Raw genomic sequence first — 109,816 nt, forward strand, 5'->3', positions numbered from 1 at the left:
CTCCACATATTCGTCGATGCCGTGGATCGAGCCTTCGCGGCCGTAGCCAGACTGTTTGACCCCGCCGAACGGGGCCACGGCGGTGGAGATCAGGCCGGTGTTGACCCCGCACATCCCCGCCTCGATGCGGCGGCTGAAGCGCATGGCCCGGTCCAGGTCGCGGGTGAACAGATAGGAGGCCAGGCCGTAATCGCTGGCGTTGGCCTTCTCCAGCACCTCGTCCTCGCTATCGAACGGGAAGACCGGGATCATCGGACCGAACGTCTCCTCCTCGCGGAATAGTGCGTCGTTTCCGCCCAGGGTCACGGTCGGCTGGAAGAAGCGGCCGCCCAGTTCATGGCGGGATCCGCCGGTCAGCACTCGGCCGCCGTCGGCCTGCACCGCCGCGACGTGCTTCTCGACCTTGTCGATAGCCTTGTCCTCGATCAGGGGACCGACCTTGACGCCATCTTCGAAGGCGGGGCCGACCTTGATCTTCGCCACTTCCGCCGCGAGCTTTTCGGCATAGGCCTCAGACACCGATCGTTCGACATAGACGCGGTTGGGGCAGACGCAGGTCTGGCCCGAGTTGCGGAACTTGCCCTTGATGGTCTCGGCGACGGCCAGGTCCAGATCGGCGTCGGCGAAGACGATCAGCGGGGCGGCGCCGCCCAGCTCCATCGACACCCGTTTCAGGGTCGGGGCGCACTGTTCCGCCAGTTTCCGACCCACGCTGGTCGATCCGGTGAAGGACAGTTTTCGGATCAGGGGACTGTCGGTCAGGGCCTTGCCGATCACCGCCGCCTCGCCGGTCACGATCGACAGGGCGCCGACAGGCAGGCCCGCCTGATAGGCCAGTTCGGCCAGGGCGATGGCGGTGAAGGGGGTCTGGCTGGCCGGCTTGACCACGGCGGTGCAGCCGGCCGCGAAGGCCGGGCCCAGTTTCCGCGTCAGCATGGCGGCCGGGAAGTTCCACGGGGTGATCAGGGCGCACGGCCCCACCGCTTCGCGATAGGTCAGCAGCAGATGGCCCAGCGGGCTGTCCTGGGTCTCGCCGATCAGGCGTTCGGCCTCGCCGGCGAACCATTTGATGAAGCCGTTGGCGTAGACGACCTCGCCCTTCGCCTCCTCGAACGGCTTGCCGTTCTCCAGCGCCATCAGGGCGCCCAGCCCTTCGACGTTCTCGTCGATCAGCTCGGCCCATTTGCGCAGAAAGGCGGCGCGCTTGTGCGGGTCGGTGCGGGACCAGGCGGGAAAGGCGTCGGCGGCGGCCTGAATGGCGGTCTCGGTCTCGGCGGCGCCCAGATCGGGAACATGGCCGATAACCTCTCCGGTCGCCGGATCATCGACCGCGATTCCCCCGCCGTTGGCCGGGACGGGCTCCCCCGCGATCAAGGCGTGCTGGCGAAGCAGGGCGAGGCCGGCGTTCCGGGCGGTCTGGTTCACGGAAATTCTCCTGGTGCAGTCCTGAAACGAACAAGGCCCCGACGAAGCGGGGCCTTGCAAGCATCTTCAATGCGACATTCGCCGCCGAAAGATCAGTTCTTGGCGTCTTGGGCGGCGCCCGAAACGGCCGAACCGGCGGCTTGGGTGTCACGGCCCACGCCTTCGACCGTGTTGCAGGCGGCGGTGGTCAGGGCGGCGGCGGCGGCGACCAGTACGAAAATCTTGCGCATGAGAAAGCTCCGGTTGAGCCGACATGGGAGTCTGTCGGTCTTGGCCTATCAACGCGACCGCACAGTCCCGGTTCCGTCCTGACCGCCCGACTTGTCTGCGGGGTCCGTCGGCGACAGGGCTTCCGGCGTGGCGAAGGTCATGCGGGCGATCGCCCCCCCGCCGGGCGACTCGATGAACTCGGCCTCGCCGCGCAGTTGTTTGGCGAAGGCGCCCATCAGGGTGCGTCCGACCCCGACCTCCGCCCCGGCCGAGGCGCCGGGTCCGTCGTCCTCGACTTCCAGCGTCGAGGTGTCGCCAAGGACCCGGAACCGGACCTTCAGCACGCCGCCCCGCCCGGCGAAGGCGTGTTTCTGGGCGTTGGTCACCGCCTCCACCAGCCACAGGGCCAGGGGCGCCAGCTTGTCCGGATCGACCAGCAGCGAATCCGCCTCCACCGAACTGACGACGACCGGGCCGCGCCCCGCCTCGCTGGCGACCAACTGGCCGACCAGTTCCGTCAGGAAGTCGCGCGCGTCGGCATGACGGATGTCGTCGCTCTGATACAGGGTGCGATAGATCAGGGCCAAGGCCGATATCCGCTGGCGCGTATCGCCCAGAGCGGCCTTGGCCGGGGCGTCGGTCAGGGCCCGCTGCTGCATCGACAGCAGGGACGAGATGATCTGAAGATTGTTCTTCACCCGGTGATGGATCTCGCGCATCAGCGCGTCCTTCTCGGCGATCGAATTCATCAGCTCGCGGTCGCGCACCGTGATGGCCTCGGCCATCTCGTCCAGGGTGCGGGCCATGGTGCGGATCTCGGCCGGGGCGTTCATCGCCTGCAGCGGCCGCACCGAGAACCGGCCCTTGGCGTAGAGGGCGGCGATCCGCTCCAGATAATCCAGCCAGCGAATGAAGATGCGTTCCGACAGCAGCATGACCGCCGCAAAGGCCGTCAGCCAGGCCCCCAGCGGCAGCAGCAGACTGCCGATCGGATTGAGCCGCGCCCACGACAGCAGGCCGGGAGCCGGGGCCGACAGCAGGGCGTACAGGTCGCCGCCGGCCAGCACGGCCCCGGCGTAGTCGCGACGCTGGTTGCGGCTGTCCTTGGCCGCGAACACCGCCGTTCCCTCGTCGCGCGCTCGGGCGACCCAGCCCGAAACGTCGCCGCCGTCCGCCAGGCGGAAGGCGGCGGGATCGCTGGCGACCAGGATCCGGCCAGCGCCGTCGGTCAATGCGGCTTCGGAGGCCGAGGGCAGGGCGGGGTCCTCGATGTCCGGCTGAAGCGCGGACAGGGGGATCACGGCGGCCATGGCGCCGTCGAACCGGCCCATGGGGCGTTCTGAACGCACGGCGACGATCAGCGCCGCCGGATAGCCGGCGTTGGCCGGCGCGCGAACCACGACCAGATCCTCGCCACGTCGCAGCCTTTGGAACCAGTCGGCGCCGGCGGCGGGGGCGAGGCCGGCTCGAACCCCGTCAGGCCGTCCCGACGCGCAGACCGCCTCGCCGGTGGGGCTCAGGCGGTACAGGCCCTCATAGCCCTCCAGCCGATCGACCAGCGCCGTCAGACGCGGCGCGCAATAGGGACCGAGCGCGTCGGGGCTCAGCGCGCGCAGCAGGACCTGCGCGCCGTCCAGCCGCGCCTTGGCGCTGCCGGCGCTGCGCTCGGCGGCCAGCTGCAGATCGACCTTGCGATCTTCGGCCTGCTGGCTGAAGTCGGCCTGGGTCTGGATCAGGATCAGGATGAAGATCGGCAGCAGGGCCAGGGCCATGGCCACGCCGAGGCGAAAGCGGATGCCCTGGAACCGGGCGGTGTTCAATTTCCGACCGAGGCGCGGCTGCGCGTCCGCGTCCCCCGCTCTGGTCTCTTCCGCCACCGGGGATCAGGACCGGGCGCCGGCCAGCCTGTCGGCCTCGCCGAGAATCGACCGCATCGCGTCGCCCGCGGCCTTGCCGTCGCGGCCGTAGCCGCCTTTTTCCAGCGTGGCCGCCAGGGCGCGGCGCGCCCGGCTGACGCGGCTCTTCACCGTACCCACCGCGCAGCCGCAGATCTCGGCCGCCTCTTCGTAGGCGAAGCCGCCGGCGCCCACCAGGATCAGCGCTTCACGCTGCTCTTCAGGCAGGGTCTTCAGCGCCTGGCGCAGTTCGTCCAGGGCGACCGGCGCCTCGGGGTCGTCGACCGCCACCAGGGTCCGTTCGGCCGCTTCCTGATCCAGTTGGGACTGGCGCCAGGACCGGCGCTTCTCGGAATAGAATTGGTTGCGCAGGATCATGAAGGTCCAGGCCTTCATGTTGGTGCCCATCTGATAGCTGGCCCGCGCGTCCCACGCCTTCATCATGGCGTCCTGCGCCAGGTCGTCGGCGGCGGTCGGATCACCCGTCAGGGTCCGTGCGAAAGCGCGCAGATGAGGGATCAGCTGAACCAATTCCCGCTTGAAGCCGTCGTCGTCGGCCGAAGCGGGTTTCGGGGCGGCTCCCAGGCGAGACGTGCTCATGCGCCACCGCCCGACGCCTTGGCGTCGGCGCGCTTCAGAATTTCCAGGAATTCGTCAGGCACAGGCTCGTTGACCACCTCGTCGAACATGTGGCGCAGCTTGACGCCGATGGCCTGCTGGCGAAGTCGAGCTTCCTCAAGCCCCGCCTCCCCCGCATTTTCGACGTCGTTGCGCCGCGAGGAATCGGAAGAATTTATCATAGACAGAACACCGCCCACCCAACTGCAGTGCAGAAATGCGGACTGGATAACGTCGCCCCTGCCGCCGGGTTCCTCCCATTTTGGGAATAAATACTCAAGCTTGCGGCTTGGTGCGGAACCGTGGTGGATTTGATACGTTTCAACCCGCTGTAGCGCTGCGCCCTGGTCGGGCGAGACAGCGATTTTTGTCGGGGACTATCTAGCATGAGCCTTCTGGCCAGACTTGCGCCGCATCTGCCCTATGTCCGTCGGTATGCACGGGCGCTGACCGGAGACCAGGCGACGGGCGACAACTATGTGCGTGTCGCGCTCGAGGCCCTGGCGGCCGGCGAGCAACAGCTTTCGACGGACATGACGCCGCGCGTCGCCCTCTATCACGTCTTCCACGCCATCTGGTCCTCGACCGGGGCGCAGTTGGAAGACGTCAGCGGCGTCGATGGCCGCACCGACGCCTCGAGCCGTCTGCTGCGGATTGCGCCGCGCTCGCGTCAGGCCTTCCTGCTGACCGCGCTGGAGGGCTTCACGCCGTCGGAAGCGGCGCAGATCCTGTCGGCCGACGCCCGCGACGTCGAGCGGCTGATCGCCGAAGCCCAGTCCGACATTGACGCGGAACTGGCGACCGATGTTCTGGTGATCGAGGACGAGGCCATCATCTCGGCCGACATCCAGAGTCTGGTGAAGGAACTGGGGCACCGCGTCACCGGCGCGGCCACCACCCATGACGAAGCCATTGAGGCCGTGGCTCGCCACAAGCCGGGTCTGGTCCTGGCCGACATCCAGCTGGCCGACGGGTCTTCGGGCATCGATGCGGTCAAGGAAATCCTCAAGGACATGGACGTGCCGGTGATCTTCATCACCGCCTTCCCGGAGCGCCTGCTGACCGGCGAACGGCCGGAACCCACCTTCCTGATCACCAAGCCCTTCCAGCCGGAAACGGTGAAGGCGGCGATCAGCCAGGCCCTGTTCTTCCACCCTTCGCGTCACAAACAAGCGGCTTGACCGCCCTTTCGAACTGAACGCCGTCAGGGCCCCGGTCGCTTGCGCGCCGGGGCCTCTTTCTGTCCGCTACGCGGTCGGGGCGTTGACGTTCGGCGTCTCGCCTGTCGGGGTGGGCTGAGCCTCGCCCGCGGGGCCGGTGGGGGCGTCGGCGGCCGGCGGGGTCTGGGCGTCGCCCTGGAAGGCGCGGGCGTCCACCGCCTGGTCGCCGTCGTTGGCGTTGGTGGTCGACATGCCGCCCTGGCTGAAGGCCCAGATGGACAGCAGAAGCACCGCCGCCGCCCCGCCGGAGAGGATCAGCAGCCACAGGATGCGCACGCCGGACCGGCCCTGGCGGGTGGACTGGGCGTCGATCGGCCGGTTGGATCGATCCGCGTCCGTTATCTTCGTCTGGGGGTCTTGGTGGCTCATGCTCGGCCTCCCTTGTTCTGTTTTCTGGTCGCGCCTCAACGCCCTGCCGGTGGCGACGTTCCGATTGGCGCGCGGCTCCGGCGAACCTTGTTCGTGGGAAGACGAAAAATTGCACGCAACCTCTGGAACCACTCTCCCGGCCTGCCGTTATCGGCTTGCGGAGGCGGCGACGCCCCCCCCGACTTGAGATTGGCGAAAGCCAATCTGTCGCCTCCGCGCCTCATTCTCGATGATGCCACTTGAAGGCGGCCCGCAGGGGTCGCCTTTTTCTTTTCGCTCTCGACCGCCGGGGGCGGCAGGGTCAGGATGGCCTCAAAAGACAATCCTAGGAGATAGACGCATGGCTTTGAACGGCAAGACGAACCGCCAGTGGGTGCTGCGCCAGCGGCCCAAGGGTCTGATTCAACCGGGCGACCTGGAACTGGTCGAAAGCCCGATCCCGGATCTCAAGGAGACCGAGGTTCTGGTCCGCACCGTCTATCTGTCGCTGGATCCGACCAATCGCACCTGGATGAACGATTCCGAGGGTTATCTGCCGCCGGTGGGTCTGGGCGAGGTCATGCGCGGCCTGACCCTGGGCGTGGTCGAACACAGCCGCTCCGACCGGTTCAAGGTCGGGGACGTGGTCATGCCCGCCTCGGCCGGCTGGGCCGATTACGCCGTCGTGCCCGAGGGCGGGCTGCGTCCGGTCCACCGTGCGCCAGGCCTGCCGTTGACGGCCAATATGTCGGTCCTGGGCATGACCGGCCTGACAGCCTATTTCGGCGTCACCGACGTGCTGAAGGCCAAGGCCGGCGAGACGATCGTGATCTCGGCCGCCGCCGGCGCCGTGGGCTCCATCGCCGGCCAGATCGCTAAACAGCGCGGCTGCCGCGTCATCGGCATCGCCGGCGGACCCGAGAAATGCGCCTGGCTGACCGACGAACTCGGCTTCGACGCCGCCGTCGATTACAAGAACGAGGATGTCGGCGCGGCCCTGGATCGGCTGGCGCCGGACGGGATCGATCTGAACTTCGAGAATGTGGGCGGCGACATCATGATCGCTGTCTTCAACCGGCTGAAGGTGCACGGCCGGATGGCGGTGTGCGGCCTGGTGTCGTCCTACAACGCCACCAAGGCGCCGCCGTCGCCGAACTTCGCCCGCATCATCACCCACCGTCTGACCGTCCAGGGCTTCCTGGTGCTCGACTACGCCCCGCGCGCCCGCGAAATGGTCGCCGAGATGGGACCCTGGCTGGCCGAGGGCAAGGTGAAGTGGAAGGTCCACGTCGATGACGGGCTGGAAGGGGCGGTGGAATCGCTGAATCGCTTGTTCACCGGCGATCACGACGGCAAGCTGCTGGTTCGCGTCTCCGAAGAACCTGCCTGAGGATATCCATGAGCGACCCCCTGCTCGTCCATTACGAGGATCTGGAGACGGGACAGGTCGTGCCCCTGGGCGCCTGCGCGGTCGATCCGGCCGCGCTGGACGTCTTCGTCGAGCGGTTCTCGCCCGGCTGGGACGCCGCCTATGGCGCGCCGGACGCCATGGTCTACGCCCTGTGGAGCCGGCTGGCGGCCGAGAAGGCCGGCGGCTGGGCCCAGACCAAGGTCCTGGCCGTGGACGGTCTGCGCTATCTGCGCAATCCCCCGCCGGGCGAACTGCTGCGCGGGCGGATGACGGTGATGGGCAAGGATCCGGTCGGAGACGAGAAGGGCATCGTCATCGCCTCGCACGACCTGCTGGATGAAGGCGGTCGGCTGGTCTTCTCCTGCCTGACCCGCGCCGTCTTTTCGCGCCGCTGAAACGCAGAACGCCCCGCCGGCGAACCGGCGGGGCGTTCCATTTCGATCGGACGGCGGGTCTTAGTTGACCGTGCCGGGGGCCTGGCGAAGGAAGGCCAGGGCGATCAGGCGGTCCCAGCCCAGCAGCGACACCAGGTGGGCGTAGATCTGGCCCAGGGCGCCGTTGTCGCGCAGCTCGGCCAGCTTTTCGGCCGGCAGGGCGCGGAGCTTGTCTTCCGACACGGCGAAATACTCGGCCAGCTTCTGCGGCGCGCCCGGCGTGCCGTCCGGATTGCGCGGCGTGAAGACGGCTTCGCGTACGTCCAGCAGATCCAGGTCGGTGATCAGCTTGACGAAGGCCTCGGTGCGCTGACGCTCCTGCTCGAAGTTGTTGCAGAACTCCATCGCCATGGTGGTGTAGTCGCTGGCCTGGCCGTTGACGAACAGCGGGTTCTGGCCGCCCTCGGCGACGATCTCCGCGCCGCGGTCGATGCACAGGATCAGGCGCTGGTTCTGCTTGTCGTCGGCGAAGACGAACGGATAGCGGCGCACATAGGCCGGGATATAGGCGTCGGGACGGAACTCGCCGTCGGCCGCCACGAACAGGTTCTCGCCCTGGCGCAGGCCCATGACCACGACCGGCTGGCGGTTCTCGCCGGTGAAGATCACCGGATAGGACAGGGCGGCGGCGGCGAACTCGGTCACCGTCAGCGGCACGACATTGGTCTGGCCGACGAAGGCGTAGGGCTTGTCGGCCGGATTGACGCCCAGCGCGCCGTGCAGGCCCGGATCCAGCGGCTCGGGGTTCTTGTAGAAGAGGACATTGCCCTCGAGCGGCGAGTTGGTCGTGTCGGTCATGAGAAGCCAGGCGCTCTGGAATGGAAACGAGGCGGGCCTTCTAGCCCAAGCGCGTCCCAGCGGCAAACGGAGGCGACGCCCGGCGGCGTCTCATGTTGCGGCCAGGCCGCTCAGCCATTAGCTGTGGCGCATGACCTCCACCTGCGACCACGATCACGATCATGCGGGCCTGCACGGCGCAGCCCTGATCCGCGCGCTGGAGGGGGCGGAAGCGCGCATGACGGCGGCGGGCGAGCGGATGACGCCGCCGCGTCGACGGGTGCTGTCCCTTCTGCTCGAGACCGGCGAGCCGGTGAAGGCCTATGACCTGATCGCCCGCTTCGGCGAGGACGGCCAGGCCGCCAAGCCGCCGACCGTCTATCGCGCCCTGGAGTTTCTGGAACGCCAGGGCATGGCCCACCGCATCGCCTCCATCAGCGCCTATGTCGCCTGCGCCGGACATGAAGAAAACACCGCGCCCCATGCGGCGGCCTTCCTGATCTGCGACTGCTGCGGGGCGACGCGCGAGATCAACGGGCCGGACCAGGGCGCCATGGACGCCGCCGCCGCCGCCGCCGGCTACGCCATCGCCCGCACCACCATAGAGGCGCACGGACTCTGCGCCGCCTGTCGTCAGGCCGCATGATCATGGACGCTGCGCTGATGTCCCCGCCCCGTCGACTCAGCGTGCCGATCAACAACCATTGGGGCGCGGGCCGGATGTCCGTGATGGACTTCGGCGACCCGAAGCGCCCCGTGGACCTGATCTTCTCCCACGCCAACGGCTTCAACGCCGCCACCTACCGCAGCCTGCTGTCGCCCCTGTCGGCCAGTCTGCGGATCTGGGCTCCGGATCTGCGCGGTCACGGCGGGTCGGACCTGCCGGTGTTCGCCCGGCCCAAGTCCAGCTGGCTGGATCACCGCGACGACATCCTGGCCCTGATCGAGGCCATCGACGGGCCGCCGGTGGTCCTGGCCGGCCATTCGATGGGTGGAACCGCTTCGCTGCTGGCGGCGGCCGAACGGCCGGATCGGGTGTCGAGCCTGGTCCTGTTCGATCCGGTGATCTGGCGGCGCGCGGCGGTCTTCGCCTTCAACCTGCCCTTCGCCCACCGGCTGATGAAGGACATCCCCATCGCCAGGGCCACCCGCCGCCGGCGCCCGGTGTTCGACAGCCGCGAACAGGCCATGGCCGCCTATCGCGGACGCGGCGCCTTCAAGGGCTGGCCCGACCGGGTGCTGGCCGACTATCTGTCCGAGGGCCTGATCGAGACGTCGGACGGTCTGACGCTGACCGCCACCCCGGTCTGGGAGGCCGCCAACTACGCCGCCCAGGCGCATGATCCCTGGCGGGCCCTGCGCCGCTATCCGGGGCCGATCCATATTCTGAAGGCCGAGCACGGCGCCCTGACCCATGTGCCGGTCGCGCCGCGCGGCCTGCCGAACGTGACGGTCGAGGTGGTCGCCGGCGGCGGCCATCTGTTCCCCATGACCCATGCCGACGTCACCCGCGACGCCCTGTTCGAGGCGGCGGTCTGAGGGCGGACGATTAATCGGGGGACAGGCGCCGAGCCCCATGATAAGGGCGCCGCTGAGCATAACTCCCCGAGACGCCCCGCTTGTCCTTCTTTCACGCCGGTCCCGCGCCCAAAGGCGCCGGCCCCCGATCCGGGGGGTTGCGTGACGGTTTGATCCTGACGCCGGGAATGAAGGTCGGCCTGTTCGGCGGCTCCTTCAATCCGGCCCACGACGGTCACGCCCATGTGGCCGAGACGGCCATGCGCCGCCTGGGCCTGGACCGGGTCGTCTGGCTGGTCTCGCCGCAGAACCCGCTGAAGGACGCCCGCCACAGCGCGCCCCTCTCCGAACGCATGGCTTCGGCGCGTGAACACGCCCGCGGCCCGTCGATGATCATTTCGGATTTCGAGACCCGCACCGGCGTGGCCTGGACCGTCGACACCCTGCGCCTGCTGGTCGCGCGGCATCCCGGCGTGCATTTCGTCTGGCTGATGGGGTCGGACAATCTGGCCAGCTTCCATCGCTGGCGCGGCTGGACCGACATCATGCGGCTGATGCCGGTGGCGGTGATCGCCCGGCCGGGCTCCCTGCTGGACAGCCGCACCGCCCCGGCGGCCGCGCGGTTCGCGACCTTCCGCGTTCCGGCCGAGCAGGCGGGTCTGTTGCCGACCCTGTCGGCGCCCGCCTGGACCTATCTGACGGCGCCGCTGAACCCCCTGTCCTCGACCGCGATCCGGACCGGGACCGGACGACGCGCGGCCTCGTGATCGGGGCGCCGGTTCACGGACCGGCCTATCCGTGCTAGAGGGCTTCTTTAGTCAATGCTCCTGGAGCCCTCCGCTGACCCCCTCGCCCGCGTATGATACGCAAGACGCCGCCGTTTCGAACACGGCGCACGAGATGGATGCCATAGAACCTCTGCATTCCGAAGACGGCTTTGAATCCGACGGCGCGCCCAGCGCCTTCGGCGATTCCGCACCGCGCCCGATCGGCTCGACCCCGCTTGAAGAAGCCATTCTGAGCCGCCTCGACGAGGACAAGGCCCAGGAGATGGTTCTGATCGATCTCAAGGGCAAAAGCGCCATGGCCGACACCATGATCGTGGCGTCGGGCCGGTCGCACCGCCATGTCGGCGCCATCGCCGACCACCTGCTGCGCACGCTGAAGGAACAGGGCCTGGGCAAGGCCAAGGTCGAGGGCCTGCCGCATTGCGACTGGGTCCTGATCGACGCCGGCGACGTGATCGTCCACCTGTTCCGCCCGGAAGTGCGCACCTTCTACAATATCGAGAAGATCTGGGCCGTCGATTCCGCCCACCGCATGGTCCGCGACTGAGACCATGAGGCTGGGGATCGTCGCCATCGGCCGACCGGGCCGAGGGCCAGAGGCGACCCTCGCCGACGACTACGCCAAGCGCGCCACCCTGTCCGGACGCGCGCTTGGCCTCGGCCCCCTTGAACTGATCGACCTGGAAGCCAAGAAGCCGGGCAAGGGGCCGGAGGCCGAACTGATCCTCGCGGCCGCGGAAGGGTCTCATCTGATCGCCTGCGACGAGCGTGGAAAGACCTATTCCTCGCGCGCCTTCGCCGACCATGTCGCCAAACTGCGCGATCAGGGCGAACGCCGCCTGGTCTTCGCCATCGGCGGGGCGGACGGGCTGGACGACAGCGTGCGCGCGGCCGCTTCCTCGACCCTGGCCTTCGGTCCCCAGACCTGGCCCCACGCCCTGGCCCGCGCCATGCTGGCCGAACAACTCTATCGGGCCGTGACCATCCTGGCCGGATCACCCTATCATCGCGACTGACATGGGTCGCGCCGCCACACTCTCTCTTGCCCTGCTGACGGGCTTCGTGCTCGCCGCGCCCGCCGTGGGCCGGCAGGCGCCTGAAAGCGAGCTGGCCCGCACCCAGGCCGAATACCGCGACGAGGCCGTGCGGGCGCGCCGCCTGCGCGCCGACGCCGATGCGGCCAAGTCCGAACTGGCCCAGCTGGAGCGACGCCTGGCGGCCTTGCGCGCCGACGAACGGACCGACGACCGCCAGATCGACGACCAACGCGCCCGCCTGCGCCAGCTCAGCGAACGCGAGGCCGAACTGGTCACGAACCTGGCCCGGGAGCGCGGGGCTCAGGGCCGGCTGCTCAGCGCCCTGCAGATGATGAGCCGCCGCCCCCCGCCGCCCCTGCTGATTCCGGCGGACAAGGCGGTGGATACGGTGCGCGCCTCCATCCTGCTTCGGGCCATGACGCCCGACCTGGAAAGGCGCGCCCAGGCCCTGGCCGCGCGTCAGGCCGAGATCATGCGCATCCGCCGCCTGGCGGTCCTGTCTTCCGAACGGCTGCTGACCACGGAAAGCGCCCAGGGCGACCGCCGCGCCGAGATCGAGGGGCTGACGGCGCGCAAGACCGCCCTGACCGCCGTCCTGAACGCCGAGGCCCGCACCGCCGAACGCGCGGCCCGCGTGCTGGAGAGCCGTATCCGCGAACTGGGCGGCGACGTCCCCGCGGCCGAGACGGCCGAGGCGGCGCCCACGCGCCTGCCCGCCGGCCGCACCCGCCTCAGTTCGCCCGTCCAGGGCGCGCCCAGCCAGACCTGGGGGGCAGGGACCTCGGGGTGGCGCTGGCGGGCCGACCGCGCGGCCGTGACCGCCCCCGCCGACGCCAAGGTCGCCTACGCCGGCCCCCTGACCGGCTGGGGCCAGGTGGTGATTCTGGATCTCGGCCCCGGCTGGCGGGCGGTCATCGCCGGGCTGGAAAGCGTGGACGTGGCGCACGACGCCCGCGTCTCGGACGGCCAGACCCTGGGACGCAGCGGCCCCGACGGCGACGTCTATTTCGAACTGCGGCGCGAGGAACGGCCCATCGATCCCGGTCCCTGGCTGAAATAGGCTCCGACAGGCGTCATTTGCGGCCTCTTGCCTCTGACGGCGAGTTGGGAGGCGGCGAAATGGCCGAGATGCGATAAGGCCTTGCTTTCCAACCTGACGCTGATTTTATCGGCGTGACGCTGCGCCGCCACGATTTCGTCGTGTCTGCGGGGCCTTACCCTTGCAACGGGCGCCTTTCATGATCGGCCCGACCGAAAGAGACCGAATGCGTAAACTGCTCCTCGTCGGCTGCGCCGCCCTGGTTCTCGGCGGCTCGGCCGCCGTCGCCACCAGCCAGACGCCCCGCAACGAAACCTTCCGGATGCTGGAGCTGTTCGGCGACGTGGTCGGCATCGTCGAGCAGGCCTATGTCGTCCCGGTCGACAACAAGAAGCTGATCGAAGCCGCCCTGGCCGGCATGATGACGGCGCTGGACCCCCATTCCAACTATCTGCCGCCGTCCAACTATGACGAACTGCGCGAACGGACCGAGGGGCAGTATTCGGGCGTCGGCCTGACCATCACCTCCGAGGGCGGGCTGGTGAAGGTCATCTCACCGATGGACGAAAGCCCCGCCGCCAAGGCCGGGGTTCAGGCTGGCGACGTCATCTCATCCATCGAGGGGCAGAACGCTTCCGGCCTGACCGTCAGCCAGGTGTCCGAGAAACTGCGCGGATCCGTCGGCACCAGCGTGCGCGTCACCTTCCTGCGCGACGGCGAGGACCCGCTCGAGGTCGTCCTGACCCGCGAGATCATCAAAGTTCAGTCGGTCACGGGCCGGGTCGAAGGCGATTTCGGCTATCTGCGCGTCTCGACCTTCAACGAGAACACCGGCCGCGAACTGACCGAGGCCATCGCCAAGATCAAGGCCGAGAAGCCCGGCGTGAAGGGCTATGTCCTGGACCTGCGCAACAACGGCGGCGGCCTGCTGAACGCCGCCATCGACGTGTCGGACGCCTTCCTGGAGCGCGGCGAGATCGTCAGCCAGCGCGGCCGCAAGCCCGAGCAGATCCAGCGCTATTCCGCCAAGCCCGGCGATTTGACCGGCGGCCTGCCGGTGGTGGTCCTGGTCAACTACGGCTCGGCCTCGGCCTCGGAAATCGTCGCCGGCGCCCTGAAGGACCATGAGCGGGCGACCATTGTCGGCCTGACCAGCTTCGGCAAGGGCTCGGTCCAGACGGTGATCCCGCTGCGCCAGGGCCAGGACGGCGCCCTGTCGATCACCACGGCGCGCTACTACACGCCGTCCGGCGCCTCGATCCAGAAGATCGGCATCGAGCCGGATCTGGAGGTCGCCCGGTCCGAGGCCGAGGCCCGCATCGTCTCGCGCTCCAGCTTCATCTATTCCGAAGCCGCCTACGCCACCGCCCTGGACTCCTCCATCGGCGCGGAACGCAAGGGGCCGCACACGCCGCGCGAGGCCCCGGGCAAGGACTTCGACAAGGAGAAGGACTACCAGCTGCAACGCGCCCTGGACGTGCTGCGCGCCGGCGGCGACCTGTCCAAACTATCCGCCCCGCCCGAGACCATCGTCGTGACGGAGCCGGGCTCCGAACCCAAGAAAGACGAGACTCCGGCCGAGACGCCCGAGGAGCCGTAACCCGGCACACCGGTTGCACTCTTTTCCCCAACGGTCGCGTGAGCGACTTTTGGGGAAAGGAGATTGTCTTGTCGATTTCGTCGGTTAGCGGCTTCTTAGGCGGTGTGGGCTCGGTTAGCCAAAGCGTGTCCGCTGGGCAAAATAAGCCCACTTCTGTCCTTCAGAACGATCTTGACCAGATTCGTGAGAAGGGGCTCAGCGCCTGGGCGCATGAGCAGCAGATGGAGAAGCTCAAGGCGCGGCTCCGCGAGCAGGTCCTGTCGGACAAGAATATGAGCGAGCGCGACGTCGCCGCCCTGCCGAAGGAAGCCCGCGCCACGATCGAGGACGAGATCGCCAAGCTGGTCGCACAGAAGCTGCAGGAGGCGCTGGAGGCCAAAGTCAAGGACGCGGCCGCCCAGGGCAAGACGCAGGCCGTGCTGCTGAACATCTCCGTCTGAACCGGGAAGGGGCCTCCGCCGTGCGCATGGCGAGAGAATCTGTGGCGTTGGGATTCGACATTCCCCTTGTTTTCCTTCATAAGCCGCCGCTTCCGACGCAAGTGAACCTCGCGTCTCCACCGGGACGACCCCATCTTTGATGGACGAGCCCGGCGAGAACCCTCTGCCGACGTGATCGTCGCCAGAGGCCGTTGTCGTATGGAGCCGCTTCACCCGTCGCCACGAGGTAGTGAATGTTCGAGGCTCTGAACGAGCGGCTGACAGGCGTCTTCGACCGGATCACCGGCCGCGGCGCCCTGTCCGAAAAGGATGTCGCCGAGGCGATGCGCGAAGTGCGCGTGGCCCTGCTCGAGGCCGACGTCGCCCTGCCGGTCGTCAAGGAATTCATCGCCTTCGCCACCGAGCGCGCCACGGGCGAAGAGGTCATCCGTTCGGTCAAGCCGGCCGACCAGGTGGTCAAGATCGTCTATGACGGCCTGATCGAGATGCTGGGCGGCGAAGAGCCGGTCCCGCTCAACACCAACGCCACTCCGCCGGCCGTGGTGCTGATGGCCGGCCTTCAGGGCTCGGGCAAGACCACGACCTCGGCCAAGCTGGCGCTGCGCCTGACCAAGTTCGATCGCAAGAAGGTCATGATGGCCTCGCTGGACACGCGGCGTCCGGCCGCGATGGAACAGCTGGCCCAGCTGGGCAAACAGATCGACGTCGCCGTCCTGCCCATCGTGGCGGGCGAAAGCGCCGTCCAGATCACGCGCCGGGCGCTGCAATCCGCCAAGCTCCAGGGCTTCGACGTCCTGATCCTCGACACCGCCGGCCGCATCACCCTGGACGAGGGGCTGATGAACGAGGTGGCCGAGGTCGCCGAGATCGCCAAGCCGGTCGAGACCCTGCTGGTCGCCGACAGCCTGACCGGTCAGGACGCCGTCCGGACCGCCGCCGCCTTCCACGCCCGCCTGCCCCTGACGGGCCTGGTCCTGACCCGCGCCGATGGCGACGGTCGCGGCGGCGCCATGCTGTCGATGCGGGCCGTCACCGGCCTGCCGATCAAATACCTGGGCGCCGGCGAAAAGGTCGATGCGCTGGACGTGTTCGACGCCCGCCGCGTCGCCGGCCGCATCCTGGGCCAGGGCGATATCGTCGCCCTGGTCGAAAAGGCGTCGCAGGACCTGGACCAGGCCAAGGCCGAGAAGATGGCCCGCAAGCTGGCCAAGGGCCAGTTCGACCTGGACGACCTGGCCGGCCAGCTTCAGCAGATGAAGCGGATGGGCGGGCTTCAGGGCATCATGGGCATGCTGCCCGGCGTGGCCAAGATGAAGGGTCAGATGGCCGACAGCGGCGTCGACGACCGCATGATCCTGCGCCAGGAAGCCATCATCTCCTCGATGACCAAGGTCGAGCGCAAGAAGCCCGACCTGCTGAACGCCAGCCGCAAGAAGCGGATCGCCGCCGGCGCCGGCGTCGATGTCCAGGACGTGAACCGGGTTCTGAAACAGCACCGCCAGATGGCCGACGTGGTCAAGCAGATGGCGCGCGGCGGACCCAAGAAGATGCAGCAGATGGCCGCCATGCTGGGCGGCCTCGGCGGCGGCGGCGGCATCCCCGGCATGCCGGGCATGGGCGGCGGCCCCGATCTGAACCGATTGAAGGCCCTGGGCGGCGGCAAGACGCCGGAACCCAGCGCCGACGACCTGAAAGCCATCCAGGACCGCCTCGCGGGACTTGGAAACCCCCTCGGGGGCGGCGGACAACTTCCGGGAGGCCTTCCGGGCCTGCCGGGCTTCCCTCCCAAGAAATAACGACTTCCTAGAAAGAGACTGAAAATGCTGAAGATTCGTCTGGCCCGCGGCGGCGCCAAGAAGCGCCCCTACTACCACATCGTCATCGCCGACTCGCACTCGCCCCGCGACGGCAAGTTCATCGAGAAGGTCGGCAGCTACAACCCGATGCTGCCCAAGGACGGCGCCACTCCGCGCGTCGCCCTGAAGGTCGAGCGTATCGCCGAATGGCTCGGCAAGGGCGCCCAGCCGACCGACCGCGTCGCCCGCTTCCTGTCGCAGGACGAGACCCTGGGCGCCAAGGTGAAGTGGACCCAGTCCAACAACCCGAACAAGGCCCAGCCCGGCAAGAAGGCGCAAGAGCGCGCCGCGGAACGCGCCCAGCGCGAAGCCGACCGCCTGGAAGCCGAAGCCGCCGCCAAGGTCGAGGCCGCTGAAGCCGCCGCCCGCGCCAAGGAAGAAGCCGCCGCCGCCGCGGCTGCTCCGGCTGTCGAAGAAGCCCCGGCTGAAGAAGCGCCCGCCGCTGAAGCCGCCGCCGAAGAAGCTCCGGCTGCTGAAGAAGCAACCGAAGAAAAGACCGAAGCCTAAGGCTTTCGGTCTCGACACGATCAAGGCGGCGTCCTTCGACGCCGCCTTTTTCATGCGCTACTAGACCCTCTCCCGCTTGCGGGAGAGGTGGCCCGGCGATCGGCGCAGCCGATCCAGGGTCGGAGAGGGAAGTGTCGCGACACTTCCCCCATCGTCAGCCGTCTCGCTGCGCTCGACGAGCTGACACTTCCCCCGCAAGCGGGGGAAGATCTAGGACGACGGACACAGACCATGACCACGGACAGCAGATTGATCCTCGTCGGCCAGATCGGCGGCGGTTTCGGGGTGCGGGGCGAGGTGCGGGTGACCGCCTTCACCGCCGATCCCCTGGCCCTGACCGCCTATGGCCCGCTGCTGCGCGCCGACGGCACGGTCGCCCTGACCCTGTCCGCGACCCGCCCGGACAAGAGCGGCGTGGTCGGCCGGGCCAAGGAGATCGCCACCAAGGAACAGGCCGACGCCCTGCGCGGCCTGAAACTCTATGTTCCCCGCGACCGCTTCCCCGAACCGGACGAGGACGAATTCTATCTCGCCGACCTGCTGGGCGTCGAGGTCCGCGACACGGCGGGCGAGGTCATGGGCACGGTCAAGTCGGTCCAGAATTTCGGCGCCGACGACATGCTGGAGATCGCCCCCGCGACCGGCGGCCCGACCTGGTATCTGCCCTTCACCAAGGCAGCGACGCCCGAGCTGCACCTGGCCGACGGCTGGCTTCTGGCCGTCCCGCCGACCGAGGTGGGCGAGCGCGAGCCGGATTAGCTGTTGTCTTCGACCTCGGCGTCCGGGCCGTTCTTCTTGATGGAGTCGATGGCGTTCTGGGCCGAGGCCTTGGAGCTGTAGCCTTCGGTCGAGAACAGGGTCTCGGAATTGTATTTGAACCGGACTCGGAACTCGCCGGCCTTGTCCTTGTAGATCTCGAACTTGTGCGCCATCGGGCGTCTCCCTTCCTGCGACCTGTGATCGGTCACGGCCAAGCTGGCGCCGTCCTCGGTCCGTTTCCAGACACAAGTCCGCGACCAAATCGTGCCGATGACAGTTGCGAACCTCGCGCATGGCGCCGACATGGTTGTTCATCACCACGCCGAGGCCGAACCCATGACCGACCTGTCCGCCTTTCCGATCACCGGCCGCTGGCCGGCCCGGCATCCCGACCGGTTGCAGCTCTATTCCCTGCCCACGCCCAATGGCGTGAAGGTGTCGATCATGCTGGAAGAGGTCGGCCTGGCCTATGAGCCGCACTTCATCGACATCATGGCCAACGAGACCTGGGGGCCGGAATTCCTCTCGCTGAACCCCAACGGCAAGATCCCCGCCATTCTCGACCCGGACGGCCCCGGCGGACAGCCGCTGGCCCTGTTCGAGTCCGGCGCCATCCTGATCTATCTGGCGGAAAAGACCGGCAAACTGCTCTCGAACGATCCGGCGACCCGCTATGAGACGATCCAGTGGCTGATGTTCCAGATGGGCGCGATCGGCCCGATGTTCGGCCAACTGGGCTTCTTCCACAAGTTCGCCGGCAAGGACTATGAGGACAAGCGTCCGCGCGACCGCTACGTCGCCGAAAGCCGCCGTCTGCTGGGCGTGCTGGAAACACGGCTGGCCAATGATGGCGGCGCCCCCCGCGACTGGATCGTGGGCGAGGGCCGGGGCGACTATTCCATCGCCGACGTCGCTACGCTGGGCTGGGTCCGCAACCTGATCGGCTTCTACGAGGCGGGCGAGATCGTCGGCTTCAACGACTTCCCGCACGTCGCCGCCTGGCTGGAGCGCGGCCTGGCCCGTCCGGCGGTGCAGCGCGGGCTGGCGATTCCGGCGCGGGGCTGAACCCTCGCCCATTGGCCGCGTTGTCTCGCCACACCAACAGGAGCGCGACCGATGGGCATCTTCTCTTCGATCTGGAACAAGATCACCGGCCACAAACCGAAGACGGCCCCCGCGCCGTCGCCGACCGTCGGCGGCGCGCCCCCCACGCCGGGCGCTGCGCCCATTGCGACGGCGGCGCCTGTCCTGCCCCCGGTCGACGTCGAGGCGGTGCTCAGCGATCTGGCCGAATCCAGGGGCGGCGGCGGCAACTGGCGCACCTCGATCGTCGATCTGCTGAAGCTGCTGGATCTGGATTCCAGCCTGGCCGCCCGCAAGGAACTGGCCGAGGAACTGAACGTCCACGCCGGCGAACACGGCTCGGCCGAGCAGAACACCGCCCTGTCCAGGGCGGTCTGGAACAAGCTGGCGGAAAACGGCGGCCAGGTCCCGGCGTCGCTGCGGGACTGAGGCGACCCGGCGGGGCCGGGGCGCTGGATCAGGCTTTCGGTCTGATCCAGCGCAGCGCGCCCAGGGCCGCGAAGCCGACGACCAGGCCCCAGAAGGCCGAGCCTATGCCGAACAGGGCGATCCCCGATCCGGTGGCGGCGAAGGTCAGGACGGCGGCTTCGCGCTCGTCGGCCTTGGCCAGCATGGCGCTCAGCGCACCCGTCAGGGCGGCGATCAAGGCCAGGCCCGTGATGATGGCCAGCACCGCCGGCGGCATGGCGATGAACAGTCCCGCCAGAGGCGCCGCGAACAGCGCCACCAGGATATAGAAGCCGCCATAGATCACCCCGACGATCCAGCGTCGCGCCGGATCCGGGTGGGCGTCCGGCCCGGTGCAGAGGGCGGCGGTTATGGCGGCCAGATTGACTCCGTGCGCCCCGAACGGCGCGGCGATCACGCTGGTCAGGCCCGTCGCCAGGATCAGGAGGTTCGCCGGGGGCGCATATCCGGCGGCCCGCAACACCACCAGGCCCGGCAGGTTCTGCGACGCCAGCGTCACCAGGAACAACGGCAGGCCCAGACTGGCGGCGACCTTCCAGTCAAAGGCGGGGATGACGGGCGACAGCGTCCCGAACAGGCCGGTCCCCGGCGGCAGGCCGATCTGGTTCCTGAGCATCAGCACGACGAAAGCCGCGCCCAGGACGGCGGGCAGGGCCCAGGCGGGCCAAAGGCGGCGCACGACGATGAAGACGGCCAGCAGGCCGGCCGCCAAGGTCAGCTCGTCGGGCGCGACCTTGAACAGTCTCAGCACGAAGGGCGACAGCACGCCCGCCAGCATGGCCGAGGCGACCGAGGCGGGGATTTTCTGGGCCAGCCGTCCCAGGACCGGCAACAGGCCGGTCAGCAGCATCAACACGCCCGCCACGACGAAGGCGCCGACGGCGTTGGCCCAGCCCAGCCCCAGAGTGGAGGCCGCGAGCAGGGCCGCGCCGGGCGTCGACCAGGCCAGGACGACCGGCATCCGCAGTCGCCAGCTCAGCACCATGCCCGGCACGCCTATGCCCAGGCACAGGGCCGTGACCATCGACACGATCTGGGCGGGGTGGGCGCCCAGCGCCTGACCCGCCTGCACCACCAGGGCCACCGTGCCGCCGAAGCCGACGACGGTCGCCACCGCCGCCGCCGAAACGGCGGACGGCGTCAGCAGGGGGGCGGACGGTTCGGAAATGGACAGGGGACGCCCCTATTCCTCGTCGCCGGCCAGACCCATCATGTGGAAGCCGGCGTCGACGTGGACGACTTCGCCCGTGGTCGACAGGCCCAGGTCCGAGCACAGCCACAGGGCCGCCCCGGCGACGCCTTCCATCGAGGTGTCTTCCTTCATGGCCGACATGGCGCGGCCCTGGCTGATCATGCCGCGGCCGCCCGAGATGCCGGCCAGCGACAGGGTGCGCATGGCGCCGGCCGAGATGGCGTTGACGCGGATGCCCTTGGGCCCCAGGTCACGGGCGATATAGCGCGTCGCCGCCTCCAGCGCCGCCTTGGCCACGCCCATGGTGTTGTAGTTTGGGATGGCCCGTTCCGAGCCGAGGTAGGTCATGGTGATCATCGACCCGCCGTTCGGCATCAGTTTCGACGCGCGCTTGGCCACGTCCACGAAGCTGAAGGCCGAGATGTTCATGGCCAGCAGGAAGCTGTCGCGGCTGGTGTTCTCGACGAACGACCCCTTCAGCTCGTCCTTGTTGGCGAAGGCGACCGAGTGGACGACGAAGTCGATCGTGCCGAACTCCTTTTCCAGCTCGGCGAAGGCGGCGTCCATCGAGGCGTCGTCGGTGACGTCGGCCTGGATCAGCAGCCTGGCGCCCACGCTCTCGGCCAGCGGCCGCACCCGACGCTCAAGCCCCTCGCCCAGATAGGTGAAGGCCAGTTCCGCCCCCTGGGCCGCCAGTTGCGAGGCGATGCCCCAGGCGATCGAATTGGCGTTCGCCACCCCCATGATCAGGCCCTTCTTGCCCTTCATGAGTTCGCCGGTCGGCATGTTCCAGCCTTCGGAAGCGGCCATGATACGTCTCCTGATGATTTGCGCGGAGGGTTAGCAGGCGCAGGCCACGGGCTCAACGTCTTCTCCCTCCCCCTGCGGGGGAGGGGGGCGAAGGCGGAGCCGAAGCCGGGTGGGAAGGGCCGCGCGACCCGTCCCCGACATTAGAAGATCTGAGCGGCGTCGCCTTGCCGCCCCCGCCCCGTCGCTGACGCGACGCCCCTCCCCCGCAGGGGGGAAGGAGATCGTCGGTCTGTGCTTAAAGCAGGGCCGCAATCGCCGCCCGCGCCGCCTCGCCCAGGTCGGGACGTTTCAGGGCCAGGGCCACATTGGCGCGCAGCAGGCCGATCTTGTCGCCGCAGTCGTGGGTGACGCCCGCGTATTCGACGGCGGTGAAGGCCTGGCGCTCCATCAGGCGGGCCATGGCGTCGGTCAGCTGGATCTCGCCCCCGGCGCCCTTCTCCTGGGTCGCCAGCAGGTCGAAGATCTCCGGCTGAAGGATGTAGCGACCCGAGATCGACAGATTGGACGGCGCCGTGCCGGGGGCGGGCTTCTCGACCATCCCCTTCATCTCGATCCGGTTGCCCTGACGGCCGACCGGATCGACGATGCCGTATTTGTGGGCCTGTTCGACGTCGACGGATTCCACGCCGATGATATTGCCGCCGGTCTCGGCATAGACCTCGGCCAGCTGTTTCAGGGCGCCGGGCTGCGAATCGACGATGACGTCGGGCAGGATGACGGCGAAGGGTTCGTCGCCGATGATGTCGCGGGCGCACCAGACGGCGTGTCCCAGCCCCTTGGGCTGCATCTGGCGGGTGAAGCTCATCTCGCCGGCCGAGGCCAGCTCGGCGTTCATCATTTCGAGGATCTCGATCTTGCCCTTGGCCAGCAGTTGGGCCTCAAGCTCGATCTGGTGATCGAAATAGTCCTCGATGGCGCCCTTGGAGCGGCCGGTGACGAAGACGATGTGTTCGATCCCGGCTTCGCGGGCTTCTTCCACGATATAGGACAGAATCGGCCGATCGACGACGTTCAGCAGTTCCTTGGGCGTGGTCTTGGTGCCGGGAAGAACGCGGGTGCCGAGGCCCGCGACGGGCAGAACGGCCTTGCGCAGACGCGCGGGCTTGGTGGTCATCAATGAATCCTGACAGCTATCCCGCCCCTCTTAGCCGGTGCGGACCGGCGAAAGAAGGGGCAGGACGGCCGTCGGTTCCGCCCTACTTGGCGGGCCGCTGCATCGGGGTCATGGCCGATGCGGTCGCGCGCTGGGCGACCAGTTGGTCTTCGGGCAGCGGGATCAGGCCGCGGTCGGCCAGATAGCCGCCCTTGCCTGCGGCGCCTTCCGAGAGGAATTCCTGAATATACTGCTGCAGGCCGGGGATCACGCCGATATGGGCCTTCTTCACATAGATGAAGAGGCTGCGCGACAGCGGGTATTCGCCACTGGCGATGGTGTCGGCGTTGGGGGTGACGCCGTCGATGGTCTCGGCCTTCACCGTGTCCAGGTTCTGTTCCAGGAAGGAATAGCCGAACACGCCCAGCGAGCCGGGGGTGCGGGTCAGGGTCTGGACGATGGCGTTGTCATTCTCGCCCGAGTCGATCCAGGCGCCGTCTTCGCGCAGGGTGTGGGCCAGGGCCTCGAACCGGTCCTTGTCGGCCTTTTCCACGGCGGCGGCGGCGGGCACCAGCTTGGCGCCCGGCGTCATGCCCAGCTCCAGGAAGGCGTCGCGCGTGCCCGAGGTGGGCGGCGGGCCATAGACCTGGATCCGCTGGTTCGGCAGGCCCTTGTTGACCTCGTTCCAGGTCTTGGCCGGGTTGGCGACGAACTGGCCGTCGGGGCCGGGCACTTCCTTGGCCAGGCCTTCGTACAGGTCGTTCAGTTCGAAGTTGAAGCCGTTGCCGTTGCGGGCCGTGGCGACGACGATGCCGTCAAAGCCGATCTTGATCTCGACGATGTCGGTGACGCCGTTCTTCTGGCACAGGTCGAACTCCGACGCCTTCATCGGACGCGAGGCGTTGGCGATGTCCGGGGTGTTCGGGCCGACGCCCTGGCAGAAGGCCTGGATGCCGCCGCCGGTGCCCAGGGATTCGACGCGGGGCGCGGCGCCGCCAGCGGTGCGGGCGAAATTCTCGGCCACGCGGGTGGCGAAGGGGAAGACGGTCGACGAACCGGCCGACCAGATGCCCGAACGGGCGCTGGAGCCGCCGCCGGAACCGCCGTCGCCGCAGGCCGCCAGGGCCAGAAGGGCGGCGGCCGCCGTCGCCAGTTTCAGTGTGCGGATCATTTGAAGATCTCCCTGAGCATCGATTTCACGACGGTTAGACCAGACGAGTGTGACTGTTTTTCCTGCGTCCCGGGCACGGCGCCCACCGTTACAGCAGGCGTTTGCGCATGACCTGGGACAGGGTGTCGATCAGGGTCACGGCGACCACGATGACGATGGCGATGGCGGCGACCCGGCTGTAGTCGAAGGCCTGGATGCTCTCGAACAGGGTCTGGCCGATGCCGCCGGCCCCGATCAGGCCCAGCACAGTAGCCGCGCGGCTGTTGGATTCGAACCGATACAGGGCGAACGAGGTCCACAGCGGCGCCACCTGGGGGAAGACGCCCCAGACGATCTCGTGCAGCTTGCCGGCGCCGGTGGCGCGCACGCCCTCGACCGGCCCCTTGTCGATCGACTCGACCGCCTCGGAGAACAGCTTGGCCAGCACCCCGCCGGTGTTCAGCGCCAGGGCCAGCACCCCCGCCAGCGGACCCAGGCCCACGGCGACGATGAACAGGGTGGCGATGACCAGGTCGGGGATCGACCGCAGCAGGTCCATGAACCGGCGCACGATGAAGACCATCCAGCCGGGCGCGATGTTGCGCGACGCCATCAGGCTGAGGGGCAGGGCGATGAAGACGGCCAGGAAGGTGCCCCACAGGGCGATCTGCACCGTCAGCCACATCTGGCCCGCCAGACTGGTCGTCGGCTGGGTGAAGACATGGGTGAACGACGTCCAGAAGTCTCCCGGCGGGAAGATGGCCCCCCAGTCGGGCCGCAGCAGGTCGGCGCCATAGGTGGAGATGTTCGACGAGCCCGAGAACAGCCGGCCGAAATTCTGCATGTCCACCTTGCCGAAACTGGCGATCAGGATGATCGCCAGACCGCCCCACAGCATCAGGTCGAACAGGGTGGCCGACAGCGACTTGGTCGGCGCCGAGGGAATGGCGGTCGGGGCGACGCCGCCCTTGGCCGCCATGTCGAGGCTGGCTTCGGTCAAGGCTGGACCTCACGCTTGGCGCGCAGGGCGGCCAGGTCGCGTTCGGCGGCGGCGACGCCGGCCTGGTCGTTCTTGGCCCTGGCCTCGCTCAGCTTCTGGTCGGCGACCATCTCGCGCACCGGGTCCAGGTAGGAATCGTCGGCGGCGCGGAACATTGAATAGTTCAGGCCCGCCAGCACCTGACGCTGGCGCTCGGCCTCGGGGCCCTGGCCCTGGCCGTAGGTCAGGAAGAAGCTGCGCAGCTTCTCCTTCAGCGCCGGATCCAGATCCTCGCGGATGACGATGCCGGATTCCGGGATCGGCGGCGACACCCAGATGTCCTCGATCTGCGACGCCAGCTGCGGGTTCTCGCGGCGCATGAAGACGGTGTTGACCGAGTTGGAGGTGGCGACGTCCACCACGCCGGTCGCGACGGCGAAGGCGTTGGCCTGGTGGCTGGCCGAGCGCACGGTCTTGAAGCACTGGGCCGGCACGATGCCGCGGGGATTGAACAGGAAGGTCAGCGGGGCGAGCGTGCCCGAGGTCGACTGGGCGTCGCCGATGCCGAAATCATACTGCTTGCCGCAGGCCAGCACCTTGTCCAGCGTGACGCCCGAGCCTTTGCGCACGATCAGGGTCGAGGTGTAGCTGTCGCGACCCTCGGGATCGACGATGCGGGCGATGACCTCGCCCTGGGCGCGGTCGACGGCTTCCAGGGCCGGCTTGGCCGAGAACCAGGCTACCTGGGTCTGGTTGAACCGCATGGCCTCGATCAGGACATTGTAGTTGCCCGCGAAGAAGGGCTTCACCGGCACGCCGACGGCCTTGGACATGTCGTCCAGCAGCGGCTGCCACAGCGGGCCCGAAGAGGCCTGGCCCTCGGCCGACAGGATGGAGAAGGTCAGTTCCGACGGCATGGTCCCGGCCGCCGGCTTCTCGTCGCCCCCGCCGCACGAGGCGAGGCCCAGGATCATTGCGGCGCCCAGGGCGGCGACGCCGGCCTTCGCTACGAAGCGACGCGCCAAAGAAGCTTGAAACGGGCTCATGCCTTGGTCTCCCAGAACGCGTCCTCGAATTCAGGACCATAGATATCGATCAGGCGCTGTTGATCCAGGCCCGTGGCGGGACCGTCATAGACGATCTTGCCGCCCTGCAGCGCGATGACGCGGTCGCAGTAGCGGATGGCGTAGTCGACCTGGTGCAGGGTGACGATCACCCCCATGCCGTCGCGGCGATTCAACTCGACCAGCAGCTCCATGACCTTGCGGGCGGACACGGGGTCCAGCGAGGCGACGGGTTCGTCGGCCAGGATGGCCTTGGCGCCCTGCACGATGGCGCGGGCGATGGCGCCCCGCTGCTGCTGGCCGCCCGACAGGGTGTTGGCGCGCTGCCCGGCGTAGTCGCTGACCCCGACCCGGTGCAGGGCCGCCATGGCGCGATCCTTGTCGGCCTGGGGCCACAGGCCCAGCAGGCCCTGCCAGGCCGGCAGACGCCCCAGGGCGCCCAGCATGACATTGGAGAACAGGCTCAGCCGCCCGACCAGATTGAACTGCTGGAAGATCATGCCCAGCTTGCCGCGCGCCTGGCGCACGGCGCCGGTGACGCGCCCGTCCTTCTGGACGGTTTCACCAAAGACGCTGATCGTCCCCTTGCCGGGATCGATGGACTGCAGGCCGGTGATGGAGCGCAGCAGGGTGGACTTGCCCGATCCCGACGGGCCGATCAGGGCGACCATCTCGCCCGAGGCCACGGAGATCGAGACGCCGTCCAGCGCCTTTCGCGATCCGAAGGTCTTCGACACGTCACGCGCCAGGACAAGCCCGGGGGCGACGGCGGCTGCGGATGAGGTCATGAACTCGCTGGGAGGCTGTGGCGAACGGGCGCCGCATGACGCGACAAAGGCTTCTGGGCAAGTCTTAATCGCACGGCAGGCGCAATCTCGTCCAGACCCGACCCGTTCAACCGGCCTCGGCCGCCGCCTCGACCCGTGCGACATCGGCGGCGATCGGCAGGGCGACGCGCGATCTGTCCAGCGCCTCGCGGGCCAGAACCTCCACCGCCCCGGCCAGGGCCGGCGTCGTCGCCAGAGTCTTCAGGCCCTTCTGAAGCCGCACGGCGACGGCGACGTCTCCGGCCCCGTAACGGGCCACCGGTCCGAAAACATCGTCAAGCAGGTCCGCGTCGGCGATTCCCGGCACGAACAGCCGGTCGCGATGCGGGGGCTGTTTTTCCGGACTGGCGTCGGCCGTCCAGACGTCCAGCAGGCGGACGCCCGCGCCGATGATCTGGATCGCCGTTCCGGGATCGTTGACGCCGGGAGACAGGGCCTTGGCGGCGATCTCCCCCAGCACGATCAGGCCGAAACGCGGATCCTGATCATAGGACCGGGAATCGCCCAGGGCGAAGGCCGAGCAGAAGTCGGCCTGCGCCGTGTCGTCGCAGGCGGTCAGGCTGATGCGCGCCAGCACCCCGCCGCGCCGCACGAAGGCGCCCGGCGCAGCCACGACCTCGACCTGACAGTCGCGCGCCTCGGCCAGGGTCTGAAGCCGGTCGGGATCGACGTTCTGGACATAGCCGGTGGCGGGGGCGACGACGACGGCGCCGTTTTCCAGGCCGCCCGCCCGGCCGCCCAGTCGCGGCAGGTCACGGCGCTGTTCCAGCGCATCCCGCGCATAGGACTCGACCAGCTCGATCATGTGCCCGACCCGCGCCAGGCTGGACAGGCGGTTGATCCAGGCCAGCAGGCGAAACGCCACCAGCCCGACCATGGCAAGGCTGAACAGGAACAGGATCGCCCGGCCGTTCTGGCCGTAGTAATGGGCGTTGATCGCCGTCACCGACACGATGGCGTACAGGAAGGCGCCGACGAAGGTCGCCAGCGACTTCTGGGTTTCCTCGTCGCTGGTCACCAGGGCCGCGACCCTGGGGCTGGCGGCGGACGACACCGACGTATAGGCCGTCACCATGGCCCCGACCGAGAAGGTCGCGACGCCCAGCAGGCTGGACGCCAGTATGGTCAGGATGGATTCGACCGATTCTCCGCCCAGGCGCTCGGCCATGTCCCGGGGCACCCAGGGCGACAGGGCCGCCGCCAGCAGCGAGGCCGCCAGGCCGAAGACGGCGTAGGCGGTCGCCCGCACCCACAGTTGGCGCCGCGTCTTGCGCCACAGGAACAGCCATCGATTCATTCACGCCTCCCGTTCATCAACGGCGTGAAAAGGCCAAGGTTGCGCCCCTGGGGGGCTGTGACACTGTCGCGGGGGATTTGTGACAGTCCAAACCCAGGCCCCGCCACGAAAAAACCCCTTTACATGACAGTCCGATGCCCTCATATCGCGGCTTCCGGCGGACCCCGTGGTCTAACCGTTAAGCGCTGCTAACGCCGGTCTGGGTTTCACAATTAGCAGGGGGTTACGTGAATTGCGCACGTATCAGCTTCCCCTGGACCTGGTCCGTGAGCGGTCCCCTGAACGTCCCGTCGCCCTCGTGCGACCGCGTTCGGTATCCGTAGCGGCGCTTTGGTTCCAGGATAATCTAAAAGCCGACGTCTTCTATGCCGTGAAGGCGAATCCGTCGCGTTGGGTCATCGAGACCCTGATCGAGGCCGGGGTTCGCGGCTTCGACGTGGCGTCCATCGCCGAGATCGAACTGGTGCGTTCGGTCAGCCATGACGTTCGCCTGGCCTTCATGCATCCGGTCAAGAGCCGGTCTGCGATCACCAAGGCCTATTTCGAACACGGCGTTCGCACCTTCTCGCTCGACTGCGTGGATGAGCTGAACAAGATCCTCGACGCCACCGGCGGCGCGGACGACCTGAACCTGATCGTGCGCATGGCGGTTTCGGCCGACGGCGCCGCCTATACCCTGTCGGGCAAGTTCGGCGTTCCCGCCGACCAGGCCCCCGCCTTGCTGCTGGCCACGCGCCAGGCGGTCAAGGACGGGCTGATGGGCGTCAGCTTCCATGTCGGCAGCCAGTGCATGCGCCCGACCGCCTATCAGGCGGCCATGGCCCAGGTCGGCCGTTCGATCAGCCGTGCGGGCGTCATCGTGGACATCGTCGATGTCGGCGGCGGCTTCCCTTCGGTCTATCCCGGCATGGTTCCGCCGGACATGAGCGAATACGCCGACGCCATCCATCGCGGCTTCAACGAGATGCCGGTGTCGGAAACGACCGAGCTGTGGTGCGAGCCCGGCCGGGCCATCGTCGCCGAATCCTCGTCGATCCTGGCCCGTGTGGACCTGCGCAAGGGCGACGCCCTGTATCTGAACGACGGCTCCTACGGCTCGCTGTTCGACGCGACCCACTCGCGCTGGCCCTTCCCGACCAAACTGGTCCGGGACGGCGAGGCTGCGTCCGAGCTGAAGGCGTTCCAGTTCTATGGTCCGACCTGCGACTCGATCGACCATATGCCGGGTCCGTTCTGGCTTCCGGCCGACATCCGCGAAGGCGATTTCATCGAAATCGGCATGCTCGGCGCCTATGGCGTCGCCATGTCGACCGGCTTCAACGGCTATGGCGAACACGACATCGCCATCGTCGAAGACGCCCCGATGGCCTCGCTCTACGGCCTGGCGCCGCGTTCCATCCCCACCGTGCGCACCACGGCCGAGGAGAACGCCCGCAAGGTCGTGCGTCTGTCACGTCCGAAAGGTAAGGCCGGTCAGAGGAAGAAGTCGCGACGCTGATCGTGAGAGGTGAATCGTGAGTCGTGATTGTCAGCCATGACCGACTTGCGAACTCACCGCGATCTAGACGTCTGGAAGCTCTCGGTTGATTGGGTTGAAGCCGTTTATCGTTGCTCGGTCTCCTGGCCGTCTGACGAGCGGTTTGGCCTGATCAGTCAAGTTCGTCGTTCAGCCGTCAGCGTGGCCGCCAATATCGCGGAGGGCGCAGGCCGAAACGGAACGGGTGAGTTCTTCCACTTCCTCGGCGTCGCGCGCGGGTCGCTCGCGGAGGTCGAAACCCATCTCCTCATCGGCGCGCGTCTCGGCTATCTAACGACTGACAATCTCCAGCCTTTGCTTGCCGACATGGAGCGGATCGGGCGTATGCTCTCCGCCCTTTCGACGCGACTGAAGCAACGGCGGCACGACTGACCGCACTTCACCATTCACGCCTCACGATTCACGAGTCACCCATGACTGCCAACACCAAGGCCCAGCTGCTGCAGAACGTCGTCGAGCATGTCGACATCACCAGCTTCGACGCGCGCCCGATCATCGACTCGATGCGCAAGATGTCGTTCTCGAGCCGCGACACCGCCCGCGCCGCCGACATCTTCTCCATGGCCATCGAGGACAAGGACTGCTCGCCGTGGCTGATCCTGGCCGGCTCGACCTCGGCCGGCGGCTGCATGCACGTGTACCGCGACATGGTGAAGTTCGGCATGGTGGACGCGGTCGTCGCCACCGGCGCCTCGATCGTCGACATGGATTTCTTCGAGGCCCTGGGCTTCAAACACTATCAGGCCGCCGGCGAGGTGGACGACAACGTCCTGCGCGAGAACTACGTCGATCGGATCTACGACACCTATATCGACGAGGAAGAGCTCCAGGCCTGCGACCACACCATCCTGGAGATCGCCAACCGGCTGGAGCCGCGCGGCTATTCCAGCCGCGAGTTCATCTGGGAAATGGGCAAGTGGCTGAGCGAGGGCAACGCCAAGAAGCCCGGCTCGCTGATCCAGACCGCCTATGAAGAAGGCGTGCCGATCTTCTGCCCGGCCTTCGTCGACTCATCGGCCGGCTTCGGCCTGGTCAAGCACCAGAAGGAACGCGCCGCGGCCGGTCTGCCCTATCTGATGCTGGACGCCATCGCCGACTTCCGCGAACTGACAGACATCAAGATCGCCGCCGGCGTCACCGGCCTGTTCATGGTCGGCGGCGGCGTGCCCAAGAATTTCGCCCAGGACACCGTCGTCTGCGCCGAAATCCTCGGCGTCGAGGCCGAGATGCACCGTTATGCGGTCCAGATCACCGTCGCCGACGTCCGCGACGGCGCCTGTTCCTCCTCGACGCTGAAAGAGGCCGCCTCCTGGGGCAAGGTCCAGACCACCCACGAGCAGATGGTCTTCGCCGAAGCCACCACCGTCGTCCCCCTGATCGGCTCCGACGCCTACCACCGCGGCGCCTGGAAGGCCCGCGACAAGCGCCGTTGGAACAAGCTGTTCGAGAAGGGCTGAGCCGAACCGGCTGCCTGATAGAAAGGCCGGCGGAGCGATCCGCCGGCCTTTTTCTTACCCTCTCCCGCTTGCGGGAGAGGTGGCCCGTCGTTCGCGCAGCGAACCAGGGTCGGAGAGGGAAGTCTTCGTTCAGAAGAGACTTCCCCCATCGTCAGGCGTGTCGCTACGCGCCACGACCTGACACTTCCCCCGCAAGCGGGGGAAGGTCGTTCTAGGCCGCGCAACCCTCGAACCCGGCCCGCAGCGCGGCCTCGTCCAGTTCGCGGCCGATGAAGACGGCGCGGCTCCAGCGGCGTTCGTTCTCGCCCCATTCGCGCTGCAGATCGCCCTCCAGGATCATGTGGACGGCCTGGAAGACCAGACGGCGGTTCTCGCCCTGGACGTCGATGATGCCCTTGGCGCGCAGGATGTTCTGACCCTGCTCGCCCAGCAGCCGGTCCAGCCAGGCGGTGAACTTGGCGCCGTCCAGCGGACGGTCCAGCGACAGGGAGATGCCCTTGATGTCGTCCTGGTGGGCGTGACCCCTCGCGCCATGGGAATGCGCGTCGTGGGAATGGTCGCCGTGCGAATGATCATGCCCGTGGTCGTGGTCATGATGGTGGTGGTCGTGGCCGCAGTGCTCGTCGTGCACATGGCCGTCCGCGCCGTGCGGCGGGTTGGCGAAATCGGGCTGGACCTCCAGAATCCGCTCCAGATCGAAGGCGCCCAGGCCCAGCACCTGGTCCAGCGGCACGTTCGACCGTTCGGCGCGCACGATGGGCGCCAGCGGGTTCAGCGCCCGCAGCCGGGCCTCGACCGCGTCCAGCTCTTCCGGGGTCGCCAGATCGACCTTGTTCAGGATGATCCGGTCGGCGAAGGCCACCTGTTCGCGGGCCTCTTTTGAATCGTCCAGACGCGCCATCACGTGCTTGGCGTCGACCAGGGTGGTGACGCTGTCCAGCTGGGTCTTGGCCTTGACGTCCTCGTCGACGAAGAAGGTCTGGGCCACCGGCCCGGGATCGGCCAGGCCCGTGGTCTCGACGATAATGGCGTCGAAGGCCGGCTTGCCGGGACGCTGGCGCTTCATCAGGCCGGCGACCACGCGGATCAGGTCGCCGCGCACCGTGCAGCAGACGCAGCCGTTGTTCATCTCGAACACGTCCTCGTCGGCGCCGACCACCAGGTCGTTGTCGATGCCGATCTCGCCGAACTCGTTGACGATGACGGCGTAGCGTTTGCCGTGATCCTCGGTCAGGATCCGGTTCAGCAGCGTGGTCTTGCCCGCGCCGAGATAGCCGGTCAGGACGGTGACGGGGATCTTGCCGCCAGAATTCTGGGGTGCGGCGGTCGAAACGGGGGCGTCGAGGGTGTCGGTCATAGGCCGCTAGATGGCGGCTGCATCGCCCGATGAAAAGGGGGCTTAGGCCTTCTTCACGAACTCGACGCGCAGGACCAGGCCGCGCACCTTGTCGACATTGGCCTCGATCTCGTCGGTGTCGCCGGTCAGACGGATGTTCTTGACCAGGGTCCCGCGCTTCAGCGTCACGCCGCCCGAGCCCTTGACCTTCAGATCCTTGATCAGGGTCACGCTGTCGCCGTCGGCCAGGATGTTGCCGTTTGAGTCTTTGGTCACGTCTTCGGTCATGGCGAAGCTTCTAGCGGCGTGGACCCCATGCGTCACGCAATATCCGCGTTTCGAATGTGGATATGAGCGATTTCGCGGGTTCAAGTAGCGCGAAGCGCGATAGCTCGAATTCGCGGGTTCAAGTAGCGCGAAGCGCGATAGCTCGAATTCGCGGGCTCAAGTAGCGCGAAGCGCGATAGCCCGAACAAGGAACCGACGCCGTCAGGCGTCCGGCACGTTGGCGTCCAGTTCGTCCAGCCACACCCGAGCATTGCCGTCCGACGGGGCGCGCCAGTCGCCGCGCGGGGACAGGGAGCCGCCGGTCACCACCTTCGGCCCGTTCGGCAGGGCCGAGCGTTTGAACTGGGCGGTCTGGAAGAAGCGGATCAGGAATTTCCGCAGCCAGGCCTTGATGGTCGCCAGGTCGTACTCGACCCGCTCGTTCTCCGGCGTGTTGGCCGGCCAATGTCCGGCGCCGGCGTCGCTCCAGGCCTGGTGCGCCAGGAAGGCGACCTTGGACGGCTTCAGGCCGAAGCGGCTGATGTAGAACAGGAAGAAGTCGTTCAGCGCATAGGGGCCGACCGTGCCCTCGGTGGACTGGATCACGCCGTCCTTGGCCGGCACCAGTTCGGGCGAAATCTCGGTGTTCAGGATGGCGTGCAGGGTCGGGCTCGCCTCGGCCCCGACCAGTTCGCGGTCGGCCACCCAGCGGATCAGGTGGCGGATCAGGGTCTTCGCCACCCCGCCGTTGACGTTGTAGTGGCTCATATGGTCGCCGACGCCATAGGTGGCCCAGCCCAGGGCCAGTTCCGACAGGTCGCCGGTGCCCAGGACGAAGGCCCGGTTCTGGTTGGCCAGGCGGAACAGATAATCGGTCCGCAGCCCCGCCTGGACGTTCTCGAAGGTGATGTCGTGGACCGGTTCGCCCGCCGCATAGGGGTGGCCGATGTCCTTGAACATCTGTTCGGCGGCGGGGCGGATGTCGATCTCGGCCCCGGTCACGCCCAGAGCCTTCATCAGGGCCCAGGCGTTGGACTTGGTCCCGTCCGAGGTCGCAAAGCCGGGCATGGTGAAGCCCAGGATATTGGTCCGGGGCAGGTTCAGCCGGTCGAAGGCGCGGCAGGCGACCAGCAGGGCCTGGGTCGAATCCAGCCCGCCCGACACGCCGATGACCAGCCGCTCGCCATTGGTCGCCGTCATCCGGCGCATCAGGCCCTGGACCTGGATGTTGAAGGCCTCGTAGCAGTCCTGATCCAGCCGTCCGGCCTCGTCCGGCACGAAGGGGAAACGGTCCAGCGGCCGGATCAGCTCGCTCTCCACCACGTCCTCGCGCGCCATGAAGGGGACGACGGTCGCCGGTTCGCCCTCGACCCGCGCGCATTCGGAAAAGGTGCCGTTTCTCAGGCGATCCAGCCCGATCCGGTCCACGTCGACGTCGGCGAGGGTCAGGTGGTTCTCCAGGGCGAACCGCTCGCCCTCGGCCAGTTTCGACCCCAGTTCGTGGATGGTCGCCTGACCGTCCCAGGCCAGGTCGGTGGTGCTCTCGCCCCAGCCCGAGGCGGTGAAGACATAGGCCGACAGGGTGCGGGCCGAATGGCTGGCGCTCAGCATGGCGCGCTCGTCAGCCTTGCCGATGACGATGTTCGACGCTGACAGGTTCAGCAGGATGCGCGCCCCCGCCAGGGCCGCGCGGGTCGAGGGGGGCAGGGGGGCCCAATAGTCCTCGCAGATCTCGACCGCGAAGACGAAGCCGGGCCGGTTGACCGCCTCGAACACCAGGCCGGGGGCGAAGTCCACCGTCTCGCCGTTCAGACGGATCACGTCCTCGGCGCGGGCCGTCGCCGGAGCGAACCAGCGTTTCTCGTAATATTCGCGGTAGTTGGGCAGATAGGTCTTGGGCACGACGCCCAACACTTCGCCTGCGCCCATCACCACGGCGCAGTTGTACAGGGCGTCGCCGTTGCGGATCGGCGCCCCTACCACCGCCACCAGATCATGCTCGCCCGTCGCCTGGGCGATGACCGCGATCTGGCGCTCCACCTCGTCCAGCAGGGCCGCCTGCATATGCAGGTCGTCGATGGCGTAGGCCGACAGCGACAGCTCCGGAAACACCATCAGGTCCACGCCCTGATCGGCCGCCTGACGGATCAGGGCCAGGTGTTCCTCGGCGTTCGCCTTCGGGTCGCCCACATGGCTGACGGGCGTGGCCGCAGCCACCCGCACGAAGCCGTGGGTCTTGGGGGAATGGAAGGGCAGGGGCTCGGCCATGGGGTCGTCCGTTCATCCCGGCGCGCGCCGGTCGTCAGCCTTCATATAGGCCGGAATGACGACGGGAGAGAATCCCCCCGTCCGACGTCGCCTGCCGACGCGCCTAGACCGCCGGCGCGGCCGCCGTCTCTTCGTCGGTCTTGCGATGCAGCACCGAGACCTCCGTGCCGGGGGCCAGGTCCTTGACGGTGATCGTGGCGTCGAGCTGGCTGGCCAGGGCCTTGACGATGGCGGTTCCCAGGCCGGCTTCTGAATCGTCCGGGTTCTTCGGCATGCCGACGCCGTCGTCGGAAATCGTCAGATCCCAATCCTCGGACCGCGACTGGAAATCGACGCTGACCACGCCCTTCCGCCCGTTGGGGAAGGCGTGTTTCAGGGCGTTGATCACCAGTTCGGTGACGACCAGGCCAAGACTGACCGAGACCTCGGCGTCCAGGGCGCTGGCGTCGCCGCTGACCTCGATCCGCACCAGATCATGGTCGGCGATCATCGAGGCGCCGATACTGCCGCACAACTGCGCCAGATAGGGTTTCAGCGCGACCTCGCCGACCTTGTTCAGGGACAGCTGGCGCTGGACCTCGGCGACCGACATGACGCGGTTGTGCGCCTCGGTCAGATGGGCGCGGCTTTCGATCGATTCCGTCTTCCGCGCGGTCTGCAGCAGCACGCTGGCGATGATCTGCAGGCTGTTGGCGACGCGGTGCTGGACCTCCTGAAGCAGAACCTCCTTCTGCCGCACCAGGTCGTCCATCTTCTTCTGGGCCGCCTTGTCCGCCGTGACGTCCACGATGGTCAGCAAAAGGCGCACGGGCTGGACGTCGGAGAAGGCCAGGCGCTTGGCGTTCAGTTTCAGGCTGCGGGTCGCGGCGGTCCGGAACGGCATTTCCAGCTGATAGTCGGGCACGTCCGCACCGCCGGAACCGACCGCGCCCAGCAGGGAGCGCAGCCGGGGCAGGTTCCATTCCCCGCCGCCCAGGTCGAAGATCGACCGCCCGACCACCGCATCGCCGTCCAGCCCGAATTCCATCAGGAAGGATTGGCTGGCGGCGACGATGTCGAACGCCTCGTCCATCAGCAGCAGCGGTGCGCTGGACACCGAAATGACCGCCAGGGCCAGGGCGGAGCCCAGATCTTCATCTTGAGATACGGGAGCCATGAGCCTCCCTTTCCGATCCCGTCGCGACGCTCAGTGTGAGCATCAAGCCTCGGGTTCAGACGCGTCTGAGCGTCTTTCACCCCACTCTAGCATGCGGGGGCGCAACTGAGCATCGAAAGTGACGACTTCGCGCTAGGCCGCCCGCTTCTCCTCGGGCCGCAATGTCAGCACCCGCACCCCGTCCCCTGTCACCGCCACCGTATGCTCGAACTGGGCCGACAGCATCCCGTCCGCCGTCACCACGGTCCAGCCGTCGTCCTCGGTCCGCACCGTTCGGCGGCCCTGGTTCAGCATGGGTTCGATGGTGAAGACCATGCCCTCGCGCAGGGTCACGCCCGTGCCCGCCCTGCCGAAATGCAGCACCTGGGGGTCTTCGTGCATTTCGCGGCCGATGCCGTGGCCGCAGTATTCGCGCACGACCGAATAGCCGGCCTTCTTGGCGTGCCGTTCGATGGCGAAGCCGATGTCGCCCAGCTTCGCCCCCGGCCGCACGGCCTGAATACCCTTCCACATCGCCTCATAGGTGGTGCGGACCAGCCGCCGCGCCTGGGGCCCCACGGTCCCGATCAGATAGGTCTTGCTGGAATCGGCGATGAAGCCGTCCTTTTCCAGGGTGATGTCCAGATTGACAATGTCGCCGCTTTTCAGCACCTCGTCCGCCGACGGCACGCCATGGCAGACGACCTGATTGCGCGAACTGTTCAGCACGAACCCATAGCCGTACTGGCCCTTGCTGGCGGGCCGGGCCTGAAGGTCATTGACGATGAAGGCCTCGACGCGGTCATTGATCTCCATCGTGGTCATGCCGGCCAGCGCCAGCCCATCCAGATGGGTGAAGACCGAGGCCAGCCGGCGCCCGGCCTCGGCCATCAACTCGACCTCGGCGGGGGTCTTGGTCATGCAGCCGCATCCGTCAGGGCCGTCGCGTCCACGCCTGCGGCCTTCAGCTCACGCGCCACCAGGTCCTGAAAGGTCAGGCCCGGATTGGTCTCGCACAACAGGCCGATCCTTATCCAGAAGGCCGCCTGGGCGTTGATGGACCGATAGGAGGCCTTGCTGGCGCGACGCAGCTGTTCGTGCAGCGCGTCCTCGATATTGACGATGCCCAAGGCCTGACTCCGGACTATATGATTCGTATATGAAATGTATATTCGTCATTCTGGCGCCGCAAGCGGCTGTTTCTGCCGTGTCGGCGCCGCGCCCCATCCGCCAACTGTCACAATGACGCTGGTGCTTCATCAGGGATTTCAAGGTCTTGCCGAATCTTCGGGGTCTTTTCCCAGCCTGGGCTCCCGTCGGCCTCATAGTCTGCGGTTCAGAGGACGGACACGGCGGAGAGGGCGGATTTCAGACGATTCATACTATCTAGACTCTGTTTTTTCCCGCGAGAGTCTGAAATCCCCGCCCCGGCGCCCGATGACGCAGGCCGCCGTCTGCATGCGAATGCGGATGACGTCGGCCTCCGCCGCCGCTAAAGCCATCCGATGACCGATACGCCGAAAAAGGGCTGGTTCCAGCGCCTGTCCGCGGGGCTCTCGCGCTCCTCCAAACAGATGACCGACCAGGTCGTCGCCAGCTTCGTCAAGGAACCCCTGTCCGAGGCGGCGCTGGAGCGGCTGGAGGAGCATCTGCTGGAAAGCGATCTCGGCCCCGCCGCCTCGGCCCGGATCGTCGAACGCTTCCGCGCGCTGAAGTTCGGCAAGGACGCCCAGGAACATGAGGTCAAGGAGGCCCTGGCCGAGGCCGTCGCCGCCGAACTGTCGCCGCGCCAGGCGGCCTTCGACCCGCTGAGCGGGCCCAAACCCTATGTCGTCCTGTTCGTCGGGGTGAACGGCTCGGGCAAGACCACGACCCTGGGCAAGATCGCCGCCGACCTGACGGCCAAGGGCGCCAAGGTCATGATCGTCGCCGGCGACACCTTCCGCGCCGCAGCCCGTGAACAGCTGAAGGTCTGGGCCGACCGGGCGGGGGCCGAGTTCGAGAGCCGTCGCGACGGGGCCGACGCCGCCGGCCTGGTCTTCGACGCCTACGCCAAGGCGCGGGCCGAGGGGTTCGACGTCGTCCTGGTCGATACGGCCGGCCGGCTGCAGAACAAGTCCGCCCTGATGGACGAACTGCTCAAGATCGTGCGCGTGCTGAAGAAGATCGATCCGGCGGCCCCCCACGACACCCTGCTGGTGCTGGACGCCACGGTCGGCCGCAACGCCCTGGCCCAGGAACAGATTTTCGGCCGCACCGCCTTCGTCACCGGCATCGTCATGACCAAGCTGGACGGCACTGCGCGCGGCGGGGTTCTGGTGCCCGTGGCCCAGGCCTCCGACGCCCCGCTTATGCTGATCGGCGTGGGCGAGGGGATCGACGACCTGCAACCCTTCGACGCCCGCGCCTTTTCCCGCTCGCTGGTGGGACTGGAAGACTGACATGACCGACACGACCGCTTCTCCCGAACCGAAGAAGAACCGCCAGTGGATCCGCCAGCTCGTCGATTTCGGCGCCCTGGCCGCCTTCATGATCAGCTATTTCGTCAGCCGGGACATGATCCTGGCGACCTGGGTCCTGGTCGGCGCCTCGGGCCTGGCCCTGATCATCGGCTATGCGGTGGAGCGGCGCTTCGCCCCCCTGCCGCTGATCACCGGCCTGTTCGCCCTGGTGTTCGGCCTGCTGACCGTCCTCACCCATGACGACCTCTATGTGAAGCTGAAGCTGACGGTGCAGAACGGCCTGCTGGCGGTGATCCTGCTGGGGTCGATCCCGCTGAAGAAATATCCGTTCAAGGCCCTGCTGGGCTCGGCCATCAAGGTCAATGACGCCGCCTGGCGCACCCTGACCCTGCGCTACGGCCTGTATTTCCTGGCGGTGGCGATCCTGAACGAGATTTTCCGCAGCCCCGCCGCCGTGACCGCCCTCTGGCACGCCCTGGGCCGCGACACCCCAAATCCGAACGACGTCTGGACCAGTTTCCGCGGCGTCCTGTGGATCGCCGCCTCGATCTTCGGCCTGTCCCAGGTGCCGCTGATCATGAAGAACATGACCAAGGACGAGGAGCCCGGTCCCATTTCTCCCGACACGGGAATGTAGCGCGCGCACCTGACGGAACCACGGGAGCCTACAGACAGAATGTCGCGGAAGTGACATACGTGTCGCGTCAAATCGTAAAGCGCGGCTGGTACGCATGCGGACGAAAGACACTCGGGGGACGGTCGATATGGTCAAGTCTGGCAAGTCGTTACGCAAGGTCGGGCCTCTGGCCACCTCGCCCAGTCACCTGATGCACCGGGCCCTGCAACTGGCCCTGGACATCTATTCCGAGGAAATGGGCGCCGACGGCCTGACCCAGCGACAGTTCGCCGTGCTTGAGGCCGCCTCGCTGAAGGCCGGTCTGACCCAGACCGAACTGGTGCGGATGACCGGCATCGACCGCTCGACCCTGGCCGACCTGGTCACCCGCATGACCGCCAAGGGCCTGCTGGAGCGCGAACGCTCGACCCTGGACGCCCGCGCCAAGGCGGTCCGTCTGTCCACGGAGGGCGCCGCCCGGCTTGAGGCCGCCCGCCCGCTGGTCGAGGCCGCCGACAAGCGGATCATGGCCCTGCTGCCCAAGGGCCAGCGCGAGACCTTCCTGGCCCAGCTGGCTGAACTGGCCGCCGCCGCCGACGCCGCCCCCGACGCCGCCAAGGCCGAGGCCAAGGCCGCCAAGAAGGCGCTGAAGATGGCCGAGAAGGAAGCCAAGAAGGCCGAAAAGGCCGCCAAGAAGGCGGTCCGCCCGGCCAAGACCTCCAAGCTCAAGAAGCCCAAGCTGAAGGTGGTCGAGGTCGCCTGACTTCCCCGCCCCACGGGGTGGGCAGGACACGGCTTGCGGCGCAAATCCGGGGCTGCGAAAATGGCGCATGGCTGAGGATGCAGACCTGCCCGGCGGCGTCGTCCACCCCCTGCCCGCCGATCTGCGGGCGGCGCTGAGCCGCGACGCCGCAGCCCTGGCGACCTGGACGGCGATCACCCCCCTGGCCCGCAACGAATGGATCTGCTGGGTCGAGTCGGCTAAGAAGGCCGAGACCCGGCTCAAGCGGATCGACTGGGGTCGCGAGAACCTGAGCGACGGCAAACGCCGCCCCTGCTGCTGGCCGGGATGCCCGCATCGCGACAAGGGGACCGGAGCAGCTTAGGCGGTCCTCGTGTCAGGGGCCGTTTCAAACCGCAAGATCGGTCGAGCGCGCGACGGCGTCCGGCGCCAAGGTGGCCTCATCACGACGGATGAGGATGATGACGACGGCGCTGGACCACGATCATGCCCGGATGCTGAGTTCCTGGGGGAGCCGGAGAGGGGGCGGCGGCGGAGTTGTTTTTGCCGCTGAGGTGAGGGGGATTTCGGGCGTGCAGCGTTGGCCACTAGCTCGGCTTGTGCGCAATGCGCCGACGCCTGAAGGCGTCGGCGCTAAGCTTCACAGTTTGATTCCGGCCGCGTCGAGAGCGCCGTCGATGCGAGCATCGACCTCCTGCTTGGTGGCGGCCCACGCGGGCGCCGTCTTCAACAGTCGCTGCTGCCAAGCGACCAAGTTAGGGAATTCGTTGAGCGGGATTTTGGTCCGCTCATTCTGCGAGAAAGGTCCTGCGATATCGAGGTCGGCCAGCGTCAGCCGATCGCCGACGATGAACTGTCGATCCGCGAGATGGGCGTCCAGCACCGCTGCCGCAGCGCGGATTTTGGCGAACGCCAACTGCACGATGGTCTCGTCCGCAGGCAGGCCCACGAAACGCTTGGCGAGCACCTCGTCGAAGGTGAGCGTCGCGAAGACCCGCCACTGTTCGCCCGACCAAAACATCCACTGAAGGATCTCGTACCGTTCGCGCGTCGTGGCGCCGGCGAGGTCGCTGCCCGCCTTCTCCGCGAGATAAAGATTGATCGCCGAAGACTCGTAGAGAACGAAGTCGCCATCCACCATCACAGGCGAAAGGCCGTGCGGATTGAGCTCTAGGAACTCCGGCGTGTGGCTCTCGCCCTTGAAGAGGTCGATGTTCACGCGTTCGATCGGCACGCCCATCGCGGCTGATGCTGACGTGACGCGACGCAGGCTTCCCGAGCCTGGGTCGCCATAAATCTTGATCGACATTGGAACTCGCTCCGTATTTTTAGGTATCGATTGAGTTCGGCAATAACCTACCGAAGATCAAACGATGAGACGGCGTGATCGCCGTGAGAGAGGAATTAGGCTATCCGCCAGAGGCCGTGTATCAGTCGAATTCGAACAGGTTATATTCGGATTTCGAATGAGTGACCGTTGGCAGGAGATGGCCGTTTTCGTCCGCGTGGCCGAGGGCGGCGGCCTTTCGCGGGCGGCCCGCGAGCTGAACCTATCGCAGCCCTCGGTATCGCGCATCATCGGCGCGCTGGAGGCGCGTCTGGGCACGACGCTGTTGTTGCGCACTACCCGCAGCATCTCCCTGACGGAAGCCGGGTCTCTGTACCTGGAGCGTGCAAGACATCTGCTCGCGGAGATGGAGGAGGCCGAGCAGGCGACCCGAGGGCTTGACTCGCTGCACGGCGTGCTCCGCCTCGCCATGCCGGTGCTCTATGGCGCGCGCGCGGTCATTCCGGCGCTGGCGACGTTCCTGCCGCTGCATCCGGATCTCCGAGTCGAAATTGTCATGAGCGACGCGCGCCAGAACCTCGTCACGGAGGGGGTCGACGTGGCCATACGCCTAGGAGTCGGGCCGCTCGACGACTCCACCTTCGGCGCTCGCAGAATCGCGCGGGTCGAACGGCTGGTGGTCGCCGCGCCCGCCTATCTCTCTTCACGTGGCGAGCCTGCAAGTCCCGCTGAACTCGCCGGGCACGATTGCATTGTCCAGCACGGATTGTTCGGCCGCGAGAGCTGGCGCTTCACGCACAATCACACCGCTACGTCAGTCGATGTCTCGGCGAAACTCTGGATCAACTCGGCGCCAGGGGTCCTTGCAGCCGCAGTCGCAGGGCTCGGCGTCGCGCTGGCCACCCGCGTCATGGCAGGAGAAGAACTGCGCAGCGGCCAGCTTGTACAATTGCTCGATCGCTATCGTCTCGAACCCGCCGAGGTTTACGCTGTTTTTCCGGCGGGGCCGCGGCCGTCAGCGAAAGTACGGGCCATCGTGGATCACCTAGCAGCATCGCTTGATGCGTCCGGCTAGCCCTTTTGCTCGCCGCGCTAGTCCGAATATCCGCATCCCAGGTCAAGCCCGAAGATGACGGGGGGTGAGCGGTTGCCCCTACGACTTCCTCAACCGCTTGGCGTTGGCGACGGCGGTCTTGTGGATGGGGGTCAGGGCGTCGGTCTGGGCCTGGGTCAGTTCGGCGTTCAGGGTCAGGGCCTGGCCGGCGGCGCGGCTCCACCAGCCCAGGGCGTAACGGAACTGGGCCTGGGCGGCTTCGGCCGGGGTCCGGGCGCCGGCGATTTCAGTCGCCGCCTGCAGGGCGCGTGCGCCTTCGTCCAGGGCGGCCTGGCCCAGGCGTTTGCCGACGGTCCCGGCGCTGGCGGCGAGCGCGGCGGCGGAGGCGGACAGGGCCTCGGTCTTTTCCGAGCTCATCAGCGACAGTTCGACCCTGTCCTGGCCGGCCGGATCGGTCAGGCCGTGGACCATCAGGGTGGTGCGCGCCGCGATGACCTCGGCCGAGGCGGACAGCATTTCGGCGCCCAGAACAGCCGGTGTTGGAACGCCGGTGGCGCAGGTCTTGCGGGTCAGGACGCGTCTCCGGGCCGGGCCTCGGCGGCGAAGGCCGCGACGTCGGACAGCAGGGCGGGGACGGCCAGGTCGATGATGCGGCGGCCCTTTTCGGGGTTGGCCTGGGCCGGGTCGGAGCCGATGCGGCCGTCGGGGAAGCGGGCGCGATAGTCGAGGGCGTCGCGGATCGGGCCGCTGGGCGCGATCTGGGGGCTGTAGTCGGCCGTCTTGATCCGGTCGGGATAGGCGGCCTGGGTCACGGCGATCTCGGACGGGGTGGCGTGCATGCCGTGGCCGGTGGGGAAGATCGAGTTGCACAGGCCCTGGACGCCCGGCAGGTCCCACCAGTTCTTGAGCTTCAGAACAAATGGGGGTTCGTCCTCGACGAAGCTCCATTCGGCGTAGATTTCCGAGAAGGTCGCCTCGATGGTGGCGACGTTGCCGCCGTGGCCGTTGAGGAAATAGATCCGCTCGAACCCGTGGCGGCTGAGCGACGAGACCCAGTCGGTGATGGCGGCCATGAAGGTGGAGGGGCGCAAGGAGATGGTGCCGGCGAAGGCCAGGTGGTGCTGGGCCATGCCGATGTTGAAGGTGGGGGCGACCATCAGGGCGGCGTCCGAACGCTCGGCCTCGTGGGCGATGATCTCGGGGCACAGCCAGTCGGTGCCCAACAGGCCCGTCGGCCCGTGCTGCTCGTTGGAGCCGATCGGCACGACGACCGTCTTCGACAGGGGCCGGCCCGACGCGATCTGGGCGTCGATCTCGGGCCAGGACGACAGGTGGATCAGCATGGGCGAACTCCTCTACGCGGCGGGTCTCAACTAGCGCGATCCTGGCCAGGCGCATAGGCGGTCGGCGCATAGGCCGCGACGAAGACCCGTGCGGCCTCGCGGGCGCGGCGGAGGCGGTGGTCGGCGTCGATCTGGGGCACGTTCAGCATGGCCCGCAGATGGCCGTGGCCCAGGACCAGGCCCGAGAACATCTCGGCCGCCCCGTCGGGGTCGGGCACGTTCAGCCGGCCCGCGCGCGTCTGGTCCGCCAGCCAGGCCGACAGCAGTTTCAGGCTGCGCAGGGGCCCGGCCTCATAGACGGCCTGGGCGATCTCGGGAGCTTCGGTCGACATCAGCACCACGCCGCGCATCGAGCCGACCTTGTCCGGGTGGCAGATGCGCTCCAGCAGGCTCAGGGCCAAGGCCTCCAGCACCGCGGCAGGGTCGCCGGGCGCCTTCAGCGGCGCCGCCACCGCGTCGGACCTCTGGCTGGCCATGGCCCGGGCGATCTCCAGCTTGGAGGCGAAGCGGTTGTAGACCGTCTGTTTGGAAACGCCGGCGACGCGGGCGATTTCGTCCATCGACACCGCCAGACCCTTGTCCGCGAACAGGGTCGCGGCGGCGTCGAGGATGGCCTCGCTCTTCTTCTCGTCGACCTGACCCCGGCGGCGGGCCATCAGTGGGCGTCCGACGGGGGCGCGCCCGGCTGGGCCTTGACCGGCTGGGCCAGCAGGGTGACGAAGGCGGCGCCGGCGCACATGATGCCCAGCAGGGCGAAGGCGTCGCCGAAGGCCATGGTCGTGGCCTGTTTCTGCAGAATTCCATAGACGGCCTTCATCGCAGAGGCGGCCGGGTCGATGGTGCCCGCGAACCTCTGGGCCATGCCGGCCATCATGTGACGCATCGCCTGGTCGCCCTGGGTGATGCCGCTGGTAAGCTCGCCGATATGGACAGCGGTATTGGTGGTCAGGCCGGTGTTCAGGATCGCCAGGCCGAAGGCCCCGCCGACGTTGCGCGACAGGTTCACCAGACCCGAGGCGTTCTTGACCATGTGCGGCGGCAGGGTGGCCATCGTCACCTGCTGCGAGGCGATCATCGCCAGCATGACGCCGACGCCCCGGAAGGCCTGGACCGAGGCGAACTGCCAGAAGCCCCATTCGTCCGTGACCAGCCGCGCCTCCCACATGCCCCAGGCGCACATCATGAAGCCGCCGAACATCAGGATGCGGGCGTCCATCTTGCGCACCAGCCGCCCGGCGAAGGGGGCGGTGGCGAACATGGCCAGGCCGGAAACCACCATGGTCGTGCCCACCTCGGCCGACGAATAATCACGCACCCGGCCCAGGAACAGCGGCAGCAGGAAGGTGCCGCCGAACAGGGCGAATCCCACCGTGAAGGTCATGATGAAGCCGACCAGGAAGTTGCGGTTGGTGAAGGCGCGCAACTCGACGATCGGCTGGCGATAGGTCAGCGAGCGCCAGACGAAGACCGGCCCCGCCACGGCCGCGACCACCGCCAGAAGCAGGATGGAGGTGTCGTCGAACCAGTCGTTCCTGGCGCCCTCCTCCAGCACATACTGCATGCTCATCAGGAAGACGGCCATGAAGCCCAGGCCCCACCAGTCGAAGCCCTTGGCCAGGGACGGGTCGCCCTTGTCGAAGTTTCCGTAGCGGCCGACCAGGAAGAGGACCAGCAGGCCCGGCGCCACATTGATGAAGAAGAGCCAGCGCCAGCTGAGCCATTCGGTCAGGTGTCCGCCCAGGGTCGGGCCGACGGTCGGGGCCAGGGTGACGATCAGGCCCATGACCACGCTGGCCGTGACCCGCTTGTCCGGCGGGAAGGCGGTGAAGGCCACGGCGAAGACGGTCGGGATCATGGCCCCGCCGACGAAGCCCTGGATGGCCCGGAACAGGATCATCATGTCGATGGAGGTCGACAGGCCCGTGGCGATGCTCATCAGGACGAAGCCGGCGCACGAGGCCAGGAACAGCTTCTGGGTGCCCCATAGCCGCGACAGGAAGCCGGACAGGGGGATCATCACCACCTCGGGGATCAGATAGGCGGTCTGGATCCAGCTGATCTCGTCCGCCGAGGCGCCGACGCCGGCCTGGATCTGGGGCAGGGAGGCGGCGACGATCTGGATGTCCAGAATGGCCATGAACTGGCCCACCACCATGCCGGCGAAGCCGAGCAGCAGCATGGTCCAGTTGATCTCGGGATGGCCGGCGACGGGGCTCTGCGGCGTGACCCCGCCCCCAGCCGCAGCCGGGTTGGCGGTGGTCACGGGCGAGGCGTCCCGATGGAGGCCTCGGCGAAGCTCTGGCCACCCTGGCTCTTCAGATCGACCTTGACGTCAACCGACAGGCCGGGACGCAGGGCCAGGCTGCGGTCGGCGCCGCTGACGACGATCCGCACGGGCACCCGCTGGGTGATCTTGGTGAAGTTGCCGGTGGCGTTCTCGACCGGGATCAGGGCGAATTCGGACCCGGTGGCGGGGGCGAAACTGTCGATCCGGCCCTCGATCTTGCGGCCGGGGAAGGCGTCGGCGGAAATCTCGACCGTCTGGCCCAGTCGCATCCGGTCCAGCTGGGTCTCCTTGAAGTTGGCGACGATATAGGTCTGGGTCAGGGGCACGATGGACAGCAGCTGGGTTCCGGCGTTGACGTATTGGCCGGGCCGGACGCTGCGGGCGCCGACGACGCCGGCGATGGGGGCGCGGATGACGGTGCGTTCCAGGGCGATGCGGGCGGTTTCGACCACGGCGCGGGCCTGTTCGACGGCGGCGACGCTCTGTTCGCGCGTTGAGCCCAGCACCCCGGCGGTGCGCTGTTCGGCGACCAGGGCGGCCTGGGCCTGTTGCACGCTGGCGTCGGCGGTGGCGGCGCCGGCGCGTTCGGTCTGGATCCGTTGCTGCGAGACCCAGCCCTGCTGGGCCAGCTTGCCGTAGCGGTCGACCTCGGCGCGGGCGAGGCCCGCCTGAGCGCGGGCCTGGGTCACGGCGGCGGCGCGGGCGGCGATGGCGGCCTTCTCCTGCTCGGCCTGGGCGTCGACATTGCCGACGGCGGCGAGCGCGGCCTGGAGATTGGCCTCGGCGCGGGCCAGTTCGGCGCGCTGATCGCCGTCGTCCAGCTTGACCAGGACCTGCCCGGCCTCGACCCGCTGGTTGTCGCCGACCAGAACCTCGGTCACGCGGCCGGCCAGTTGCGGGCTGATCAGGGTGGTGTCGGCCTGGACGAAGGCGTTGTCGGTGCTTTCCCACCTCTGGCCGTTCATCCACCAGACGATCCCGCCCGCGACCAGGGCGAGGCCGACGAGGACCGCGGCGAACAGCGGCAGGCGTTTCTTCAGTTCAGGCGACATGGGACATCCGGGGGAGGGTGCGGCGTTTTGAAACGGGGCTAAAATGGACGTCGCCGTCCAAAAATCAATGTCCAATCGCGAAGAGGCCGATCAAAGCCTGTTTTCGTGTATGTCCTCGGCCCATGAGCGACCGCGCCCGAGCCTCCAATCCGCTGCCGTCCCAGGTCGATGTCGTCGTGATCGGCGCGGGCGCGGCCGGGATCGCCGCCGCACGCCGGCTGATGCGGCCCGGCCTGTCGGTTCTGGTGCTGGAAGCCCGCGACCGGATGGGCGGGCGCGCCTGGACGGCGCGGGTCGAGGGCGAGGGGCTGGACATGGGCTGCGGCTGGCTGCACTCGGCCGACGACAATGTCCTGGCCGGGCGGGTCGAGGCCGAAGGGCTGACGCTGGACCAGACGCCGCCGCCGTGGCGGACCCAGGCCTTCGACCACGAGATCTCGCGGGCCGAGCAGGCTGAGTTCGGCGAGGCCTTCGCCGCCTTCGACCAGCGTGTGACGGAAGCGGCCGGGCGGGGCGAAGACCGGCCCGCGTCCGACTTCTTCGACCCGGACTGCCGCTGGAACGCCCGGATGGACGCTATCTCGGGCGCCCTGAACGGGGCGCGGTTCGCCGAGGTGTCCAGCCTGGATTACGACGCCTATGGCGACACCGGGGTGAACTGGCGGGTGCGCGAGGGCTATGGCCGGCTGATCGCCCGTCTGGGCGAGGCGGTGTCCGACGTCGTGGTGCGCGACTGCGCCGTGCGCCGGATCGACCGGTCCGGCCCCCTGCTGCGGCTGGAGACCAGCAGGGGCGAGCTGACGGCGCGGGTGGTGATCCTGACGGTTCCCAACAGTCTGATCGCCACCGAGGCGGTGCGGATCGATCCGCCCGTTCCGGCCTGGCTGGAGGCGACGGCGGGCGTGCCTCTGGGGCTGGCGTCCAAGGTGCATATGACGGTGCGGGGCGCGGGCGATTTCCAGCCTGACACCCAGTTGTGGACCCGGATCGATACGGCCGAGACCTGCGGCTATCACCTGCGGCCGTTCGGGCGGCCGATGATCGAGGCCTATTTCGGCGCCGACCTGGCCTGGGGGCTGGAGGCGCAAGGCCCCGCCGCCCTGGTCGATTTCGCCGTGTCCGAACTGGTGGCGGCCCTGGGGTCGAACCTGCGGCGGCGGTTGGAGGCCGTGGCCGTGTCGAACTGGGGCGTCGATCCCTGGTCGCGCGGCGCCTATTCCCACGCCCTGCCGGGCCATGCGGGGGATCGGGCGAAGTTGCGGACGGCGGTCGAGGATCGGATCTTCCTGGCGGGCGAAGCCACGGCCCCGGTCTATTACGGCACGGCCCACGGCGCCTGGATGGAGGGCGAACGGGCGGCGGATGCGGCCCTGACCAGCCTGGGTCTTGACCCGCGTCGCGACGACGGCGACAGCGAGGCATGACGCCGCCCAAGGCCCGAAAACCTGTCGCCAAGTCCAAGATCCCCGGTCCGAAACGCCCGGCGGTCATGACCGGCGCGTCCGTTCCGGTGCTGCGCTGGCCGCCGGACGAGGACCGGGTCGAGGCCATTTTCAAGCGTCTGTCCGGCGTCATGCCCGAGCCGAAGACCGAGCTGAACTTCTCCAACCCCTTCACCCTAGTGGTCGCCGTGGCCCTGTCGGCCCAGGCGACGGACGTGTCGGTCAACAAGGCGACCGAGCGGCTGTTCCGGGTGGCGGACACGCCGCAGAAGATGCTGGCCCTGGGGGAGGAGGGGCTGATCCCCTACATCGCCTCCATCGGCCTGTATCGCGGCAAGGCCCGCAATGTGATCGCCCTGTCCCGCCTGGTGCTGGAGCAACACGGCGGCGAGGTTCCGCTGAACCGGGCCGATCTCCAGGCCCTGCCGGGCGTGGGGCGAAAGACGGCGTCGGTGGTGCTGAACGAACTGGGGATCGAGGCCGCCATCGCGGTGGACACCCATGTCTTCCGCGTCTCGCACCGGCTGGGCCTGGCCAATGCGGGCACGCCGGACAAGGTGGAGGCCCAGCTGTTCAAGGTCGTGCCGGAGCAGTGGCTGCCCAAGGCGCACCACTGGCTGATCCTGCACGGACGCTACACCTGCACGGCGCGGAAACCGAAATGCCTGTCTTGCGTCATCGCCGACCTGTGCCCGTCGCGGGCGGGGCTGATGGCGCTGGGCGAGGCGGGCTAGGACGGTTTCGCGGCCAGGCCTGGATGGACGGCCAGACGCGCCGCCAGTTTATCCAGCACGCGCTGGGCTGTTTCCAGATCCGCCTGTGGAATATCCCCGAATATGCGGTCGCGCATTTCGGAGGCGTGGACGTCCAACTCCAGCAAGGCTTCGCGACCGGCCGGCTCGATCATGATCAGACGCACCCGGCCGTCGCCAATCATGCGGCGCCGGCTGACGAAGCCCAGCCTCTCGAGCTTGTCGAGTTGCCGGGTCAGGCTGGGGCCGGAGATCTCCAGACGGCTCGCCAATTCCGTCTGGGTCAGGCCTCTGGGAGATCCCTCCAGGAAATAGAGCAGACTGGTCCGCGCCGCCTCCTGGCCGCAGGCCTGCCGGGCTTCGGCGGCTACGGTCTGGAAACGCCGGGCCGCCAAGGTGATGGCGAAAGCGATTTTCAGTTGCAAAACTTGGCGGGGCGATAATGCTGTAGAAAGCAACTGTAACAATGGCAGGTCCTTGGATTGCGATATTCAGGGTTGAATGATCGCCTATCGTGATTTGCCGCGCTTATTCCAAATACGAGTGGATGCACTATTTGGATGCTTGTCGAGGCTAAATACATGGGCGCCGCGTCGTAACGAATTGATGTCACGATTCAGGACATCAACTGCTCGCGTAGAACGTCCGTCATGAAATCCTTCTTCCAGCCCCGCCCCTCCCCCGATGCGGCGGAGACCGCCGAGCTGCGCAGCATGATGGCGGCGGTTCAGCGGTCGCAGGCCGTGATCGAGTTCGAGCTGGACGGCACCATCATCTCGGCCAATCCGAACTTCCTCGCGGTGATCGGCTATGAGCTGGCCGAGGTTAAGGGCCGCCATCACCGCATGCTGATGGACCCCGCCGAGGCCGCCTCGCCCGCCTACACGGACTTCTGGCGTCGGCTGAACGCGGGCGAGTTCATCGCAGACAAGTTCATCCGCTATGGCAAGGGCGGCGCCCGTGCAGTGATCGAGGCCAGTTACAACCCGATCTTCGGCGCTGACGGCAAACCCTACAAGGTCGTCAAGTTCGCGACCGACGTCACGGCTGCGGAGGTCGAGCGCGAGCGCCGCGCCGAGGCTGATCGCGTGGCGGCCGAAGTTCAGGCTTCCGTCGTCCAGGCCACGGGGCGCGGCCTGTCGGCCATGGCGGCCGGCGACCTGTCGTATCGGATCGGCGAGGCCTTCCCCGGCGACTACGCCATTCTGCGCGAGGACTTCAACCGCGCCATGGCGGCCCTGGATGAGGCGGTCGCCGTCATCCGCGGCAACGCGGGGTCCATGCAGTCGGGCGCCAATGAAATCAGCAGCGCAGCCGAGGATCTGTCGCGTCGCACCGAACGTCAGGCCGCCGGTCTGGAGCAGACCGCCGCCGCCCTGGACGAGATCACCGCCACCGTCCGCAAGGCGGCTGAGAACGCTCAGGCTGCGGATGTGGTCGTGGGCCAGACCCGCAGCCAGGCCGAGACTGGCGGCGCCGTCGTCCAGCGCGCCATCACAGCCATGGGCGAGATCGAGAAATCCTCCGATCAGATCGGCCAGATCATCGGCGTCATCGATGAAATCGCCTTCCAGACCAACCTTCTGGCCCTGAACGCCGGGGTCGAGGCGGCGCGCGCGGGCGAAGCCGGTCGCGGCTTTGCCGTGGTGGCCTCCGAAGTTCGGGCCCTGGCCCAGCGGTCGGCGGACTCGGCGCGGGAGATCAAGACCCTGATCTCGACCAGCAGCACCCAGGTCAAGAGCGGGGTCGTGCTGGTCCGCGAATCCGGCGAGGCCCTGTCGGCCATCGCCGTGCGCATCAACGACATCACCCATCTGATGGGCGAGATCCGCGCCTCGACCCAGGAACAGGCCCTGGCCCTAGCCGAGGTCAATACGGCCGTGAACGAGATGGACCAGGTCACCCAGCAAAACGCCGCGATGGTCGAGGAATCGACCGCCGCCAGCCTGAGCCTGAGCCGCGAGGCGTCGGACCTGACGCAACTGGTCGGGCGGTTCCAGGTCAGCGAGGACGGCGCCGACCGTTCTCCGACTCCGATCCGTGACGCCCACGCCCGGATCGCGGCCTTTGCGGCCGTTCGGGCGCCGGCCCGCTCGCGTCAGGCGGGCTTCTAGCCGCCCAGCCGTTCGCTGACGGCGCGGGCGAACCCAGCGCCGTCGGCCGGATCATGGTCCAAGTAGAAGTCGGGCTCGATCAGTTCCGCCTCCATCAGCACCCAGGCGCCGGCGTCGTCGCGGGCCATATCAATGCGGGCGTAGAGCAGCGGCTCCTCGATGGCGGCCAGCACCTGTTCGGCCAGGGCCATCGCCGCCGCGTCCGGCGTCACGGCCGTATAGAGGCCGCCGAACTGGATCTGGATGCGGAAGTCGCCGGGCACAGGCCGCTTGTTGACCGCATGGCTGAACCGGCCGCCGAAGAAGAGCAGCGAGGTCTCGCCCTCGGTCTCGATCGATTTCAGATAGGGCTGGATCATGGCCGGGCCTTGCGGGGCATCGGTCAGAGGCTGGCCGGGCGTGAGACGCAGGGTGCGGAAGGCTCCGGCCGAGACGGTCGGCTTGACGATCAGCACCGGGGCTCCAGTTTCCGCAAAGGCCGCATCCACCTGGTCCTGAGTGATCGCCTCGCTCGACCGCGTCGGCGGAATGGGCACGCCCTTGTCGACCAGTCGCGCCAGATAGGTCTTGTCCGAGTTCCAGCCCAGCACCGAGGCCGAATTGGCGACCGGCAGGCCCGCTTCGGTCCAGGTCACGCAGGCCTTCAGCCAGCGGGCATGGTCGCGGTGATAGCCCCAGGCGATGACCGGCAGGATCAGGTCATAGGCGGCCAGAGCCGAGGCGTCCTCGACATGATCGGTCCAGGGCGTCGCCGTAACCGTCGCGCCGGTCCCTTCCAGCGTCGCCGTCAGCCTTGTCAGCACCTCGGGCCAGCGGCCGATGTAGGATTTGTCGGTCGGATCGGGGGTCAGGACGGCGATCTGGGTCATGACGCCTCCGTATCGCAACCCGCCGACGCATATAAGGGCTTCCTTATATGTTTTCGGGTGACGTGCGGGCCTTCAACCGCTAAGGCGCGACCATGACCCAGAACACCGCCCAATATGACGTCTGCGCTGTCGGCAACGCCATCGTCGACGTGCTCAGCCCCTGTGACGCCGCCTTCCTGACGGCCCAGGACCTGGCCCCCAACTCGATGCAGCTGGTCGACGCCGAACGCAGCGCCGCCCTGTATGACGCCATGGCGCCGGGGGTCGAGGCCTCGGGCGGATCGGCCGGCAACACCGTGGCGGGCGTCGGCTCGTTCGGCGGCCGGGCGGCCTATATCGGCAAGGTGGCCGATGATGTCCTGGGCGAGGTGTTCAGCCACGACATCCGCGCCGCCGGCGTCCACTTCGACACCCCGGTCCTGAACGGCGGGGCGGACAACGGCTTCGGCACCGGCCGTTGCCTGATCAACGTCCTGTCGGACGGGGCGCGGACCATGGCGACCTTCCTGGGCGCCGCCAACCAGCTGTACGCCGACGACATCGACGAGGCCCTGATCGGGGCCAGCCAGATCGTCTATCTGGAAGGCTATCTGTTCGACCCGGCCCCGGCCCGCGCCGCCTTCGAACGCGCCGCCGCCGCCGCGCACAAGGCCGGCCGCAAGGTGGCCATCACCCTGTCGGACACCTTCGTCGTCGCCCGCTGGCGGGCCGAACTGCTGAGCTTCATCGAACAGTCGGCCGACATCGTCCTGGCCAACGAAGCCGAACTGGCCGCCCTGTTCGAAACCGAAGATTTTGACGCCGCCGCCGCGAAACTGGCCGCCATCGTCGAGATCGCCGCCGTGACGCGTGGCGAGCACGGCTCGGTGGTGATCGCCGGCGACGAGCGGGTGACGGTCGCCGCCTATCCGGTCGCCAAGGTCATCGACACCACGGGCGCCGGCGACCAGTACGCCGCCGGCTTCCTGCTGGGCGTCGCGCGCGGCCTGACGCTGGAAGAGGCCGGCAAGCTGGGCTCGCTTGCCGCCTCCGAAGTCATCGCCCACTGGGGCCCGCGGCCGATGGTGAAACTGGCCGATCTGGCCGGTGAAGCCGGATTGAGGCTGTAAACGATTCTTCCTTCTCCCCTTGCGGGAGAAGGTGGCCGAGCGCAGCGAGGTCGGATGAGGGGTCGGCGGATGCACGACGACCCTGTCCGACCCAACATCTAACAACCCCTCATCCGGCCCTTCGGGCCACCTTCTCCCGCAAGGGGAGAAGGAAGCGGATTCAGCTCTTCCACCGCAGCGTCGTGGGCTGGATCGGGTTGACGAACGGCCGCCCCTCAGCCCGGCTCTTCGCCCATTCGCGCTTCAGCTGCTGGTACCATTTGGCCTGTTTGTCGGCGTCGTCGATCCAGATCAGGGCGGGGTCGTAGCGCAGGCCTTCGTTCTGCAGGTTCACCATGCCGCCGTCCTGTTTCAGGAAGGCGACCACCCCCATGCGCAGGAAGGGCTTGGCCAGGTCGAAGACCCAGTGGTCCGACCAGAAGATCTGGGTGATGCGGGTCCTGGTCTCGCTGATCGGGGTCAGGCAGGTCAGGGCCAGGACCTGTTTCTCCCCGACCTGGATATGCTCCCAGCGATAGCCGGGCAGGCGGAAGGTGATCTCCGTCGCCGGGGCGCCGCCCAGGATCCTGTAGAGCCGGCTGTTGGATGAGGGGGTGTGACGCACCATGGCCCAGCCGAAGTCGGCGGGGGCGAAGGCCTTGGCCTTTTCGTGCATCGAATGTTCGGACCGCCACCACCATTGCTGGTGGACATAGGGGCCGTGGGCGGGGTCCATCAGGCCGACGACGGCGTGGTCGATATGGCTGTCGAACTCCATGGCCTCGACCAGTTTCGGGCCTGATCCGACCACGCCCGGGAAGACGGGGGGCTCGTGGTCCGGCTCCATGGGATTGCGGGCGTCGGACGCCATCCAGACGAAGACCATGCCCTGGCTCTCGCGCACCGGAAAGGCGCGCACCTTGATGCGGTTCGCTTCGAAGGCCTGATCCTCGACCAGGGACGGAATGGCGGCGCAGACTCCGTCGGGGCGGAAGCGCCAGCCGTGATAGGGGCATTCGATGGTCTCGCCCTCGCCGGGCTTTTCGACCAGTTTCCCGGCTGACAGGGGCGCGGCGCGGTGGGGGCAGATGTCGCGCATCGCATAGACGGCGCCCGCGCGTGTGCGGCCGATCAGGACGGGCTCGCCCATGATCTCGTAGCGTTTCAAGCCGGCCGGAGCGACGTCGCGGGACAGGGCGACGAAGTACCAGGCGTCGGCGACGAATCCCTTGCCGAAGGGCTGGGCGCCCGCCTTTGAGGGGGCGGCTTCGGCTTGAGGGGACTGGACGGGGGGAGCGTCTACAGGCTTCATGAGCGCCTTCTAACAGAGGGACGCGGGGTCTGTCCTCCCGGAGCTCATAGAGAACTTTGCAAGATAAAGTAGAGGTGGCATAACGGCCGTCTCACAGGGGAGTTTCGCCATGTTTCGCGCCTTAGGTTTCGCCGCCGTGCTGTTCGCCGCCACCGCTGTTCAAACTCCGGCTGGGGCCCAGGACGGGCATGGGGCCCATCCCGAGGTCGGCCACGGTCATCATCACGCGGAGTTCGCCTCCGACCGCATCCACGTCCGCGTGGACGGGGATATGGACGGACGCGACATCATCCTGATCCCCGGCCTCAGCTCCTCGCCCGAGATCTGGCAGGGGACGGTGGATCACCTGACGGCCCAGGACGGCGTCGGCTGGCGCGTCCATCGCATCCATGTCCAGGGTTTCGCCGGCGCCCCGGCCGAGGGCAATGCTCAAGGCGCGACGCCGACGCCGGTCGCCGCCCCGGTCGCCGAGGAGATCGCCCGCTATATCCGCGAGCAGGAGCTGATCAAGCCGGCCGTCGTCGGCCATTCGATGGGCGGGACCATCGGCCTGATGTTGGCGGTGCGCCATCCGGACAGCGTCGGCAAGCTGATGGTGGTGGACATGATCCCCTTCATGGGCGCCATGTTCGGCCCGCCCGGAACCACGGCCGAGGCGGTGACGCCGGTCGCGGACCAGATCTGGGCCGCGCAGGCCAATAGCCCGCGCGAGGCCTATGTCGCCCAGGCGACCACGGCCATCACCGGCATGATTAACACCGAGAGCCGCCGCGAGGCGGCGCTGGAAGACATGCGGGCCAGCGACCAGAAGGTCTCGGCCGCCGCCTTCCGCGAGCTGGTGACCACCGACCTGCGGCCCGAACTGGCGAAGATCACGGCCCCGACCGAGGTGCTGTACGTCAAGTTCAACGGCCCGCGCATGACGCCCCAGATCACCGACGCCATCTATCAGATGTCCTTCGCCAACCTGCCGGGCGTGGCGCTGAAACGGATCGACGACAGCGCCCATTTCATCATGTTCGACCAGCCCCAGGCCTTCTACGGCGAACTGGACGCCTTTCTTTCGGCGAAATAGCCGCTCACGGTCGCGTGATATCGACGGGGCCGTTTCGGCGGCGGTTCATACGCGATACATGTCCGTAGAGCTTAATCCCGCTGAGCGCGGCATCTGAAGGAAAGTCATGGCGGGTCCAGGGTTCGGGGGCGGGCAGCAGGGCGGCGCAAAGCCGGCTCGCACGCGGCTGCAACAGGCGCTCTACTGGGGCGCGGTGCTGGCCGTCTGGGGACTGATCTTCCTGGTGGTCTTCTTCGCCGTGTTCGCGCGCGGCCTGCCGGACACGTCCAGCCTGTATAATGTCGATCGTCAGCCCTCGATCACCTATCTGGACCGCAACGGCGCCCTGATCGCCACCCGGGGCACCCAGATGGCGCCGCCCGCCGACCTGGACTCCCTGCCCGACTATGTGCCGGCCGCCTTCATCGCCATTGAGGACCGGCGCTTCTATCACCACCCCGGTTTCGACCCCATCGGCATGATGCGGGCGGCGGCGACCAATATGCGCGCAGGCCGGGTGGTGCAGGGCGGCTCGACCCTGACGCAGCAACTGGCCAAGAACCTGTTCCTGACGCCCGACCAGAACCTGCGCCGCAAGGTGCAGGAACTGATGCTGGCGGTGTGGCTGGAGATGAAATTCTCCAAGAAGGAAATCCTGGCCCTGTATCTGAACCGGGTCTATTTCGGCGCCGGCGCCTATGGGATCGAGGCGGCGTCGCAACGCTATTTCGACAAGTCGGCCAAGGATCTGACGGTCGGCGAGGCCGCGCTTCTGGCCGGGCTGCTGAAGGCGCCCTCGCGCTATTCGCCCGTGTCCGAGAGCGAGCGGGCCGCCACCCGCGCCACCGTCGTGCTGAACGAGATGGAAGAGGCCGGGGTCATCACCGCCGCCCAGCGCGAGGAGGCCGTGACCCAGCCGATCATCGTGTCGCGCACCCTGGCGACCCAGCACGCCCAGTATTTCATCGACTGGCTGGACCAGTCGATCCGCGGCCTGGTCGGCGAACCGACCGAGGACATGGTGGTCGAGACCACCCTGGACCTGACGCTGCAGACGGCCGCCGAACGGTCGGTGCGCCGCATTCTGGACCGTGACGAGCGCAAGGGCGTCGAACAGGCGGCCCTGGTCGCCCTGGACGGCGACGGCCGGGTGCGGGCCATGATCGGCGGCGGCTCCTATGCCGACAGCCAGTTCAACCGCGCCGTCGAGGCGCGTCGCCAGGCGGGCTCGGCCTTCAAGCCCTTCGTCTATCTGGCGGCGGTCGAGGCCGGCTATACGCCCCAGACCCCGGTGGTCGATCAGCCGATCACCATCGGCAACTGGTCGCCCAAGAACTATTCCAACACCTTCAGCGGAAACATGACCCTGGCCCAGGCTGTGGCCCAGTCGACCAATACGGTGGCGGCCTATGTCGCCGACCAGATCGGACGCGACAGCGTGGCCCGCGCCGCGCGCCGCCTGGGCATCGAGAGCCGCATCGGTCTGGAGCCCGCCATGGCGCTCGGCGCCGTCGAGGTCTCGCCGCTGGAGATGGCCACCGCCTATGACGCCTTCGCCAACGGCGGTCGCCGGGTCGAGGCCTATGGCATCAGCCGCATCCGCACCCCCCAGGGCCGGGTCATCTATCAGCGGGCCAGCGGCCAGAGCGGCCAGGCGATCAACAATCCGTCGCTGTACTACATGAACCAGATGTTGCGCGGGGTCATGACATCGGGCACCGGGCGCAGCGCGGCCATCGCCGGGCGCGATCTGGCGGGCAAGTCGGGCACGACCTCGGACTACAAGGACGCCTGGTTCGTCGGCTACACCGGCGGCTTCGTCACCGCCGTCTGGGTGGGCAAGGACGACAACACCGCCATGCGCGGCGTGACCGGCGGCTCGTCGCCCGCCGCCATCTGGAAGGGCTTCATGGAGGCGGCCCTGCCGCGCCTGAACGCGCCGCGCATCCCGGACGGCCCGCCCATGCCCGAGGGCTGGACCGCGCCGGATCCCGTCGGCGACCTGATGTCGGGTCTGGGCCAGGGCGGTCTGGACGAAGGTGGAGCCCCGGTCGAGCCGGTCGATCCGAGCCTGGGCGACCCCTATGTGGAAGAGCCGGCCCAGCAGCCGTCTCAATCGGCGTCGAGGGCGCCGGTCGTTCGCCCCACCTCGCCCCAGCCCGCCCCGCGCGACACGCCGGACCAACAGCTCGAAGGCCGTTTGCCGGCCGAGAAGCGAAGCGACCCGTTGTTCTTCTGATCCTCCCCCGTCGGGGGAGGGGGACCGCCGCGCTCTTCGCGCGGGGGTGGAGGGGGGCGACACAGGCTCGCTGTTTGTGAAGGCGCCGCCTTAGCGGCGCTCTCTTGCCCCCTCCGTCTCGGCGCTACGCGCCGGTCCACCTCCCCCAAGGGGGGATGAGTGGGTTCTATCGCCCTACCGCATGAAGCGCGGCGCCATAGTCCTTCAGCCATTTGCGCCAGGGCTTGTGGTCGCCGACCAGGCGTTCGACGACCGACCAGTAGGCCGGGCTGTGGTCGGCGTGGACCAGGTGGGCGACCTCGTGGGCGGCCAGATAGTCGATGACCGGCGGCGGGGCCATGATGACGCGCCAGGAATAGCGGATGGTGCGGTTGTGCGGGCTGCACGAGCCCCAGCGGGATCGGGTGTCGGCGATGGAGACCGTGACCGGCGCCTGGCCCAGGGCGCGCAGATGATGGTCGGTGCGGTCCAACAGCGTGCTGCGCGCCTCGCGCTTCAGCAGGTTCTCGACCCGGCGGGCGTAGGCCTCGCCCTCGCCGCCCGAGCGGATGACGGTTCCGTCCTCGACCAGGCGGGCCGCGCCGGCGCCGGGCGTCGCCTCCAGGCGGACCGGGCGGCCGCGCAATGAGATGACCTGGCCGGGCTCCAGCGGTCGGCCCTTGGGCCGCACCGCCAGGCGTTCGGAGATCCAGACGCTTTTCGAACGGGCGAAGGCCACGGCCTGGGCCAGGCCGCGTTCGGTCGGGGCGATCACCACCGCCTCGCCCGCGCGCGCATCGATCCGCACCGACAGACGCCGGGCGCGGGGATTGACCGACAGTCTCAGTGTGGGGCCGGAACCGGAGCCTAGGCCCCCGTCGTCAAGCGGCAGACGCTGACCGTTGCGATACGCCACCGAGGGCCTCGTTCTGGGCGATGAAATCGCGGACGCGGGGATAGATCTCGTCGCGGAAGCGACGACCGTTGAAGACGCCGTAATGGCCCACGTTCGGCTGGACGTACAGCACCCGTCGGTCCTCGGGGATGTTGGGGCACAGGCCGTGGGCCGCCTGGGTCTGGCCGACGCCGGAGATGTCGTCCTTCTCGCCCTCGACCGTCATCAGGCCGATGTCGGTGATCTTGGTCAGATCGACCTTGCGCCCGCGATGCTCCAGCAGGCCGCGCGCCAGCAGATGCTGCTGGAAGACGATGTCGATGGTCTGGAGATAGAATTCCTCGGTCAGGTCCAGCACCGACAGATATTCATCGTAGAATTCCTCGTGCTTCTCCACCCCGTCGCCGTCGCCGTCGATCAGGCTGTTGAAATAGTCCCAGTGGGCGTCGCGATGGCGCTCTTCGTTCATCGACATGAAGCTGTAGAGCTGGACGAAGCCCGGATAGACCCGCCGCCCGAACCCCGCATAGGGCAGGGGCACGGTGTGGATCATGTTCGACCGGAACCAGGTGAAGGGCTTTTCCTCCGCCAGCTGGTTGGTCACGGTCGGCGACAGCCGGGCGTCGATGGGCGAGCCCATGAAGGTCATGGAGAGGGGGCGGTTCTCGTCGCTGTCCTCGGCCATGATCGCGCAGGCCGCCAGAACGGGCGGGCCGGGCTGGCAGACCCCGACCACATGGGCCCGGCCGCCGATCTCGGCCAGCATCCGCCGGACGTGGTCGATATAGTCGAAGAAATCGAACCGGCCTTCCAGCACCGGCACCTGGCGGGCGTTGATCCAGTCGGTGACATAGACGTCGTGGTCCTGAAGAAAGGCCTCGACCGTGCCGCGCAGCAGGGTGGCGTAGTGGCCCGACAGGGGCGCGACGACCAGGACGGCGGGGCCGGAGGCCGGCTTTCCGGCCCGTTTCAGGTCGCCGATATTGCGGGCGAACCGGACCAGGCGGCACCAGGGGCTCTGCCAGATCACCTGTTCGACGGTGCGCACCGGTTTGCCGGCGATCTCGATGGTTTCCAGCTTCCAGTCCGGTTTGCCGTAGCGACGCGTGACGCTCTCGAACAGTTCGGCCGAGGCGTAGGCGGTGCGTCCGACCGCCGTGTCCGCCGCCGGATTGAACGGCGAGGTCCAGAAGCGCCGGGCCATCTGGGCGCCGACCCGAAACGGCAGGGCCGACTGATAGGCGAGTTCATGAAAGGCGTAGAGCATGACGATCCATTGCGGGTCTTGCCGAGACCGAAAACCGGGTTCCGGCCGTTTGCTGCATAGCAGCATACAGGGTTTGAGCTCAGCGCGGCAGTTATTCGCAATCCTGTCCAATTCCCGCCCGGGTTCGATCTTCTCCCCGTCGTCGGAACGTGATCTGATGTCGGCGATGTCCGGGGGGATGTCTATGGAGCCTTCCCATGTTGGTCCTGCTGACCATCGCCAGTCTGCTGCTTCAGCACGCGCCGAACGTCGGCCTCGTCTCCTACGAGGAGGCGGTGCGCTGCGCCGGCCTGACCCAGGCCGCGTCCGAACTGGAAGGCGGCGAAAGCGTGGAGGGCAGGCGCCTGTACGACGCCGCCCTGTTCTGGTCGCTGGCGGCCATGCAGGCCGCGACCGCCGCCGGCAAGCCCTCGCGCGCGGCCGAGGCCGACCAGACCCGCGCCCGGATCGAGGCCGTGCGTCGGCTGAACGCCGACGCCTCCGAGGCCCGCGCCGCCCTGCAGCGCTGTCGTCAGAAAACCCCCGATCTGAATTGACGAAATCATCCTTAAGGCCAGGCTGAACCCCCTTGGCGGCGTCGCGTTTGCATTGGAACCCCAGGGGGACGCATTGGTCGTCCCGAAGCGGGATTTAGAGGCGTCCATCGCATGTTCGAGTTCGGCCGAGACCTTCGCAAGCTGTTCGCCCAGGCCCGCGAGAGCGAGGATCTGGGCTGGGTCGAGCTGATCGGCGTCGATCTGCTGGCGGCTGAGGCGCGGCGCGAAACCACCGACGCCGGTCGTGTCTCCTGCGCCCGCCCGTTCGAGACCGAGAGCCGCGCCGCCGCCCTGTGGCGCGAACACGCCCGCCGCAGCGGCGCCGTCGACAGCCTGGACCGCGCCGACCGTTGCGCCGACAGCCTGGTGCGCGCCGCCGTGGGCGAGGATCGGGCGGCGCGGGCCGCGATCGACAAGGCCCAGGCCCTGATGCTGCGTTTCGACCTGTGCGGCGATCCGATTCACCTGGATCGCGCCCTGACCGCGCTCGACGCCGCCGGGCGGCCGCGTCGGTCCCATGCCGCAGGCGAGTTGTCCTCGATCCATGCCCGGCTCAAGACACGCAAGGCCCGTCTGTCCGGCGACCCCGCCGCCCTGATGGACGCCGCCGCCCTGATGGACCTGGCCCTGCACGAGGCGGGGGCGAACGACGTCGAACTGCGGCTGGATCGGGCGGGACTGGCGCTGGAGACCGGGGTGATCAAGCGGGACGCCCGCCTGCTGGACCAGGCCGGACGCGATCTCGGCGCCCTGGTCGAGAACGCCTCGCCCGACTATCGGCCCCTGACGCGCGCTCGCGCCCTGGCCCTGTGCGGAGCGGGTCTTTCGGCCCTGGCCTCCGTCGCCGATCATGCCGAGGCCCTGGCCCAGGGACGGATGATGTTCGACGCCGCCGCCGATCAGTTCACGCCCGACCACAGCCCGCTGGACTGGGCCGTCATTCAGGTGCTGCGCGCCGGCGACGACGCCACGCCCCTGATGCTGTTGAATCAGGCCGAGGCCCTGACCCAGGGGCGCGGCCTGATCATCGGCGCCCTGGTGCGCGAACGCCGGGTATCGCGCGAGATCGCCCTGGCCGAGGCTGTGCGCGACCTGACGGGGCTGGAGCTTATGGAGGCCCGCCTGCACGACCGGCTCGCCGCCGCTGCGCCGCTGGACTGGGCCGCCGACCAGATCGGTCTGGCCGAATTGGCCCTGGCCCGTCATCGCCTGGGCGGCCCTGCGCCCGCCCACCTGCACCTGATCCTGAACGAAGCCGTCCTGACCGCGCGCGAACTGGGCGTGCCGGCCCTGGCCGACCGGGCCGGGATGCTGCTGTGGAAGGCGGGGCTTTAGGCGCCGTCATCAAGGGCGGAATTCTTCCGTCAAAGCCTCGACGAAACTGCGAACATTGACTGTAGGGCGCCGTCCGGCCGGATAGAGAACATGCATGGGCCGCACCGGCCCCTCGTACTCGGGTAGGACACGGACAAGCCGGCCAGAGTCGATTTCCGCCTTCATCACGCTCTCCGGTCCGAGCGTCACGCCGTAACCCTCGATCGCGGCGTGCAGCAACGCCTTCCAGTCGTTGCTTCGCATCCGTCCGCTCGCCTTGATTTCTTCGTCTCGGCCATTGCGAGTGAACAGCCAACGGCAAGGGATTGAAGGAGACCAGTAGGCGTAGGCAAGGCAATCATGCCGTTCCAAATCAGCAGGCGTCTCGGGCGCGCCACGACGGGCGAGGTAGGTCGGCGAGGCGCAGGCGATCAACCGGTAAGGCGCCAACGGATGGGCGATGAGGCTGCTGTCCCCCACGGCGCCGATCCGAACCATCACATCGAAACCCTCTTCGAGAGGATCGACAAATCGGTCGTTGAGCGTGAGGTCGATCTGCATATCGGGGTATCGCGCAAGATAGCGCGTGATGAAGGGGGCGAGAGTGAAGGAGCCGAACGTCATCGGGGCGTTGACCCTTAGGACGCCCTTGGGCTGGGAGCGCATGTCCTGCGCAATCGTGTCGGCGGCTTCAGCCTCCGCCAGCACAAGCTTGCAGCGATCATAATAGGCCCGCCCCACGTCCGTCAGGCTCTGCCTCCGGGTCGTCCGGTGGAGAAGGGCGGCTCCGAGACGATCCTCCAAAAACACCACGTGTTTGGCGACCATCTGTGGAGACATTCCCATCGCCTCGGCGGCGGCGGCGAAAGAGCCGAGATCGGCAGACTTGACGAAGACCGCCATACTGGTGAGCCGGTCCATTGATTGATCTCATTTGGTTGTCAATGTCGTCTACTAATGGATATTTATGGCGATATGAATGGCAATTAAATCTGCTGGCTCACTCAGGAGAGACAGTCATGAAAATCGGCATCATCGGCGCGGGCTTCGTCGGGCGGGTCGTCGGGAAGCTGGCGGTTCAGGCCGGCCATCAGGTCATGCTCAGCAACTCGCGCGGCCCCGAAACCCTATTCAGCCTGCGGTACGGCGTCGGTTGCGAAGTCGGCACGGTCGATGACGCCGTCGCATTCGGCGAGGTTGTCATCGTCGCCATTCCACTGACGGCCTATCGCACGACCCCTGTTGCGCCGCTTGTGGGCAAGGTCGTCATCGATACGAACAATTATTATGTCGAACGCGACGGCCGGATTCAGGAACTGGATGACGAGAAAACGACGACGAGCGAGTTGCTGGCACGACACCTTCCACAATCGCGCATCGTCAAGGCGTTCAACGCCATACCAATGAACGAACTGGAAAGGGACGGGAGACCCGCAGGAGCGCCTGATCGACGCGCCTTGCCGGTCGCAAGCGACGACGCCGAAGCCAAGGCTATCGCTATCAGACTCTACGACGAATTCGGTTTCGACGCCGTGGATGCCGGCGCGCTTTCGGAAGGCTGGCGCTTCGAGCGTGGAGCGCCAGCCTATTGTACGTCGATGACGAAGGAGGATCTTGAACGGGCGCTTGCATCGACGGCGCGCGCTGTAGCGGCCGCCGGTGAGGTCCCCGCCACACGATGAAGCGTGGCGGGAACGGCCTCAGCCGCCCATGGCGACGAAGGGGCCGTTGAGGAATTTGGGCTTGCCGTAGGCCAGGCGCTGGCCGTCGTCGGCCAGGACGCGGCCGCCGGCGGCTTCCAGCACGGCCTGACCGGCCGCCGTGTCCCATTCCGAGGTCGGGCCGGAGCGCGGATAGGCGTCGAAGCGGCCCTCGGCGATCAGGCAGAATTTCAGCGAGGAATCCGTGCCCTGCCAGCGGGTGCAGCCGTGGCGGGCGGCCAGACGCGCGGCCTCTTCATCGGTGACGCTGTGGCTCAGCAGGGCCATGCCCTCCTGCGGGCGGTCGCGGACCTTGATTGGCCGCCATTCGGCGCCGGCGTGGGCCTCGCCCTCCTGCTGCTCGCCGTACTGGCGACGGAAGGCGCCGCCGCCCGGCGTGTCCGTGCGCCAGGTCGTGGCCGTCGCCGGAGCCGTGACCACGCCCGCGACGGGATAGCCCGCGTGCATCAGGGCGATGTTGACGGTGAAGGCCTCGCCGCCGCGCACGAACCCCTTGGTGCCGTCCAGCGGGTCGATCAGCCAGAACCAGTCCTCGGCCGAGGCCGGGGCGCCGTTCGCGGCCACCGCTTCTTCGGCCACCGTCTGGACGCCGGGATAGAGGGCGGCCAGCCGTTCGAGAATCAGGGCCTCGGCGGCGCGGTCGGCCTGGGTGACGGGACTGTCGTCCGACTTGGTCTCGACGGCGGTGTTGCTGCGCCAGTAGGGCAGGATCAGGCGCGCGGCCTCTTCGGCGATCTCGGCGATGGCCAGGGCCAGGGCGCCGGACTCCAGGTCGAGGGCCAGGGTGTTCGTGGGGGAGGTCGTCATTATGGGCTCGATAGACCATTGCGGCGGTTCCATGAACCGGCAAATCACGTCAGCTTCGCGCACGACATGAACTGTGACCTGAACGCCGACGAGAGTATGCTGGCCTCCATGAATTCGACCGACGCCGCCAAAGCCCCGCTGGACCTGCCTGTCGACGGAATCGAACTGGCCACCTATGTCGCCGCCAAACTGTGCCACGACTTCATCAGCCCGTCGGGCGCGATCGTCTCGGGCCTGGATCTCATGCGCGATCCTTCGGCCCAGGACATGCGCGAGGACGCCCTGTCCCTGATCGAACAGAGCGCCCGCAAGATGGTCGCCCTGGTCCATTTCGCCCGCGTCGCCTTCGGCGCGGCGACGACCAGCGAACGGTTCACCGCACGCGAGCTCCAGTCGCTGGTCACGGGTCTGACCGAGGGCGGGCGCGCCTCGCTGGACTGGCGCATCCACGAGGGCGAGTTTTCCAAGCCCCAGGCGCGCGCCCTGACCAATCTGGCCTATCTCACCGTCGGCGCCCTGCCGATGGGGGGCGATGCGGTGATCCAGTCGCGCGTCGAGAACGGCTTCCTGTTCATCGAGGGATTCGCCGAGGGCGCCCGCGCCCGGCTGAAGCCGGAAGCGGTCACGGGCCTGGCCGGCGAGCGCCTGATCGAAGGGCTGGCGGGGCAGTGGATCCAGCCCTACTGGCTATGGCTGACCGTGGTCGAGGCCGGCGGCTCGCTGCATGTGACGGTCGAGGACGGCCGCGTCGTCCTGGTCGCGCGAATGCCCGTGTGAGGCTTTCCCAACGACTCGTTAACTGGAATCGGGCGATGCTGCTACGACGCGTGACTTCTGCTGAAGGTCCGGCGCCGGGGAGCCCGTCTTGGATTTCAAAACCTGCCTCATCGTCGATGACAGCCGGATCATTCGCAAGGTCGCCCGCCGGATCGTAGAGGGCCTCGGCTACGAGGTCGACGAGGCTGCGGACGGCGCCGAGGCCCTGGCCTATTGCTCAGGCGTCATGCCCGACGTGCTGCTGATCGACTGGAACATGCCGGTGATGGACGGGCTGACCTTCTTGCGCCGCCTGCGCGCCTCGCCCGGAGGAGAGGTTCCGAAGGTGTTGTTCTGCACCATCGAAACCCGGCCTGAGCGGATCGCCGAGGCCCTGGCCGCCGGCGCCGACGACTATGTCATGAAACCTTTTGACGGCGAAATTCTTCAGTCCAAGCTGATGGAGGTCGGCGCGATCGCGGCATGACACCCGAGGACTTCGACAAGCTTCAGGGGCTATTGGCCACCCGCGCCGGTTATCGGCTGGCGCGGGATCGCATTCACCTGGCCGAACACCGGCTGGGACCGATCGCGCGTCGTGAAGGCTACGCCAATGTCGAGGCCCTGCTGACGAATCTCTGGGCCAATCCGGTCGCCTCCCTGGGCTGGGCTGTGATCGAGGCCCTGCTGAACGCCGAAACCTGGTTCCGTCGCGATCGCACCCCGTTCACCGTGCTGGAGAAGGAGCTTCTGCCGGCCCTGTCGCGCGCCCGGCCGAACGGCCGGGTCAAGGTCTGGTCCGCCGGATGTTCGACGGGCCAGGAGGCCTGGTCGATCGCCATGGCGGGGCTGGACATCGGCGTTCCGCTGGATCTGACGGCCACCGACCTGTCGCAGCGTGCGATCGAGAAGGCGCGTTCAGGCCTCTATACCGGCTTCGAGATCCAGCGCGGTTTGACCGCCAAGACCATGCTGCGCTGGTTCGAGCCGGCCGAGGACAACTGGCGCGTCCGCGCCGAACTGGCCGACACCGTCCGTTTCGGACGCGCAAACCTGTTGGACGAGCCGACCGACGAGGCCCGTTTCGACGTCATCTTCTGCCGCTACGTGCTCGGGGACATGGAGCCCTCGCGCCGCGCCCGCGTGCTGGACGGGCTGGAACGCCGCCTGGTCGACGACGGCTGCCTGTTCCTGGGCATGGATGAACGGCTGGAAGGCGAGACCGTCGCCTTCCGCCCCGTCACCGGCCGCAAGGGCCTGTATGTGAAATCCCCCTCCGCCGCGCGCAGGGCCGCCTGAACGGCCGTTTTGAACCGCGACGTGGATTCAGCCCGCGTGCAGTTCCTGCTTCACCCGTTCCGCCAGGGTCTTGATGTCCAGAGGCTTGGGCAGGAAGGAGACCCCGACCTCGTCCTGCAGCAGGTCCGAGAAGTCGCTTTCCGCATAGCCTGAGATGAACATGACCGGGGCGTCGCCCAGGTATTTGCGCGCCTTCTTCAGCAGGGACGGGCCGTCCAGGCCGGGCATGATGACGTCGGAGATCATCATGTCGATCTGGCCCGCGTATTCCTCGGCCAGGATCAGGGCCTCCTCGCCGTCGGCGGCCTCGATCACCTCATAGCCGCGCTGGCGCAGCAGGCGGGCGGCGATGCCGCGCACGGCGTCCTCGTCCTCGACGAACAGGATGCGGCCGGCGCCCGACAGGTCGCGCGGCGCCTTGACCTTGACCTCGACCGGCTGAACCTCGGCCAGTTCCGCCTCGCCGGCGGCCGGCAGGAAGATGCGGAAGGCCGCGCCCATGCTCATGCCGTGCGGGCCCTCGATATTGCTGACCGAGATATGGCCGCCGGCCTGCTGGGCGATGCCGTAGACGGTGGCCAGGCCCATGCCGGTGCCCTCGTTCACCGCCTTTGTGGTGAAGAAGGGTTCGAAGATCTTGTCCACCAGTTCAGGCGGCACGCCGGGGCCGGTGTCCGACACCTCGATCAGGGCGACCTCATCGGTGGGAGCGTCGGGCCAGCCCATCTCGCGCGCCTGCTGGGCGGTCAGGCGGCGGGTGGTGATGGTGACGACCGCGTCGCCCGGCTCGACCACGCCGCGCATGGCGTCGCGGGCGTTGACGGCCAGATTCATGACGGCGGTCTCGAGCTGGCTCTTGTCGGCCAGGACCACCGGCAGGTCGCGGCCGTAGTCGGTCTCCAGCCGAACGTCCTCGCGCAGCAGGCGACGCAGCAGGATGGCGAACTCCCCGACCAGCTCGCCCAGATCCAGCCGTTCGCGCCGCACCGTGGACTTGCGCGAGAAGGCCAGCAGCTTGCGCACCAGGTCGGCGGCGCGAATGGCGGTCTGGCGGATCTCGTTCAGCCCCTCGTAGGAGGGGTCGCCGACCGGATGCCGCTCCAGCAGGCCCGACAGCTGCAACTGGATGGCCGTCAGCAGATTGTTGAAGTCGTGGGCCACGCCGCCGGCCAGCTGGCCCACGGCCTGCATCTTCTGGGCCTGCGACAGCTGCAGCTCCATCGACTTCTGCGCCGAGACGTCGAACAGCCAGATGCGCTTCTGTTCGCCCTCTGGCGCCACATAGAGGTGCAGCATCTTGTCGGGATAGGCGCGGGCGACCAGTTCGATGGGGCCGGACGACCCGGCCGCCAGCTTGACCCGCGCCTCGGCCACGCCCGTCGGGTCGAACAGATGGCCGAAGGCGGCGTCGCGCGCGGCGTTGGGGCCGGTCAGCACGGCCAGGGCGGCGTTGGCCTCCTGCGCCCGGCCGGCGAACAGGTCGGGGCCGTCGATCACGGCCGAGCCGAAGGGAGCGCCGGCCGCCATGGCGCGGGATTCGCCCGTCGCCGCGCCGTTCGTCGGGGCCGTCGCCACGGGCAGGGGCAGGACGGCTTCGGGCGCGACCCGCATCAGATACCGGTCGGGGCCGGCCTTGCCGATCACCACCTCGACCTCGCGGTCGCCGATCTGGACGATGGCGTGGCCCGGCTCGCCCCGGCGCGCCTGGGCGAAGGCCATGTACAGGGCCTGGGCCGACTTGCCGCGGGGCAGGGCGGTGGTCGTGCCGTTGGACTGGGCCCAGGCGCCGTTGAAGGCCAGGACCTGGCCCGTCTCCCACACCAGGGCCGCCGGCTCCGCCATGGCGTCCAGCATGTCCACGGCCACGTCGCTGGACGGCTTGACCGTCTCGGCGCGGCGGAAACCGAACAGGCCGATCAGGGCGATCAGACCCGCCGTGACGATCAGGATCATGCCCGGCCCCGACATCGGATTGGCCTTGAAGGCCGGATAGGCCAGGGCCGCGACGGCCACGACCACGCCGAACGCCGTCGCAACGGAGAGCAGGTCGAACGGAAGGCGACGGTTGGGCTTCATGCGGCCTCGCGAATCAGTGGTCTGATCATACCCCCAAATCCGGCGCCAAGCCTTACGGGGGTCTTACCGACGTTTGCGGGACTGGAACACGAAGCCGATGATCTTGGCGGCGGCCTCGAAATGTTCCTTGGGAATGACGGCGTCGATCTCGACCGAGGCGTAAAGGGCGCGGGCCAGAGGGACGTTCTCGACGATCGGCACGCCATGTTCCTTGGCGACTTCACGGATACGCATGGCCAGGGCGTCGACCCCCTTGGCCACACAGACCGGCGCCCCGTCGCCCTCGCTGGGTTCGTAGCGCAGGGCCACCGAATAGTGGGTCGGGTTGGTCACGATGACCGTGGCCTTGGGCACATTGGCCATCATCCGCTGGCGGCTGCGCTGCATGCGGATCTGCTTCAGCTTGGCCTTGATGTGGGGATCGCCCTCGGACTGTTTGTAGTCTTCCTTCAGTTCTTCCTTGGTCATCCGCATCCGCTTGGCGAAGCGCATCTTCTGCCAGATGAAGTCGGCTCCGGCCGTCGCCCCCAACAGGATGATGGCCGCCACGAACAGGGCCAGGGCCATGTCCCGCGCCAGCGGCAGCAGGGCGGCCGGGCTCAGGGTGACCATGTTCTCGAACTCGCGGACATGGGGCTTCAGCACCATCCAGCAGACGACGCAGACGGCGATCAGCTTCAGGAAGGTCTTGACGAACTGCATCAGGCCGTCGGGGCCGAAGATGCGCTTGAACCCCGACATCGGGTTCACCGACGACCATTTCGGCTTCAGCTTTTCGGCGGTGAAGATCAGGCCGGACTGGGCCAGGTGTCCGCCCGCCCCGCCGATGATGGTCGCCAGCATGACCGCTCCCAGGAAGGGGGTCATGGCCCAAAGAGCCTGGGCCAGAATCTGAGCCCCCGCCCCCGAATCCAGCATCCCCAGCATCTGGTGAGGGGCCGCGATAAAGGGCAGCAGCTGTTGCGCCATCGACCCGGCGAACCAGCCCCCGGCGCCCAGGATCACCGCCGCCGCCCCGGCCAGGGACAGGACCTGGCCGACGTCCTGAGACTTGGCGACGTCGCCCTTCTTGCGGGCGTCCTCGAGTTTTCGGGGGGTGGCGTCTTCTGTTTTCGACTCGGGATCGGTGTCGTCAGCCACTCGCCCCTCCCCCGAAGGCGCCGGCCGCGAACACCTCGGCGAGGCGGCGGTAGCGGTCGATGAAGACGGTGCCCAGGGCGCCCAGGCTGAGCGCGAAGATCGACAGGCCCAGGATGACGCTCAGAGGCGCGGCGGCGAAATAGACCTGAAACGACGGCATGACCCGCGCGATCAGGCCCGAGGCCAGGTTGAAGATCAGGGCGAACACCAGAACCGGCGCCGCCAACTGCACCCCCAGCAGGAAGCTGTCCCCCAGTGTCCGCACCGCCATCTCGGTGAAATCCCCCATGATCAGGGGCTTGGCCGGGGCGATCAGACTGTAGGAACCGACCATGCCGGCGATGAACAGGTGGTGGGTGTCGGTGGCGAAGATCAGCGTCACCCCGAACAGCAGCAGGAACGAACCGACCGTCGACCCCGGCTGGGCCTGTAGCGGATTGGCCGTCTGGGCGAAGCTGAGGGTGGTCTGCAGCGAGACGATCTCGCCCGCCGTCATCAGCGACGTCAGGAACATGCGCAGCAGCATGCCGATCATCAGGCCGACCACCACCTCGCGGATCACCCACCCGGCCATGCCGCCCAGGGTCTCGGGCAGGCCCGGCAGGCTGTCGCGCACCACAGGCCACAGCGCCAGGCTGATCAGCAGGGCCAGCGACAGGCGGATGCGCGGCGGCACATAGGTTTCCCCGAAGCCGGGGATCAGCATCAGGATCGCGCCGATGCGGGCGAAGATCAGCCCCCCGGCCCAGACCTGATCCGCGGTGGCGTAAGCCTCCACTACATGCCCGCGATGCGCGCCGCGATCTGGCGCATGAACCCGCCCAGCAGGGCGCCCATCAGCGGCAGGAACAGCAACAGGGACACGAAGATGGCGATGATCTTGGGCGCATAGATCAGGGTCTGTTCCTGGATCTGCGTCAGGGCCTGGAACAGGCCGATGACCACGCCGACGACCAGGCCGACCAGCAGGACCGGCAGGCACAGCTGGATCGTCAGCCAGATGGCGTCGCGCCCTACATCCAGAACTTCCGCGCCGTTCATCGGCCCACGCTCCCGCAAATCACTGGGCAGAAAATGCCGGGAGGATGGTTAACGGGGAGATAATGGCCGCACCCCTCCCCAATCCTTTTCGGTCTGTAGAAAGCACATAAGAGCCATCTCCGCCCCAATGCCGGAACCGGCTTCCGGGCCGCCTGGACCGTCTCGTCAGTCCGACGGATCGTAGCGGGAATTCGGACGTGGGCTTGCTGTGAAATTCCACGATCTGCTGCGTGTTGCGACCCGTAGATGTGTTTCAGGCGGGGTGAGATTCTGTGGCGGAACGACCTGAAAGTGCATGGCCGGCGGGCTGCGGTTCGACCTTCGTTGATCAAAAAACCCACCAATCTTAGAGGCTTATCGATAGGTACAACTCCCTATCAGGCGTTTGAAGTCGGTTTAACCATATCCCTGGATGGTGCGTTCGGGTTGTGTTTTAGCGCGCCGTGGGGACGGGACGAGATATGAGAAGACGCATACCAGTGGATGTGGCTGTCGAGGTTCGTGATGTGGCGAGCCTCCGAGGGTCGACTTTCCCGGTCGATGGCTCGCTCGTCATTCAGATGGCGCTGGCTTTCGTCCTGACCGCCCTCGGATGTTCGGCTGTCTGCAATCTGCACCAGGGTGCACGCTCGCCAGTGGCGTCCGTCGCTCGTCATGATCGATTTTTCGGGAGATAGGCTATGCGTTTCACCATCAAGGCCAAATTGATCCTGACGTTCGGGGTGCTGATCGCGGCGATCGCCGTTTTAGTCGGCGTTTCCCTCAGTCATCTTTCGTCTCTGCACGCCGCCATCCATGAGGTTGTCGCCGGACCGGCCGCCCAACTGAGCCGGGCCCAGAGCATCCAGACCGAGTTCAGCAGCTATGTGAGGCGTGAGCGCGGCATGCTCCTGACCACCGACCCTGAAGCGGTGCGTGAGTTTTCCGAAGAGGTAGGCCGGGGCCGAGGCATGTTGGAAGACCTGCTGGCTCAAGGCCAGGCGGCCGCATCGGCAGACGCCAAGGCCGAGTGGGTTTCGCTGGCGAACGCCTGGTCAGAATACAAGCCGATCAGCGAAGAAATTCACAGGCTGGCGCTCGCCGGCGACGACGTCGGCGCCAAGGCGTTGATGTTGAACGAAGCGCGCGCCAGCCTTTCTGCGATCGAGGACGCCGCCCAAAACATCGTCGCGACGGACAAGGCGCTGATGGCGCAGGCCGAGGAGGGCGCCAATGCGGTGTTTGAGGAAGCGCGTGTAGGGCTGATCGTCGCCAGCGCCTTCGCTCTATTCGCTGCGGTCTTCGGTTGTGTCTGCATCACACTGATTGTTCGGAAGGGACTGATCCGCGCCACTGAGGCCGTTCGCGCCGTCGCCGAAGGCGATCTGACCCAGGCGGTCGTCGTCACCAGTCGGGACGAAATCGGCGACATGCTGGGCGACCTTAACCGGATGATCGAACGCCTCCGCAGCGTGGTCGGCGACGCGTTAGCGGCTGCGGACAATGTCTCGGCCGGCAGCCAGGAACTGTCGTCTTCGTCGGAACAGATGAGCCAGGGCGCGACCGAACAGGCCGCCGCCGCCGAACAGGCCTCGGCCTCGATGGAAGAGATGGCCGCCAACATCAAGCAGAACGCCGACAACGCGGCCCAGACCGAGAAGATCTCGCGTCAGTCGTCCAAGGACGCGGAAACCAGCGGTGAGGCCGTTCATCGCGCGGTCGAGGCCATGCGCACCATCGTCGCCAAGATCGGCATCGTGCAGGAGATCGCGCGCCAGACCGACCTGCTGGCCCTGAACGCGGCGGTCGAGGCCGCCCGGGCCGGGGAGCACGGCAAGGGCTTCGCCGTCGTCGCCTCGGAAGTGCGCAAGCTGGCCGAACGCAGCCAGACGGCCGCCGCCGAGATCGGCGCCGTGTCGGGCGACACCGTCAAGGCGGCCCAGGAAGCCGGCGAAATGCTGCAACGCCTGGTGCCGGATATCCGCAAGACCGCCGAACTGGTCTCGGAGATCAGCGCCGCCTGCCGCGAGCAGGACGTCGGCGCCAGCCAGATCAACGAGGCCATCCAGCAACTGGACAAGGTGATCCAGCAGAACGCCGGCGCGGCCGAGGAAATGTCGGCCACCTCCGAGGAGCTGGCGGCCCAGGCCGAGGAACTGCAGACCTCGATCGCCTTCTTCCGCACGGACGCCGAAAGAGTCCCTGCCCGTGCTCAGGCCCGCGTCTCGACCTTCAAGGCCCCGGCCAAGCCGGCGGCCCGCCCGACGCCCAAGGCTGCGCCGGCCAAGCCCGCCGTCCACGCCCAGCAGGCCCGCGCCAAGGGCTTCGCCCTGGACATGGCGGTCGGCGGCGCGGACGACGAGGACATGGACTTCCGGGAGAGCGCCTGATGTCCGAAACCGCCAAGGGACAAGGCGCCTCTGAGGGGCAATATGTGACCTTCGGCCTGGGCGACGAACTCTTCGCCGCCCCGGTCGGCCTGGTGCGGGAGATCCTGACCTATCAGGCGCCCTCGCGCATTCCCAACAGTCCGGACTATCTTCTGGGCCTGACGGACGTGCGGGGGCAGGGGGTTCCCACGGCGGATCTTCGGATCCGCCTGGGCATGGCGCCGACCGAGCCGACGCTGAACACCCGCATCCTGGTGCTGGACATTCCGCTGGAGGACCGGGTGCTCAGCCTGGGCCTGGTGGCGGACCGGGTGTTCGAGGTGGCGGTCTTCAGCGCCGACCAGATCGAGCCGTCGCCCGACATCGGGATCAAGTGGCGCTCGGACTATATCTCGGGCGTGGTGCGGCGCGAGGACGGCTTCGTCGTCCTGATCGACCTGCCTCGACTGCTGTCCAGCACCGACACCGTCTCTCTGGCGTCCTTCCCCGACGTCGAACGCGCGGCCTGACGGTCGCCGGCCGGTCAGGCGGCTCGGATACTCAGACCATGTTTCCCGGTCCCCGGGGGTCCAAATCGGTCGCCGCAGCGTAATGGACGGGAAGAAGGCTTTTCATTCTCGGCTCCGCTTCGCTAATAGGCCCGCAATGACTGATGCGCCCCCGACCGCCTCCCGACTGACCCAGGCCGACGCCGAGGCCGCCGTCCGCACCCTGATCGAATGGGCGGGCGACGATCCCGACCGCGAGGGTTTGCTGGAAACCCCGGCGCGGGTGGCGCGCAGCTATCGCGAGCTGTTTTCGGGCTACGAGGTCGATCCCCTGTCCTATCTGGAGAAGACCTTCGAGGAGACGGGCGGTTACGACCAGCTGGTCGTGCTGAAGGACATCCGGTTCGTCAGCTTCTGCGAGCACCATATGCTGCCGGTCGTGGGCAAGGCCCATGTCGCCTATCTGCCGACCGACCGCGTGGTCGGCATTTCCAAACTGGCGCGCGTGGTGCGCGGCTTCGCCCGACGCCTGCAGATCCAGGAAAAGATGACGGCCGAGATCGCCGAGGCCATCCAGACCGTCCTGAAGCCCCAGGGCGTGGGCGTGGTCATCGAGGCCGAACACAGCTGCATGACCTTGCGTGGCGTCAACGCCCCCGGCGCCAGTCTGTCGACCAGCCACCTGATCGGTGTGGTCCGCGACGATCCCCGCACCCGCGAGGAGTTCCTGCGCCTCGTGCGCGGCTAGAGGTCCCACTACGGCCCGGCTCTTGCGAGATCGGGGTCATAGGAGGCGTTCGCCGTGCCCTGGAGCCTGATTTCGACCCGAAACGAGACAACCCCGATCGCCCGTGGCGGCTGGCTGGACGCGCTGCGTTTCATTGTGGCCTTCCTGATCATCCTGCATCACTTCCAGGGAGCCGGGCCGGTTCCTCTGGCCGAGGCCGTGCATCCGGTGTTCTCGCGTGGCGGCTTCCTGCTGACCAACTTCTTTCTGATCGATTCCGGCTATGTGCTGATGCGGGTCTATGGGGCCGCAGTGGGCCAGGGCCGGATGTCGGCGGGCGACTTCGTGCTGAAGCGGGTCCTTCGCGTGGTCCCCGCTCATCTGATCATGGGGCTGTCGCTGGTCGCCCTGGTGTTGCTCGGTGCGGCGGCGGGGGCGGCGCCGCGCAATCCGGAATGGTTCCGCTGGGACCAGCTGCCGGCCCAGTTGCTGCTGTTGCAGTCCTATGGCGTGCCCGGCGGCCTGGGCTGGAACGCCCCGACCTGGTCGATCTCGGCCCTGATCGGCTGCTATCTGTGTTTCCCCTGGATCCTGCGCGGTCTGACGCGACTGGGGCCCTGGGGCGCGCTGGCCCTGGGCGTCGCCGCCTATCTGGCCGCCAACCAGCTGTGCTGGAGCCTGCTGGGCCATCCCGTCTACCAGATGCCGATGGGCTACGGCTTCGTGCGCGCCCTGCCGCTGTTCTTCCTGGGCATGAGCCTGGCCTGGTTCGCCCAGAAGATCTGGATCGACCCCCGCCTGGCCGGTTGGGTCGGCGTCGCCGCCTTCCTCGGCCTGGCGCTCGCTCAGGCCCTCGGCAAGAACGCCCTGATCTCCCTGGCGATGATTTCCCTGATCATTCTGGCCGCCGGCGCCGTGCCGGTGCGTCGCCCGTCGAAATGGGTGGAGACCGCCGCCATGGTCTCCTTCTCGATGTTCATCTCAAATGAGATCGTCCGCATCGCCTGGTTCGGGGTGGTCAATGCGGCTGCGGCCCGCTTCGCCCTGTCGGCGCCCGTGCAGTGGGCGCTCTGGGGCGGCGGGGTGCTGGCGGCGATCGCCTTCGCCTTCGCCTTCCATTTCGCGATCGACGACCGGATCCAGTCGCGGATCCGGTCCTGGCTGAAGCGCCGCCGTGGCGGACGTCGAACGACCCCGGTGGAAGCAGGGCCTGTGGTCTCGCTCGAGGGATAGGCCGTCAGTCCTCGTCATCGTCCTCGGGCGCGTCGGGGATTTCCGGCGTGACGACGGCGGGGGCGATGGTCTTGATCTCGCCCAGCTTGGCGCCGGGGAAGGCCAGAAGCACCGCCTTGATGAAGGGGTCGGCCTCGACCTTCTCGCGCTCGGCGGCCCGCTCCTTCTTCTGACGCTCGATCAGGGTCTCGCCGCCGCCCTGGCCGTTGGCGGCGATCAGCCAGGTGCGGCCGGTCCATTCCCGCAGCCGCCCGGCCAGGCGCCGCGCCAGTTCGACCGGCGCGCCCTCGACGCTTTCATAGACGATGGCGCCGGGCTTGAACGAGACGGGTTTGACGAACCGTTCGACGTCCATCTGAAGCCCGACTTCCCGTTTCTCGCCGATCAGGGCGACGACCTGTTCGAAGGTTTGCGGGTCGGGCAGGGCCGGGGCCATGACCGGACGCGCGGCCAGCTGGGCCGATGTCCCTCCGCCTCCGCCGCCCCCGCCGCCGCCACGTGGCGCGGAACCGCCGCCGAACGGTTCGCCGGACTGAAGTCGCTTCAACGCCTCCTCCGGTCCCGGCAGGTCGGCGGCGTAGGCCAGGCGGACAATGGCCATCTCGACCGCATCGGCCGGATTGGGTGCGCGTCTCACCTCGTCCAGCGCCTTCAGCAGCATCTGCCAGGTGCGCGACAGGGTTGCGGCCGGAATGGCGGCGCCCAGAGCGGCCAGCTTCTGCGCCTGGTCATTGGGCAGTCGGGTCGCGTTCGGACCCAGCATCTTGGCCACCGAGGCGGCGTGGCAGTGTTCCAGGAGGTCGTTGGTCACCTGCACCGGATCGGCGCCGAAGCCGTACAGGGTGCGGAAATTCTCCAGGGCCTCGGGCGTGCGGCCGGCCATGACGGATTCGAACAGGGCGATGGTCTGGCTGCGGTCGGCCAGGCCCAGCATGTCGCGGACCGTCTCGGTCTTGACCATCTCGCCGCGCTCGGCCTGGACCAGGGCCTGGTCCAGCAGGGACAGGCCGTCGCGCACCGAGCCTTCGGCCGCGCGCGAGATCAGGGCCAGGGCGTCCTGTTCGATCTTCATGCCTTCGCGCTCGGCGATCCGGCCCAGGTGGCCGATCAGGATCTCGGGCTCGACCCGACGCAGGTCGAATCTCTGGCAGCGGCTCAGGATCGTCACCGGCACCTTGCGGATCTCGGTGGTGGCGAAGATGAATTTGGCGTGGGGCGGCGGCTCCTCCAGCGTCTTCAGCAGGGCGTTGAACGCCTGCGTCGACAGCATGTGGACCTCGTCCAGCACATAGACCTTGTAGCGCGCCTCGACCGGCGCATACCGGACGCTCTCCAGAATATCGCGGATGTCGTTGACGCCCGTGTGGGACGCGGCGTCCATCTCCATCACGTCCATATGCTGGCCGGCCATGATGGCGGCGTCGTGCCGGCCGTGGGCGGTCAGGGTCAGGGACGGCCGGTCGATGCTCTCCGTCTCGTTGTTCAGGGCGCGGGCCAGCAGGCGGGCGGTGGTCGTCTTGCCGACCCCGCGAACCCCGGTCAGCATGAAGGCGTGGGCGATCCGGCCGGTGGAGAAGGCGTTGGTCAGGGTGCGGACCATCGCCTCCTGCCCGATCAGGTCCTCGAAGGTGCGCGGCCGATATTTGCGCGCCAGCACCTGATAGGCGGACCCGTCGTCAGCGTGGGCTTCGATTTCGGATGGGGCGGGCTTGGCGGCGACAGGTGCAGGAACGGGCGCCGTGACCGGCTCAGGCGTCGCGGCAGGCAGGCGCGCAGCGGCAGGCGCGCCGAACATGTCGTCGGTATTCTCGTCGCGTTCGACGACGTCGTCCTCTTCCCAGGGCGGGCCGTCGAGATTCGTGTCGCTGTCCGTCATGGGCGAAGTCTTACAGCGGGAGAGCAGCGGGAAGAAGGGATTCTCGGCTTAAGCCGCACGAGCGGGGCCAACCTCTTCTTTCGTCATTCCGGGTCTGCGGGCCAAGCGGGCCTCCGCCCGGAATGACGAAAGGGGAGGGGAGCGACGGCACGCAAACGCGCTCAAGCAGCGAGCGACCGCGTCGCGAGCGTAGCGCACTAAAAAATGAGGTAGAGACCGCGCGACCCGAAGGGGAATTCGTTGTGGCTGCTGCCTTCCGGCCCTGACCAGGTTGGCGAAGCCTTCGCCCGCGCGATCTCCGAGAGGGGATATGACGGGTGCGGCGAACGGAATCAAGGGTTACAAGGCCGCATGGCTCATCAGAACATCTTCGCCGGCAATCCCCTGGATCGGGCCGGCGACCTGCGCAACGATTCCGAATGGCTGGCCGAGCAGGAGGCCAATCCCGAAGCCCAGTCGATGGTGCTGTGGGAGGGGCGGCCGCTGGTCGAGGAGACGGCCGAGGGGCCGCGCCTGGCCTGGCTGTCGCTGAAACACGCGCGCGACATGGTTCCGGACCGCGATGTCTTCCTGGGTCTGTGGGCCGGGGCGCCGGTCTTCGCCATCGAGTTCGAAGGCTCGATTGATCCGGCCGAAGGGCCGGTGAGGGGATTGGGCGCCTTCCACGAGATGCGCGGCGCCGCAGCCATCCTGCCGGCCCAGGACGCGGCCATGGCGGGCGGGGCCAAGAGCCTGTTCGACTGGCGGCGCAAACATGGCTTCTGCGCCAACTGCGGCACGCTGAGCGAGACGACATCGGGCGGGTGGAAACGACGTTGCCCGGCCTGCGGGACCGAACATTTTCCGCGCGTCGATCCGGTCACCATCATGCTGCCGGTCTACAAGGGCGGGCCTGAGCCGATCTGTCTGCTGGGCCGCCAGGCGGCCTGGCCTGTCGGGCGGATGTCAGCCCTGGCCGGCTTCCTGGAGCCCGGCGAATCCATCGAAGAGGCCTGCGCCCGCGAGGTGAAGGAAGAGGCCGGCCTGACCGTGATCGACACAGCCTACCACTCCAGCCAGCCCTGGCCCTTCCCGTCGCAACTGATGATCGGCCTGATCGCCGAGGTGTCGGACGACCAGGCCCGGCCGGATCAGACCGAGCTGGAATCGGTGGCCTGGCTGACGCGGGCCGAGGCCAAGGCCGTGATCGCCGGCGAACATCCGACCATCCAGGCCCCGCCGCCCTTCGCCATCGCCCACAGCCTGATCAAGGCCTGGGCGGAGGAAGGGTAGGGAGACTTTTCCCTCCCCCTGCGGGGGAGGGGGGGCGCGAAGCGACCGGGTGGGGGCGGCAAGGCAAGGCCGCACCTATCTGATTTCAACTTAAGTCCGCGAGACGTCGCCCGGCCCTCCCCACCCGGCCTCGCCTACGGCTCAGCCGCCCTCCCCCGCAGGGGGAGGGAGACGGATTCGCGTTCAGGCCAGCGCTCGCGCCGCCTCCAGGTCCGCCGGATTGTCGACGGACAGGGGGGCTTCGTCGATGACGGCGGCCCAGATCTGCATGCCCATCTCCAGCGCCCGCAGCTGTTCCAGTTTCTCGCGCTTCTCCAGCGGCGACGGGGGCGCGGCGCAGAAGCGGTTCAGGGCTGCGCGGCGATAGCCGTAGACGCCGATGTGACGCCAGATGGGGGCGTCGCCATACAGGGTCGAGCGGGTGAAATAGAGGGCGCGGCCCTGGCGTTCGTTCTCGCCCAGGGCCAGGATCGCCTTCACCACGTCGGGATTGGTCCGGTCCGACAGATCGGCCTCGATTGCGACCAGGGTGGCGATGTCGCAGCTCGGCTCGCCGTGCAGAATGGCGGCGCAGGCGGTCGCCAAACCGGGATCGGCGAAGGGCATGTCGCCCTGGACATTGATCACGGCGTCGAAATCGCCTTCCGGGTCGATGGCGTCGACGGCGGCGCGGATCCGGTCCGAGCCCGACGGCAGGTCGGGATCTGTCAGAATGGCGCGCCCGCCGATGGCCTCGATCGCGGCGACGATCTCGGGATCGCCCGCGGCGACCGCGACCGGCAGGCCCGAGGCCTCGGCCTGCTGATAGGCCCGCACGATCATGGGCTTGCCGCCGATATCGGCCAGGGGCTTGTTCGGCAGACGGGTCGCCGCCATGCGAGCGGGTATCAATATCAACGGATTCATGAGTCTACTCGGAGCCTGCCTGGATCAGCCGCCGCTGTTGGAGCGTTCGCGCCGGTTGCGAACCCCGCGCTACCGTGTAAGACCTGATCAGGCAAGGAAGGCTTCGCTGCGTAAGACGGCGGAGGTGGGAAACCTTAGGGACGGGATGAGACGACGCGCATGAGCGGCGATCTGAAATGGAACAAGATATTCGGTGCGGCCCTGGGGACGGCGTTCGTCATCCTGGTCGTGCAACAGGCGTCGGGCCTGATCTATCATTCCGCGCCGCCGGAAAAGATGGGGTATTTCGTCGATGCGCCCGATGAGGCCGCCGGCGCTGAACAGGCCGAGCTGCCGCCGGATTGGGGCACGGTCCTGCCGGCCGCCGATCTGGCCGCCGGCGAGGCCGCGTTCGCGCGCTGCCAAGCCTGCCACAATGCGGCGCAGGGCGGGGCCGACGGCATCGGCCCGAACCTGTTTGGCGTGGTCGGCGGCCCGGTCATGCACCGGGCGGGCTTCGCCTATTCGGACGCCATGGCCAAGCACAAGGCCGAGGCGCCGACCTGGGGCTATGACGAACTGAACAGCTTCATCACCGCTCCGGCTCGCTATGTGCCGGGCACCAAGATGTCCTTCGCCGGCATTCGCGATACGCAGACGCGGATCAATCTGATCGCCTGGCTGCGGAACCAGGGCTCGGGCGGCTTCGCCATTCCGGCGCCCGATCCGGCCCGTCAGCCCGGCGCGACGGCCCCGGCCGAAGGAGAAGCGGCGCCTGCCGAGGGCGCGCCTGCGACCGAGGCGACCGGCGAAACCCCGGCTGTCGGCGCTGCCCCCACGACACAGCAGACCCCGGCGGCTCCGCCCGCTGCGACCAGCGCAGCGCCGCCGAACACCTGAGATCGACCTCGCATGGTCGGAATTGAAGCGGGGCGGCCTTTGCAGGCCGCCCCGTCGTCTTTTTGGGCCCTGATCGCGGGTGGTCAGAGAATCTTCGCCGCCTGCTCGAACGACAGGCGCGGCGAGCGCGGGAAAAGGTTCTCTTCCGTGCCGTAGCCGAGGTTGAGGATGTAGTTCGGCTCGACATTGCTGTCGGGGAAGAATTCCGCCTTCACGGCGGCGGCGTCGAAGCCGGACATGGGGCCGACGTCCAGGCCCAGGGCTCGGGCGGCGATGGTCAGATATCCGCCCTGAAGCGAGGCGTTGCGGAAGGCGCTCTCGCGACGTCCGGCCTCATCGGCGAACCAGGCCTTGGCCCCCGGCGCGTGCGGGAACAGGGCGTCCAGATGCTCGTGGAAGTCGATGTCCTGGGCGATGATCAGGTTCACCGGCGCCTGCTGGGTCTTGGCGCGATTGCCCTCGCTCATCAGCGGGATCAGCCGCGCCTTGGCCTCGGGCGAGGTGACGAAGACGAACCGGGCGGGGCTGGCGTTGACCGCCGTGGGGCCGAACTTGGTCAGGTCGTACAGTTGGCGCAGCAGGTCTGGCGCGACCGGGCGGTCGCTCCAGGCGTTGCGGGTGCGCGCCTCGGTGAAGAGTTGCGACAGGGCCGCGTCCGACAGCGGGGCGTCGCGTTGGGTGACAGCATCATAGGCCATGGGAAGGCGTCCTGATTATGAAAAGCAACAAGTGCAGGTGCTGATCTAGTCGCTTCAGCAACTGTTTCAAGTGCAAATCAGGCAATCCATCGTTTCCAAGGGGACGCACGTCATCCGGGCGAAACACCCCTGTCGCACCGGCCGGCTTCGTCTTATCTAGGGGGCATGAAAGACCTTACCCAACTGATGCAGCAGGCTCAGGCGATGCAGCAAAAGCTGCAGGACGCCCAGGCGAAGATGGCCGAAACCTCCGCCGAGGGCTCCTCGGGCGGCGGCCTTGTGACCGTGGCCCTGAAGGGCGCCGGCGAGATCACCGCGATCAAGATCGACGACAGCCTGCTGTCGCCCGGCGAGGGCGAGATCCTGGCCGACCTGATCGTGGCCGCCCACGCCGACGCCAAGCGCAAGCTGGACGAGGTCAACAACGCCCTGATGCGGGAAGCCGCAGGTCCGATGGCCGGGATGAATATTCCCGGAATGCCGAAACTGTTCTGATGGCCGCTTCCGCCGGGCCGGAGATCGAGCGGCTGATCTCCCTTCTCGCCAAACTGCCAGGGCTCGGCCCGCGCTCGGCCCGGCGCGCGGCCCTGGCCCTGCTGAAGCGGCGCGAGCAATTGCTTGTGCCGCTGGCGGCGTCCCTGGCCGAGACGGCCGAGAAGGTGGTGTCCTGTTCGGTCTGCGGCGCGCCCGACACCCGCGACCCCTGCGCCATCTGTTCCGACGGATCGCGCGACAACGGCCTGATCTGCGTGGTCGAGGAGGCCGGCGCCCTGTGGGCCATGGAGCGGTCCGGCGCCTTCCGCGGCAAATATCATGTGCTGGGGGGCCTGTTGTCGGCCCTGGACGGGGTCGGCCCCGAACATCTGCGCATCGCCGAACTGGTCGGGCGGGTCAGACACCAGAACGAGGGGGGCGGCGCCGTGCGCGAGGTCGTCCTGGCCCTGCCCGCCACCGTCGACGGCCAGACCACCGCCCATTATGTCGCCGAACGCATCTCGGGCCCCGACGTCCAGGTCACCTCCCTGGCGCGCGGCGTGCCGGTGGGCGGCGAGTTGGACTGGCTGGACGACGGCACCATTGTTCAGGCCATGCGGGCGCGAAGGCCGGCGTGACGATTCGCCGGGATTGATCCCGGTCTCGAAACGCGCTGTGGTGGTCGTCAGGTGTTCGTGGGGGCGAAGAATGGGGCGTGAGGTCAAGGTGGCGCTGGGCGCTGCGGCGGGAATCGCCGCCCTGGTGATCGGGTTCATCTTCCTGGTCCGTTTCGCCGTGCCCCTGATCCTGGAAGCGCATTTCGCCGGCAGTCTGATCACCGCCTCGGTCGTCGGGATCGCCGGCATTCTGGCCCTGTGCTGGGCGGCGTGGCGACTGTTCGCCTGGGCGTCGCGGGCGTTGGGTGTATCTGACACTGTCTCGGGGGGAGACCAATGAGCTTTGGAACCGGCGGGATAAAACCGCCCAGCCTGCGGGGCGGGTCCGTGACGCGCACCGTCCTCATGATCTCAGCCATACTCGGCCTGATCGTGGTCGCGTCCATCAGCGTCTCGTCGTGCAGCGTCACGGTCGAGAGCGGCTATATGGGCATCAAGACCACCAAGTTCGGGCCGAACCCCGGCGTGCAACGTGACGAATTGGGTCCGGGCTTCCACTGGGAGGGGATCGGCGAGAAGATCCGCACCTATCAGACCCTGCAACGCACCTATTCCTACACGCGCGAGCCGAACGCCGATGGACGCGAGAACGAGGAGATCATGTTCTCCGACGTTCTGGGTCTGCCGATGACCGCCGACGTGGCCCTGACCTTCAAGGTGCGCGAGGATCGGGCGGCCGATCTCTACGCCACCTGGCGCCAGGAGTTCGACGCCTTCATCGACGGCCCGCTGCGCACCTCGGTGCGCGCCGCCATCGCCCGCGAGACCGAAAAACTGCCCGTGGCCTGTAACGCCCAGCAGTCGAGCGTCCCGGTCGTCGCGCCCGTGGCGGCGCCAGGCGCCCCCATCGTCCCCGTCGGCACCCAGGACGCCGAGGACTGCCCTGGCCAACTGATCGGTCCGGGACGCCAGATCGTGCTTCAGAAGGCCATGCAAGCCTTGCAACGCGAATGGGCGCCCCAGGGGCTGGACATCATCCGGATGGAGTGGGTCGGGTCGATCCGCTACCCCGAGAGCGTCGTCACCGCCATCCAGTCGCGCACCACGGCCGAGCAGAACACGCGCGCGGCTCTGGAGCGGGTCAATCTGGAGCGCGCCAACGCCGAGGCCCGCATCGCTCAGGCGCGCGGCCAGGCCGAGGCCAACCGGTTGCTGGCGGAATCGATCCGGTCCAACCCCGAGGTGGTCCGCCTGCGCGAGGTCGAACGCACCCTGGGCGTCTGCCCGCTGGATGCGGAAACCTGCGTCGTCGGCTCCGGCATCGACGTTTCGGCCCTGATCGCATCCCGCAACGCGGCCTCGGGGGCGGACCGTTAAAGCCCTTACCGGAAGGCCGGTCGCGGATCGGCTTTTCCGGGAAGGCGACTCCCGCTAGGAACGGAGCATGAACATGCTCGCGCTGATCCTCGCCGTCCTCGCCGCCGCCTTGGGGGGCGGTTTCCTGTGGGCCTTCATGGGGTGGCAAAAAGCACAGGGGGCGCTGTCGGCGGCCCTGGCGCGCATTGATCTGGTCGAGGAGAGCCGGGTCACGATGGGCGAACTGCTGAAGGCCCAGGCGGCCCAGTCGGCCCAGGTGGTCGCCGACCAGATGGTCAGTCGCGCGACCGAGACCTTCCGCGCCCAGGACCAGTTGGCGCGCGAGCGGATGGCGGCCCAGCTGAAGCCGGTGGCCGACACCTTGACGAAGTTTCAGGAACATGTCGCGGCGCTGGAGAAGACCCGGGCCGAGGAGACCGGCGGCCTGAAGGAACAGCTGACCCAGCTGATGGCGGCTTCGTCGGCCACGCGGGACGAGGCGCGCAAACTGACCGAGGCCCTGCGCGGCAACACCGGCCGGCGCGGTCGCTGGGGCGAGCAGACCTGCCGCAATGTGCTGGAGGCCGCCGGCATGGCCGGCCGGTTCGACTTTACCGAACAGACCTCGAGCGCCGATGACGAGGGGCGGCAGAACCGGCCCGACTTCCTGGTGCGTCTGCCGGGCGGCGGCCTGTTCGTGATCGACGCCAAGGTGCCCCTAGCCTTTGATGACGAGGAGGGCGACGAGGAGGCGCGCGCCCGGTCTGTCGGTCTGCGCATCGCCGCCAGCCTGAAAACCCATGTGCGCCAGCTGTCGTCCAAGGCCTATCAGGACCAGTTCAAGCCCAGCCCCGATTTCGTCGTCCTGTTCGTGCCGGGCGACAGCTTCCTGTCCACCGCCCTGGACCATGCGCCGGACTTGCTGTCGGACGCGATGGAATCGCGGGTCGTCATCGCCACCCCCTCCACCCTGTTCGCCCTGTGCAAGGCCGTGGCCTATGGCTGGCGGGCCGAGGAACAGGCGGCCAACGCCGACAAGGTCGCCGCCCTGGGGCGCGAACTCTACAAACGGCTGTCGGTCATGGGCGGCCACGCCTCGGCGGTCGGCCGGGCGCTGGATCAGGCGGTCGGGAAATATAACCAGTTCGTCGGCTCGCTGGAGAGCCAGGTCATGGTCTCGGCCCGCCGGTTCGAGGATCTGCAGGTGGACCACGAGGGCAAGGAAATTCCTGCGCTTGCTCAGGTCGAAACCCAGCCGCGCACCATCGCCCGGCCGGAGTTGACGGCGCCGACAGACAACTGAGCTTGTCTCTTTGACAAGTGTGCTTGACAGCTCGCTAAGCCTCGTGAGACAAGCATCCTTGTCATAAGGACAAGGAGCATTGTCATGGCCAAAGGCCTCTGGAAACTCATCGCCCTGTCGCTGGCCGGCGTGCTGGCGGTCATGGTGATCGTTGTCATCTCGGCGGTCGTCTTCGTCTTCGCCTCAAACCGCGGTTTGGTCGAGGAGGACACAGCCTTGCTGGCGGTCATCGGCGTCATGGCGGTGCTGATGATGGCCTTGGCGCTCTGGCTCGGTTTCGCCTGGATGGTTCGTATCGACGAGGCGGCGCGCGAGGCGCACAAGGCGGCCTGGTATTACGGCGGGTCCGTCGGTCTCGCTGTAGGCGGCGTCTTCATCGTCCTTGCCACCGCGCCGCCGGCTGAGCGGTTTGTGATCGCTTCTCCCTTCGACGGTCGGACCGACCCCGCCGCCTACGCCGCGACCGGCGCCCTGGGCATGATGGCGCTGATGCTGATCGGTTACGCCGTGGTCTGGGGCTGGTGGTGGCTGGCGCGCCGGTGAGGGCTGACCCATGAACAACCGCCTCAAGGTGCTGCGGGCCGAGCGCGACTGGTCCCAGGCCCATCTCGCCGAACTGCTGGGCGTGTCGCGCCAGACCGTCAATGCGCTGGAGACCGGCCGCTACGACCCCTCCCTGCCGCTGGCCTTCAAGATCGCCCGCATCTTCGATCAACCGATCGAGTCCATTTTCTCGGAAGAGGAGAACAACGGATGACCGCTTCATCCCCCAAAAACGCTCGCCTGCCGCGTCGTCTGCTGGTCGGCTTCGGCTTCGGCGCGGTCATGGGGGCCGCCGGCTATGTCTTCGGCCGAACGGTCCTGCCCCAGCTGATCGGGCCGGACGCCCTGGACGGCCTGAACCTGCGATGGTCAGACGCCCTGGCGGCCTTGACTGGAATCGCCCTGATGATCGGCGCCGGTGCGGTCATGGTCATCAGTCTGGACCCGCGCCGCCTGGCCCGGATGTATCATCTGGAAGAGCCCGCCTCGTCTGAGGAGGTCGGCCAGGCCCGCTTCCAGGCGGCCGTCTTGGGCTTCTCCGGCTTCATCCTGCTGCTGCCCCTGGCCTTCTCTCTGGCGGGACTGGCCGGCGGCATGGCGATGGGCCTGATCATTCTGCTGTTCGCCGTTCATACGGTGCTGAACATCAGGATGTGGCGCGGCGTCGATGAACTGCTGCGCCGCACCACCCTGGAGGCCGCCACCGCGACCTTCTTCCTGGGACAGGGGCTGCTGTTCCTGTGGGCGGCAGCCGAGCGGCTCAGCCTGCTGCCGCCGCTCACCGCCTGGGACGTCTACGCCGTCCTGATGACCCTCTACCTGTTCGTCTCCGCCGTCGTGTCCGCCCGTCGCGGGCTCGCCTGAGGCGCTCGCTTTCTTCACCTCGCTTTCAACCAAAGGAAACAACCATGACCCTGTCGAAACGCCTGAAATCCTCCGTCTCCAATCTGGCTCAGGGCGCCGTCGGCGTCGCCGCCGGCCTGGCCCTGGTCTTCGCCATCGCCGGCGCCCCGGCCCAGGCCCTGGCCCAGCCCCAGACCCAGGCCGCCCCGGCTCCAGCCGCCGCCGCGGCGCCCGCCATTCAGGGCCAGGGCCCGGCCCTGTGGGTGGTCAAGGATGCGGACTCGACCCTGTATCTGTTCGGCACAGTCCATGTGCTGCGCCCGACCACCGGCTGGAACAGCCCACGCGTCCAGGCCGCCTTCGAAAGCGCCTCGGACATCTGGTTCGAAATCAGCAATCCCGACGACCAGGCGGCCGTCATCCCCCTGGTGCAGCAATACGGCATGTCGCCCCAGATCCCGCTGTCCAGCCGCCTGACGGCCGAGGAAGTGGCCCAGCTGGACGTCGCCGCCCAGACCATCGGTCTCACGGCCGCCCAGATGGAGCCGATGAAGCCCTGGCTGGTCGGTCTGACCCTGTCGGTCGCCCCCCTGCTGAAGGCCGGCTATGATCCCCAGTCCGGCGTCGAGCAGGCCCTGAAGGCGCGCGCCATCGCGGCGGGCAAGCCCGTGCATGGTCTGGAAACGATCGAGGAACAGATCGGCATGCTGGCCACCTTGCCTGACGACGTCCAGCTGGAGCTCCTGCGCGAGACGTTGAAGGACTATGATCAGGCGGTGGTCCGGCTCGATTCCATGGTCGAGGCCTGGGCCAAGGGCGACGTTAAAGCCCTGGACAAGATCGTCGTCGAGGAGATGAAGACCGACGCCCCGGAACTGTACAAGGTGCTGCTGGTCGACCGGAACACCGACTGGGCCGACCAGATCCAGACCCAGCTCCAGGGCTCCGGCACCGCCTTCATCGCTGTGGGCGCCGCCCACCTGACCGGCGACGACAGCGTCCAGTCGATCCTGAAATCGCGCGGCGTCGCCGTCGAAAGCGTCGAATAGTTGTCAAGGGCGGCGGCGCTCAGGCCTGATTGACGCCCCAGGCGAAGATCACCCACAGCGCCGCCGCCGCCACGCCCGCCAATATCGTGGCTGCAAGACAGCCGAAGCCGAGGCCGCCCAGGCCGCCGCCGTCGTTTCCTCGCCGCATTTCGCATCCTCCCCGACAAGACCTTGCCCCGCCGCCTTGAGCCGCGCCAGACCTCCGTCTAAGGAAGACGTCGCGCGGGCGTAGTTCAGAGGTAGAACGTCAGCTTCCCAAGCTGAATGTCGTGGGTTCGATTCCCATCGCCCGCTCCAGTTTTCAATACCTTGTCAGCGCTCGCCGATCGGCTCATCCGCGAGCGCGCCAGTGGTTTTGCGAAGAATTCCCCGCTTCGTCCGCCCTGCGGACGCAACGCGTTCCGATTCTGTTCGGCGGAGATGGACGCGCTTCTGAGGAATCGCCTCTCGAGGGCGCCCGGGTGGTCGCTGAAGCAGCGTCATCCAACCTTCATGCTTCGTCCCTATCGAAGGCGGCGCTCGGGTTCGGCTCGACGAGGACTAGCCTTCAGATCGGATCACACCGAGTGGCGTAGCATGATGGACAGCCTGCACCGCAGATATCATGCTGATCTGCTGAAGGCCTTGCGTCGGCGTTTCGGCGTCGATCACGACGGGCTGGAGGACGCGATCCAGACCGCCTTCCTGCGTTTCGGCGGCTTGCCGGACCGCCGCTCGGTCGGCAATCCTCGCGCCTTCCTGTTGGTCATGGCGCGAAACCTGGTCCTGAACCAGATGCGCCACGCGGCCGTGGCGCAACGCACGCTTGATCAGGAGGCGCAGGCGCCCCTGCTTCCGATCCTGGAAGAACGAACCCCCGAAAGTGTCCTTCTGGAGAGGGAAAGGCACAGGCGATTGAATCAGGCGATCCTTGACCTGCCCGAAGAGGAGCGCAGCCTGCTTGTTATGAGCCGGATTGAAGGCATGACCTACGATGAGATTTCGAAGCGGACCGGTCGGTCTCAGGCGGACATCAGCCGCCGGATTTCGCGCGCCCTCTCCACACTCAAGGCGCGCATGACCGCCGAACTGGACAGGAGCGTGCGTTGACCGCGCCCGTCGTCCCCGATGAGGCGCCAGATGAGGTGATGGACGCCGCCTTCGACTGGCTGTCGGAGTTGAACAGCGGCGCGCCTCTGCCGGCCGAACGGCGGCGGGCGCTGACGACGTGGCTGGAGGCTCAGCCGGCGCATGCCGACGCCTTCGCTGAAGCCCGCGGGCTTTGGGCGGATCTGGACTGGTCCGAGGCCCTGAACGCGGCCGTCTTGCCGGCGGAACCTGTGGCGACGCCGAATCGACGGCGGCTGCCCCGTCGCGAGACCCGTTCAGGGCGCTGGAAACGCTGGGGCGCGCCGGCGGCCGTCGCCGCGGCCATGCTCGGCGCCGTCATGATCGGACCTGATCTGCATCGCCAGGTCATGGCGGCGCTTTGGGTCAGAACCGTGGAAACCGCGACAGGCCCGGCGGAAATCCGCCGCATCGTCCTCTCCGACGGCAGCCGCGTGACCCTGGGCGGTCGATCGACCCTGCGCGTCCGAATGGAAGACGACAGGCGCAAGGTCGAACTTCTGGAAGGCGACGCCTTCTTCGACGTCGCGGCGGCGCCCCAGCGTCCGTTCACGGTCGCGGCCGGTGATCTGACCGTCACCGTCATCGGCACGGCCTTTGAGGTGAATCGCGGCAGCCGGGGCGCCCATGTCGCGGTGTCCCGAGGACGGGTCAGGGCCGCGTCGGCCGAAAGCGTCGCCATCCTGACGCCGGGAGAGGCCGCCACCGTGCGCCCCGACGGATCGCTCGCCGTCCAGACCTTCGACCCGGCGGGCGCGGGGCGCTGGCGCGACCAGCGCGCGGCCTTCCGCGACGCGCCCCTGGGGCAGGTGGTGGAAAGCCTGAACCGCTATCATCCGGCTGGCGTGGTCCTGGAGGATCCCAGTCTGGCCGACCTGCCGGTCACAGTGGCCTTCCGCTTCGATCAGATGGAGATCGCCCTGACCGCCCTGGCGCAAGGCAAGGGTCTGAGCGTGAGACGCGACGCCGCCGGACGCATGGTCATCGGCCGCAAGCGGGGGGCGTAAGGCGAAGTTTTTGTGAAATCTTGCGCCGGCCTGAAACGCCGGTCTTCGTCCGCTGTCCTGTGTAGGTGAGGCGCGCCCAAAGGGAAGCGCCCGCCCCGCGTTCCAACGCGGGATTTCACACGGGGGACTTCATGAAATCTCATTGTTCGAGCCTGAAGGGCTTGTTCCTGGCTTCGACCGCCGCCGTGCTTGCGGCGGGTCTGGCGACGACGCCCGCTGCGGCGCAGGCGGCGTCGGGCGCGTCCGCACAGGGTCGCGCCATCACCATTCCGGCCCAGCCGCTCGGCGCGGCCGTCCAGGCGCTGTCGGAACAGACCGACGCCGTGGTCATCGCCGCCGGCGTGCGGCTGAACGGCCGCCGTAGCGCCGCCGTCTCCGGCGCCGGCACCGTCGAACAGGCCTTGACCACCTTGCTGCGCGGCACCGGACTGGGCTGGCGGCGCGATGTGAACGGGGCCTATGTGATCGCGCCGGCCGCCGACGAGCCGGTGCGGCGGCGTCAGACGACCGCGCCCGCCGCACTGTCGGCGCCGCAACAGGCGCGCCCCGACGTCGCGGCGCTGGAGGACATCGTCGTCACGGCGCGGCGGATGGAAGAGCGGATCATCGACGTGCCGGTGGCGGTCTCGGCCTTCTCGGCCGAACAGCTGGACGAGCGCAAGATCGAGGGCGGGGCCGAACTGCTGCGCGTGGTGCCCAACGTCAACTTCTCCAAGGACAATTTCACCGGCTATAATTTCTCCATCCGCGGCATCGGGGCCAAGGTGCTGGCCACCACCGCCGATCCGGGCGTGGCCGTGTCGTTCAACAACACCGCCCTGCTCAGAAACCGCCTGTTCGAGCAGGAGTATTTCGACGTCCAGCGGCTCGAGGTGCTGCGCGGGCCGCAGGGCACCCTGTACGGCCGCAACGCCACCGCCGGGGTCGTGAATCTGCTCCCCAACCTGCCCGAACTGGAGCAGTTCTCGATGGACGCCCAGTGGGAGGTCGGCAACCACGACAGCCGTCGCGCCAGGGGCATGATCAACATTCCGGTGGGCGACACCCTGGCGGTCCGCGGCGCCTTCGCCGTGACCCAGCGAGACGGCTTCGACTACAACACCGTCACCGACCAAAACGTCAACGGCCGCGACCTGTGGTCGACGCGCGTGGGCGTGCTGTGGGAACCGACCGAGAACTTCCGCGCCAACTTCCTGTGGGAGCGGTTCCGCGAGGATGATGACCGCGCCCGCACCGGCAAGATGCTGTGCACGCGTGGGGAAACGCCGGAGAGCCTGGCCTGGACGGCTCCGGACGGCACGGCCCAAACCACGCCGATCTTCTCCTACTGGAGCAGCACGACTCTGACTGCCGGCTGCACGCCGTCATCGCTTTATGATGACAAGGCTTTTGGCGTGCCGGACGGTCGCGGCTTCCCGCTGACCGCCGCCATCATCAACTTCACCGGCGTGTTCGTGAACCCGGTCTGGACCGGCGGCGGCCGCCCGCCGAGGGGATATACCAGCTCTGCATCCAACGGTTGGGACGGGACCTATCTGTTGCCGCTGTATGTCGACCCGTTCGGCGTCGAGGGCAATCGTCAGTCACCTGACCTGCGCACCATCTCGACGGGATACGATCCGAAGTTCCAGGCCGAGAACGACATCTTCCAGCTCAATCTGGAATGGGACCTGACGCCGGGCCTGACCCTGCATTCCCAGACGCTGTACATGGAGGATTCCTACTCTGGCTTCCAGGACTTTTTCCGCACCTACGCCACGGGCCAGATGTACCGGTATGAGACCCCGGGCCTGGTTCATGGCCTGCCCCGGACGGTCGCCCCGACCTGGGCGCCGTGGATCGGCGAATCCTCGGCCGAGGTGGGGACGGTCTACTCCATGGCCTGGACCGGTCAGGGTATCTGCGGGCCGCTGCCCGACTGCGGGATCCCCTCCGGCGGCGTCTTCCTGGATCCGCAACTGGGCGCCACCGACCGTTTCATGGCCCTGGACCTGAGCCAGGCCGAAAGCACCCAATGGTCGCAGGAATTCCGCTTGCAGTCCGACTGGGATGGGCCGTTCAACTTCAACCTCGGCGCCAACTGGTTGAGGTACAAGACGGAAGAGAACTACTGGGTCTTCTCGAACGTCTTTTCCATGATGGCGGTCCAGCAGAACGGCGGCAGCCCCGTCACATCGGGCAATTTCGACCGGTACTGCAATCTTACGCCCCAGGGCCAGGCGGGCGTCGACGCAGGGACGCTGGATCCTCATACCTGCGCCTATATCGACAACACGCCCCTGAACGACATCATCAACGGTCAGGGCGGAGACGGCCACAACTACATCCGCAGCACCAGCATCAGCCAGACCGAGTCCTGGGCCGTGTTCGGCGAGGGCTACTGGAGCGTGCGTGACGACCTGCGGCTGACCCTGGGCCTGCGCTTCACCGACGACACCAAGACCATCACCCCCGTGCCGACGCAGTTGCTGGCGTCGACGCCCCACGTCTACAAACCCGATGCCACCGGCCTAGTTGGGCGTGGCTATCCCCGCTATCCGGATGAGGAGATGCACTGGGGCGAATGGACCGGTCGGGCGGCCATCGACTGGAAGCCGGACCTGTCGTTCACCAACGACACCCTGATCTATGCCTCCTTCTCGCGGGGCTACAAGGGCGGCGGCGGCAATCCGCGCGACAGGGACTACAATCCCAATCTGGTCAATGTGCCCAGCCTGCCGTCCCGATACGATCCCGAGTTCGTCAATGCCTATGAGATCGGCACGAAGAACAGCCTCGCGGGCGGCAGGCTGGTGTTCAACGCCACCGGCTTCTTCTACGACTACCGGGACTATCAGGTCGCCCAGCTGATCGAGCGGGCGATCCACAACGAGAATTTCGACGCCCACATCTGGGGCGCGGAGTTCGAGACCGCCTGGGCGCCGACCCGGAACTTTCGCCTCGACGCCACCGTGGGACTGCTGAGAACGCGCATCGGCGACGGCGAGGAATCCGTCGATGTCATGAACCGCACCCAGGGCAATCCCGACTGGGTGGTCATCAAACCCTGGCCGGGCAGCCCTTCGACCTGCATCGTCCCGGCGGACGTCGTCGGTCGCCTCATCAACCGGAATGATGAGGTCGGTACGACGTTCCCGAACCTGCTGGGGAGTCTTTCTCTCCGGACGCTCTGCCCGGACCGCCAGTTGATCAATAGCTGGGTGCCCGGGTCGGGATCGCAGTTCAACTACGCCGACGGCTGGACCGATGCATGGCAGGCTCTGGAGCCGCTGTCCTACAATCCGTTCGACGCCCCTAACGGCGGGCGGGGCTTCTCGGCCGACCTGTCGGGCAATGAACTGCCCAACGCCCCACGCTGGACCTTCAACATCGGCGCCCAGTACCGGATCGAGCTGCCGGCCGGCTGGGACCTGATGCTGCGAGGCGACTACTACCGCCAGGCGGACAGCTGGATGAGGGTCTATAATCTGCGGCCGTACGACCGGCTGGAGGGTTGGGGAAACGCCAACCTGTCGATGACCCTGACCAACCGGACCTCCGACCTGGTGGTCCAGGCCTATGTGAAGAACGTCCTTGACGACACCCCCATCACCGACGGCTTCACCGGGCCCGACGACCTGGGCAACGCCACCAACGTCTTCACCCTCGACCCGCGGATCATAGGAGTATCGGTCAAGAAATCGTTCTGAGGAAAAGTTTCACTGTGAATTGATTTTGGCGCCGGACTTCTCAGCAGTCCGGCGCCTCGTCGTGTCCAATTTTATGTATTGAATGTAGTCTATTCGATTTCATCAAGATGAAGCCTGATTGTCGCAATCTAAATCTAAGGTTGATTTGTCGCCAAACGGCGATGGAGCTCCAAATGGAAAGTGCGTTTTCTATCAATCCTAGAAAAGGACTTCGACCATGACTCATCTGTACAAGGCGGCTGCGGCCGCCGTCGCCTCGCTGGCCCTGATGGCCGGCGCCTCGGCCGCTTCGGCCCAGACCCTGGGTTTCAACCAGGCCGGTCAGGCCGTCACCGCCAGCGGCCAACTGATCCAGAACGTCTCTTATCCGGGCGTCATCCAAACGACCTGCAACGTCAGCATCTACGGTACGGTGGCCGCAGACGGCAAAAGCATCGTCTTTGACGACTACGATGGCGTTCAGGCCCCCGGCGACGGCGGCAATCTCGCCTGCGGCGATTCGCTGGAATTCCCGATCAAGGTGACGGCCTCGGCCGCCAACCAGATCAACCTGGATCAGTTCAAAGTTGGTACCCGTGGCGGTCCGTGCAACGCCACGAACTATAAGATGGCCTATGCCGGCAACACCGCCACCTTCGACGGTGCGTATTTCGGCAGCCCCGCCATCTGCCGCGCCTCCGGCAGCCTGACCCTGACCCGTGACTCCAACGGCGCCGCGGTCAACATCGTCACCCTGCCCTAAAAGGCTGACGTCCGACTTGAAGCAAGGCGCGCGTCCCTCGTCGCGCCTTGCTTCTCCCTCTCCAACTGATGAGGCTTGGCCCTGACGGCGTCCGATTCGGACAACGCACGGGAAACCCGGGCGGCGCAGAAGAGGACCTCGACGTGGCTGGTCTGGCGTTCGTTCTCCTGACCTTTTCGGCCGCCGGGCTTGCGCCGCAGTCGGCGGCCCCGGACGCGATCCCGCCCGTCGTGCTGGACGATGTCGAGGTTCTGGCCCAGCGAGGACGCGCCCTGGTCGCCCCCGAGCGGGAGCTGGACGGGGCCCAGATCGACGCCCTGGGCGCCTATGACATCGGCGAGGCGATCCGGCGCCTCAGCGAAGACTACGCCCTGGGCGAGGCGCCGATGATCGTCGTCAACGGCCGGCGCATGGCCGACCCCGGCGTCTTCTCCGGCTTTCCGCCCGACGCCCTGGTGCGGATCGAGGTGCTGCCGCCCGAGGCGGCGGGCCTGTACGGCGCGGGCGATCCCGCGCGTCGGGTGGTCAACATCGTGCTGCAGCGCCGTTTCGCCAGCCGCGACGGCCGGGCCGAACTGAGCCGCCCCACCGCCGGCGGGACGTCGCGCGCCGCGCTGGACCTGCGGCGGTCCTCCATCATCGAAACCCGCACGAGCCAGTTTGGCCTGAAGGCGGACCGGACGACGGCCCTGCGCGCGGGCGAGCGCGACCTGACGCGGGATCCGGCGCCGGGGGGCGATGCGGCCACCCTGCGGCCAGCCTCCGAAAACTACGCCGCCGACCTGGTCCAGACCGGGGCGTTCGGCGACTGGTCCGCCAGTCTGAGAGCCAACGCGCGGGCTCAGGAGAGCCGGACCGTCTCGGTGCGCGACGGGGAGCCGGCCGAGAGCCGGCGAAGCCATCAGGGCCTCAGCCTGACGGGCGGGCTGAACGGCGCACTGGCGGGCTGGTCGACCCAGGTCATGCTGAGCAGCCTGTGGTCGCGGGGCGAGCAGTCCGGCCTTTCGCCGTCCCAGTCCGAACAGCAGTCGATCTCGGCCAACCTGGAGTTGGGCCGTCCCCTGCTCGACCTGCCTGCCGGCCCGGTGAGCGTCAACCTGTCGGGGCAGGCGTCGCGCGCCCGCTCGGTCGTCGAACGTCCGCAGGGGGACCAAACCTCGACCGGGCGAACGCTCGGCCTGAACGGCGGGGTGTCGATGCCCCTGGCGCGGCGATCGGCCGACGGGGACGACGGCCTGTGGGGCGATCTGCTGATGACCCTGGGCGCCGACCTGAGCGAGAGCGATTCCGGCCGGGGCGAGGGGCTGAACGCCGCCCTGTCGTGGACGCCGCTGTCTGCCTTGAGGTTCAACGCCAGCCTTTCCAGCGCCCGGCGCACCGTCCCCGACCTCCAGCGCTTCGAGCCCGAGTATTATGGCGAACCCGTCGTGGTGTTCGATTTCGTCAGAGGGGAGGCGGTCGAGGTGCTGCCGATCCTGGGCGGCGATCCCGGCCTTCGTCCGCCCCGCTCCGACCACCTGATGCTGTCGGCGGCGGCGGGCCCCTTCACCGCCCTGGCGCTGCAGGGCGGCGTGAATTTCGAGCGGGCGGAGGCGGTGGACGACATCGGCGCCCTGCCGGCGCCGACGCCCCAGCTGGAGGCGGCCTTTCCGGAGCGGTTCCAGCGGGACGCCTCGGGCCGGCTGGTCAGCATCGACCAGCGGCCCCTCAACATCCGCTCGGCGCTGAGCGAAAGCCTGAGCAGCAGTCTGACGGCCAACGTGCCGCTGGGGGACGAGGGCGCAAGGCGGGGCGTGCTGCGCGTGACGCTGAACCACAGCTGGCGATTGACGAACCGGACGACGATCCATGAGGCCTTGCCGGAGCTGGACCGGCTGGCCGGCGACGGGGGCGGCGTGTCGCGTCAGTCTCTGGGCCTGTCGATCGATGCGCGGCGAGGGCGATGGGGCGTCAACATCGGCGCCCGCTGGCGGGACGGATATCGCTTCAGGCGGGATTTCGGACGCGACGGCCCGGACGATCTGCGCATTGCGCCGTTCAGCGCCGTCAATCTCAAGCTGACACGCAAGTTCGAGCGCGCCATCGCCGGTCGGGATGAGGGGACGCGGCGCGGCGTCGGTCTTCAAGTGGAGCTGGAAATCGCCAACCTGTTCGACGCCCGCCCCAAGGCGCGCCTGGGCGACGGACGCCCTGCGCCCGGCTATGGACGGGATGATCAGGATCCGCTGGGACGCACGGTTCAACTGAGCCTGAAGCGCCGATTTTGAGGCGGTGGTCGATGTCGCCCGATATCAGGCTGAATGTCGGGGTTCGATCACCCCAACCCGCTTCAGGCGCCCGCCCGCGTCTTGAGGATCAGCGCCGAGGGGCCGAACGCAGCCTGGCCGAACGGCCAGCGCCGCCGCGTTCCGCACTGAAACGGCACAGGTAGCGGCGGAACAGTTCGCCCTGTTGGTAGGCGGTCTCTTTCGTGGTCGTGTCGCCGGTCACGGCCGCTTCGCCGTCATCGCCCAGCACGCGCCAGTTCCACAGGCCGGGGCGGACCTCGGCCAGATGCAGGGCGAAATCGGTGTGTTGCGCGGCCATGCCTGATCCGTCCCAAAGCGAGAAGCTGGTCCGGCGTGACGCAATTTTGCGGCCACCCGTGGATCAGCTCAGGTCGGGGGCGGGGCGGCCGCCCGGTTCAGCGCGGGGCGCGCTTGGCCAGGATGCGTTGCAGGGTGCGGCGGTGCATGCCCAAACGACGCGCGGTCTCCGAGACATTGTGGTCGCACAGTTCATAGACGCGCTGGATATGTTCCCAGCGCACCCGGTCGGCGCTCATCGGATTGTCCGGCGGCTCGGGCGCCTCGTCGGCCGTGGCCAGCAGGGCCTTGACCACGTCGTCGGCGTCGGCGGGCTTGGACAGATAGTCGACGGCCCCGGCCTTGACTGCGGCCACGGCCGTGGCGATGGCGCCGTATCCGGTCAGCATGACGATGCGGGCGTCCGCGCGCCGGTCGCGCACCGCCTCGACGACCTTCAGGCCGTTGCCGTCCTCCAGCCGCATGTCCAGCACGGCGAAGGCCGGGGCCTTGTCGCGCAGCAACCGGGTGGCCTCGGCGACGGACTCGGCGGTCGTCACCTCGAAGCCGCGCGCCTCCAGCGCCCGCCCCATTCGGGTGCGCAGGGCCTGGTCGTCGTCCAGCAGCAGCAGGGACTTGTCGGGGAGGGCGGTGATACGGGCGTCTATCTCGGGCATGGGTCTCTCCTGCCGGTTCAAGTCGGGGCGGGGCGGGTCGGGGTCAAGGCCAAGGTTCAACCCTGCGACTCTTCGACCCAATACGCAGGTTGGGCGGGACTGGACCCTTTCAGGCCGCCACCTCCAGGGCCGGGCGCGCCCACCGGACCGCCACGCGGGCGCCGCGCGCAGGGCTGCGGGCGTCGGAGGTGACTTCGGGCCGCGGCAGACCCTGGCCGACGCTGACCACCCCCCCGGTCCGCTCCAGCAGGGTGCGGGCGATGAAGAAGCCCAGACCCATGCCGCCCTGGCTGGGGGCGATGGGCGTCTCGGCCCCGGTGTTGCGCCGCCGGGACGTGGCGGCGGCGATCTGGGCGGCCAGGGCCAGGCGCGCCTTGCCCTGGGGGCGGCTGGTCACATAGGGCTCGCCCAGCCGGGGCAGGATGTCGCTGGCGAAGCCGGGGCCGTCGTCCAGGATGGCGATCTCGATCCAGCCGGCGTCGACCAGGGCCTGGACCCGCACGGTGGAGGCGGCGAAATCGGCGGCGTTCTCGACCAGGGTCGACAGGCCGTGGACCACCTCGGGCATTCGGCGTACGCGCGGCGCGGGCTGGCCGGGCGGGGTCTTGACCAGAACCTCGAAGTTCAGATCGAACCCCCGGTGCGGCTCCACCACCTCTTCCAGCAGGGCCTTCAGGGCGACGTCGGCATAGAGGGCGTCGTCGCCCTCGGGCTGTTGCGACAGCTGGGTCAGTATGCCCCGGCACCGCTCGGCCTGTTGCAGGATCAGGGCGGCGTCCTCGGCCGCGTCGCTGTCGGGGGCCGAGGCGCGCTGAAGCTCCTTGGCCACCACCTGGATGGTCGCCAGCGGCGTGCCCAGTTCGTGCGCCGCGGCCGCCGCCAGCCCGCCCAGGGCCGCCAGCCTCTGCTCGCGCTGCAGCACGTCCTGGGTCGTGGCCAGGGCCAGTTCCAGCTTCTCGGCGTCGGCCGCCACCCGCCAGGCGTAGCCGGCGGTGAACACCACCCCCGTCACCAGGGCCATGGCCATGCCGAGCCGATAGAGCAGGGGCAGGTGGAAATTCTCGTGGGCGCGCCAGGGCAGGGGCTCGGACCAGAAGAACAGCACCCCCACCGCGATCAGGGCCAGCAGGCCCAGCAACAGGGCCTGGCGGGCGGGCAGGGCCGCCGCGGCGATCGTCACCGGCGCCACCAGCAGCAGGCAGAAGGGGTTCTCCAGCCCGCCGGTCAGGCCCAGCAGCAGGCCCAGCTGGAAGATGTCGAACCCCAGATGGACGGCCGTGGTTCGCCCGTCCGGCAGGCTGGCCTCCAGTCGTCTCACCCGCGCCATGGCCCCGACATTGACCGCCGCGCTGACGGCGATGACGATCAGGCAGGGCCACAAGGGCAGGGGGAAGTGCAGGCCCTGCGACGCCGTCAATATGGCCACGCTCTGGCCCAGGATCGTCAGCCAGCGCAGGACGATCAGGGTCCGCAGCGAAAAGCCGCGTCCCCGCCGCGGCGCCTCGCGCCAACCCGCTTCGGACAGGCCGGCGTCGGCCAAGGAAGCGCCGGACAGACTCCCCTCCAATGGAGGCGGGGGCGCATGCGGCGCGATGCGGTCTTCTGTCGAGGTCACGGGCCTTCTATAGACCGGGTCAGAGGTTTTCGTCAGAGGTCGTCATGCCGCGCCGTTCCATCCTGCTGTTCGCGGGCGCCTGTATCGCCATCGCCGCCGCCCTGGCCATCGTCACCGTGGTGGTGGTGTCAGGCCGTGGCCCGGCGGCTGGCGAGGTCTCCTCCACTGGCCAGCCGCTGGTCGGCGGCGACTTCCAGCTGGTGAACCAGGACGGGGCGCCCGTCGATCAGACGATGCTGAACGGCAAATGGAGCCTGGTCTTCTTCGGCTTCACCTATTGCCCCGAATTCTGCCCCACCACCCTGGCCGAAATGGCCGCGGTGCAGCAGCGGCTGGGCGACAAGGCGGACGATCTTCAGATCGTCTTCGTCAGCATTGACCCCGAACGCGACACGCCCCGGCAGCTGAAGGACTATCTGTCCTCCGACGGCTTCCCCAGGGGGACCATCGGCCTGACAGGCACGCCGGAACAGGTCGCCCAGGCGGCCAAGGCCTACCGCGCCTACTACGAAAAAGTCGGCGAGGGCGAGGGCTACACGATGAACCACTCCCTGACCGTCTATCTGATGGGCCCTGACGGCAAGTTCCGCACCGCCGTCGCCTATGGCCTGGGTCCGGACAAGGCGACCAAGATCATCGAAGACGCGATGGCGCGGGGTTAACCCCGCTCCTTGGTCTTGGTGAAGGCCACCTTGGGGAAGCGTTCGCCGACATAGCCGGTCTCCCAGCTGGACTTGGCCAGGAAGACCGGGGCCTGGTCGATGTCGCGGGCCATCTGGGGGCGGTATTTGCCGCTGAAGTCCTCGATGTCCGCGTCGGTTCCCCCCGAAGCTGGAGTGACCCAGCGCGCCTCGGCGTAGGGGGACGGCTCGAAGATGACGTCCAGGCCGTATTCCTCGCCCAGGCGGTCGGCCATGACCTCGAACTGCAGCTGGCCCACGGCGCCGACGATGAAGTCGGACCCGATCTCGGGCCGGAACAACTGGGTGACGCCTTCCTCGGCCAGGCCTTCCAGCGCCTTCTTCAGGTGTTTGGCCTTCAGCGGATCCTTGACCCGGACCCGTTGCAGGATTTCCGGGGCGAAGTTCGGCAGGCCGGCGAACCGCACCACCCCGCTTTCCGACAGGCTGTCGCCGACGCGCAGCACGCCATGGTTCGGAATGCCGATCACGTCGCCGGCGAAGGCGTCGTCGGCCAGTTCGCGGTCGCTGGCGAAGAACATGATCGGCGCATTGACCGACAGGGACTTGCCGGTGTTCTGCACCTTCAGCTTCATGCCGCGCTTGAAGGCGCCCGAGGCCATGCGGAACATGGCGATCCGGTCGCGGTGGTTGGGGTCCATATTGGCCTGGACCTTGAAGACGAAGCCGGTGACCTCGTCGGCGCCGGGCTCGACGACGGTATCGACGGGGGCGGGGGCGTTGCGGGTCTCGGGCGGGGATTCCTTCCTCGCCTTCATCACCTTGGGCGCCGGGGCCCAGTCGCCGATGGCCTTCAGCAGTTCGTCGATGCCGAAATGGCGCAGGGCCGAACCCCACAGCACCGGCGTCATATGGCCCTCCAGGAAGGCCTGACGGTCAAAGGCCGGATAGCCGCCCTCGACCAGTTCGACGGCCTCGGCCAGGGCGTCCTGCTCGCCCGCCTCGAAATACTGGGCCGCCTGGTCCAGGGGCAGGGCTGCGGGGTGTTCGGGATCCTCGGCCGAACCGGCGATCTTGCGGGTATAGGGCTGGAAGCGGCCGGTCCCGACCTCGACCATGCCGCGCAGACGATTGCCGCTCTCGGCCGGCCACCAGATGGGGGCCGGGTCGAGTTGCAGCCGGGACGCGATGTCGTCCAGCAGCGTCATCGGGTCCTGGGCCTCGCGGTCCAGCTTGTTGATGAAGGTGATGATCGGGATGTCGCGCAGGCGGCAGACCTCGAACAGTTTCAGCGTCTGCGGCTCGATCCCCTTGGCGGCGTCCAGCACCATGATGGCGCAGTCGGCGGCGGTCAGGGTGCGATAGGTGTCTTCGGAGAAGTCCTCGTGGCCCGGCGTGTCGAGCAGGTTGAACATCTTGCCGTCGTGCTCGAACGTCATGACCGAGGCGCTGACGGAGATGCCGCGCTCCTTCTCGATCTTCATCCAGTCGGACCGGGTCCGCCGGTTCTCGCCCCGCGCCCGCACGGCCCCGGCCGCGCGAATGGCGCCGCCGGCCAGCAGGATGTGCTCGGTCAGGGTCGTCTTGCCCGCATCCGGGTGGGCGATGATGGCGAAGGTCCGGCGCCTCGCCGCTTCGGCGGCGAGAGTCCTTGAAGACTTGGCCGCTTCCTCGGGCAGTGTCAGTGTCATGGCGCGCGACTAGCGCGCCCGGGCGTGAAAGTCACTCGCTGGCGGGCGCCGGAGGCGATTCAGGGCTGTCTTCCGATGGAGACTCGGGCTGGGAGACTGTCGCGCCGTCAAGCGGCTCCTCCAGCGTGGGCGATGGCTCCCCGCCCTCGAGCGCGGCGATCATCCGCGCCGCCATGTCCGACGCACCGCCGCCGTGCGGATTATTCGCCAGGGGTTTAAGCAGCCTGACCGCGTCTTCCTTTTCGTCGGTTTCGATCAAGGCGGCGGCGTAGCTCAGGCGGACCTCGGCCAGTTGCGGCGCCCGTTCAAAGGCGAGGCCCAGCGTCAGCATGTCGTTCTCATTGGGATAGCCGGGCGCGCCGCTACGCATTTCGCTGATCAGCATCAGCGTCCGATAGTCGTTGTCGGCGGCGGCGTAGGCGCGGCTCAGATAGGTTCTTGCCTCGCGCTTCAGCGCCATGCTCTCGGCGGCGTCCTCGACGTCGCGCGCGCGACGCAGGCGCTCCTGGGCCAGGAACTGCAAGGCCTCGACGTTGTCGGGTTCGAGCTCGATTAGCCGTTGCAGGGCGCGTTCTCCAGCCGGGCGGTCGCCGAAATGCATGCCGGCGTGACCGGCGGCCAGCAAGGCCAGCGGGTCGTCGCCGTGGCGGGCGGCGATGCTCGCCACCTCCTGCCCCAGGGCGGCCCGATCCTCGTCCTCCACGCCGATTTTCAGTCTCTGGTTGATCAGCAGCAGGTCGTTCGCCGAACGGGGCAGGCGGGTTACGGTTATGTCCGCAGGCGGGAAGTCGCCCGTGATGACCCGCACGACCAGCGATCTTTGGTTCAGATATCGACGCAGGGCGGTGCGCAACTCACCCATGGTCATGCCGGTTGCGGTCTCCATGGCCTCCACAGGATCGCCGCCGTTGCCGACTGAGGTCAGATAGGCGCTCAACTGCTGAAGACGCGCGGGATCGCTGAAGAACCAATGGGTCAGCAACCAGGCGACCGGATAATAGGTTTCGCGATAGCTGCTGCGCGTAATCTCCGCCGGCCGCGACCGCAGCAGCATCTCCAGTGGGATCCAACTGCCGTTGAACAGCCAATAGGCCCGGTTTTCGCTATAGCCGCCTACCTGAATCTTGCCGCCGTCGATGTCGGCGGTCATGTAGTATTCGGCGAAACCTTCGACGAACCAGCCGGGATAGGCGGCCGACATGCTGCCCAACATGAAATGGTGGACGTATTCATGGAGCAGGATTTCGTCGTTCTCGCCGCGGACTGCCACCGCGAATATGTCTTCGGATGTCGGGAAATAGGTGCCCACGACATTCTGTGGGGTGGAGGGGTGCACTCGCAGCAGACCGGACCTGGAGTTCACCAGATAGATGGGCAGTTTGCGGGGCGGCGCCTCGTTCATCGGAAAGCCTGACCGATAGCGCATGACCCGGTCGAAGGTTTCCAGCTTCTGGACATACTCCCTGAGCGAACGCTCGCTGCCCTCGCTATAGACGATGAAGCGTTCGCTTTCCGCCTTCAGCCAATCCGCACGCGCCGTTGTCGCCGTCAGAGTCAGCGCCGCTAAGGCGACCGCCAATACGGCGCCCAGTCCGGATATCCTCATGGCCTGCTACTCGTCCCCGCCGAACGGGACTGATTAGTCCCGTCTCCTCCGACCTTCGATTTGTCGCAAAGGTTGTGCGGCATCGTAAAGAGCCGTGTGCATGTCGCGCGAAGAATTCTGCTCTCTGCGCGCGATTTGCGCCACATCAAATAACCCCTCGCCATAAGGGGCTATTGGAGTCATTGTCGGGTCTGAGGAGACGATCAGGCCGTCAGAGCCCGGCGCTTCTCTCCCGGATCGATCCGGGACCATAGGGAAAGGAAATGACGATGGCTGTTATCCATCCTGAGGACCGCGCCGTCGGTCTCGACCGTTCGAAATTCGAGCGCCCGCACAGGCTGCACCCCGCTTTCGGACTGGTGATCGGCTTCGGCTTCATCTTCGCTGCAGCGGCCGTCGTTCACGCCTTGTTCACGGCGTTCTGAAGGCGCGACGACATTTGGCGCGGCCGTTTGACCGGTCGCTTCACGGAATAAGCAGGCGTCTGGGGATCCGCCTCAGACGATGAGCAGAGACGGTCAGGCGGCCAGACGGTTCCACACGGCGCGATCCGCCGCGATCGCGTCCAGTCGGCGGCCCTTCTCCTGCAACTGCCTCATCACCACGTCGGGCAGGGTGCAGAAGCGCGGCTCGACCAGGTCGGGATTGCAGGCGGCTGTCGGCGCGGCGAACAGGGCGGCGTTGACCTCGGGGCTGCGCTCGGCGATCAGCCAGGCCAGACGGCGCGCCCGGCCGGGATCGTTGCGGTGCAGCAGCGGATCCTCGGCGAACAGTTCGCAGCCCAGTTCCAGCACATAGTCGAAGCCCAGCTTCTCGAACCGGCGCGCGTCGGCGGGCGTGACCGGACAGGCCTCGTCCAGGTCGAACACGACGTCGTTCAGAAGAAACAGCATGGGCGAGACGCTTCTTGCGATCCGGACGGGAGGTCGTCCGTACACACAGCCTTACGCCCCAGTCGCTTGCGGTCCCGTTCACGGACGCGGTTAAGCCTTTCTGACCGGGCGATCCGGGAATTCTACGAAACGCCCACCAATCCGACCGCCAGATTCACCGCCAGGGCCAGGATCACCGTGTTGAAAACAAAGGCGGTCAGGCTGTGCACGGTCGACAGCCGACGGATGCCCCGATCGGCGATCTGGACGTCTGCCGTCTGGGACGCCACCCCGATGATCAGGGCGAAATGCAGAAAGTCCCAATAGTCGGGCTCGGTTTCGCCCGGGAAGATCAGGCCGCCCCGGTCCTTGCCGTGGTCGCCGTGCTGATAGAAGGCGTGGGCGTAGTGCAGGGTGAAGATCAGGTGGATGAAGGTCCAGGACAGGGTCACGGTCCCCAGGGCCAGCAGACCAAGGATCGGCGAGCCGCCGGCCTGCACCGCCTCGCCGACGACCACCACGATACTGGCCACCGCCGCCAGCAGGCTGAGAGGCAGCACGGCGCCGCCGGTCTGGTCCAGGGCCGCCGCGCGCCTGCGAATGGCGTTGGCGTCCTGGACCAGGGCCATGCGGGTCAGGGTGGCGGCGATAAAGACCGCGACCCCCGCGATCCAGCCATAGGCCATCCGGGTCAAAGCGCTTTCGCCGGCCGGGATCAGCAGGGCGACCAGGATCACCACACCCAGGCTGGAAAACAGGACGCCGTACAGGCGCAGGGTGCGAAACAGACTCATGGTCGGATCATGACGCCCCATGCGCGTGCCGCAAGCGCTAGACGAAAAGCGAAGCGCCTGACGCAACGTGACCCTTGCGAAGCCCTGCACGCTCGGCTTAGCGTGATCACGCATTGTTACAGGTCCGGCGTCGCGCCGGAGAAAGGCCGCCATGACGTCCTATGAAGATCGCGCCGGATTGAAGGTCGCGGCCGAGCTCGCGGCCCTGATCGAACAGGACGTATTGCCGGGCCTGGGACTGGACCCGGCGGACTTCTGGTCCGGCGCGGCGGAGGTCTTCGCCCGGTTCGCACCGGAGAACCGCGCCCTGCTGGCCCGGCGCGACGATCTTCAGGCCCGGATCGACGCCTGGCACGCCGCCCGCAGGGGCCAGCCCTATGACGTCGCCGCGTCCCAGACCTTCCTGCGCGAGATCGGTTATCTGGTCGAGGATCCGGCGCCCTTTTCCATCGGCACGAGCGGCGTAGACGCCGAGATCGCCCGCATGGCCGGGCCGCAGCTGGTCGTGCCGGTGCTGAACGCCCGCTTTCTGCTGAACGCCGCCAACGCCCGGTGGGGCAGCCTGTACGACGCCCTCTACGGCACGGATGCTCTGGGCGACCTGCCGACCGGCGGCGGCTATGACGCGGCGCGCGGCGCCCGGGTCGTGGCCCGCGCCAAGGCGTTTCTGGATGAGGCGGCGCCCCTGGGCGAGGGGACGCACGCCGATGTCGCCGGCTGGTCGGTGGTCGACGGCGCCCTGGTTCCCGCCCTGCAGGATCCGGCCCAGTTCGTCGGTTTCACCGGAGACCCGGCCTCGCCGGCCTCCATCCTGCTGGCGCACAACGGCCTGCATATCGAACTGGTGATCGACCCGTCCCATCCAGTGGGCCGCGGTGATCCGGCGGGGCTGGCCGACGTCGTGCTGGAATCCGCCCTGACCACCATTGTCGATCTGGAAGACTCGGTTGCGGCTGTGGACGCCGCTGACAAGGCCGAGGCCTATCGCAACTGGCTGGGCCTGATGCGCGGCGACTTGGCCGCCACCTTCAAGAAGGGCGGCGAGACACTGACCCGCGCGTTGGAGCCCGACCGGCGCTGGACCGCGCCCCACGGCGGCGACGTGACCCTGAAGGGCCGCAGCCTGCTGTTCGTGCGCAACGTCGGCCATCTCATGACCAACCCCGCCGTCCGTTTAACCGACGGATCGGACGCGCCCGAGGGGATCATGGACGCCGTCGTCACCAGCCTGATCGCGCTGTACGATATCAAGGGGCTCGGGGCCTTCGGCAACAGCGCGACGGGATCGGTCTATATCGTCAAGCCGAAGATGCACGGGCCGGATGAGGCGGGCTTCACCGACCGGCTGTTCGACGCGGTCGAGGACCTGCTGGCCCTGCCGCGCCACACGATCAAGGTCGGGGTGATGGACGAGGAACGCCGCACCTCGGCCAATCTGGCGGCCTGCATCCATGCGGTGAAGGACCGGATCGTCTTCATCAACACCGGCTTCCTGGACCGCACCGGCGACGAGATCCACACCGCCATGCAGGCCGGGCCGGTGGTGCGAAAGGCCGACATCAAGTCCAGCGCCTGGATCACCGCCTATGAGGCGCGCAACGTCGCCATCGGCCTGAAGTGCGGCCTGTCGGGCAAGGCCCAGATCGGCAAGGGCATGTGGGCCGCGCCCGACCGGATGGCCGACATGCTGGAGCAGAAGATCGCCCACCCCAGGACCGGCGCCAACACCGCCTGGACCCCGTCGCCGACCGCCGCCACCCTGCACGCCCTGCATTATCACGCGGTGGACGTCTTCGCCGTCCAGGCCGAGGTGGCGACCCGCCCGACGCCGGGTCTGGAGGCCCTGCTGACCCCGCCCCTGGCCAATGGCGTCAACTGGTCAGAGGACGAGGTGGCGGCCGAGCTGGACAACAACGCCCAGGGCATCCTCGGCTATGTCGTCCGCTGGATCGACCAGGGGGTCGGCTGTTCCAAGGTGCCCGACATCCACGACATCGGTCTGATGGAGGACCGGGCGACCCTGCGGATCAGTTCGCAGCATATCGCCAACTGGCTGCTGCACGGCGTCTGCACCCCCGATCAGGTGGATGCGGCCTTCCTGCGCATGGCGGCCAAGGTCGACGCCCAGAACGCCGGCGACCCGCTCTATCGCCCCATGGCCCCCGATCCCGCCGCCAGCCTGGCCTACCAGGCCGCCCGCGCCCTGGTGTTCGAGGGCGCGGCCCAACCGAACGGCTATACCGAGCCGTTGCTTCACGCCTACCGGCTGAGGGCCAAGGCCCAGTATTAAAATCGCTCACCCTCGGGACGAGCCCGAGGGTGACGGGGCTGTGGTTTAACCGCCCGTCCGTCCCGGCGGCAGGCCGGGCGCCGGTTCCAGGGGGCCGTCCTCGTCTTCGGCCATCATCAGGTCCTCGGCGGCGTCGTTGCTGGCGCCCGAAGCGGAGACAGAGGGCTGGGCAGGACGCGTGTCGGTCGCCGCCGTCGCCGGGCGGGCGCCCCGGCCATAGCCCAGCCGGCCCAGGGCGTCGTCGCCCTCCAGGCCGAAGGCGCTGCGGATCCGAAGGTCGGTCTGGGGGAATGGCACCTCGATCCCGGCGCCGTCCAGGGCGTCGGCGATCAGCCAGGTGTAGGCGGCGTGCATGGCCGCCGGCCGCTTCACCGCCTCGCGTGTCGGCCAGACCAGCAGTTCGAAATCCAGCCCCTTGTCGCCGAACCCCACCAGCCAGACCTGGCTCTTGCGCGCCTCGGTCTCGGGCAGGGTGAAGGGGCTGGCCCGGGCGCAGGCCAGAACCGCCTCGCGCACCTTGCCCCGGTCCGATCCATAGGCGACGGCGAAGGGGATGTGGATGCGCCGGGTGTCGCCCTTCAGCGTCCAGTTGGTCACCGGCTGTTCGATGAAGCGCGAGTTCGGCACCAGGACATTGACGTTGTCATTGGTCCGCACCCGCGTCGCGCGCGGCCCGATCTCCATGATGGCGCCACGGATGCCGATGTCCTCGATCTCGATATAGTCCCCGACCGACACCATTCGGTCGAAGATCAGGAACAGGCCGGACACGAACTCCTTGACCACCCCCTGCAGGCCCAGGCCGACGCCGATGCCCACCGCGCCGGCGAAGACCGCCAGGGACGACAGGTTCAGCCCCGCCGCCGACAGGGCCGACATGACGCCGACGATGATGACGGCGTAACCCGACAGCCGCTCCAGCAGGTAGAGGGCCTGGCGGCTGCGTTCCGACCGCTCGCGCACCCGCCGCAGGGCGCGCGTCACCAGCCGCGCGACGATCAGGGCGACCAGCAGGATCACCAGGGCGCTGACCAGGCCGCCGACAGTGATGCTCGCGCCCGCCACCCGAACGATCTGGGTGTCGTCGAGGGATTCGAGGCCGGCCTGGATGGGGGATGTCATAAGGGCGCAAGCGCGCGGCCAACGGCTCAGGTTCCAGAAAGCAACGAAGCCCGGCTGTTTTCACAGCCGGGCTTCTGGAAACTGGTGGAGCTTAGCGGAGTCGAACCGCTGACCTCTTGCATGCCATGCAAGCGCTCTACCAACTGAGCTAAAGCCCCGGACCTTGCGGTCTGGTCCGCCCGGTTCATCTTGCGATGGCCCCCGGCGAGGCGGCGGAACCTATGTCAGAGCTTTTTTGCGATCAAGCCCGTTTCGACATTTATTTTCGCATCGGTTCCGGAGGCGAAAAAACACAGCGATTTCAAACCAAAAGAGGGCTGAAATCGACCGTCCGCCGCAGTTCCTAGCGGGAAATGCGGCGGACGCAACAAGAAAGATCAGTCGTCGTCGCGCGACGGCTTGGCGATCTCGTCCTCGATGGAGTCATCGTCGTCGTCTTCGATGAACGGCACGGAGTCGTCATCGTCGTCGGCCAGGTCGTCGTCGCCGTCGGTGGCGCCCATGCCGGCTTCTTCCGAAGCGTCAGCGGGGGCGTCGTCGTCATCGTCGTCGGGCGTCAGGATCGGCTCATGGCCTTCCTCGTCGATCTCCGGAGCCCGGATCTCTTCTTCCTCGTCCTCGTCGGACTCGGCCTTCTTGTCCTTGACCTGATCTTCGGTCTCTTCGTCGTCGGCGGGATAGCCGGGACGCACGCGACGGCTGCGCAGCTTCAGCGCCTCTTCGGGATCGAAGTCGGTCGCGCATTTGGGGCAGTGTGCGGGGCGGCGGTTCAGGTCGTAGAACTTAGCCTGGCAGTTCGGGCAAACCTGTTTGGCGCCCAGTTCGGGATTGGCCACGTTTGGAACCTTCAACGGGTTGAATTCGGGGCGGTCCCTTGCCACCCCTAGGAGCCGCTGTCAAAAGCTGTCTTTCGCGCCGCCCGCGCGGCCCTTTCGCGAACGCAGCCTGAAGCGGGTGATTATGCCGTCCCAACTGACTTCCAGACGCTCTGACGCCCTTGCCGGAACGGTTCGCGCGCCCGGCGACAAGTCGATGTCACACCGCTCGATGATTCTGGGCGGCATGGCCTCCGGCGTCACCGAGGTCGAGGGTTTGCTGGAAGGCGACGACGTCCTGGCCACCGCCCGCGCGGTCGAAGCCTTCGGCGCCAAGGTCCAGCGGACCGGTGACGGCAAATGGCGTATCGAGGGGGCGGGCGGCTTCAGAACGCCTTTGACGGTGATCGATTGCGGCAACGCCGGCACCGGCGTGCGGCTGCTGATGGGGGCGGCCGCCGGCTTTCCGCTGACGGCCACCTTCGACGGCGACGCCTCGCTGCGGAAGCGGCCGATGAAGCGCGTCACCGGCCCGCTGGCCGACATGGGCGCCCGGTTCGACTGGCAGGCGGCCGAGGACCGGCTCCCGGTCGCCCTGACCGGCGGGACGCTGACGGCGATCGACTATGTGCAGACTGTGGCCTCGGCCCAGGTGAAGTCGGCCATACTTCTGGCCGGCCTGAACGCCCAGGGCGTCACCTCGGTGACGGAGCCGGAGAAGAGCCGCGACCACACCGAACGCATGCTGCGCGCCTTCGGCGCCGAAGTCGGTGTGGAAGAAATGGGCGAGGGCTGGACGGTCACGCTGAAGGGCGGTCAGCCGCTGACCGGAACCTTCGTCGCCGTGCCGGGCGATCCGTCCTCGGCCGCCTTCCCCCTGGCGGCGGGTCTGATCGTGCCGGGCTCGGTGGTGACGGTCGAGGGGGTGATGCTGAACCCCCTGCGCACCGGCCTGTTCGACACCTGGCTCGAAATGGGCGCCGACCTGACCATATCGAACCGGCGTCAGGCCGGCGGCGAGGACGTCGGCGACATCACCGCCCGTCATTCGGCCCTGAAGGGCGTGGTCGTGCCGGAAGCGCGCGCCGCCTCGATGATCGACGAATATCCAATCCTGGCCGCGACGGCGGCCTTCGCCGACGGCGTCACCGTCATGCGCGGCGTGGGCGAAATGCGGGTCAAGGAAAGCGACCGGATCTCGCTGATGGTCGAGGGCCTGCGCGCCTGCGGGGTGCAGGTGGAGGAAGAACCCGAGGGCTTCATCGTCACCGGCGCCCCCAGAGTTCTGGGCGGCGCTGTTGTCCACACGGCTCACGATCACCGCATCGCCATGAGCCATTTGGTCCTGGGCCTGGCCGCCGATCAGCCGGTCTCGGTCGACGAGCCCGGCATGATCGCCACCAGCTTCCCCGGCTTCGTCGAGATGATGAACGGCCTGGGCGGTCAGATCGCTTGACGAAATGTCGCCTATGGACGACAATGCGGCTGTAAGGCTGACCTTCACGCCGGTTTTCGATCGCTGGCTTCTCAGGTTTCGCGATCACAGGGCGGTGGCTCGGAT

General features: G+C 67.7%; 113 protein-coding genes, 2 tRNA genes and 1 other RNA gene (2 of these 116 cut by a window edge). 62 read left to right on the forward strand and 54 right to left on the reverse strand.

What is annotated here, in order from left to right; genetic code table 11:
- The 5 genes from GYM46_RS09865 to GYM46_RS09885 all read right to left on the reverse strand — a co-directional run.
- On the reverse strand, positions 1–1,425 hold the 5' portion of the coding sequence (locus GYM46_RS09865; RefSeq protein ID WP_008261528.1) for an NAD-dependent succinate-semialdehyde dehydrogenase. 30 nt of this gene lie to the left of the window's left edge; 1,425 of the gene's 1,455 nt are visible here — the first part of the coding sequence; the start codon lies at positions 1,423–1,425; its stop codon lies off the left edge, out of view.
- A gap of 92 nt (positions 1,426–1,517) precedes the next feature.
- Positions 1,518–1,655 (reverse strand): entericidin A/B family lipoprotein, encoded by a 138-nt coding sequence (locus GYM46_RS09870; RefSeq protein ID WP_008264300.1) that lies wholly within the window; start codon positions 1,653–1,655, stop codon positions 1,518–1,520.
- A 48-nt stretch (positions 1,656–1,703) separates the two neighbouring features.
- Positions 1,704–3,407 (reverse strand): sensor histidine kinase, encoded by a 1,704-nt coding sequence (locus GYM46_RS09875; RefSeq protein WP_083793428.1) that lies wholly within the window; start codon positions 3,405–3,407, stop codon positions 1,704–1,706.
- Between the two features lie 111 nt (positions 3,408–3,518).
- The gene (locus GYM46_RS09880; RefSeq protein ID WP_008259301.1) at positions 3,519–4,130 is read right to left on the reverse strand and encodes a sigma-70 family RNA polymerase sigma factor; all 612 of its coding nucleotides are present in this window, start codon (positions 4,128–4,130) and stop codon (positions 3,519–3,521) included.
- On the reverse strand, positions 4,127–4,330 hold the full coding sequence (locus tag GYM46_RS09885; RefSeq protein ID WP_035309987.1) for a NepR family anti-sigma factor: 204 nt from the start codon (positions 4,328–4,330) through the stop codon (positions 4,127–4,129). Before GYM46_RS09885 ends, GYM46_RS09880 begins: the two co-directional genes overlap by 4 nt.
- Positions 4,331–4,534: 204 nt before the next feature.
- Between GYM46_RS09885 and GYM46_RS09890 the strand changes: the two genes are divergently transcribed.
- On the forward strand, positions 4,535–5,329 hold the full coding sequence (locus tag GYM46_RS09890; RefSeq protein ID WP_008262700.1) for a response regulator: 795 nt from the start codon (positions 4,535–4,537) through the stop codon (positions 5,327–5,329).
- A 66-nt stretch (positions 5,330–5,395) separates the two neighbouring features.
- On the opposite strand, the gene GYM46_RS09895 is transcribed toward GYM46_RS09890, so the two are convergent.
- The gene (locus GYM46_RS09895; RefSeq protein ID WP_008259720.1) at positions 5,396–5,737 is read right to left on the reverse strand and encodes a hypothetical protein; all 342 of its coding nucleotides are present in this window, start codon (positions 5,735–5,737) and stop codon (positions 5,396–5,398) included.
- Between the two features lie 340 nt (positions 5,738–6,077).
- On the opposite strand from GYM46_RS09895, the gene GYM46_RS09900 reads away from it, so the two are divergent.
- Positions 6,078–7,106 carry an NADP-dependent oxidoreductase gene (locus tag GYM46_RS09900; protein WP_008263474.1) on the forward strand — a complete coding sequence of 343 codons (1,029 nt, stop codon included), beginning with the start codon at positions 6,078–6,080 and terminating at the stop codon, positions 7,104–7,106.
- 8 nt (positions 7,107–7,114) lie between these two features.
- Positions 7,115–7,522, forward strand: a complete 408-nt coding sequence (locus tag GYM46_RS09905; RefSeq protein ID WP_008264307.1) for an acyl dehydratase — start codon at positions 7,115–7,117, stop codon at positions 7,520–7,522.
- A 60-nt stretch (positions 7,523–7,582) separates the two neighbouring features.
- Here GYM46_RS09905 and GYM46_RS09910 read toward each other — a convergent pair whose 3' ends face one another.
- A complete protein-coding gene (locus GYM46_RS09910) occupies positions 7,583–8,359 on the reverse strand; it encodes a SapC family protein (RefSeq protein WP_008259888.1) in 777 nt (258 codons plus the stop codon).
- Positions 8,360–8,489: 130 nt separating this feature from the next.
- Between GYM46_RS09910 and GYM46_RS09915 the strand changes: the two genes are divergently transcribed.
- From GYM46_RS09915 to rimM, 11 genes are all read left to right on the forward strand, one after another.
- Positions 8,490–8,984, forward strand: a complete 495-nt coding sequence (locus GYM46_RS09915; RefSeq protein ID WP_008262920.1) for a Fur family transcriptional regulator — start codon at positions 8,490–8,492, stop codon at positions 8,982–8,984.
- A 17-nt stretch (positions 8,985–9,001) separates the two neighbouring features.
- Positions 9,002–9,877 carry an alpha/beta fold hydrolase gene (locus GYM46_RS09920; RefSeq protein WP_232216259.1) on the forward strand — a complete coding sequence of 292 codons (876 nt, stop codon included), beginning with the start codon at positions 9,002–9,004 and terminating at the stop codon, positions 9,875–9,877.
- A 137-nt stretch (positions 9,878–10,014) separates the two neighbouring features.
- Positions 10,015–10,623, forward strand: coding sequence for a nicotinate-nucleotide adenylyltransferase (locus tag GYM46_RS09925; protein ID WP_231492532.1), 609 nt, complete (start codon positions 10,015–10,017; stop codon positions 10,621–10,623).
- 133 nt (positions 10,624–10,756) lie between these two features.
- On the forward strand, positions 10,757–11,191 hold the full coding sequence (rsfS, locus tag GYM46_RS09930; protein ID WP_008264216.1) for a ribosome silencing factor: 435 nt from the start codon (positions 10,757–10,759) through the stop codon (positions 11,189–11,191).
- Positions 11,192–11,195: 4 nt separating this feature from the next.
- Positions 11,196–11,660: a 23S rRNA (pseudouridine(1915)-N(3))-methyltransferase RlmH gene (gene rlmH / locus GYM46_RS09935; RefSeq protein ID WP_008262378.1), complete on the forward strand. Its 465-nt coding sequence runs from the start codon at positions 11,196–11,198 to the stop codon at positions 11,658–11,660.
- A 1-nt stretch (position 11,661) separates the two neighbouring features.
- A complete protein-coding gene (locus GYM46_RS09940; RefSeq protein ID WP_008262370.1) occupies positions 11,662–12,741 on the forward strand; it encodes a murein hydrolase activator EnvC family protein in 1,080 nt (359 codons plus the stop codon).
- A 205-nt stretch (positions 12,742–12,946) separates the two neighbouring features.
- Positions 12,947–14,320, forward strand: coding sequence for a S41 family peptidase (locus GYM46_RS09945; protein ID WP_040349812.1), 1,374 nt, complete (start codon positions 12,947–12,949; stop codon positions 14,318–14,320).
- A gap of 68 nt (positions 14,321–14,388) precedes the next feature.
- Positions 14,389–14,760: a hypothetical protein gene (locus GYM46_RS09950; RefSeq protein WP_156796476.1), complete on the forward strand. Its 372-nt coding sequence runs from the start codon at positions 14,389–14,391 to the stop codon at positions 14,758–14,760.
- Between the two features lie 233 nt (positions 14,761–14,993).
- The gene (gene ffh, locus GYM46_RS09955) at positions 14,994–16,556 is read left to right on the forward strand and encodes a signal recognition particle protein (protein ID WP_008264017.1); all 1,563 of its coding nucleotides are present in this window, start codon (positions 14,994–14,996) and stop codon (positions 16,554–16,556) included.
- Positions 16,557–16,580: 24 nt separating this feature from the next.
- The gene (rpsP, locus tag GYM46_RS09960; protein ID WP_008263068.1) at positions 16,581–17,123 is read left to right on the forward strand and encodes a 30S ribosomal protein S16; all 543 of its coding nucleotides are present in this window, start codon (positions 16,581–16,583) and stop codon (positions 17,121–17,123) included.
- Between the two features lie 231 nt (positions 17,124–17,354).
- Complete coding sequence (gene rimM, locus GYM46_RS09965) at positions 17,355–17,882, forward strand: ribosome maturation factor RimM (protein WP_008258910.1); 528 nt, start codon at positions 17,355–17,357, stop codon at positions 17,880–17,882.
- Here rimM and GYM46_RS09970 read toward each other — a convergent pair.
- Positions 17,879–18,055, reverse strand: coding sequence for a YegP family protein (locus tag GYM46_RS09970; protein WP_008260025.1), 177 nt, complete (start codon positions 18,053–18,055; stop codon positions 17,879–17,881). The genes rimM and GYM46_RS09970 overlap by 4 nt on opposite strands.
- Before the next feature lie 163 nt (positions 18,056–18,218).
- On the opposite strand from GYM46_RS09970, the gene GYM46_RS09975 reads away from it, so the two are divergent.
- Together GYM46_RS09975 and GYM46_RS09980 are read left to right on the forward strand one after the other, a co-directional pair.
- Positions 18,219–18,947 (forward strand): glutathione S-transferase N-terminal domain-containing protein, encoded by a 729-nt coding sequence (locus GYM46_RS09975; protein WP_035309174.1) that lies wholly within the window; start codon positions 18,219–18,221, stop codon positions 18,945–18,947.
- Positions 18,948–18,998: 51 nt separating this feature from the next.
- Positions 18,999–19,394, forward strand: coding sequence for a DUF3597 domain-containing protein (locus GYM46_RS09980; protein ID WP_008264261.1), 396 nt, complete (start codon positions 18,999–19,001; stop codon positions 19,392–19,394).
- Positions 19,395–19,422: 28 nt separating this feature from the next.
- Here GYM46_RS09980 and GYM46_RS09985 read toward each other — a convergent pair whose 3' ends face one another.
- The 8 genes from GYM46_RS09985 to GYM46_RS10020 all read right to left on the reverse strand — a co-directional run bounded on the left by GYM46_RS09985 (position 19,423) and on the right by GYM46_RS10020 (position 27,845).
- Positions 19,423–20,607: a benzoate/H(+) symporter BenE family transporter gene (locus GYM46_RS09985; protein WP_348271535.1), complete on the reverse strand. Its 1,185-nt coding sequence runs from the start codon at positions 20,605–20,607 to the stop codon at positions 19,423–19,425.
- Between the two features lie 9 nt (positions 20,608–20,616).
- Positions 20,617–21,411: an enoyl-ACP reductase FabI gene (locus GYM46_RS09990; RefSeq protein WP_164952750.1), complete on the reverse strand. Its 795-nt coding sequence runs from the start codon at positions 21,409–21,411 to the stop codon at positions 20,617–20,619.
- A gap of 259 nt (positions 21,412–21,670) precedes the next feature.
- Positions 21,671–22,549, reverse strand: coding sequence for a UTP--glucose-1-phosphate uridylyltransferase GalU (gene galU, locus GYM46_RS09995; protein WP_008259420.1), 879 nt, complete (start codon positions 22,547–22,549; stop codon positions 21,671–21,673).
- A gap of 82 nt (positions 22,550–22,631) precedes the next feature.
- A complete protein-coding gene (locus GYM46_RS10000) occupies positions 22,632–23,699 on the reverse strand; it encodes a substrate-binding domain-containing protein (RefSeq protein WP_008263044.1) in 1,068 nt (355 codons plus the stop codon).
- 88 nt (positions 23,700–23,787) lie between these two features.
- Entirely contained in the window at positions 23,788–24,678 is an 891-nt protein-coding gene (gene phnE / locus GYM46_RS10005) for a phosphonate ABC transporter, permease protein PhnE (protein WP_008258633.1), read from the reverse strand.
- On the reverse strand, positions 24,675–25,703 hold the full coding sequence (gene phnD, locus GYM46_RS10010; RefSeq protein ID WP_008259855.1) for a phosphate/phosphite/phosphonate ABC transporter substrate-binding protein: 1,029 nt from the start codon (positions 25,701–25,703) through the stop codon (positions 24,675–24,677). Before phnD ends, phnE begins: the two co-directional genes overlap by 4 nt.
- Positions 25,700–26,509, reverse strand: a complete 810-nt coding sequence (phnC, locus tag GYM46_RS10015) for a phosphonate ABC transporter ATP-binding protein (RefSeq protein WP_008264302.1) — start codon at positions 26,507–26,509, stop codon at positions 25,700–25,702. Before phnC ends, phnD begins: the two co-directional genes overlap by 4 nt.
- Before the next feature lie 106 nt (positions 26,510–26,615).
- Entirely contained in the window at positions 26,616–27,845 is a 1,230-nt protein-coding gene (locus tag GYM46_RS10020) for a DUF2254 domain-containing protein (protein ID WP_008260503.1), read from the reverse strand.
- Between the two features lie 232 nt (positions 27,846–28,077).
- On the opposite strand from GYM46_RS10020, the gene GYM46_RS10025 reads away from it, so the two are divergent.
- The 3 genes from GYM46_RS10025 to GYM46_RS10035 are packed head-to-tail and all read left to right on the forward strand — an operon-like array spanning position 28,078 to position 30,839.
- A complete protein-coding gene (locus tag GYM46_RS10025; protein WP_035307304.1) occupies positions 28,078–29,343 on the forward strand; it encodes a type III PLP-dependent enzyme in 1,266 nt (421 codons plus the stop codon).
- Positions 29,344–29,379: 36 nt separating this feature from the next.
- Positions 29,380–29,754 carry a four helix bundle protein gene (locus GYM46_RS10030; RefSeq protein WP_035307302.1) on the forward strand — a complete coding sequence of 125 codons (375 nt, stop codon included), beginning with the start codon at positions 29,380–29,382 and terminating at the stop codon, positions 29,752–29,754.
- A gap of 41 nt (positions 29,755–29,795) precedes the next feature.
- Complete coding sequence (locus GYM46_RS10035; protein WP_008259915.1) at positions 29,796–30,839, forward strand: 1,9-bis(guanidino)-5-aza-nonane synthase; 1,044 nt, start codon at positions 29,796–29,798, stop codon at positions 30,837–30,839.
- A gap of 211 nt (positions 30,840–31,050) precedes the next feature.
- Here GYM46_RS10035 and GYM46_RS10040 read toward each other — a convergent pair whose 3' ends face one another.
- The 6 genes from GYM46_RS10040 to GYM46_RS10065 all read right to left on the reverse strand — a co-directional run bounded on the left by GYM46_RS10040 (position 31,051) and on the right by GYM46_RS10065 (position 36,975).
- Positions 31,051–32,196, reverse strand: coding sequence for a CobW family GTP-binding protein (locus tag GYM46_RS10040; RefSeq protein WP_008263613.1), 1,146 nt, complete (start codon positions 32,194–32,196; stop codon positions 31,051–31,053).
- A gap of 42 nt (positions 32,197–32,238) precedes the next feature.
- Entirely contained in the window at positions 32,239–32,463 is a 225-nt protein-coding gene (locus GYM46_RS10045) for an alkylphosphonate utilization protein (RefSeq protein WP_008263608.1), read from the reverse strand.
- 201 nt (positions 32,464–32,664) lie between these two features.
- Positions 32,665–34,710, reverse strand: a complete 2,046-nt coding sequence (locus GYM46_RS10050; protein WP_008258779.1) for an NAD(+) synthase — start codon at positions 34,708–34,710, stop codon at positions 32,665–32,667.
- Between the two features lie 103 nt (positions 34,711–34,813).
- A complete protein-coding gene (locus GYM46_RS10055) occupies positions 34,814–35,866 on the reverse strand; it encodes a sensor histidine kinase (protein WP_008262843.1) in 1,053 nt (350 codons plus the stop codon).
- Positions 35,867–35,998: 132 nt separating this feature from the next.
- Entirely contained in the window at positions 35,999–36,766 is a 768-nt protein-coding gene (gene map / locus GYM46_RS10060) for a type I methionyl aminopeptidase (protein ID WP_008263145.1), read from the reverse strand.
- On the reverse strand, positions 36,763–36,975 hold the full coding sequence (locus GYM46_RS10065) for a ParD-like family protein (RefSeq protein ID WP_008258854.1): 213 nt from the start codon (positions 36,973–36,975) through the stop codon (positions 36,763–36,765). The genes map and GYM46_RS10065 overlap by 4 nt, the downstream gene beginning before the upstream one ends.
- A gap of 375 nt (positions 36,976–37,350) precedes the next feature.
- Here GYM46_RS10065 and ftsY point away from each other — a divergent pair, with 375 nt between their 5' ends.
- The 4 genes from ftsY to GYM46_RS10085 all read left to right on the forward strand — a co-directional run bounded on the left by ftsY (position 37,351) and on the right by GYM46_RS10085 (position 40,029).
- Entirely contained in the window at positions 37,351–38,286 is a 936-nt protein-coding gene (gene ftsY / locus GYM46_RS10070; RefSeq protein WP_008262203.1) for a signal recognition particle-docking protein FtsY, read from the forward strand.
- 1 nt (position 38,287) lies between these two features.
- Positions 38,288–38,944 carry an inner membrane-spanning protein YciB gene (locus GYM46_RS10075; RefSeq protein WP_008264172.1) on the forward strand — a complete coding sequence of 219 codons (657 nt, stop codon included), beginning with the start codon at positions 38,288–38,290 and terminating at the stop codon, positions 38,942–38,944.
- A 127-nt stretch (positions 38,945–39,071) separates the two neighbouring features.
- On the forward strand, positions 39,072–39,686 hold the full coding sequence (locus GYM46_RS10080; RefSeq protein ID WP_008259635.1) for a MarR family winged helix-turn-helix transcriptional regulator: 615 nt from the start codon (positions 39,072–39,074) through the stop codon (positions 39,684–39,686).
- 67 nt (positions 39,687–39,753) lie between these two features.
- Positions 39,754–40,029 (forward strand): YdeI/OmpD-associated family protein, encoded by a 276-nt coding sequence (locus GYM46_RS10085; protein ID WP_008263047.1) that lies wholly within the window; start codon positions 39,754–39,756, stop codon positions 40,027–40,029.
- A 276-nt stretch (positions 40,030–40,305) separates the two neighbouring features.
- Here the strand turns inward: GYM46_RS10085 and GYM46_RS10090 are convergent, their stop codons facing one another.
- Positions 40,306–40,974 (reverse strand): glutathione S-transferase family protein, encoded by a 669-nt coding sequence (locus GYM46_RS10090; protein WP_035307283.1) that lies wholly within the window; start codon positions 40,972–40,974, stop codon positions 40,306–40,308.
- A gap of 157 nt (positions 40,975–41,131) precedes the next feature.
- On the opposite strand from GYM46_RS10090, the gene GYM46_RS10095 reads away from it, so the two are divergent.
- Complete coding sequence (locus tag GYM46_RS10095) at positions 41,132–42,028, forward strand: LysR family transcriptional regulator (protein WP_040349810.1); 897 nt, start codon at positions 41,132–41,134, stop codon at positions 42,026–42,028.
- Between the two features lie 78 nt (positions 42,029–42,106).
- Here the strand turns inward: GYM46_RS10095 and GYM46_RS10100 are convergent, their stop codons facing one another.
- Genes GYM46_RS10100 through GYM46_RS10120 form a run of 5 tightly spaced genes read right to left on the reverse strand, consistent with a single transcriptional unit; the run spans position 42,107 to position 46,689 of the window.
- The gene (locus tag GYM46_RS10100; RefSeq protein ID WP_008261317.1) at positions 42,107–42,523 is read right to left on the reverse strand and encodes a hypothetical protein; all 417 of its coding nucleotides are present in this window, start codon (positions 42,521–42,523) and stop codon (positions 42,107–42,109) included.
- A gap of 53 nt (positions 42,524–42,576) precedes the next feature.
- Entirely contained in the window at positions 42,577–43,350 is a 774-nt protein-coding gene (locus tag GYM46_RS10105) for a creatininase family protein (RefSeq protein ID WP_008259933.1), read from the reverse strand.
- 26 nt (positions 43,351–43,376) lie between these two features.
- A complete protein-coding gene (locus tag GYM46_RS10110; protein ID WP_008264314.1) occupies positions 43,377–44,006 on the reverse strand; it encodes a TetR/AcrR family transcriptional regulator in 630 nt (209 codons plus the stop codon).
- Positions 44,006–45,613: a DHA2 family efflux MFS transporter permease subunit gene (locus tag GYM46_RS10115; protein ID WP_008259473.1), complete on the reverse strand. Its 1,608-nt coding sequence runs from the start codon at positions 45,611–45,613 to the stop codon at positions 44,006–44,008. The genes GYM46_RS10110 and GYM46_RS10115 overlap by 1 nt, the downstream gene beginning before the upstream one ends.
- Positions 45,610–46,689 carry an HlyD family secretion protein gene (locus GYM46_RS10120; RefSeq protein WP_008259534.1) on the reverse strand — a complete coding sequence of 360 codons (1,080 nt, stop codon included), beginning with the start codon at positions 46,687–46,689 and terminating at the stop codon, positions 45,610–45,612. Before GYM46_RS10120 ends, GYM46_RS10115 begins: the two co-directional genes overlap by 4 nt.
- A 122-nt stretch (positions 46,690–46,811) precedes the next feature.
- On the opposite strand from GYM46_RS10120, the gene GYM46_RS10125 reads away from it, so the two are divergent.
- Together GYM46_RS10125 and nth are read left to right on the forward strand one after the other, a co-directional pair.
- On the forward strand, positions 46,812–48,113 hold the full coding sequence (locus GYM46_RS10125; protein ID WP_008260421.1) for a flavin monoamine oxidase family protein: 1,302 nt from the start codon (positions 46,812–46,814) through the stop codon (positions 48,111–48,113).
- Entirely contained in the window at positions 48,110–48,865 is a 756-nt protein-coding gene (nth, locus tag GYM46_RS10130) for an endonuclease III (protein WP_008264124.1), read from the forward strand. Before GYM46_RS10125 ends, nth begins: the two co-directional genes overlap by 4 nt.
- Here nth and GYM46_RS10135 read toward each other — a convergent pair.
- Positions 48,862–49,308, reverse strand: coding sequence for a MarR family winged helix-turn-helix transcriptional regulator (locus GYM46_RS10135; protein ID WP_008260735.1), 447 nt, complete (start codon positions 49,306–49,308; stop codon positions 48,862–48,864). The two genes, nth and GYM46_RS10135, sit on opposite strands and share 4 nt — an antisense overlap.
- Positions 49,309–49,533: 225 nt before the next feature.
- On the opposite strand from GYM46_RS10135, the gene GYM46_RS10140 reads away from it, so the two are divergent.
- On the forward strand, positions 49,534–50,997 hold the full coding sequence (locus GYM46_RS10140) for a methyl-accepting chemotaxis protein (RefSeq protein WP_008264381.1): 1,464 nt from the start codon (positions 49,534–49,536) through the stop codon (positions 50,995–50,997).
- On the opposite strand, the gene GYM46_RS10145 is transcribed toward GYM46_RS10140, so the two are convergent.
- On the reverse strand, positions 50,994–51,866 hold the full coding sequence (locus tag GYM46_RS10145; RefSeq protein ID WP_008263468.1) for an ATP-grasp domain-containing protein: 873 nt from the start codon (positions 51,864–51,866) through the stop codon (positions 50,994–50,996). The genes GYM46_RS10140 and GYM46_RS10145 overlap by 4 nt on opposite strands.
- Before the next feature lie 92 nt (positions 51,867–51,958).
- On the opposite strand from GYM46_RS10145, the gene GYM46_RS10150 reads away from it, so the two are divergent.
- On the forward strand, positions 51,959–52,975 hold the full coding sequence (locus tag GYM46_RS10150; RefSeq protein WP_008258937.1) for an adenosine kinase: 1,017 nt from the start codon (positions 51,959–51,961) through the stop codon (positions 52,973–52,975).
- 160 nt (positions 52,976–53,135) lie between these two features.
- Here the strand turns inward: GYM46_RS10150 and GYM46_RS10155 are convergent, their stop codons facing one another.
- Entirely contained in the window at positions 53,136–54,266 is a 1,131-nt protein-coding gene (locus GYM46_RS10155) for an aromatic ring-hydroxylating oxygenase subunit alpha (protein WP_008260558.1), read from the reverse strand.
- 109 nt (positions 54,267–54,375) lie between these two features.
- On the opposite strand from GYM46_RS10155, the gene GYM46_RS10160 reads away from it, so the two are divergent.
- Positions 54,376–55,341 carry an alpha/beta fold hydrolase gene (locus GYM46_RS10160; protein WP_008262357.1) on the forward strand — a complete coding sequence of 322 codons (966 nt, stop codon included), beginning with the start codon at positions 54,376–54,378 and terminating at the stop codon, positions 55,339–55,341.
- Positions 55,342–55,447: 106 nt separating this feature from the next.
- On the forward strand, positions 55,448–57,559 hold the full coding sequence (locus GYM46_RS10165) for a transglycosylase domain-containing protein (RefSeq protein WP_008261698.1): 2,112 nt from the start codon (positions 55,448–55,450) through the stop codon (positions 57,557–57,559).
- A 166-nt stretch (positions 57,560–57,725) separates the two neighbouring features.
- On the opposite strand, the gene GYM46_RS10170 is transcribed toward GYM46_RS10165, so the two are convergent.
- Together GYM46_RS10170 and GYM46_RS10175 are read right to left on the reverse strand one after the other, a co-directional pair.
- On the reverse strand, positions 57,726–58,454 hold the full coding sequence (locus GYM46_RS10170) for a M48 family metallopeptidase (protein ID WP_008258663.1): 729 nt from the start codon (positions 58,452–58,454) through the stop codon (positions 57,726–57,728).
- The gene (locus tag GYM46_RS10175) at positions 58,420–59,700 is read right to left on the reverse strand and encodes a polyhydroxyalkanoate depolymerase (RefSeq protein WP_008260220.1); all 1,281 of its coding nucleotides are present in this window, start codon (positions 59,698–59,700) and stop codon (positions 58,420–58,422) included. Before GYM46_RS10175 ends, GYM46_RS10170 begins: the two co-directional genes overlap by 35 nt.
- 197 nt (positions 59,701–59,897) lie before the next feature.
- Here GYM46_RS10175 and GYM46_RS10180 point away from each other — a divergent pair, with 197 nt between their 5' ends.
- Positions 59,898–60,236 (forward strand): hypothetical protein, encoded by a 339-nt coding sequence (locus GYM46_RS10180; protein ID WP_008264084.1) that lies wholly within the window; start codon positions 59,898–59,900, stop codon positions 60,234–60,236.
- Positions 60,237–60,347: 111 nt separating this feature from the next.
- Positions 60,348–61,571: a hypothetical protein gene (locus tag GYM46_RS10185; protein ID WP_008263578.1), complete on the forward strand. Its 1,224-nt coding sequence runs from the start codon at positions 60,348–60,350 to the stop codon at positions 61,569–61,571.
- 9 nt (positions 61,572–61,580) lie between these two features.
- Here GYM46_RS10185 and GYM46_RS10190 read toward each other — a convergent pair whose 3' ends face one another.
- Positions 61,581–62,471: a LysR family transcriptional regulator gene (locus tag GYM46_RS10190; RefSeq protein ID WP_035308081.1), complete on the reverse strand. Its 891-nt coding sequence runs from the start codon at positions 62,469–62,471 to the stop codon at positions 61,581–61,583.
- Between the two features lie 98 nt (positions 62,472–62,569).
- On the opposite strand from GYM46_RS10190, the gene GYM46_RS10195 reads away from it, so the two are divergent.
- Positions 62,570–63,232 carry an NADPH-dependent F420 reductase gene (locus tag GYM46_RS10195; protein WP_008262493.1) on the forward strand — a complete coding sequence of 221 codons (663 nt, stop codon included), beginning with the start codon at positions 62,570–62,572 and terminating at the stop codon, positions 63,230–63,232.
- 18 nt (positions 63,233–63,250) lie between these two features.
- Here GYM46_RS10195 and cysQ read toward each other — a convergent pair whose 3' ends face one another.
- Entirely contained in the window at positions 63,251–64,078 is an 828-nt protein-coding gene (cysQ, locus tag GYM46_RS10200) for a 3'(2'),5'-bisphosphate nucleotidase CysQ (RefSeq protein ID WP_008260259.1), read from the reverse strand.
- 66 nt (positions 64,079–64,144) lie between these two features.
- Between cysQ and chpT the strand changes: the two genes are divergently transcribed.
- The 3 genes from chpT (at position 64,145) to GYM46_RS10215 (ending at position 66,133) form a co-directional block, all read left to right on the forward strand.
- Entirely contained in the window at positions 64,145–64,855 is a 711-nt protein-coding gene (gene chpT / locus GYM46_RS10205; protein WP_008259610.1) for a histidine phosphotransferase ChpT, read from the forward strand.
- A gap of 88 nt (positions 64,856–64,943) precedes the next feature.
- Positions 64,944–65,321, forward strand: coding sequence for a response regulator (locus GYM46_RS10210; protein ID WP_008263303.1), 378 nt, complete (start codon positions 64,944–64,946; stop codon positions 65,319–65,321).
- Positions 65,318–66,133, forward strand: a complete 816-nt coding sequence (locus GYM46_RS10215; RefSeq protein WP_008259147.1) for a CheR family methyltransferase — start codon at positions 65,318–65,320, stop codon at positions 66,131–66,133. The genes GYM46_RS10210 and GYM46_RS10215 overlap by 4 nt, the downstream gene beginning before the upstream one ends.
- Before the next feature lie 27 nt (positions 66,134–66,160).
- On the opposite strand, the gene cckA is transcribed toward GYM46_RS10215, so the two are convergent.
- The 4 genes from cckA to fliQ all read right to left on the reverse strand — a co-directional run bounded on the left by cckA (position 66,161) and on the right by fliQ (position 70,390).
- Complete coding sequence (cckA, locus tag GYM46_RS10220) at positions 66,161–68,209, reverse strand: cell cycle histidine kinase CckA (protein WP_008264323.1); 2,049 nt, start codon at positions 68,207–68,209, stop codon at positions 66,161–66,163.
- 63 nt (positions 68,210–68,272) lie between these two features.
- Entirely contained in the window at positions 68,273–69,349 is a 1,077-nt protein-coding gene (gene flhB / locus GYM46_RS10225; protein ID WP_008262919.1) for a flagellar biosynthesis protein FlhB, read from the reverse strand.
- On the reverse strand, positions 69,342–70,127 hold the full coding sequence (gene fliR, locus GYM46_RS10230; RefSeq protein ID WP_008260670.1) for a flagellar biosynthetic protein FliR: 786 nt from the start codon (positions 70,125–70,127) through the stop codon (positions 69,342–69,344). The genes flhB and fliR overlap by 8 nt, the downstream gene beginning before the upstream one ends.
- Entirely contained in the window at positions 70,127–70,390 is a 264-nt protein-coding gene (gene fliQ, locus GYM46_RS10235; protein WP_008258892.1) for a flagellar biosynthesis protein FliQ, read from the reverse strand. Before fliQ ends, fliR begins: the two co-directional genes overlap by 1 nt.
- A gap of 680 nt (positions 70,391–71,070) precedes the next feature.
- Here fliQ and GYM46_RS10240 point away from each other — a divergent pair.
- The 4 genes from GYM46_RS10240 (at position 71,071) to GYM46_RS10255 (ending at position 75,207) form a co-directional block, all read left to right on the forward strand.
- Positions 71,071–72,759: a methyl-accepting chemotaxis protein gene (locus GYM46_RS10240; RefSeq protein WP_008259195.1), complete on the forward strand. Its 1,689-nt coding sequence runs from the start codon at positions 71,071–71,073 to the stop codon at positions 72,757–72,759.
- Entirely contained in the window at positions 72,759–73,268 is a 510-nt protein-coding gene (locus tag GYM46_RS10245; protein ID WP_008264076.1) for a chemotaxis protein CheW, read from the forward strand. Before GYM46_RS10240 ends, GYM46_RS10245 begins: the two co-directional genes overlap by 1 nt.
- A gap of 136 nt (positions 73,269–73,404) precedes the next feature.
- Complete coding sequence (gene folE / locus GYM46_RS10250; RefSeq protein WP_008264053.1) at positions 73,405–73,995, forward strand: GTP cyclohydrolase I FolE; 591 nt, start codon at positions 73,405–73,407, stop codon at positions 73,993–73,995.
- A 54-nt stretch (positions 73,996–74,049) separates the two neighbouring features.
- Positions 74,050–75,207 (forward strand): acyltransferase family protein, encoded by a 1,158-nt coding sequence (locus GYM46_RS10255; RefSeq protein ID WP_008261514.1) that lies wholly within the window; start codon positions 74,050–74,052, stop codon positions 75,205–75,207.
- A 4-nt stretch (positions 75,208–75,211) separates the two neighbouring features.
- Here the strand turns inward: GYM46_RS10255 and GYM46_RS10260 are convergent, their stop codons facing one another.
- The gene (locus tag GYM46_RS10260) at positions 75,212–77,083 is read right to left on the reverse strand and encodes a DNA polymerase III subunit gamma/tau (RefSeq protein ID WP_008264275.1); all 1,872 of its coding nucleotides are present in this window, start codon (positions 77,081–77,083) and stop codon (positions 75,212–75,214) included.
- A 206-nt stretch (positions 77,084–77,289) separates the two neighbouring features.
- Positions 77,290–77,385, reverse strand: an RNA gene (gene ffs / locus GYM46_RS10265) — signal recognition particle sRNA small type.
- Positions 77,386–77,434: 49 nt separating this feature from the next.
- Here ffs and nudC point away from each other — a divergent pair.
- Positions 77,435–78,355 carry an NAD(+) diphosphatase gene (gene nudC / locus GYM46_RS10270; protein ID WP_008261671.1) on the forward strand — a complete coding sequence of 307 codons (921 nt, stop codon included), beginning with the start codon at positions 77,435–77,437 and terminating at the stop codon, positions 78,353–78,355.
- Positions 78,356–78,538: 183 nt separating this feature from the next.
- On the opposite strand, the gene GYM46_RS10275 is transcribed toward nudC, so the two are convergent.
- The gene (locus GYM46_RS10275) at positions 78,539–79,261 is read right to left on the reverse strand and encodes a 3-deoxy-manno-octulosonate cytidylyltransferase (RefSeq protein WP_083793394.1); all 723 of its coding nucleotides are present in this window, start codon (positions 79,259–79,261) and stop codon (positions 78,539–78,541) included.
- Positions 79,262–79,420: 159 nt separating this feature from the next.
- Between GYM46_RS10275 and GYM46_RS10280 the strand changes: the two genes are divergently transcribed.
- On the forward strand, positions 79,421–80,140 hold the full coding sequence (locus GYM46_RS10280) for a c-type cytochrome (RefSeq protein WP_008260941.1): 720 nt from the start codon (positions 79,421–79,423) through the stop codon (positions 80,138–80,140).
- A gap of 83 nt (positions 80,141–80,223) precedes the next feature.
- On the opposite strand, the gene GYM46_RS10285 is transcribed toward GYM46_RS10280, so the two are convergent.
- Positions 80,224–80,838: a malonic semialdehyde reductase gene (locus tag GYM46_RS10285; protein WP_008263100.1), complete on the reverse strand. Its 615-nt coding sequence runs from the start codon at positions 80,836–80,838 to the stop codon at positions 80,224–80,226.
- Between the two features lie 165 nt (positions 80,839–81,003).
- Here GYM46_RS10285 and GYM46_RS10290 point away from each other — a divergent pair, with 165 nt between their 5' ends.
- From GYM46_RS10290 to GYM46_RS10330, 9 genes are all read left to right on the forward strand, one after another.
- Positions 81,004–81,333: a YbaB/EbfC family nucleoid-associated protein gene (locus GYM46_RS10290; RefSeq protein ID WP_008260925.1), complete on the forward strand. Its 330-nt coding sequence runs from the start codon at positions 81,004–81,006 to the stop codon at positions 81,331–81,333.
- On the forward strand, positions 81,333–81,950 hold the full coding sequence (gene recR / locus GYM46_RS10295) for a recombination mediator RecR (RefSeq protein ID WP_008259401.1): 618 nt from the start codon (positions 81,333–81,335) through the stop codon (positions 81,948–81,950). The genes GYM46_RS10290 and recR overlap by 1 nt, the downstream gene beginning before the upstream one ends.
- A gap of 70 nt (positions 81,951–82,020) precedes the next feature.
- A complete protein-coding gene (locus tag GYM46_RS10300; RefSeq protein WP_008262841.1) occupies positions 82,021–82,269 on the forward strand; it encodes a hypothetical protein in 249 nt (82 codons plus the stop codon).
- A 47-nt stretch (positions 82,270–82,316) separates the two neighbouring features.
- Complete coding sequence (locus GYM46_RS10305; RefSeq protein WP_164952698.1) at positions 82,317–83,306, forward strand: SPFH domain-containing protein; 990 nt, start codon at positions 82,317–82,319, stop codon at positions 83,304–83,306.
- A gap of 67 nt (positions 83,307–83,373) precedes the next feature.
- A complete protein-coding gene (locus tag GYM46_RS10310) occupies positions 83,374–84,588 on the forward strand; it encodes a DNA recombination protein RmuC (RefSeq protein ID WP_008263075.1) in 1,215 nt (404 codons plus the stop codon).
- Between the two features lie 84 nt (positions 84,589–84,672).
- On the forward strand, positions 84,673–85,131 hold the full coding sequence (locus GYM46_RS10315; protein WP_008264238.1) for a hypothetical protein: 459 nt from the start codon (positions 84,673–84,675) through the stop codon (positions 85,129–85,131).
- A gap of 10 nt (positions 85,132–85,141) precedes the next feature.
- The gene (locus GYM46_RS10320) at positions 85,142–85,345 is read left to right on the forward strand and encodes a helix-turn-helix transcriptional regulator (protein WP_008259774.1); all 204 of its coding nucleotides are present in this window, start codon (positions 85,142–85,144) and stop codon (positions 85,343–85,345) included.
- Entirely contained in the window at positions 85,342–85,995 is a 654-nt protein-coding gene (locus tag GYM46_RS10325) for a hypothetical protein (protein ID WP_008262384.1), read from the forward strand. The genes GYM46_RS10320 and GYM46_RS10325 overlap by 4 nt, the downstream gene beginning before the upstream one ends.
- A 44-nt stretch (positions 85,996–86,039) precedes the next feature.
- On the forward strand, positions 86,040–87,023 hold the full coding sequence (locus tag GYM46_RS10330) for a TraB/GumN family protein (protein WP_008261038.1): 984 nt from the start codon (positions 86,040–86,042) through the stop codon (positions 87,021–87,023).
- A 19-nt stretch (positions 87,024–87,042) separates the two neighbouring features.
- Here GYM46_RS10330 and GYM46_RS16950 read toward each other — a convergent pair whose 3' ends face one another.
- Positions 87,043–87,171 carry a hypothetical protein gene (locus GYM46_RS16950; RefSeq protein ID WP_008259175.1) on the reverse strand — a complete coding sequence of 43 codons (129 nt, stop codon included), beginning with the start codon at positions 87,169–87,171 and terminating at the stop codon, positions 87,043–87,045.
- A gap of 74 nt (positions 87,172–87,245) precedes the next feature.
- On the opposite strand from GYM46_RS16950, the gene GYM46_RS10335 reads away from it, so the two are divergent.
- The 6 genes from GYM46_RS10335 to GYM46_RS10360 all read left to right on the forward strand — a co-directional run bounded on the left by GYM46_RS10335 (position 87,246) and on the right by GYM46_RS10360 (position 95,835).
- Positions 87,246–87,320: transfer RNA gene (locus GYM46_RS10335), tRNA-Gly, on the forward strand.
- Between the two features lie 279 nt (positions 87,321–87,599).
- The gene (locus tag GYM46_RS10340; protein ID WP_052004898.1) at positions 87,600–88,112 is read left to right on the forward strand and encodes an RNA polymerase sigma factor; all 513 of its coding nucleotides are present in this window, start codon (positions 87,600–87,602) and stop codon (positions 88,110–88,112) included.
- Entirely contained in the window at positions 88,109–89,137 is a 1,029-nt protein-coding gene (locus tag GYM46_RS10345; protein ID WP_008261177.1) for a FecR family protein, read from the forward strand. The genes GYM46_RS10340 and GYM46_RS10345 overlap by 4 nt, the downstream gene beginning before the upstream one ends.
- A gap of 131 nt (positions 89,138–89,268) precedes the next feature.
- Positions 89,269–92,826: a TonB-dependent receptor domain-containing protein gene (locus GYM46_RS10350; protein WP_008262389.1), complete on the forward strand. Its 3,558-nt coding sequence runs from the start codon at positions 89,269–89,271 to the stop codon at positions 92,824–92,826.
- A 217-nt stretch (positions 92,827–93,043) separates the two neighbouring features.
- On the forward strand, positions 93,044–93,568 hold the full coding sequence (locus GYM46_RS10355; protein ID WP_008262642.1) for a hypothetical protein: 525 nt from the start codon (positions 93,044–93,046) through the stop codon (positions 93,566–93,568).
- Between the two features lie 143 nt (positions 93,569–93,711).
- Positions 93,712–95,835, forward strand: a complete 2,124-nt coding sequence (locus GYM46_RS10360; RefSeq protein WP_008264194.1) for a hypothetical protein — start codon at positions 93,712–93,714, stop codon at positions 95,833–95,835.
- 88 nt (positions 95,836–95,923) lie between these two features.
- Here GYM46_RS10360 and GYM46_RS10365 read toward each other — a convergent pair whose 3' ends face one another.
- The 3 genes from GYM46_RS10365 to GYM46_RS10375 form a co-directional block, all read right to left on the reverse strand.
- Positions 95,924–96,154, reverse strand: coding sequence for a hypothetical protein (locus GYM46_RS10365; RefSeq protein ID WP_008259985.1), 231 nt, complete (start codon positions 96,152–96,154; stop codon positions 95,924–95,926).
- A 97-nt stretch (positions 96,155–96,251) separates the two neighbouring features.
- Positions 96,252–96,809: an ActR/PrrA/RegA family redox response regulator transcription factor gene (locus tag GYM46_RS10370; protein ID WP_008259776.1), complete on the reverse strand. Its 558-nt coding sequence runs from the start codon at positions 96,807–96,809 to the stop codon at positions 96,252–96,254.
- 109 nt (positions 96,810–96,918) lie between these two features.
- On the reverse strand, positions 96,919–98,424 hold the full coding sequence (locus GYM46_RS10375; protein ID WP_232216258.1) for an ActS/PrrB/RegB family redox-sensitive histidine kinase: 1,506 nt from the start codon (positions 98,422–98,424) through the stop codon (positions 96,919–96,921).
- A gap of 44 nt (positions 98,425–98,468) precedes the next feature.
- On the opposite strand from GYM46_RS10375, the gene GYM46_RS10380 reads away from it, so the two are divergent.
- On the forward strand, positions 98,469–99,086 hold the full coding sequence (locus GYM46_RS10380) for an SCO family protein (protein WP_040349784.1): 618 nt from the start codon (positions 98,469–98,471) through the stop codon (positions 99,084–99,086).
- Here the strand turns inward: GYM46_RS10380 and GYM46_RS10385 are convergent.
- Positions 99,083–100,756 (reverse strand): peptide chain release factor 3, encoded by a 1,674-nt coding sequence (locus GYM46_RS10385; RefSeq protein ID WP_008263012.1) that lies wholly within the window; start codon positions 100,754–100,756, stop codon positions 99,083–99,085. The two genes, GYM46_RS10380 and GYM46_RS10385, sit on opposite strands and share 4 nt — an antisense overlap.
- A 31-nt stretch (positions 100,757–100,787) precedes the next feature.
- Positions 100,788–102,362, reverse strand: coding sequence for a tetratricopeptide repeat protein (locus GYM46_RS10390; RefSeq protein ID WP_008262847.1), 1,575 nt, complete (start codon positions 102,360–102,362; stop codon positions 100,788–100,790).
- Positions 102,363–102,631: 269 nt separating this feature from the next.
- Here GYM46_RS10390 and GYM46_RS10395 point away from each other — a divergent pair, with 269 nt between their 5' ends.
- Positions 102,632–102,787: a hypothetical protein gene (locus GYM46_RS10395; RefSeq protein WP_164952699.1), complete on the forward strand. Its 156-nt coding sequence runs from the start codon at positions 102,632–102,634 to the stop codon at positions 102,785–102,787.
- Positions 102,788–102,880: 93 nt separating this feature from the next.
- Here GYM46_RS10395 and GYM46_RS10400 read toward each other — a convergent pair whose 3' ends face one another.
- Together GYM46_RS10400 and GYM46_RS10405 are read right to left on the reverse strand one after the other, a co-directional pair.
- Entirely contained in the window at positions 102,881–103,255 is a 375-nt protein-coding gene (locus tag GYM46_RS10400) for a hypothetical protein (protein ID WP_008262635.1), read from the reverse strand.
- Between the two features lie 122 nt (positions 103,256–103,377).
- On the reverse strand, positions 103,378–104,028 hold the full coding sequence (locus GYM46_RS10405; protein ID WP_154725798.1) for a DUF1345 domain-containing protein: 651 nt from the start codon (positions 104,026–104,028) through the stop codon (positions 103,378–103,380).
- 151 nt (positions 104,029–104,179) lie between these two features.
- On the opposite strand from GYM46_RS10405, the gene GYM46_RS10410 reads away from it, so the two are divergent.
- Positions 104,180–106,318 (forward strand): malate synthase G, encoded by a 2,139-nt coding sequence (locus tag GYM46_RS10410; protein WP_008259781.1) that lies wholly within the window; start codon positions 104,180–104,182, stop codon positions 106,316–106,318.
- Positions 106,319–106,363: 45 nt separating this feature from the next.
- Here GYM46_RS10410 and GYM46_RS10415 read toward each other — a convergent pair whose 3' ends face one another.
- The 3 genes from GYM46_RS10415 to GYM46_RS10425 all read right to left on the reverse strand — a co-directional run bounded on the left by GYM46_RS10415 (position 106,364) and on the right by GYM46_RS10425 (position 108,276).
- Entirely contained in the window at positions 106,364–107,440 is a 1,077-nt protein-coding gene (locus GYM46_RS10415) for a mechanosensitive ion channel family protein (protein ID WP_008259793.1), read from the reverse strand.
- Between the two features lie 82 nt (positions 107,441–107,522).
- Positions 107,523–107,598 (reverse strand) — tRNA-Ala (locus GYM46_RS10420).
- Positions 107,599–107,817: 219 nt separating this feature from the next.
- Positions 107,818–108,276, reverse strand: a complete 459-nt coding sequence (locus GYM46_RS10425; RefSeq protein WP_008261678.1) for a TIGR02300 family protein — start codon at positions 108,274–108,276, stop codon at positions 107,818–107,820.
- Between the two features lie 124 nt (positions 108,277–108,400).
- Between GYM46_RS10425 and aroA the strand changes: the two genes are divergently transcribed.
- Together aroA and GYM46_RS10435 are read left to right on the forward strand one after the other, a co-directional pair.
- Positions 108,401–109,711, forward strand: coding sequence for a 3-phosphoshikimate 1-carboxyvinyltransferase (gene aroA / locus GYM46_RS10430; RefSeq protein ID WP_008264235.1), 1,311 nt, complete (start codon positions 108,401–108,403; stop codon positions 109,709–109,711).
- A gap of 13 nt (positions 109,712–109,724) precedes the next feature.
- On the forward strand, positions 109,725–109,816 hold the beginning of the coding sequence (locus GYM46_RS10435; RefSeq protein ID WP_008258638.1) for a type II toxin-antitoxin system RelE/ParE family toxin. Its footprint extends 223 nt past the window's final position; 92 of the gene's 315 nt are visible here — the first part of the coding sequence; its start codon is at positions 109,725–109,727; its stop codon lies off the right edge, out of view.

Origin of the sequence: Brevundimonas mediterranea (assembly GCF_011064825.1) — a bacterium.
GTDB classification, from domain to species: Bacteria; Pseudomonadota; Alphaproteobacteria; order Caulobacterales; family Caulobacteraceae; genus Brevundimonas; species Brevundimonas mediterranea_A.

Coding starts and splice junctions, on each gene's coding strand:
- ffh (WP_008264017.1), top strand. CDS start 14,994: ATGTTCGAGGCTCTGAACGAGCGGCTGACAGGCGTCTTCGACCGGATC.
- GYM46_RS10240 (WP_008259195.1), top strand. CDS start 71,071: ATGCGTTTCACCATCAAGGCCAAATTGATCCTGACGTTCGGGGTGCTG.
- map (WP_008263145.1), bottom strand. CDS start 36,766: ATGACCAAGACCCCCGCCGAGGTCGAGTTGATGGCCGAGGCCGGGCGC.
- GYM46_RS10090 (WP_035307283.1), bottom strand. CDS start 40,974: ATGTCGATCAAGATTTATGGCGACCCAGGCTCGGGAAGCCTGCGTCGC.
- galU (WP_008259420.1), bottom strand. CDS start 22,549: ATGACCACCAAGCCCGCGCGTCTGCGCAAGGCCGTTCTGCCCGTCGCG.
- GYM46_RS10040 (WP_008263613.1), bottom strand. CDS start 32,196: ATGACCGACACCCTCGACGCCCCCGTTTCGACCGCCGCACCCCAGAAT.
- GYM46_RS10260 (WP_008264275.1), bottom strand. CDS start 77,083: ATGACGGACAGCGACACGAATCTCGACGGCCCGCCCTGGGAAGAGGAC.
- GYM46_RS10095 (WP_040349810.1), top strand. CDS start 41,132: ATGAGTGACCGTTGGCAGGAGATGGCCGTTTTCGTCCGCGTGGCCGAG.
- GYM46_RS10415 (WP_008259793.1), bottom strand. CDS start 107,440: ATGACATCCCCCATCCAGGCCGGCCTCGAATCCCTCGACGACACCCAG.
- GYM46_RS10160 (WP_008262357.1), top strand. CDS start 54,376: ATGTTTCGCGCCTTAGGTTTCGCCGCCGTGCTGTTCGCCGCCACCGCT.
- GYM46_RS10350 (WP_008262389.1), top strand. CDS start 89,269: ATGAAATCTCATTGTTCGAGCCTGAAGGGCTTGTTCCTGGCTTCGACC.
- cckA (WP_008264323.1), bottom strand. CDS start 68,209: ATGAAGCCCAACCGTCGCCTTCCGTTCGACCTGCTCTCCGTTGCGACG.
- GYM46_RS10195 (WP_008262493.1), top strand. CDS start 62,570: ATGAAAATCGGCATCATCGGCGCGGGCTTCGTCGGGCGGGTCGTCGGG.
- GYM46_RS10120 (WP_008259534.1), bottom strand. CDS start 46,689: ATGTCGCCTGAACTGAAGAAACGCCTGCCGCTGTTCGCCGCGGTCCTC.
- GYM46_RS10035 (WP_008259915.1), top strand. CDS start 29,796: ATGACTGCCAACACCAAGGCCCAGCTGCTGCAGAACGTCGTCGAGCAT.
- chpT (WP_008259610.1), top strand. CDS start 64,145: ATGAACTGTGACCTGAACGCCGACGAGAGTATGCTGGCCTCCATGAAT.
- GYM46_RS10380 (WP_040349784.1), top strand. CDS start 98,469: ATGCCGCGCCGTTCCATCCTGCTGTTCGCGGGCGCCTGTATCGCCATC.
- GYM46_RS10280 (WP_008260941.1), top strand. CDS start 79,421: ATGAGCGGCGATCTGAAATGGAACAAGATATTCGGTGCGGCCCTGGGG.
- GYM46_RS10030 (WP_035307302.1), top strand. CDS start 29,380: ATGACCGACTTGCGAACTCACCGCGATCTAGACGTCTGGAAGCTCTCG.
- GYM46_RS10300 (WP_008262841.1), top strand. CDS start 82,021: ATGGGGCGTGAGGTCAAGGTGGCGCTGGGCGCTGCGGCGGGAATCGCC.
- GYM46_RS10050 (WP_008258779.1), bottom strand. CDS start 34,710: ATGGCCGAGCCCCTGCCCTTCCATTCCCCCAAGACCCACGGCTTCGTG.
- GYM46_RS10245 (WP_008264076.1), top strand. CDS start 72,759: ATGTCCGAAACCGCCAAGGGACAAGGCGCCTCTGAGGGGCAATATGTG.
- GYM46_RS10000 (WP_008263044.1), bottom strand. CDS start 23,699: ATGATCCGCACACTGAAACTGGCGACGGCGGCCGCCGCCCTTCTGGCC.
- GYM46_RS09940 (WP_008262370.1), top strand. CDS start 11,662: ATGGGTCGCGCCGCCACACTCTCTCTTGCCCTGCTGACGGGCTTCGTG.
- rpsP (WP_008263068.1), top strand. CDS start 16,581: ATGCTGAAGATTCGTCTGGCCCGCGGCGGCGCCAAGAAGCGCCCCTAC.
- GYM46_RS09945 (WP_040349812.1), top strand. CDS start 12,947: ATGCGTAAACTGCTCCTCGTCGGCTGCGCCGCCCTGGTTCTCGGCGGC.
- GYM46_RS10045 (WP_008263608.1), bottom strand. CDS start 32,463: ATGACCGAAGACGTGACCAAAGACTCAAACGGCAACATCCTGGCCGAC.
- GYM46_RS10215 (WP_008259147.1), top strand. CDS start 65,318: ATGACACCCGAGGACTTCGACAAGCTTCAGGGGCTATTGGCCACCCGC.
- GYM46_RS09910 (WP_008259888.1), bottom strand. CDS start 8,359: ATGACCGACACGACCAACTCGCCGCTCGAGGGCAATGTCCTCTTCTAC.
- GYM46_RS10340 (WP_052004898.1), top strand. CDS start 87,600: ATGATGGACAGCCTGCACCGCAGATATCATGCTGATCTGCTGAAGGCC.
- GYM46_RS10075 (WP_008264172.1), top strand. CDS start 38,288: ATGACCGACACGACCGCTTCTCCCGAACCGAAGAAGAACCGCCAGTGG.
- GYM46_RS10385 (WP_008263012.1), bottom strand. CDS start 100,756: ATGACACTGACACTGCCCGAGGAAGCGGCCAAGTCTTCAAGGACTCTC.
- GYM46_RS09920 (WP_232216259.1), top strand. CDS start 9,002: ATGTCCCCGCCCCGTCGACTCAGCGTGCCGATCAACAACCATTGGGGC.
- GYM46_RS10190 (WP_035308081.1), bottom strand. CDS start 62,471: ATGGACCGGCTCACCAGTATGGCGGTCTTCGTCAAGTCTGCCGATCTC.
- GYM46_RS10325 (WP_008262384.1), top strand. CDS start 85,342: ATGACCGCTTCATCCCCCAAAAACGCTCGCCTGCCGCGTCGTCTGCTG.
- rlmH (WP_008262378.1), top strand. CDS start 11,196: ATGAGGCTGGGGATCGTCGCCATCGGCCGACCGGGCCGAGGGCCAGAG.
- cysQ (WP_008260259.1), bottom strand. CDS start 64,078: ATGACGACCTCCCCCACGAACACCCTGGCCCTCGACCTGGAGTCCGGC.
- recR (WP_008259401.1), top strand. CDS start 81,333: ATGGCCGCTTCCGCCGGGCCGGAGATCGAGCGGCTGATCTCCCTTCTC.
- nth (WP_008264124.1), top strand. CDS start 48,110: ATGACGCCGCCCAAGGCCCGAAAACCTGTCGCCAAGTCCAAGATCCCC.
- nudC (WP_008261671.1), top strand. CDS start 77,435: ATGGCTCATCAGAACATCTTCGCCGGCAATCCCCTGGATCGGGCCGGC.
- GYM46_RS09870 (WP_008264300.1), bottom strand. CDS start 1,655: ATGCGCAAGATTTTCGTACTGGTCGCCGCCGCCGCCGCCCTGACCACC.
- GYM46_RS09895 (WP_008259720.1), bottom strand. CDS start 5,737: ATGAGCCACCAAGACCCCCAGACGAAGATAACGGACGCGGATCGATCC.
- GYM46_RS09980 (WP_008264261.1), top strand. CDS start 18,999: ATGGGCATCTTCTCTTCGATCTGGAACAAGATCACCGGCCACAAACCG.
- GYM46_RS10395 (WP_164952699.1), top strand. CDS start 102,632: ATGGCTGTTATCCATCCTGAGGACCGCGCCGTCGGTCTCGACCGTTCG.
- GYM46_RS10370 (WP_008259776.1), bottom strand. CDS start 96,809: ATGCCCGAGATAGACGCCCGTATCACCGCCCTCCCCGACAAGTCCCTG.
- aroA (WP_008264235.1), top strand. CDS start 108,401: ATGCCGTCCCAACTGACTTCCAGACGCTCTGACGCCCTTGCCGGAACG.
- GYM46_RS10055 (WP_008262843.1), bottom strand. CDS start 35,866: ATGGCTCCCGTATCTCAAGATGAAGATCTGGGCTCCGCCCTGGCCCTG.
- GYM46_RS09970 (WP_008260025.1), bottom strand. CDS start 18,055: ATGGCGCACAAGTTCGAGATCTACAAGGACAAGGCCGGCGAGTTCCGA.
- GYM46_RS10110 (WP_008264314.1), bottom strand. CDS start 44,006: ATGGCCCGCCGCCGGGGTCAGGTCGACGAGAAGAAGAGCGAGGCCATC.
- folE (WP_008264053.1), top strand. CDS start 73,405: ATGACTGATGCGCCCCCGACCGCCTCCCGACTGACCCAGGCCGACGCC.
- GYM46_RS09890 (WP_008262700.1), top strand. CDS start 4,535: ATGAGCCTTCTGGCCAGACTTGCGCCGCATCTGCCCTATGTCCGTCGG.
- GYM46_RS10310 (WP_008263075.1), top strand. CDS start 83,374: ATGAACATGCTCGCGCTGATCCTCGCCGTCCTCGCCGCCGCCTTGGGG.
- GYM46_RS10080 (WP_008259635.1), top strand. CDS start 39,072: ATGGTCAAGTCTGGCAAGTCGTTACGCAAGGTCGGGCCTCTGGCCACC.
- GYM46_RS09990 (WP_164952750.1), bottom strand. CDS start 21,411: ATGCCGACCGGCGAACTCATGAAGGGCAAGAAGGGCCTGATCATGGGG.
- GYM46_RS10390 (WP_008262847.1), bottom strand. CDS start 102,362: ATGAGGATATCCGGACTGGGCGCCGTATTGGCGGTCGCCTTAGCGGCG.
- ftsY (WP_008262203.1), top strand. CDS start 37,351: ATGACCGATACGCCGAAAAAGGGCTGGTTCCAGCGCCTGTCCGCGGGG.
- GYM46_RS10285 (WP_008263100.1), bottom strand. CDS start 80,838: ATGGCCTATGATGCTGTCACCCAACGCGACGCCCCGCTGTCGGACGCG.
- GYM46_RS10150 (WP_008258937.1), top strand. CDS start 51,959: ATGACCCAGAACACCGCCCAATATGACGTCTGCGCTGTCGGCAACGCC.
- GYM46_RS10155 (WP_008260558.1), bottom strand. CDS start 54,266: ATGAAGCCTGTAGACGCTCCCCCCGTCCAGTCCCCTCAAGCCGAAGCC.
- GYM46_RS10355 (WP_008262642.1), top strand. CDS start 93,044: ATGACTCATCTGTACAAGGCGGCTGCGGCCGCCGTCGCCTCGCTGGCC.
- rimM (WP_008258910.1), top strand. CDS start 17,355: ATGACCACGGACAGCAGATTGATCCTCGTCGGCCAGATCGGCGGCGGT.
- GYM46_RS10315 (WP_008264238.1), top strand. CDS start 84,673: ATGGCCAAAGGCCTCTGGAAACTCATCGCCCTGTCGCTGGCCGGCGTG.
- GYM46_RS10020 (WP_008260503.1), bottom strand. CDS start 27,845: ATGAATCGATGGCTGTTCCTGTGGCGCAAGACGCGGCGCCAACTGTGG.
- GYM46_RS09905 (WP_008264307.1), top strand. CDS start 7,115: ATGAGCGACCCCCTGCTCGTCCATTACGAGGATCTGGAGACGGGACAG.
- GYM46_RS10180 (WP_008264084.1), top strand. CDS start 59,898: ATGTTGGTCCTGCTGACCATCGCCAGTCTGCTGCTTCAGCACGCGCCG.
- GYM46_RS09875 (WP_083793428.1), bottom strand. CDS start 3,407: ATGGCCCTGGCCCTGCTGCCGATCTTCATCCTGATCCTGATCCAGACC.
- GYM46_RS10400 (WP_008262635.1), bottom strand. CDS start 103,255: ATGCTGTTTCTTCTGAACGACGTCGTGTTCGACCTGGACGAGGCCTGT.
- GYM46_RS10100 (WP_008261317.1), bottom strand. CDS start 42,523: ATGCTGTCCGCCTCGGCCGAGGTCATCGCGGCGCGCACCACCCTGATG.
- GYM46_RS10275 (WP_083793394.1), bottom strand. CDS start 79,261: ATGAATCCGTTGATATTGATACCCGCTCGCATGGCGGCGACCCGTCTG.
- GYM46_RS10290 (WP_008260925.1), top strand. CDS start 81,004: ATGAAAGACCTTACCCAACTGATGCAGCAGGCTCAGGCGATGCAGCAA.
- phnC (WP_008264302.1), bottom strand. CDS start 26,509: ATGACCTCATCCGCAGCCGCCGTCGCCCCCGGGCTTGTCCTGGCGCGT.
- fliQ (WP_008258892.1), bottom strand. CDS start 70,390: ATGAACGGCGCGGAAGTTCTGGATGTAGGGCGCGACGCCATCTGGCTG.
- GYM46_RS09915 (WP_008262920.1), top strand. CDS start 8,490: ATGACCTCCACCTGCGACCACGATCACGATCATGCGGGCCTGCACGGC.
- GYM46_RS09885 (WP_035309987.1), bottom strand. CDS start 4,330: ATGATAAATTCTTCCGATTCCTCGCGGCGCAACGACGTCGAAAATGCG.
- GYM46_RS10185 (WP_008263578.1), top strand. CDS start 60,348: ATGTTCGAGTTCGGCCGAGACCTTCGCAAGCTGTTCGCCCAGGCCCGC.
- GYM46_RS10125 (WP_008260421.1), top strand. CDS start 46,812: ATGAGCGACCGCGCCCGAGCCTCCAATCCGCTGCCGTCCCAGGTCGAT.
- GYM46_RS10175 (WP_008260220.1), bottom strand. CDS start 59,700: ATGCTCTACGCCTTTCATGAACTCGCCTATCAGTCGGCCCTGCCGTTT.
- GYM46_RS09900 (WP_008263474.1), top strand. CDS start 6,078: ATGGCTTTGAACGGCAAGACGAACCGCCAGTGGGTGCTGCGCCAGCGG.
- GYM46_RS10365 (WP_008259985.1), bottom strand. CDS start 96,154: ATGGCCGCGCAACACACCGATTTCGCCCTGCATCTGGCCGAGGTCCGC.
- GYM46_RS10410 (WP_008259781.1), top strand. CDS start 104,180: ATGACGTCCTATGAAGATCGCGCCGGATTGAAGGTCGCGGCCGAGCTC.
- rsfS (WP_008264216.1), top strand. CDS start 10,757: ATGGATGCCATAGAACCTCTGCATTCCGAAGACGGCTTTGAATCCGAC.
- GYM46_RS10105 (WP_008259933.1), bottom strand. CDS start 43,350: ATGCTGATCCACCTGTCGTCCTGGCCCGAGATCGACGCCCAGATCGCG.
- GYM46_RS10405 (WP_154725798.1), bottom strand. CDS start 104,028: ATGAGTCTGTTTCGCACCCTGCGCCTGTACGGCGTCCTGTTTTCCAGC.
- GYM46_RS16950 (WP_008259175.1), bottom strand. CDS start 87,171: ATGCGGCGAGGAAACGACGGCGGCGGCCTGGGCGGCCTCGGCTTCGGC.
- GYM46_RS10330 (WP_008261038.1), top strand. CDS start 86,040: ATGACCCTGTCGAAACGCCTGAAATCCTCCGTCTCCAATCTGGCTCAG.
- phnD (WP_008259855.1), bottom strand. CDS start 25,703: ATGAGCCCGTTTCAAGCTTCTTTGGCGCGTCGCTTCGTAGCGAAGGCC.
- GYM46_RS10140 (WP_008264381.1), top strand. CDS start 49,534: ATGAAATCCTTCTTCCAGCCCCGCCCCTCCCCCGATGCGGCGGAGACC.
- GYM46_RS10165 (WP_008261698.1), top strand. CDS start 55,448: ATGGCGGGTCCAGGGTTCGGGGGCGGGCAGCAGGGCGGCGCAAAGCCG.
- GYM46_RS09975 (WP_035309174.1), top strand. CDS start 18,219: ATGACCGACCTGTCCGCCTTTCCGATCACCGGCCGCTGGCCGGCCCGG.
- GYM46_RS10145 (WP_008263468.1), bottom strand. CDS start 51,866: ATGACCCAGATCGCCGTCCTGACCCCCGATCCGACCGACAAATCCTAC.
- GYM46_RS10085 (WP_008263047.1), top strand. CDS start 39,754: ATGGCTGAGGATGCAGACCTGCCCGGCGGCGTCGTCCACCCCCTGCCC.
- GYM46_RS09880 (WP_008259301.1), bottom strand. CDS start 4,130: ATGAGCACGTCTCGCCTGGGAGCCGCCCCGAAACCCGCTTCGGCCGAC.
- GYM46_RS10320 (WP_008259774.1), top strand. CDS start 85,142: ATGAACAACCGCCTCAAGGTGCTGCGGGCCGAGCGCGACTGGTCCCAG.